Raw genomic sequence first — 115343 nt, 5'->3', positions numbered from 1 at the left:
TACCGGGCACTGTACGAGTATCAGCACCAGAAGGATCCCGGTAATCCCTATAAGCATGAGGTCGGCTGGACTGTCCTCTTTGTGGGTGAGAGATATAGTATGTTTATGGATTATTTCTCGTACCAAGCGGACTCCATCAATGATAGCTATGCCCGAGCCAAGCGCAAGGAGAGTGACCTGCTGGTACCCCTAATGTCGGTGATGCATCAGGAGGCTTTTATGGACAGAGTCTTACGCGGTGCCGATAGTTGCTTCGTGGTGTCATCGACCGGGCTGAAAGAGTATGCTTACGAGGAATCCCTTCCCCAGATGGAGTGGTCTATGACCCCCGGAGATACGATCGTGGCGGGTGTGCAGTGTAAGAGGGCGCTGACGCACTTCCGCGGGAGAGATTATGTGGCCTGGTATGCCCCCGAAGTTCCGATCCCGGATGGTCCCTATAAGTTTACAGGTCTGCCGGGTCTGATCTTCTGCCTTTATGACACGGCAGGTCAGTACTCCTTTACTCTCGGGTCGCTCTCTGCGGTCCCGGAGGAGGATCCGATCCCCGTCTACCGCCGAACGGACTATCCGGAGGAGACACGGGGACACATTATGCAGATGCATAGGAATTACTGTGCCGATCCCGCTCGCGGACTGATGAGCATGAGGGGCGTCACGATCCCCGAGGAGACGCTCAAGAGCATTAAGCCACTTCCCTTCAACCCCATAGAGCTGGAGTGACTATGTGGTACCGCATAAGGATCAGGCTCTTCCTTGTCCTCCTATTGCTTACTCCTCCACTCCTGGCTACAGCAGATCCCTGCACCATACATGTGACTATCCTCTCAGCAGAGGATGATACCCCATTGTCGGGTGCACTCTGTCGCCTATATGACGAGGGGGATGCTCTCGTAGGCTATGCTATCACGGGCGATCAGGGACAGGCTGATCTTACGATCAGTGAGTCGGTGACCAGGCTAAGCGTTACCCTGATGAGCTATAAGTCAGCAGAGGTGAGACGGGATAGACTGAGATGTGGTAGCGAGCTGGTGCTGCGGCTAGAGCCCACCGCTACCAAGCTCCCCGAGATCTTTGCTAAGGCTCCCCCTGTAGTTGCATACAAGGATACTGTAAGCTATGATGTCTCCTCCTTCCGGGTGAAGAGTGATCGCTCCATCGGGGATGTGCTCAGGAAGCTCCCCGGAGTGGAGGTGGGTAACAGCGGGGACATCAAGTACCAGGGACGTGCCATCAGTCATCTCTATATCGAGGGGCAGGACCTACTGGAGAATCGGTACAACCTGGCCACTCAAAATCTCCCTGCCGATGCGATCGCCGGAGTCGACGTCATGGAGCGTCATACACACGAGCGGATCCTCAAGAAGAGGTCGGACAGCAAGGATGTGGCTATGAATTTTCGTCTTAGTAAGGACTATAAGGCGCGACCCTTTGGCGAGGTTTCGGTTGGGGCAGGGCTTGCCCCGCTGCTGCTGGAGTCTAAGATCAGCACTACCTTAGTGCGCCGGAGATCACAGAGCATGCTGATCGGTGGAGGGAATAACACCGGACGGGATGTGGAGCGGCTCTTCGGTGGTGTCCCCACCGTCTACGATCTCCTCTACCGACCCACTCCTGCCTCCCCCTTTCTGACCACAGACTTCCCCACTGACATCCCTTTGCCGCTGGTGCGCTATCGCTTCAATGAAAGTGGTGCAGCGAGCCTTAATCACCTCTTCATCCTTAGCCCTATCCGGAGCTTGCGAGTAAGTGCGACCGGGGTCGCCGATCGGCAGCATAGGAGGCGTATGGAGGACAATAGATATGGCGGAGAGGATCCTTGGGAGTATCGTGAGCAGTCCTGTGGTAAGCGTCGCTACTTCCGTCTCTCTCCCTCTCTCTATTATGAGCATAATAGCGACAACGTCTATCTGTCGGATAAGCTCTCAGCGGATTTAGCTAAGGTGGGGATGCATAGCGATATCCATACAGAGGAGAAAGGGACTACAGCAGACTTACGAGAGAGTCGAAGCCTGAGCGACCTGGCGGTGAAGAACGATCTGAGGTCGATCTTTCCCCTCGGGGATCTGATGATCCGTGGCTCTCTCTATGCCGACTATCAGCGCATAGAGGAGGGGCTTGACGTGGCAGATGATCCCTCAGAGCTGTTTCTTCATCACAGGACGCTTCTGCATAGTGTGATGTCTACCACGAAGTCTGTCGGGGACCTTATGCTTTACCTGACTCTCACAGGTAATATGGAGGGCCATCGCTATGCTGTCGGAGATGCGGAGGGTCGGTACCGGCTGGGGACTCTTGAGCTGTCCCCGGAGCTATTGTATCGTCTGCCGGGGGATCAGGTGGTGATGAGACTCACTTTACCTGTCGGTCTCACTGCCTATGGCTCCCAAGAGACGGATAAGAGGACTGGGTCTCTACTCCCGCACTTCTCTATCAGTTACGCACCCAGTGATCGTACCACCATCCGCCTATCAGGAGAGGGCAATAGAGGGCTTCGGGCGCCGGCTTATATGCCTGGTCAGCTCTTGCGAAGAGGGTATAGGAGCTACTATACCTATGCTGATACTCCTGAGCGGTATCACACCATGCACGTCACTCTGACCGGGGCGTATCGCAACCTACTCCATATGGTATTTATGAATGGGACGCTGATGGCACAGCGCTCCGGTGGCGACCGGCTAGCCACTCTCCGGGCAGTCGATGGACGACTTGTCTATGGTGTGAAGCCTATGGATTATCAGGCTGATCGACTCTATGCCGGCTTCTCTCTAAGCAAGAGCTTTGTCTCGACGGGCACTGTACTCAAGGGAAAGGTAGACGTAACGCACTCCTCTCGCCCTTTCCTGCAAAATCAGGTGGTCTATAAGGTCCCGATGACCTTCTCGGATCTATCACTCAGCCTGGAGCAAAGGTTGTCCAAGTGGGGAAATCTCCTCGCTAACGTCGGTCTATCTACTTCGAAGCGTGGGGGAGAGAAGAGTAGCGCGCCTCTCCACCGGCTCAGCTATGGGACTTCCCTCTATCTCTTCCCGATGGAGACTTGGGAGGCGACCCTGAGCTATGAAGGAGGTGTGATGGAGATTGCTGAGGGTCAGAGGTCTCGTTACCGATTTTTGGATGCTGTGCTTCAGCATGACCTCTCCGATAAGGTGAGACTACGGCTGGAGGGGAAGAATCTACTTAATACTACGCTTTTCCGACAGGTGTATTACGGGGGGATCAATGACTTTGCTTCTGAAGTGCCTCTCCGAGGTAGGTCTCTTCTTCTCTCCCTCTCTTACAGATACTAAAGTATATTATAGACAAAAGAGTGGGGCGGAGCTCAAACTCCGTCCCACTCTTTTTGTGCCTATTGCATCACTTCTGAGATCGGACCATCCTATAGTAGGGGTGTCCCATGAAGTACACTCTCTCGTCTCGCCGAAAGTCAAGCATAGTATAGTAGAATTCCAGTCGAGGCTTATCCTCGTCTACAAGCAGAGTGAAGCGATCGTACCCCAGCTCTCTCGTCGCATAGTCAATGACGCTCTCCATGAGCCTCAGTCCTATGCGGTGTCCGCGGGCGGCAGGGAGGAGGGCCAGCGTATCGAGGTAGTACTCTCCCGGGCCGGTTTCAGTGTCACTCGGTCCCGCTCCATCCAGAGCGGCAAAGGTGAAGGCTCGCTTAGCCTCGTAGTCGTCGCCGGGGTAAGAGATGAGGCAGCCCACTACCTCATCATCGATCTTAGCCACCAGAGTATTGCGATAGGAGTAGAGGGTGTCCGTCCGACCGCAGATGTCCAGCAGCCAGTCGTAGAGCTCGCTCTGATCATCATCCATATCGTCGGCGAAGTCGTACCGCTCGATGGCTGCCATCGCGCACTTGGCGATCAGCGGCACCATCTCCGGTGTCCCTCGGGCTATGGTGATCTCAGGCTCTACGGTCATGGTGGACGCTACTTAGTACTCCTCTTCGTTGAAGAAGAAGTCCTCCTTACTCGGATAGTCGGGCCAGATGTCCTCGATGGACTCGTAGCTCTCGCCATCGTCCTCGATCTCCTGGAGGTTCTCGATCACTGCCATGGGGGCGCAGGTGCGCTGAGCATAGTCTATCAGCTCATCCTTGGTGGCAGGCCAGGGAGCATCATCCAGCTTAGATGCCAGCTCTAATGTCCAGTACATATATTACTTCTGATTGATGGTTTCTACTTTGTTTTTCTTACCTATTATTAGGCGGGTGCAATGATAGACAATTTTCTCCTAATGGCAAAAATCCACTTACACATCGAGGTGGTAGTGGTGTATCCCGAGCTGCTCGTACGCCTCCACGAGTGCGGTCTCGTCGTCGCTCAGGATCAGGACATGGTCGCCCACCTCGAGGGGTGTCTCGCCCTTCGGTATGAAGTAGCTCTCGCCCCGCTTCACGAGGATGGCGAGGGTGTGATTGGGGATGCTCATGTCCTTCAGCAGGTTGCTCCTCTCGATCATCGCCGGGCTGACGATCATCTCAGAGAGCGTGCTGGTGAAGTTTTCCGGCAGATCCACGTCTCTGAAGACCGGCGTCCTCACCTCTTCGTCGACCAGCCCGAGCCACTTCGCCACGAGCGTCACGCTGCCGCCCTGTATCGTCAGCGAGATGAGGGTGATGAAGAAGACGACGTTGAAGATCATCCGAGCCTCCGGCAGCCCCTCCACGAGAGGATAGGTGGCAAAGATGATCGGCACAGCCCCGCGCAGCCCCACCCAGCAGGTGTAGAGCATCGCATTGAGCGGCATCTTCTTGATGAAGGGCAGGAGCGTCAGTGCGACAGAGAGGGGGCGACCTACCAGCATCAGGAAGAGACCGATGATGATCGCCGGCAACGCCACACCCGCAAGCTCATCGACATTGACAAGCAGCCCCAGTGAGAGGAACATCACCAGCTGGCAGAGCCACTGGAAGCCGTCGAAGAGCCGCATCGTGCTCTTCTTGTAGATTACCTGGGAGTTGCCCACCACCAGTCCGGATATGTAGACAGCGAGGTAGCCATTTCCTCCGAGCCGCGCCGTCGCCGAGTAGATGACAAAAGCGACGAAGAGCAGGAGGAGCGAGTGAAGTGCCGGTGAGGCGAGCTTCACCTTATTGGCAAACCAGATCGCCCCCTTGCCGAAGGCGTAGCCCAGCACCCCGCCGATGCTGAATTGGAGGACAAACATCCAGAGGGCATTGCCGATAGAGGAGTCGCCCGTATGGATCATCTGCAGCAGGATCAGCGTCAGCATATAGGCCATCGGGTCGTTACTTCCGGACTCAAATTCCAGCAGAGGCTTGACATTGTGCTTGAGGTGCATCTCCTTGGACCTCAGGATCGAGAAGACCGATGCCGAGTCGGTCGAGGACATCACCGCCGCGCAGAGTAGTGCCATGGGGAAGGAGAGTGACTGCACCTCACCGGGCACCCAGGGCTGACGGAAGAGGAAGTAGATAAAGGTCCCCGTCAGCAGCATCGTTAGCAGTACGCCTACAGTCGCCAGGAGAGAGCCTCGCACCATCACCGGCTTGACCTCGTCGAAGTCCGTATCCATTCCGCCCGTGAAGAGGATCATCGTCAGCGCGATGATACCGATGGTCTGTGCCTCAGAGGCGGAGTTGAACTCGAGATAGCCTGCGTAGCCGGCAAACATCCCGACGCCGAGGAAGAGGAGTAGGGAGGGGATGCCAAACCTAAACCCTGCCTTGCTGAGCACCAGGCCCACAATAGCAAGGAGAGAGATGTAGAAGATTAGCTGCTCTATCGCCATAATGGATGAATTGCGATCGTGTAGTGTGGGTACAAAAAACGAGATGCTGTCTCTCCACGAGTGGAGTAGGCAGCACCTCGGCTGGAGAAGTGACCCGGGAGGGGCTCGAACCCTCGACCCATTGATTAAGAGTCAATTGCTCTACCAACTGAGCTACCGAGTCATACTTTATTTCCCCTGTTGGTAGGGGGCTCTCTTGTGGATTGCTCTGCAAAGGTACAATAATTTTGCAGAAGGACAAGGTGTTGCGTGATCTTATTTTGCTACAAGGTGTCTATTTCGCTTATCATCAGTCGAATAAATTCCTGTTTTTCTTGTTCTTTCTCCGCCGATTGGCAGACATGCGTAGCCGAGGCTAACAATGAGACACATTTGGATCTTGGTACTCATTAGATGCAATAGCTGTCTGAAGAGTATTAGGAGATCCCCTGAGACTAATACTGGTATTAGTCAAATCTATTACCGGTATTAGTGTCCACTAATACCGGTAATAGTTGACGCTAATATCGGTAAAAGAAATAGGGAGGTTGCTCTAGCTGATAACCAGTCTATTGTACTGGACGTTATGAGACCTATAGATTATGATCAGGTGTCTTAGGGATTGTAGCGGACGGCTCTGACGGGTTTACCCCGGTCTGATCGATGATCAGATCGACAAAGACGGGGTAGTGGTCGCTGAAGCCTCCGGTGTAGTGGAGTCCCTTAAAGCTCCGCCGCGGACGGGACTTGCGCTCTTGCAGGAAGCCGGGCTCGTAGATGCTCATCGACGGGTCACTCACCCTGAGTGGCGCACTGTCGAGCAGGAGACTCCCCGAGACGATGATCTGATCGGGGAGCCAGTAGCGTCGCCCGAAGTAGTGGGTACCCTTACCCTCCCTCTCGCGAGGCGCCGCAAGGTTGTAGAGCTGTCGGGGTCGGATCTCTCCCCTCTCGGCAACCGGGGAGATCGTCCGGAGAGCGGTCGTAAGAGCTCTGTTGTGAGGCTCGTCATTGAAGTCTCCCATGATCAGCACTCGCGCATCCGGCCGCTCCTCATAGAGATCCTGGATTACTCGGTAGATCTTAGCAGCGACGCGCTCTCGGTCAGCCGACGTCGTGCGGATGCCTCCCCGACGGCTCGGCATGTGGACGACAAAGACATCGAGGAGCGCTCCGCTGTGCCGCTGCTCGAGCGTCACCCAGAGCGTATTGCGTCCGCTGCCTGAGCGTTCCCTCTTTGTCCTCGGGTCCCTCCTCAGGGGATAGCTGAGTAGATCCCCGTAGTGAGGGATCTCATGGGCATCTACGCGGCGGAAGAGCTTCGGGTCCCAGAGCAGCGCCACATCGATCCCTCTCGGGTCGGCTCCGCGGCTGACGGACATCCTGTAGTCCATCTTGCGGAGTGCCTTGGCGTCGGTCAGGTCGCGGATCACCTGGACATTCTCTATCTCCACGAGACCGATGAGAGCGGGGTAGCCCCACTCGCCGATGCGGGAGAGGGTGCGGGAGATGTTCTCCACCTTATTCCGATACCTGCCCTTGGTCCAGTGATAGGATCCCTCAGGGAGGAAGTCCTTGTCGTCCGTTTCCGGGTCATCAATGGTATCGAAGAGGTTCTCCACATTATAGGAGACCACTCTCCGGCGGATCACCTGCCCGGACTGCTGTCCCATGGCGGTTAGTGCGGTAATGAGGGTAAGGAAAAGGAGCGCAAGACGCCGTGACATGGCATCACCTGCTTACTTACCTGCCTCAGGGGCGCGCTTAAGGATGTCGAGGATGTAGTCCCAGAACTTCCCCACCGATGCCACCTCCAGTCGCTCTGCCGGCGAGTGGACATAGAGCATCGTCGGGCCTACGGAGATCATATCCAGCTCAGGCCGCTTCTGACGGAATAGCCCGCACTCCAGACCGGCATGGATGGCGTACACCTTGGGATCCGTGTCGTACAGGGTGCGGTAGCTCTCGCAGGCGATCTGGAGGATCTGAGAGTCGGTATTGGGCTCCCAGCCGGGGTAGGGGCTGTGCTCGTACACATCTGCGCCGATGGACTCGAAGGTGGCACGGACCATGTCACCCACCATATCGATCTGTGAGTCGATCGAGCTGCGCTGGCTGGTGACTACCATCAGTGCGTCCTCCTCGTCCTCATTCTGCATCTTTACGGAGGCGAGGTTGGTCGATGTCTGTACCAGTCCCTCGATCTCGCGACTCATCTCGATCACGCCATGAGGGCAGGCGATGAGGGCAAAGATCAGATCATTTGCCGTGTCAGTGTCGATGCAGTAGTCCGGCGTCTCCACCGTATCCAGCTCGACCTTCAGCCCCGGCTCCATCACCTTGTACTCGTCCTGCAGGTGGGTGCGGAAGACGTTGACAAAAGCGGTCAGCGCATCCCTGTCCTCAGGCGCTACGCCGATGACTGCGTGTGCTTCGCGCGGAATGGCATTGTCGAGGTTGCCCCCCTCGATCGAGGCGAGGACATACTCCACCTCGTTACCGAGACGGAAGAGGAGTCGGGCCAGCAGCTTGACTGCATTGGCATACCCCTTGTCGATCTCGCTCCCGGAGTGACCGCCGTGGAGCCCGCGGACCTCTATCCGGGCGTAGTGCAGCTCCGGGTAGGCGTAGGTGCGCTCATACTCCAGCTCTGCCACAGTATCCTTACCGCCGGAGCAGCCGATGCAGATCTCGCCCTCCTCCTCGCTGTCGAGATTGATCAGGATCTTACTGTCGATAAAGTCCGGCGCCATCTCCATCGCTCCTGTGAGTCCGGTCTCCTCATCGCGGGTGAAGAGACACTCGATGGGACCATGCTCGATCGAGTCAGAGGCGAGGATCGCGAGGCAGACTGCATCACCGATCCCGTCGTCAGCGCCAAGCGTCGTACCGCGAGCGTGTACCCAGCCGTCCTCGACGTAGGTCTGGATGGCGTCGGTCTCGAAGTTGAAGTCCACATCCTTATCCTTCTCGCACACCATATCCATATGGCACTGGAGGGCGATGCTCGCCCGATCCTCATAGCCCGGTGTGGCGCCCTTGCGGATCAGTACGTTGCCTGCGTGATCCACCTCGCACTCCAGACCCTGCTCCTTGGCAAAGTCCTGCAGGTAGGCGATCATCTTCTCCTCCTTCTTGGAGGGGCGAGGGATACGGGTGATTTGGTCGAAGTAGTGGAAGACCTCCTTCGGTTGCTGGTCGATGACTTTATCGCTCATAGCTCTATTGATAGTAGTTGGTGGTTTACGTTTCCGTAAAGTTACCATTTTTCTACTATCTCCCAGCCTATGGGCGACTGACGACCTTGGCTGACTTGATGTAGATCTCCTTGCGAGGCTTATCTGTTTCGTCGGTCTCGGTGGCGCAGATCTTCTCGATCGTACGCATCCCGGAGACGATCTGTCCGAAGACGGTGTACTCTCCATCGAGATGAGGGGTGCCGCCCTCGGTCATGTAGGCTTTCTTCACCTCCTCCGGCATCGGTCGTTCCTCGCTCTCAAATTGCTTTAGCTCCCCCTCGAGATAAAACTGCCCCATGACGATGTAGAACTGCAGTCCGTCGCTCCTCCGCTCAGGATTGATGTCATTGCCCACGCGGGCAGCTGCCACTGCGCCCCGCTTGTGGAATAGCTTGGGATAGAGTATCTCCGCCTCTACGGTCGCACGACTGAGGGAGTCGATGTAGGTCCCCTTGGGATCCCTGCCGCCCTTAAGTCCTCCACCGGCCTGTGCCATGAAGTTGCGGATGACGCGGTGGAAGGTGGTCCCGTCGTACGCTCCCTCCCTCACGCGGGAGAGGAAGTTCGCCTTATGGAGCGGCGTCTCGTCGTAGAGCTCGATCACGAAGTCGCCCTTATTTGTCTTGAAGCGGACGTAAGTGGACTTCGGCTCCTCTGCTGCTGCGCTGAGTGCGAGGAGAAGGGTGAGAAAAAGAGTGGCGAATAGAGTGCGGTGATTCATAAGCCTTAGATGATCTGAGAGAAGTGGGAGAGGATAATGGCGGCACTGAGGGCGACATTGAGCGAGTCCCCTGCGGCTGAGGGCGACTTGGGGATCAGGATGGTCTCTGTGCAGAGAGACTTGACCTCGGGACTGAAGCCATGCCCCTCGTTGCCGAAGAGCACCACCGCCTCCCGGGGCACCGATGCCTGACCGATCGGCTCGCCGTCCAGGTCGGCAGCGATGATCGCTCCGTCGTAGCGTCTCAGCGTGGCGGCGAGGTCTATATCGTAGTGTATCGTGAGGGCACCGAGAGCACCGGCGGTCGACTGGACCACCTTAGCCCCGTAGGGATCGGCGCATCCGCGACTCATCAGCAGGGTACCGATGCCGAGCCAGTCGCAGAGACGGATGATCGTGCCGATGTTGCCGGGATTCTGCACCTCGTCGAGTGCTACCACCAGTCCCTCGAGCCGGCCGACCGTCTCAGCAGCGGGGATCCTGAGTAGAGCAAGGCAGTCCGACGGGCAGTCGAGCTGAGACACTCTTTTCATCTCCCGCTCAGTGACGAACCGCACCCTCGACTCCTCGATAGGCAGCTCGGTCGGTGCCGTGACCAGGAGTAGCTCTGTGTCAAAGTAGGGGAGCATCTCCTCGACCACCTTGACCGTCTCAGCAACGAAGAGCCCTGAGGCATCCCTATTCTTCTTGAGACGAAGGGAGCGGATCAGCTTGCTCTCCCTCTCAGACAGCTTCTCCATAGGTCACGCGCCACCAAGCAAGCAGAGCCCGCATATTGGGGAAAATAAGGTTGGCTCCCTCGTGCCGAAGGATCTCCTCAGGGATGGGACCGGTAGCCACAGCCACCGTAAATGCTCCGGCGGCAACTGCCGAGCGAACCCCCAGGGGAGCATTCTCCACCACAAGCGCCTCGCCGGCGCTGTGCCCGGTCAGGCTCATCCCGCGGAGATAGGGCTCAGGGTCGGGCTTCCCCTTCTCCACCTTGTCTGCCGTGATCAGCTGCTCCTCCGTGAAGAGCCCCTCGAAGTAGGTCCCTATCCGGGAGAGCGCATTGGCTGTCGTGCTGCCTGTGACCACGCCGAGGTCGATCCCTCGCACCTCCTTGAGGTAAAGGATCAGCTCCCGGACATGAGGAATGGGGCGGAGGAGATCGGCCTGTCTCTCCTCGAAGAGGTGCGTCTTGTAGGCATATACCTCCTCGATGAAGTCCTCCGTCGGATCTTCGTCAAAGGTCTTCCGATAGAGGAGGATAATGGTGTCCCGACCCTTCATCCCCTCGGCGTGGAAGAATTCTCCCTCCTCGTACTTCAGATTATACTTGTCTGCAGCGGTTCGCCAAGCATAGTCGTGGATCGGCATGGAGTCCACGAGTACGCCGTCCATATCGAGGAGGACCAGCTTCGGCTCCTCGGGTGGCAGTGGTGAGATCGTCATTTCTTTACCCTTCCGGCTCCGAGATAGGTCCTGCTGTAGTACGGCTCACTGAGACGGGAGATGATCACGCCGCTCCGGGTGGAGGCGTGGGCAAATTTTCCGTCACTGAGATAGACTCCCACATGGGAGGCGCGCCCGCCCCGCCTGTTGCGGATGTTGAAGAATACCAGATCTCCCTCCCTCAGATCTCCCCGCGAGACCCGCTGGGTCTGACTCATCAGGTCGGCGGAGGACTGTCGTCCGATATTGGTCTCGTAAACCGTCTGGTAGAGCCGGTAGACGAAGCCGGAGCAGTCTGTCCCTCGCCTCGAGGTCCCGCCGAAGCGGTACGGTGTCCGCAGCCAGTCGGCGACGAAGGCGTACAGACCCAGATCATTCTCCGGATAGGATACCTCCATACCAAGCTTGCTCGAGATGCTCTCGCCGAGCGCCACCATCTCCGGGGAGGGCGTCGCTGCAGCCTCAGCAGCCTGCTCTGCAAAGTAGAGCGAACTGATCGGCCGCTTGGTGACGCTGCAGGAGGTCGTGCTGACAAACATCAGCGCAACGGCCAGGAGATAGAGTGGATTTCTTTTCATATCTGACAGTGATCCCGGGTAGGGCGAGGCGGACCGGCTCTCGGACCTTATAATATAAAGAGAAGCGTATGCTCAGCACTCATCTCATGGGGAGAATAGTGACGGAGCATACGCTTATGAGTTTAGTTGGCTAATGTTCTCTGATCGAAACCTATATCAGTAGGGTATCGTCCTGTAGAGCGAAGCCGAGTAGTGATCAGTTGGCGACGATCTCCTTCGCCTCCACGGAGACGATAGACTTGTCACCTGTCGTGGTGCGGAAGGCTACGACACCATCGGTAAGAGCGTAGAGCGTATGATCCTTCCCCATACCCACATGCTCGCCGGGATAGTGGCGGGTGCCACGCTGGCGTACGATGATGTTGCCTGCCTTGACAATCTCGCCGCCAAACTTCTTGACGCCGAGTCGCTTGCTCTCTGATTCGCGACCGTTCTTGGTACTACCTACACCTTTCTTGTGTGCCATATCTTGTATTCAGTATAGTCTTTAGAGTGAGTAAATAACTGACTGTCTCAGATCAGCCTACGATAGACTTGACCTGCAGCTGAGTGTACTGCTGACGATGGCCTTTGAGCTTGCGGTAGCGCTTGCGACGCTTCTTGTGGAAGACCAGCACCTTATCGCCCTTGACGAGGGGCTCTACCACCTCGCAGGTCACCTTGGCACCCTCGATGGTGGGCGCACCTACGGTGATGTTGCCCTCATTGTCCAGCAGCATGACGCGGTCAAAGTCTACCGTGTCGCCCTCCTTGACATCCTTCATGTGGTAGACGAAGAGCTTACCGCCCTCCTCGACCTTAAATTGCTGTCCCTGAATCTCTACGATTCCGTACATATTGCATTAGTTCTTAGAGTGATACCCGGCGGGTGAGATGCCTCTGTGCACCTGCTTATGCGACCCGATGCGGAGTATTTCAGCTGCAAAGGTACTGATTTCCTTTGACATCCCCTACCACACTGACCTTTTTCGGACAAGTCGGACGTGTCGGATAAGTCGGATAAGATAGCGCGCCGGGCGTCGGGGACGGCACCCCGATCTGGGTGAAATCTATTTCCGGTACTAGATCTGCCTCTCCGGGGACCCGCTCACCAGCGGGGTTTGGAGGGATGGGGCGATCGGACGGGTGGGGGACTTGTGGTGGGGAGGATTTGCGAAGCAGTGTAGAATTACCGATATTTGTCGTCGACTTTGTGTGGGTGCTGTAGCTCGCATGAGTGGACTAACAAATCATCATCTCGTATGCTATCCCCGAGGATAAGACTTTACTCGACTGTCTTTACCATACTCACCCTGGGTCTCCTCAGCACCCCGCTGCAGGCTCAGGATATGCAGTCCTCGCCGACCACTCGGTACGGCTATGGCCTCCCCGCCCACGCCACTCCTACTATCTGGCGGGGTATGGGCGGTGTCGGTATCGCCCTGAGCAACCCTAAGGCGATCAACTTCACCAACCCTGCTGCATTCGCCTCCACCGACTCCCTCTCCTTCCTGATGGATGTGGCGACATCGGTTCACTTCGGTCAGTACCGCGATGCGACGGTCAGCAAGCCCTCACTGCAGGGCGGGCTGGACTATCTGGCGGTCCAGTTTCCGATCTATGGCGACCGGGTGGCGCTGAGTCTCGGGCTGATCCCCTCTTTCTATACCGGGTATGGTATGGTCTCGACGCAGGGCGTGGAGGGCGATAGCGAGGAGGTGAAGTATGTACAAAACTTTACCGGCAGGGGCTCCTTCCAGACCGCTTACCTCGGCATCGGTGCCGAGGTGGTGCGCAACCTTCATATAGGAGTCAGTGCGAAGTATCTATTTGGGTCGGAGACCCACTCCTGGACCCTGGTGCCAAACTTCTCCCAGCTCACGCAGAGTATGGAGACTCACCGTCTGAGAATAAGCTCCCTACAGGCAGAGGCTGGACTGCAGTATAGACTGCTCCTCCCCTCTCGATCCAAGGATCCCTCCACCGCCACGCGCGACCAGATCGTCCTCGGTGCCACCTACAGCCCCGGGCTCCCTCTGGATCCGGAGGCTACGCTGATCGTCAATCGGAATGTCAACTCTCAGACTCGCCCGGATATCGAGAATAAGAATCTGGTGCTGGAGACCTCGACCCCTCATACCATCGGTGTGGGGCTGGCATGGGTGCGGCCGACGAAGTACGCCCTATCGGCGGACCTCAAGACCTCACTCTGGAGCCGTGTGCCCAATATCTTTGCCGGCGACGGACTGCAGCTGAGGGACAGCTACTATGCGGCAGCAGGATTTCAGATCCTCCCCGATCCCTACTCGAGCAACTACGGCAGGATGATCACCTACTCCGGCGGAGTCAACTTCTCCACCTCCTACTACGAGGTGGCACCGATCGGACAGATGAAGTATATCGGTGCCTCGATAGGCGTGGGGCTGCCGATCCTCCTCTATGGTCTGGAGCGCAACTCGGCGATCAATCTCTCGCTCGAGTACAAGCATGGACTGGCCGATAAGGCGAGTGGCTTCAGCAGCGATATGCTTCGGCTCACGCTGGGCTTCGCCTTCAATGAGACCTGGTTCCGCAAGCTGAAGATCTATTGATACAGTAAACCAATTCCGGATATTTTCGTCATAATTGTACCGATTGAAGCATTCGGATAATCATATAGAAAACTAAAAATCAAACTCATATCAATGAAATCATTACTTTTTACCCTCGCACTGGGACTAGGTCTCTCGGCATATGCCGGCACCTATGTGACCCCCTCCATGACCGCTGAGCCGGATACGGCTGCTTGCGCGAAGAACACGAAGTACTATAAGATCTACCTCAAGAGTAAGAACTACGTAGATGCCTACACCTTCTGGAAGCGCGTCTACGACGAGTGCCCTGCGCAGTCCAAGGACCTCTATATCCAGGGAGCTGAGATCCTCAACTGGAGAATCGAGAATGCCAAAACCCCCGAGGAGAAGAAGAAGGCCTACGAGGAGCTGATGGGGATGTACGATACCCGCATCAAGTACTTCGGCGACGATGAGGAGACTGGTGAGGACTATATCCTCGGCAGTATGATCTCCGATCAGCTGAAGTACTATCCGGACGATGTGGACTACTCCAAGATGTATGAGCGGCTGAAGCCGGTGATCGACAAGCGTGGCGCAAAGACCGATCCGCTGACGCTCTACTACTTTACCTACGCGTCTCTGCTCCGCTCCTCACTGGATCCGAGCCTCAAGGAGCAGTATGTCAAGGATCAGACCTATGCGGACAAGCTCTTTGCAGAGGCTAAGGCGAGTGCCGAGGCGGCCGGTAATACGAGCCATGCCGAGGCGATCGCCAGCTACCAGGCCACCTCACTCCAGGCCTTTGCTGCCAGTGGTGCGGCCAGCTGCGATGTGATGGAGTCGATCTACGGACCTCAGATCAAGGAGAAGAGCAGCGACAAGACTTTCCTCAAGGAGACGATCGCTCTCTTCCAGAGCGTCGGCTGTACGGAGAGTCCCTCCTACTATGCTGCCTCTGAGGCGATGTTTAATCTCGAGCCGAGCTCCTCTGCCGCCCTTGGTGTGGCCCGGAAGGCGCTCGCCGATAAGAACTATACCAAGGCTGAGGAGTACTATAAGAAGGCGATCGACCTCAGTACCGATGCGGACGAGAAGGGTGAGGCAAACTACGCTCTCGCCGTGATGTACTACGACCGTCACAGCTACGGCACCGCTCGTCAGTACTGCAACGCCGCTATGGCAGCTAAGCCGGGCTTCGGTGCGCCGATGCTCCTTATCGCCAGCATGTACGCCTCCAGCGCCAGCAGTATCTACCCGGACGATCCGGTGAAGCAGCGCGTCGTCTACTGCCTCGTCGTGGACAAGGCTGCCCGCGCCAAGTCTATGGATCCCAGTGTGGCAGCTCAGGCCAATAAGCTGATCGGCACCTACACGGCTGCCTATCCGGCTAAGGAGGATATCTTCATGCACCCAGACCTGCAGGAGGGGCAGTCCTTTACCGTAGGGGGATGGATCGGAGAGACGACCACGATCCGCGTACGCTGATCGGTCCCTTTACTTATCACTAAGCCCTTATGGAGGAGCCTGAGATAGGATCCTTATCGATACATAGTCAGAGCAAGAAGCCGGTGTACTCCACGATGTGGGGTCGCACCTGCTTCTTCTTTGTCTTACTCTCAGCCCTCCTGATGACCGGATGCAAGGGGCGTAAGTCGGATCTGGCGAGCCGGACCATCGACAGCCTGGGCTACACCTCGATCACTAAGGATGTGGTCACCTTCATCTCCGATAGCGGCGTGACGAAGTATAAGATGGTGACCGACCTGTGGCTCTCTCGGAGCGAACCTGAGGAGCAGTGGGTCTTCCCTAGTGGGCTCTATCTGGAGCAGTTTGACACCCTCTTCCATAAGCAGGCGTCGATCGTCTCTGACACTGCTTACTATCATGTGTCGCGCCACCTCTGGGAGCTGGTCGGAAACATCCATATCCTCAATCGGGAGGGGACGCAATTCTTCGGGAACCGTCTCTTCTGGGACGAGGACAATGAGCTGGTCTACTCGCATGACAGCATCCGGATCCTGAGAGGACCGGGTGAGGAGCTGAGGAGTCGCTTTGGCTTCAAGAGCAATCAGTACATGACGAAGTACGAGCTGTACGATACTGCCGGGCATATGGATGTCAATGAGGATGGGGAGGTGACCTCCGGTCCCGCCACTGCCACCCCGGCCGACTCGGTGATGCCGCTGGACAGCGTTGCGCCGCCACCCATGCGACCGCGTGACTCGCTCCTGATGAAGCGGTCGCCCGGTAGGTCCAATCCCTATAGACCATCGAGATAGAGGGGAAGGTTATGTATCTTTGTCCGTCACGTCTCCTACCGGAGTCGGAAACTACGATAAGTCGATGATCTACTTCTTCATAGTGCTCTGCGTCCTGCTCTCGGCCTTCTTCAGTGGGTCGGAGACCGCTTTCCTCACCTCAGATCGGCTGCAGGTGGAGCTGGATAGGGCGAAGCGGGGCATCGGGCCGAGGGCTCAGACCTTCCTCTTCGACCGACCGGGGAAGTACATCACCACCGTCCTGGTGGCGAATAATGTGATCAACGTGATCTATGGGCTGCTCTTTGCCGCCCTCCTCGAGCCGGTACTTAAGCAGTGGATGACCAATGCCTTCCTCATCGTGCTGATCCAGACGCTGATCTCTACCGCCGTGGTGATCGTCTTCGGGGAGTATGTCCCCAAGTCTGTGGCTAAGGCGAGGCCCAATGAGTATATGCAGCTTGCCTCGCTGCCTCTCACCTTTGCCTACTTCCTCTTCTATCCGATCACGCTCCTCGCCGGTGGGCTGACGAATCTGATCCTGAAGCTCTTCGGTGCTGAGGGGAAGAGCAATGACCAGAATCCGCTCGGTAAGGTGGACCTCGACTACTACATCAGGCAGAATACCGCCGCACAGGACGATCCCATGGTGCAGCGTGAGGCGGTCCTGCTGCAGAATGCACTCGAATTCCCTGACATACAGGTGCGCGACTGTCTCGTGCCGCGCAACGAGCTCTCTGCGGTGGAAGAAGAGACTCCGATAGAGGAGCTGATGGAGCTCTTCATCAATACCGGGTACTCTAAGATCATCGTCTACCGCGAGACGATCGACAATGTGATCGGCTACATACACAGTACGGAGATGTTTCGCTGCCATAGGGATGGAAGCCGCTGGCAGGAGCATATCAAGGAGACGATCTATGTGCCGGAGACACTGACGATCGAGAAGGTGATGCAGACGCTGCTCCTCCGGAAGCGCGGCCTTGCGATCGTGGTGGACGAGCTGGGAGGCACCTCCGGGATCGTCACCCTAGAGGACATCGTGGAGGAGATCTTCGGCGACATCGAGGATGAGCACGATACGGTCCATATCGTCATGCGTAAGGTGAGCGATGAGGAGTACATACTCTCCGGTCGTGCCGGCCTGGATGATATTAATGATAAGTTTCAGATCGGTCTGCCTGAGGAGGAGGACTTCAAGACCATCGCCGGCTATATCCTGTCGGTGTGCCAGTCGATCCCCGGACGGGGAGAGGTGGTGGAGCTTTCCACACGATTTAGCGCAGAGATACTGAGAGCATCAGAGAATAAAATAATCCTCGTGCGGCTGCTCGTCCGGAGTTAGCCGCACACAGTGTGAGATATCATGTATAGAACAAAAACTTGTGGAGAGCTTCGTGCCTCCGACATAGGCTCCGAGGTGACGCTGGCGGGATGGGTCCAGCGGATACGTAAGATGGGCGGGATGACATTCATCGACCTGCGTGATCGGTATGGGATCACGCAGTTGGTCCTCGCCGAGAGCAGCAGCCATGAGCAGCTCGAGAAGGCATCCGAGATCGGGCGGGAGTATGTGATCCAGGCGGTGGGTACCGTCGTGGAGCGCTCCTCGAAGAACCCTAAGATGCCTACCGGTGACATCGAGATCGATGTCCATTCGCTCAATATTCTCTCAGCCTCCGAGACCCCTCCCTTCACGATCGAGGAGGAGTCCGATGGCGGTGATGAGCTTCGGATGAAGTACCGCTACCTCGACATTCGCCGACCCAATGTGGTGCGCAACCTTGCCCTCCGCCACCGGATGGCACAGCTGATCCGTCGCTACCTCGATGGACAGCAGTTTATGGAGGTGGAGACGCCTTTCCTGATCAAGTCCACTCCGGAGGGCGCGCGAGACTTTATCGTCCCCTCGAGGATGAATCCGGGACAATTCTACGCCCTTCCGCAGTCCCCTCAGACCTACAAGCAGCTACTGATGATCGCCGGTATCGACCGGTACTTCCAGGTGGTGAAGTGCTTTCGCGACGAGGATCTGCGTGCCGATCGTCAGCCGGAATTTACCCAGATCGACTGTGAGATGAGCTACGTCCATCAGGATGATGTGACCGACACTTTTGAGGGACTGAGCAAGTACCTATTCAAGGAGATCCTCGGCATAGAGCAGACTGAGCCTTACCTCAAGATGGACTGGCAGGATGCGATGAAGTACTACGGCTCCGATAAGCCGGATATGCGCTTCGACATGAGGATCGTGGAGCTGAAGGAGACGTTCACGGAGACCGGATTCGGAGTCTTTGATGAGGCCTCCTATATCGGTGGTATCTGTGCCAAGGGCTGCGCCCGCTATACCCGCAAGCAGCTGGATGAGCTGACCGACTACGTGAAGAGCCCGCAGGTAGGTGCCAAGGGACTGATCTATGCCCGCATCAATGAGGACGGCAGTGTCAAGAGCAGTGTCGACAAGTTCTACTCCGAGGAACAGAGAGCCAGACTACGTGACGCGATGAAGGCTGAGCCGGGCGATCTGATCCTGATCCTCTGTGGTGACGATGCGATGAAGTGCCGGACTCAGCTGGGACGTCTCCGACTCCAGATGGGACGTCGTGAGGGGCTGATGGACCCGATGAACTTTAAGTGTCTCTGGGTGGTCAATTTCCCGCTCTTTGAGTGGAGTGAGGAGGAGGGTCGCTTCATGGCGATGCACCACCCATTCACCATGCCGGTGGAGGAGGACATTCCGCTGCTGGAGACCGATCCCGGTAAGGTGCGCGCCTATGCCTACGATATGGTGATCAATGGTGTCGAAGTGGGTGGCGGCTCGATCCGTATCCACGACACCAAGCTCCAGGACCGGATGTTCCATGCCCTCGGCTTCACTGAGGAGCGCGCTCAGGAGCAATTTGGCTTCCTGATGAATGCCTTCAAGTATGGTGCACCGCCCCACGGAGGTATTGCCTACGGCTTTGACCGCTGGGTATCCCTCTTCGCCGGACTGGACAGCATCCGCGACACGATCGCTTTCCCGAAGAATACCTCCGGTCGCGATGTGATGGTTGATGCTCCTGCCACGGTGGACCAGAAGCAGCTGGATGAGCTGCACATTGCGCTTAAGAAGTAAGTCCCTATTCATATACAAGAGGAAGATCAGCTGTCTCTGTCGGACGCAGATCTTCCTCTTTTTATTTCACAGTCTCTATGCTTGTCCGAAGAGCTCTCCTTGCCCTCTCTCTGCTTGCCCTCCTGCCGTCGCTTACCGCTCAGATCGTCCTGAGCCACTTCGACCTGACGGAGGAGGGGCGGCCCGACTCCACCTCTGTCGCCGTGGAGATCCCCTCTATGGTGCAGCGAGACCTGCTCCGTCAAGGACTAATCCCCCATCCCTTTGTCGGCACCTCCGAGGACAGCATCCAGTGGGTGAGCGATAGGGAGTGGGTCTATCGGACCAGCTTTGAACTGCCGAGCGAGGAGCTCTCCGGCTACCGCTTGCGCCTCCGGTGGGTCGACACTTTTGCGGAGGTCTATCTTAATGGCGCGCTGCTTGGTCGAACAGAGGACCTCTTCCGGACTTATACCTATGACCTCGACGGTCATCTCAGATCGGGAACCAATCGGCTGGTGATTCGCCTCCTCTCGCCGACGAAGATCGGTCAACTCCTCTACGAGAGCAACGGCTTCAATTACCCTGCCGATAACGACCGCGCTGCGATCTTCTATAGTCCCTACATCCGGACCGCTCCCTACCACTATGGGTGGGACTGGGCACCACGGCTGATCTCGATGGGACTCTTTGCGCCTCCTGTCGTGGAGCGAAAGGAGCGGCTTCATCCGGAGGACTTTTACGTCCGCAGTAAGATCGAGTGGAGCGGCACGGATGCGACCTCAGCTACCCTTACTGTATGTGGCAGCCGGAGAGCGCGCGGGGCATCCCTTACGCTCCTCGATCCGGATGGTTTGGAGCTGGAGCAAGCAGTGCTGACGGGTGACTCGGTCTCCTTTGCTATCCCGAAGCCACGACTCTGGATGCCCAACGGCTGGGGAAAAGTAGAGCGCTACACGCTGGTCTATCAGGACGCTACGGGAGCGAGGGACAGCCTCCGGGTGGGGCTGCGGGAGGTGCACCTCGATCAGACGGACGGGGCGTTCCGCTTCGTGGTCAATCGCCGACCCTTCTACGCCAAGGGTGCCAATTACCTCCCGCACGACCGCCGTATGGGCGACCACGGGAGGAGCCTCGAGCGGTTCTTCGCGGAGGACGTGCTGCCGGCGCACTTCAATATGCTGCGTGTCTGGGGTGGAGGGATCTACGAGACGGAGGAGTTTTACGAGCTGGCAGACCGCTACGGGATCCTTATCTGGCAGGACTTCCCCTTTGCCTGCACCACCTATCCGAGCGACCCCGCCTTTATGGAAAACGTGCGGTGCGAAGTGGCGGATCAGCTCTCGCGTCTCCGCAACCACCCCTCCCTGGCACTCCTCTGCGGCAACAATGAGGTCCGCGAGGGAATGCGCCACTGGGGCTGGAAGTCAAAGTACAGTCCCGAGGTTTGGCAGGAGATGACGACAGGGTATGAAAAGCTCTTCCAAACGCTTCTCCCTGAGAGTGTCGCTCGCTATGCCCCGCATGTCGACTACATACACGGCTCGCCGTATGACTCCAACTGGGGCGATCTCGAGAGCCTCTCCCGCAGCGATGCACACTACTGGGGGATGTGGTTTGGCGAAGAGGACTACACCACATTTGATCACAATCCAGGGCGCTTCGCAAGCGAGTACGGGCTGCAGTCCTTCCCCGAGATGAAGACCGTCAGGAGCTTTGCCCGGGAGGCAGACTCCCTCAGCCTCGACCATCCTCTCGTGGCGCATCGGCAGCGCTCCCCGGGAGGCAATGAGCGGCTGCGGCTCTATATGGAGCGTGACTACCCGGCGCCTGAGAGCTTTGCCGACTTCACCTACCTGAGTCTCCTTGAGCAGCGAGATGCCACCGGCTATGCGATCCGTGCCGTCCGTCGCGCCTATCCCTATAACGCCGGTTCGCTCTACTGGCAGATCAATGATGTCTGGCCCACCGTCAGCTGGTCCTCCGTCGACTACTGGGGCAATCACAAGGCGCTCCACTATGCGGTGGAGCGCGCCTACCGACCCACGATCGTCGACCTGGTGGAGCGGGGGGACTCGCTCGCCCTCTGTCTCGTCTCCGATGACCCGTTGCTGCGGGGCTCTGTCGATGTGGAGGTGACCTGGATGCGGACAGACGGGAGCCTGCTTGAGAGTCCTTCCCACCATACCTACCGGGTGACTGAGACGCCTCTCTCGGTGCAGCTGGCCCGACTCCCGAAGCCACGGACCTCCGATACCATCCTTGCTCAATTAATCGTGAGGAAAAGTGATGGGCAGGAGGTCGCTCACCAGCTCTACTACAATGTCCGTCCCCGGCAGATGAAGTTGCCCCGCCCGCGCTATTTGGTCGAGGAGCGACTGACGGAGCATGGGCTGACGGTCACCATTACCGCCGAGACCCTGATCAAGGATCTCTTTATCGAGTCCCCCTGGCAGGGCGCTCTCTACTCGGATAATTTCTTTGACCTGCTCCCGGGGGAGACGAAGACGATACAGATCTCGCATCCTGATGTGGAGAAGGGCGGGCTGACCTTCCACACCCTTAATGACCTGCTGAGAAATGAAGGAAAGTAAACTCATCATCGAGAATTGCGCCGGCGATGTCCCATCGTGCGTCGAGGCTGAGCATGGTGGGGCGAGCCGAATAGAGCTCTGTGCCGCCCTCTCCGAGGGTGGTACTACGCCCTCCTACGGAACAGTGGCGACAGCCCTTCGTCACTGCAACCTGCCGATCATCCCGATCATCCGTCCTCGCTCGGGCGACTTCCTCTACACAGAGACCGAGATCGATGTTATGCTGGAGGATATCCGAGTCCTGAGACGACTGGGAGTGGCCGGTTTCTCACTCGGAGCCCTTACTCCTGATGGAGACTTGGACGAGGAGCTCTGCCGAAGACTGATCCGAGAGGCAGAGGGACTTCCGATCACGCTTCACCGGGCTTTTGATCGGGCGGCATCGCTGGAGACGGCTCTGGAGCAGGCGGTCGCTGTCGGCTTTGCCTGCATTCTCACCTCGGGCGGCACGCCCTCGGCAGTAGACAGTCTGGATCGGATCCGCCGCCTAGTGGAGCAGGCCGATGGACGCATCTGCATCATGGCGGGCAGCGGTATCACGGCCGACAATGCACGTCATGTGGTCCAGTCCACCGGTGTCTCTGCGATTCATGGTACCTTTGCACGGCAGAGGGTTAGTGCCATGCGTCACTCCTCAGCGGCATTTCCACCCTCGTCTACGGCTCTGGTTCCAGAGAGGAACTACAGAGTGACCGATGCCGAGGCTATTTCATCCATGCGTCAGAGTCTTTTATCATGAATACGATCGATATTGTTCTCTCACCCGAGTTGCTTGATGTCTACAGGCCTACTGAGCCGACCACTTTCGTGGTGGTCGATATCCTCAGAGCCAGTTCGACGATGGTCGCTGCCTTCGACAACGGTGTACGCCGGATCTTTCCCATCGAGGCCATAGAGGAAGCAAAGGCGGCAGCTGCGGCGGGGCACCTCGTCGGTGCAGAGCGGAAGTGTGTCAAGTGCGACTTCGCTGATCTTGGCAACGATCCGCTCGAGTATAGTCCCGAGCAGGTGCGCGACAAGGAGATCTACTTCACCACCACCAATGGCACCCGGACGCTGAAGAAATGTATGAGCTTTGGTCCGGAGCATAGTGTGGTCGTCGGGGCATTCACCAATATTGGCACCGTCGCTGAGTACTGCCGGGGACGCAATGTCCTCTCCGTCTGTGCCGGCTGGGAGGGGCATGTCTGCATCGAGGATGCACTCTTCGGTGCCGCCCTCGCTGACCGCCTGTCCGGAAGCCACACGCTCGGCAGTGATGCGGTGCGGATGGTGCTCGACTACTACCGTAGCCACTCGTCCGACATCGTGGGCGCCATCAAGCAGAGCGACCACTACCAGCGCCTCCTCCGTGTGGGGAAGGCAGAGGCTCTCTCGTACTGCATTGACCTCGACTGCTCTACCGCTCTACCCATCGCCGGCACCGATGCTCAGGAACGTATCGTCTTACATAATAAGTAAAACGCCATGACCCGTAAAGTCCTCGCTCTCCTCTTACCGCTCCTGCTCCTCACCGGCTGTGGAAGTACCCGAAATGCTGCCAATCAGCAGGTGAGCCGGATGCCCATGCCGGGGAAGAACCCCTCCTACAACGCCTACATCCGGCAGTATGCCCCCGCTGCGCTGCAGAGCCAGAGGCAGTTTGGCATTCCTGCCTCCATCACCATGGCTCAAGGTCTGCTGGAGAGCGGGGCGGGGGGAAGTGCTCTGGCGCAGAAGTCCAATAATCACTTCGGTATCAAGTGCCACAATAGCTGGCGGGGTGCACGCACCTACCACCGCGACGACAACCCCCGCGACTGCTTCAGGGTGTACGATGATCCGCTCGACTCCTACCTCGACCATGGGCAGTTCCTCACTGGCAACCGCCGGTACAGCTCACTCTTCCGTATAGACATGACCGACTATAAGGGTTGGGCAAAGGGGCTGCAGAGTGCCGGCTACGCCACCGACAGAGGCTACGCCAATAAGCTCATCAAGATCATCGAGGACTACCAGCTCTACCTGCTCGTGGATGGTAATCTGGAGCGTGACTACGCCTATAACCGACCCGAGCAGCCACGCCGAACGGTTAGCCAAAAGCCCCCTATGAAGTATGAGAAGCCGGCCTCCCGTGAGACCACCCCCGCCGGTGTTCGAGAGATCTACAAGAGCTACGGTCTCCTTTATGTTCTCGCGAAGAGGGAGGACGACCTCGCCAGTATCGCTCGTGACCTCGATATCTCGGAGAAGAAGCTGACGGACTACAACGACTTCCCGCCCGGCTACCCGATCGAGGAGGGCGACATCATCTACCTCCAGCGGAAACTCCGTCGTGCCGATCCGCCCTACTATCGCCATGAGGTGAGGGTAGGGGAGTCGATCCACGGCATTGCGCAGAGATACGGGATCCAGCTGCGCTCCCTCTACCAGATGAATAAGCTCGACCCCGCTTATATTCCCCAGGAGGGTGACATCCTGATCCTGAGGTAAGACTGTCAGACGAAGAGACCGCGCGATAAAATCTGTACCTTTGCATCAGGAAGAAAGATTACTATGTATTATATTGCAAAGAGATTAGAGGTGGCGGGAAGCCATCACCTGGAGCTCCCGTACCCGAGTAAGTGCAGTCGCATCCATGGACACAACTGGATCATCACGATCTATTGCCGCGCCGAGGAGCTCAATGCCGAGGGTATGGTGGTAGACTTTAATATCATCAAGGAGCGGATCCACGCCTATCTCGACCATGGGGACTTCAATGAGCTGCTGCCCTTCAACCCCACAGCGGAGAACATTGCCCGCTGGTGTGTGGAGCAGATCCCCAATTGCTATAAGGCAAAGGTGTGCGAGTCGGAGAATAACACCGCGCTCTATACCATCGACGGGACCGACGCCGGCCTATGAAGGTCTGCGAGATCTTTTACTCTCTCCAGGGGGAGGGCGTGCAGGCGGGTACTCCGGCGGTCTTCCTCCGCTTCTCTGGGTGTAACCTGGACTGTGCCTTCTGTGACACAGACTTCCGGTACGGTACCCCGATGACGGAGGAGGAGATCCTCGCTGAGGTGGGTTCGTACCCGGCTCCGCTCGTCGTCGTGACCGGAGGGGAGCCCTCTCTCCAGCTGACGGAGTCCCTCGTCGAGGGACTCCAGGCCCTCGGTAAGCGTGTCGCTGTGGAGACCAATGGCACCCATCCACTCCCCGCCGGAGTGGACTGGATCACCTGCTCGCCTAAGCTTGCCTATGTGGGGGCGAAGGGGCGTGTGGTCCTCGAGCGAGTCGATGAGCTGAAGGTGATCTACGACGGAGAGCATGAGGTGAGCGACTACGGCATCCACGCCGATCACTACCTCCTCCAGCCCTGCGACGTGGGCGACCCGTTGCGCAATCGTGTGATCCTCGATGAGACCGTCGCTTATGTGCTCGCCCATCCGCTGTGGCGCCTCTCCCTCCAGCAGCACAAGCTCCTCGGTGTCCGCTGACACGGGCTTTGTAGGAATCCAATCGGATACAACTGATAACGGGTTACAGGTAGCCTAGGCTACCTGTAACCCGTTATTGTTTAGGGGGGACTATATCCGAGGTCCTCGGAGCGTGCCCATTAAGTACCGAACAAAACGTCCGACACTTATGTCGGCGCTCAACGTCCAGTGAGGCTCCAGATGCAAAAGTGCGCACTCATCAACGCCCGGGAGATTGAATTCCCTAAATCATAGTGGTCGAAAGATACGCAATAAAACTCAGGAGGAAGACCACTGCAGCTTTACCCCAAGTCATATTTTTCTCCAATATGCAGATTGTTACAGCCCACAAGAAAAAGCCGATAGCAAACATCCAGCTACTGAGCTGTATATCTAGGACTTCTGTCCGTGCTAAGAGCAAAAAAATACTATAGGCAATAGCAATAACGAGGATTGTGCGTCGTAATGCTATGCTCTTCAAAATGGTCTTATCTCCCATAATTTCGGTATTCGTTAGTTAATGTTTGCTGCAGTTTCGGAAGCATATTCTATCGCAGAACTTGGCGAAAACATCATCTTTTCGTCTGTTGCCCTTGTCTCGGGATATAAAGTTAGCGGGTTTGTTAAGCAGGTTTGATTTGGTCTTTATAGAGAGATTATCGTAAACTCGAGCTGACAAGCTGTCAATATCGGTAAATGACGTTAGTGGTTTAGGGTTGTTATCTATTGCTGCTCTGAGATTCAGAACGAGAGTTGCACAAGCGTCAACATATGCCTCTGTTGCCGATGAGTTTAAAGATTCTTAATTAGGAGCATTTGTTTCATACCTCTGACAGGAGCTGGCAAGGGTGAGTGTACATAAAGGTGCTGTTGAAAGAAAGCCTTTTCTCATGACGGTAAATGTTTTATTGGTTTGGTAATATGGCAAATATAAGAGGTTATTTCTAAAAACCAAATTGAGGTGCTGTTTGTTTTTTTAGCTTTAGAAGATACTTTTCGTGCTTAGAAGGGATCCCAGTCATTTACTTGGATTTGCCTTTTAATGGCTCTACTCTCACAGGGAAAACTATTACCGGTATTAGTGATCACTAAACCCGGTAATAGTGATCACTAATATCGGGTTTAGTTTGGGGGCTCAGGTCTGACGCATCTGAACTATACAGTAAACCATCTGATGCTCGTCAGAGAGGTTAATGCTTAGGCAACCGCACGAGTGGTCTCTCTATAAACATCGCTCATCTCCGATGTGACGGCGACCCGCAAGGCGTCGGGTTACGAGCTAAACTCTCATGCATTGGTCTTCGCCACTTCGTGGCTCGACCGATACCTATAGAGCGGGTATCCTTGCGGATGCGGTTACGCTGCTGATGGACGAGTCTCAAATGCGTTTGCCCGTGGTCCGCTCACTTTTTCAGGGGATAGTGCGTACATTTTGATTACCTTTGCGAAGACGACCTAAGGGGTCGTCCCCGTATGCGAACCAATTGATTTTCCCATATAATATGTCTGTAACTAACGAGACGCTCTTCAAGACAATCATCAGTCACTGCAAGGAGTATGGCTTTGTCTTCCCCTCCTCCGAGATCTACGACGGTCTCAGTGCCGTCTATGACTATGGTCAGAACGGCATTGAGCTGAAGAATAACATCAAGCGCTACTGGTGGGAGAGTATGACGCACCTGCACGACAATATCGCAGGGCTGGACTCCTCCATCTTTATGCACCCGAGGATCTGGGAGGCGTCGGGTCACCTGGCGGCCTTCAATGACCCGATGATCGACAATAAGGACTCCAAGAAGAGATATCGTGCAGACGTCCTTGTGGAGGACTATATCGCTAAGCTGGACGGGAAGATCGAGAAGGATATCGCCAAGGCGCGTAAGCGCTTCGGAGACAGCTTTGATGAGACACAGTATCGAGAGACGAGCGTCAATCTGAAGCGCGTACTCGATGAGCGAAAGAAGGTCTACGACCGATACGCCGAGGTGTCCGGGAGTGGTGACCTGGAGGGACTTCATCAGCTGATCCTCGACTGCGAGATCGCTGACCCGGTGAGTGGCTCGCGCAACTGGACCGACGTGCGGCAGTTCAACCTTATGTTCTCCACGCAGATGGGCTCCGCCTCGGACGATACGATGACGGTATACCTGCGGCCCGAGACAGCGCAGGGGATCTTTGTCAATTTCCTTAACGTCCAGAAGACGGGTCGTATGAAGATCCCCTTCGGCATCGCACAGATCGGTAAAGCGTTCCGCAACGAGATCGTGGCGCGGCAGTTTATCTTCCGTATGCGCGAGTTTGAGCAGATGGAGATGCAGTTCTTCGTGAAGCCCGGGACGGAGATTGACTGGTTTAAGCAGTGGAAGGCTGCGCGGATGAAGTGGCATAAGAATCTCGGTCTCGGGGACGAGAAGTACCGCTTCCACGACCATGAGAAGCTGGCCCACTATGCCAATGCGGCAACAGACATCGAGTTTGAGATGCCCTTTGGCTTCAGCGAGGTGGAGGGAGTCCACTCGCGGACCAATTTTGACCTCAGTCAGCATGAGAAGTACAGCGGCAAGAAGCTGAGATACTACGATCCGGAGGAGGGCGAGAGCTATGTCCCCTACGTGGTGGAGACCTCCATCGGTGTCGATCGGCTCTTCCTCAGCATCCTGTGCGGATCCTATGTGGAGGAGGAGCTCGAGAATGGCTCCTCCAGAGTGGTCCTCAAGCTACCTCCTGCACTGGCTCCCACTAAGGTGGCTGTGCTCCCGCTGGTCGCAAAGGATGGTCTACCCGAGATCGCGGAGTCGGTCATGAAGGAGCTGCGGTACGACTTTAATTGTGTCTACGACGAGAAGGACTCTATCGGTAAGCGCTACCGCCGTCACGACGCCATCGGCACGCCCTACTGCGTGACCATTGATAATGATACGCCCACGGACGAGTCAGTGACTGTTCGCTTCCGCGATACTATGGAGCAGAAGCGTGTCCCGATCCGGGAGCTGCACGCACTGATCGACGAGAAGGTCAGTATGAAGTCCCTCCTGAAGAACCTCTGATCCCTAAGTTTTGCATATGAAGTCTACTCTCAAAGGTTTATTTCTCTCCTTCTCCCTCATCCTCTCCCTCGGTCTCCTCACCGCCTGTGATCAGAATGCACCCGATGAAGCGAAGTCGGAGTATAGGGTGAAGAACGAGAAGTACGTGGAGGATATCTCCGCTGACGCCGCCTACCGGAAGCTTGCTTTTGATTTCTCCCCCTATGCCGTTTACTATAAAGTGATCCAGGGCTTGCCGGAGGGAGCCAAGACTCAGAGGCCGCTGCAGAACAGCCAGGTGGAGTATAAGTACACCCTTAAGCTGATCAGTGGCGAGGTCCTCGAAACCGACGAGATCGTGAAGTCCTGGATCTACCGCCAGGAGGGGAATCAGCGCCCTGAGTCAATGATCCGGGGGATGCAGCTGGCACTTCAGCATATGTCTGTCGGCGAGACATGGGAGGTGGTGATCCCGTGGCAACTGGGCTACGGTGCCTATACCTATGGCGGCTCCTCCAGCTCGTCCATTCCTGCATTCTCTACACTGATCTTCGAGGTGTCTCTCCTCTCTATCCCCACGCTCTGATGGCCAAGCGTCCACTATTCTTAGTCAGTAACGATGACGGTGTCTTCGCCAAAGGGCTGACAGAGCTCTCACTCTCGCTGCGGGATATGGGGGACGTGATCGTTGTCGCCCCGGATAAGCCCCGTAGTGGCGCCTCGAGTGCCATCACCACGCGCAACCCGATCACCTATAGTCTCGTCCGCTCGGAGCCGGGACTGACGGTCTATAGCTGCACCGGTACGCCCGCCGACTGCGTTAAACTGGCACTCAATGTCATCGTGACGGAGATGCCGGATATCGTCATCGCTGGGATCAATCACGGGGACAATAAGGGTATTGCGGTGAATTACTCCGGCACCCTTGGAGCTGCGATCGAGGGTTGTATCTTTGACATCCCATCTCTTGCCATTTCCCTTATCCATGGAAAGCAGGAGAGCGACTACCTCGCCTGTTGCCGCTATGCGCGTGCCATCTGCCGGCGGATCCTCAAGGAGGGACTGCCTCGTGGGGTCTACCTTAATGTCAATGTGCCCAATATCCCTCGCGTCAGAGGGCTGAGGGTCTGCAGTCAGGCGGACGGGAGGTACCATAACGAATTCATAAAACAGCGTAATCCGCAGGGGAAGGATGTCTTTTGGCTGAGTGGTGACCTGGTACTCAATGAGCCGGCCGAGAAGATCTGGGACGTGGCCACTCTGGATCGCGGTTACGCCACGATGGTGCCGTGTAAGATCGACGTCACCGCCTATCAGTATGTCCGCGACTTGCAGTCGTGGGAGGAGGATGACTGACGCCGGATGAAGTACTTCCTCATAGCGGGTGAGGCGAGTGGAGACCTCCACGCCGCTCATCTGATGTCTGCCTTGAGAGTCGAGGACCCTCAGGCAGACTTTGCCTATATGGGCGGTGCAGCTATGAGGGAGAGGGGAGGGGCGTGTGTGCTGAGGTCGGAGGAGATGGCTTACATGGGTATCGTGGATGTCCTGCGGCACTACCCTCAGATCAGACGAGGCCGGGATGAGGTGAGACAGTCTCTGTTTGACTACCGACCGGATGTGGTGATCTGTGTAGACTACGGATCCTTCTGCATGCGGTATATCCTGCCCTTTGTCCGGAAGCATCTGCCCTCGACGAAGATCGTCTACTTTATACCGCCCAAGGTGTGGGCGTGGAAGGAGTTTCGCGTCCGTCAGCTGAGGCGGGACTGCGACCTGATCCAGTGTATCTTCCCCTTCGAGGTCTCCTACTTCCGCTCTAAGGGAGTGGATCGTGTCTCCTACGTCGGTAACGCGACCTATGAGGAGGTGATGCACTTCAGAGCACACCATAATGCTGACGTGACGTCAGCCGAGCGACCATACATTGCTCTACTCTGTGGTAGCCGTCTATCGGAGGTGAGACGCAATCTCCCCCTGATGCTGGAGAGTGTGGCGTCTCTCGGCGATCGGTATCGTCTGGTGATCGCCGGTGTCTCCTCCATCGACCGGTCGCTCTACAGCGAGATCATAGAGCGCCACAGTCTGCAGAGGGTGGAGATCCGGTATGGGGAGACGTATGAGATCCTCTCAGGAGCGGATGCAGCATTAGTGACCTCCGGCACGGCGACCCTTGAGACGGCTCTTCTCGGTACGCCGCAGGTGGTCTGCTATGCGACACGTGCCGGGCGATTAGTGAATTTCGCCTTTGACCACTTCTTCAAGATTCCCTACATCTCGCTCGTCAATCTGATTGCCCGCCGCGAGGTGGTGGCAGAGCTCTTTGGGGCAAGGTGTACGGTCGAGGCGATACGGAGTCACCTCACACCCTTGCTCTCTGATACAGGTGAGCGAAGAGCGATGCTGGAGGCTTACGATGCCGTCTCGGTGTCACTTCGGACGGAGCTCCCTGCCTCGACGCAGGCGGCTCGGGAGATCGTCGCTCTACTCTGATCCCTCCCCCCTCCCTATCTTTGCCTCAATAAAGCCGATCCCGTACCCAAAGAGCTGGACAAAGGCTGCTATCACGCAATAGACCGCCAGCTCGAGCGAGTCGCCCCGACCATATACATCGAAGATGATCAGGAGGGCGTAAAGGAGCGGAAACATCAGCCCGCCATATAGGCTGGTTACGAGGGCGATGAAGCACACGACCACGAAGAGAGAGGGGAGGTAGTGCACAAGCTTCATGCTGCCGGGATGGAGACGCTCCAGCATCACGCGTGCCCGTCCGCTGTGGCGTACCTGGGCGAAGAATTTCTTGTACGTGTCCCGCCGCTTGTGGTAGACAAAGAGGTCATCGTACAGCGCAGAGTGGTAGCCCGCCTCTATCACCCGCAGGCTGAAGTCGATGTCCTCCCCGTAGCGGAGATCCTGACGGAAGCCACCGACCGCCTCATACGCCGTGCGCGTCACGCCCATATTGTAGGTGCGGGGGTAAAACTTGTCCATCGGCTGGTCCTTTCGTCCCCCTCGGATGCCTCCTGTGGTGAAGAATGAGGTCATCGCGTAGCTGATCGCACGCTGTGTCACGGTGTAGTCCTCCTTCGCCGCATCGGGTCCGCCAAAGAGGTCTACCGGTCTCCGCTCTAAGTTTTGTGCCAGTGTGCTCAGATAGCCGGGGGGTAGCTCTACGTCGGAGTCCAGGAAGAGGAAGATGTCTCCCTGTGCGGCTTTAGCCCCATAGTTGCGCGCCCCGGAGGGACCGGTATTAGACTGACAGAGGTATCGGACCGCTAGCTTGTCTGCATAGCTCTCACACACCTCCCGACAGGGGAGGGTGGAGCCATCCTCTACCACCACCACCTCATAGTCGAGGGGCGTGCTCTCCTGTGTGAGGAAACTCTCGAGCAGCTCTTTCACTTCCTGGGGTCGGTTGTAGACAGGGACAATGAAGGATATCATAGGGATGCGTATCATTAGGAAAAGGGGTAAAGGAATGCTACCAGCAGTGCTGCTGTGGAGATGCCGAGCGCAGACATGAGCAGCGGCTGTCTATGGCTATTCGTCCGGAGGAAGGCAGCGACGCAACAGGAGCAGAAGAAGATCGAGAGGAGAGGTGACGGCATCTCAGACGAGTAGTAGACCAGGTAGATCGCAAAGAGGTACCACGCTAGTCGGAGATGAAGGTGGGTGACCCAGCGGTACCGGGCGATGGCGTGCCTCTGGACGATGAACGTACCCACCGTCACGACGGAGAGTAGCAGCAGTACTGACGACGCGCGTATCCATCCCTCAGTACCGACAGGCAGACCGGGATGAAGCAGGTCGCCATAGGTCTGCTCTATAAACCCGGTCACCCCCTCCGGTGTGGGCGGAGAGAAAAGGAGTATCCCTACCCAGAGTATGGCGAGGATGCCAAGCACCATCGCTGAGTAGTGACGCCAAGTGCCGAGCCCGATCTTCCTCAGCAGGGAGGCGAAGGGGATCAGAGCCCAGGTCCAGACCGGGTCGATGACGGATAATAATCCTATGCCGAGACCTATATTGAAACCGATGAATGGGGACTTGTGCTGGGCGATAGAGGTGATGATGTACTCGCTGAGGAAGACCAGGATGATCGTTGCGATCATCATCAAGGAGAGTGAGCGTGTACCTATGACTACCTGACTCATAATCAGGAGCGCCATAATAATCCACGAGGTTGTCTCACGGATATGTGATCCGTAGCTGAGGATATTGTGCCTGTGGAGTAGGAACAATAGGGCTACGGAGAACAAGAGCGCAGCTATAGGCTCAGAGAGTACTTGCTCTCCGAGTGAGGACAGCTTAGCTAGGTATTGCTCCATCTAACTTCGTCTCCAGTCCTTCCTTACTCGTACTCCACGAGGTCCTTACCGATGTCGTGTCGGTAGTACATATCATCAAAGCAGGTCATCATCATCCGCTCATAGGCTCGCTTCCGAGCCCGCATGATCCCTCGATCCAGTGCGGTGACGGCAAAGACTCGCCCGCCACACGAGCGGATGTCTTGTCCACCACCGGTGGTCCCGGAGTGGAAGACGATCGAGCTGTCGCTGTCGTCACCGTAGATAATAACCTGTGCCCCCTTGGCGTAGCTCTCGGGATAGCCCTTCATAGCAGCCACGACCGTGAGTGCTGTCTCCTCGATCTCGCCGGGGGCTTCGGTGTCGGCTAAGCTCTGATCCCGGAGTGCAAGCAGTGAGGGGACTAAGTCGCCCGCAATCCTCGGCATGACAGCCTGAGTCTCGGGGTCGCCCATGCGGCAATTGTACTCGATGACGTAGGGGTCGCCGTCCTGATTCATCAGACCGAAGTAGAGGAATCCTCGGTAATCTATCTCGTCCTCAGCAAGACCTCGGATGGTGGGCTCGATAATCCTCTCCTTCACCTTCGTCATAAATTCATCGTTGATAAAGGGAACGGGCGAGACGGCACCCATACCGCCTGTATTGAGTCCCGTATCTCCCTCGCCGATGCGCTTGTAGTCCTTCGCCGTCGGCAGTATGTGGTAGCTCTTGCCATCGGTGAGGACAAAGACAGAGCACTCGATACCGGTGAGACAGGTCTCTATGAGGATCGTATCGGCAGAGTGTCCAAACTTTCCCCCGAGCATGCTGTCCAGTCCCTCCTCAGCCTCCTCAAGGGTCTGGCAGATCAGCACGCCCTTACCGGCCGCAAGGCCGTCCGCCTTGAGGACATAGGGGGCTCTCTCTTCGTTGCGAAGGTAATCCAGCGCCGCCTCTCGCTCGTCGGATGTAAAGGAGCGATACTTGGCTGTCGGGATGCCGTGCCTCTGCATAAATGCCTTGGCGAAGTCCTTACTCCCCTCCATCTGCGCCGCCTCACGAGTGGGACCGACGATGTGGAGGCCGCTTAGCTCCGGTCGAGTCAGCAGCTCATCCACCAGTCCGCCCACTAAGGGCTGCTCTGGACCGACGACAAGCAGTTCGACAGACTCTTTGGTCAGAAAGTCTGCAACCGCATCGGCATCATTGATGTCGAGATCGGCATTTCTTGTCTTGGGAAAGGATCCTGCATTCCCCGGTGCTATGATGACCTCACTGACCAGTGGGCTCTTGGCTATCTTCCAGGCGATCGCTTGCTCCCGTCCGCCGGAGCCGAGTACTAATGCTTTCATATCACTTGTTCTATTGTATTTTACTTGAGGAAGTCGTCGAAATAGCGACTGATGATGGTATTGAGATGGACCCGATCCGGCCCCAGGACATTGTGCTCGTGATTGGGGTAGATCATATAGTCCGGGTAGGTGCGGGCGGCGATGCAGGCGTTGAGGAAGGTCTGAGAGTTTTGCCACACCACTACCGGATCGACCCCGCCATGGATCAGGAGCAGTCTCCCTCGCAGATCCTTGGCTCGGTCTGAGAGACGCGCAGCAGCGTAGCCGTCGGGATTCTCCTGTGGGGTATCCATATAGCGCTCGCCGTACATGATCTCGTAGAAAGCCCAGTCGATCACCGGACCGCCGGCGACACCGACCTTAAATGTATCCCCGTGGGTCAGCATCAGGTTGGTGGTCATGAAGCCACCGAAGCTCCAGCCGTAAACACCGAGTCGGTCGGTATCGACATAGGGCAGGGAGGAGAGGAACTTCACTCCCTCCATCTGGTCTGCCATCTCTGCCTTGCCCAGCTGACGGTGTATGATGCTCTCGAAGGCCATACCGCGATTGTCTGAGCCGCGACCGTCCACCGTAAAGACGATGTATCCCTGCTCAGCCATGTAATTGTCCCAGTTGTACCTAAGGCTCCGCCAGCTATCCGTCACCAGCTGCGCATGAGGACCACCGTAGACGTAGACGATCGTCGGATACTTCTTCCCTTCCTCGAGAGTGGCAGGTAAGGTCATTTTGTAGTAGAGATCGGTCACGCCGTCTGCTGACTTGATCGTCCCTAGCCTGACTTCCGGTCGGCGAGCGATGTCACTCGGCACCTCACACTTCTTGAGCAGATGCGACCGCACTGCTTTCTTTCCCAAGTCAATGATCCGTACCTCTCCGGGGGTGTCCTTGGAGCTAAAGAGGTCGTACGCTGTCGTAAAGTCCGCAGACAGACTGCAGGAGTGCCATCCCCGCTCTGGCGTGATGGCGGTCATCTTGCCGGTTGCAAGCGCTACCCGATAGAGTGCCTGACCCATGGGATAGCCTTCGTTGCCGAGGAAGTAAGCGTAGCGATCATCAGGCGAGATCCCATAGAGCGACTTGACCTCCCACTCCCCCTTGGTGAGCCGGCGGATCAGCTTGCCGTCCTTTGTGCGATAGAGGTAAAGGTGACGGTAGCCATCGATGCGGGTGGAGCGGACAAACGACTTGCCATCACTGGTGAAGGCAATAGGCTGCAGCGGCTCGATGTATCTCTCATGGCGCTCCGTCAGCACGGTCCGTAGCGGTTGACCGCTCTCCACGCTGTACTCCACCAGATTGCACTCATCCTGAGACCGCTTCACCTCGTCGATGTAGAGGCTCTTCTCATCCGGAGCCCATGAGAGGTTGGTGAAGTACCTGTCTGTCGGCTCACCTGTGGCGAGGTAATGGATGGATCCGTCGGTCGTGTCGTAGATGCCTACGGTCGTCCTCTGAGAGCCTTGCCCTGCCATCGGGTACTTCAGCGGGTCACTCTCCGCTATCGGGCGATGGATCCGGACGATCGGATAGTCCGTCACCTCCGACTGGTCAATGCGGTAGAAGGCGAAGTACCTGCCGCTCGGGGAGATGAAGATCCCCGACTCGGTCCCAAACTCGTTTCGCGCTGCCGGCATACCATACACAATATCGTGCGATGAGTCGCTCACCAGCTCCCGTGGCTCAGCCGCACCGCTCTCTAACAGCGCCATCGTCTCTCCGTCTGAGAGGACCAGGTAGGCAGCTCCCGGAGCCACCTGCAGCTGCTGCCACCTACTGCTGTCGTAGGTGAAGTGCTTGGCGATCGTCCCAGACTTCAGGTCGATGAAGTCGATGCCTTTATCGGTGCTTCGGGACAGGTAGTCGCCATTTCCATAGACCGTCAGCCAGGGAATCGCCTTGGCCGGTGCACCGGCGATCTGAGACCACTCCTGCAGCGTCAGGAGGTCGGTCTCGCGACCTGACTTGTCCACCAGCTTGAGCCCCTCCTTGTCGTAGGTGATTACGCCATCACCGGTGAGCCCGCAGACCATCGGTGTGGAGGGCTGGTGGCTCCAGTAGGTTCGCCCGCCGGGAGTGACATCATCCAGCGTCAGTGGCTCGACGGTCTGCGCCTGTAACAGGTGGCAGCCGGCGATCAGGGATAGAAGAAAAAGGTAAGTCTTGGTACTCATTTTATTTCTATATGAACTCTTGTGTAATATGCAAAGGATTATCGTATGAGAGAGACCCCCTCGGACTAGTGTCGGTATGAGAGAAAACTAACACCGATATTAGTGATCACTAATACCGATATTAGTCGTCACTAATACCGGTAAAAGAAATCACCCAGATGGGGACGGATATTTTCATCATGATCCACTGCTGTCTCCCTTATGTGTTAGCTCAGTGTAAATGTACCAAAAGAAGTCCGAATCATCCTCTCATCGGTATCCGCTCCGTAGGCTCCTCGGTAGGTGGGTAGATCCTGGCGCGTCCCTTCAGCAGGTAATAGCCGCCCGACAGGGTCCCCTTGAGGATACAGGTGATGCAGATCGTCCACCAGAGACAGGCGATACCGCCGAAGAAGTGGAGCAGTGCAAGTGCCAGGGGGATGCGGAGGAAATTGCAGCCGATGCTGATCGCAGAGGGGGGCAGTGGGCGTCGCATGCCGTAGAAGAAGCCCTGGAAGCAGACCTCGACCATCATAAAGATCTGCGCCCAGGCATCAATGCGGAGGTACTCCGCTCCGGAGGCGATGCCGTGAGGGTCGTTGGGGATAATGAGTGAGAAGAGGAATGACCCGCCGAAGTAATTGATCAGCGTCCCGATGATCCCGAAGAAGAGGCAGAGCCATAGGGTAAATCGCAGCCCCTCCCGGATCCGTCCGTACTTCGCAGCGCCATAGTTTTGCGACACAAAGCTGGAGAGCGACGTGGAGAATCCCTGTCCCGCATTCCACGTGATCCCCTCCAGCTGTCCACCGATCGTCAGCGTCATCACACCCGTTGCACCCCCTGCGGCGGAGGCGAAGCGTCCGAGGATAAGGTTGATCACTGCTAGGAATGCATTCATTAGCGCTGCAGGTACACCAAGTCTGAGGATCGTCTGTGTGGTTCGACCGGACAGCTTACGGATCATCCGGAAGCCTCCCAGGAGTCGGTCCCTATACTTCATTTGGATAAGGAGGAGCGACATCAGGATCGCCTGAGAGATGATCGTGGCAAGTGCGGCTCCGCGTATGCCGAGACCGAGGACAAAGATCAGTATTGGGTCAAGGAGCATATTGAGCCCCAGGCCGATTACATTGACCACAAAGGGGATCTTGGAGAGTCCGGAGGCGTTGTAGATGCCGATGAAGGCATTGCTCAGAAAGATGAAGGGGAAGCCCAGTGCGCAGATCCTCAGGTAGTCTGTCGCATACCGATCCACCGGCGCCTCCAGTCCATAAAACCCGATGAAGGACTCGGTGAAGAGAGCAAAGACGAGCGATGTGGTGAGACCGAGGTAGAGCGCCAGCGTGATATTGTGCGCGGCAAAGTCTGCCGCTGCCCGCTCGTCCTTTCGTCCGATCCCATTTGCCACAGTCACCTCTGCCCCCACCTTCGTAATGAGTGTGAAGCAGGTGACAAGCCAGGTAAATATCGATGCTGCCCCAGAGGCCGCTACCGTCTGGCTGCTCAGCCGTCCTAGCCACGCCATATCGACGAAGCTGTAGAGCATCAGGGTAAATGAGCTCCCCAGAATCGGTAGTGCCAGCGCTACGATCTGCTTGCCGATAGACCCCTTGGTGAGATCCTTTGCCTCTCTCATCAGTGACTAAGAGAGTGGCTTAAGTGTGGAGAGCATGCCACACGCGGCATCTATATCCTGGCCGCGGGACCGACGTATCGTGGCGATGACGCCGTGGGCATTGAGGTACTCTGCGAAGCGCTCGATCACCGCCCTGTCCGAGGCGTGATAGGGTAGTCCGTCGATCGGGTGGTAGGGGATCAGATTGACCCGGGATCGGAGAGGACGGATCAGCTCCACCAGTGCCCTAGCATGGCGGAGGTCGTCATTGAGCCCGCCGAAGACGATGTACTCAAAGGATAGTCTCCGCTGACCGGAGAAGTCGTTCTTACCCAAGGTCTCGATTACCTCCTCAATGGGAAAGAGCCCCTCCACAGGCATTATCTCAGCCCGCTCCTCGGGGAAGGGACTGTGGAGACTAACCGCCAGATTGGCCCGCTGCTCATCGAGGAAGCGAGTCAGTCCGACCCGAGGACCGATCGTACTAACGGTGATCCTCTTCGGACTCCAAGCAAGTCCATAGTCGGAGGTCATAATCTCTAGGGCGGAGGCGACAACCTTATAGTTATCCAGCGGTTCGCCCATTCCCATAAAGACGACGTTGGTGAGGGCGTCAGAGTGGGGCACACTTAGTACTTGATTGATCACATCTGCTGCGGTGAGATGTCCGTGGAATCCCATCTGCCCTGTGGCGCAGAAGCGGCACCCCATTCGGCAGCCCACCTGTGAGGAGATGCAGAGCGTCGCCCGACCATCATCCTCAGGGATATAGACGGTCTCAAAGGTCTGCTCCGGGCGATCCAGCTTGCGGAAGAGATACTTCTCTGTCCCATCCCGGGACACCTGCGTGAGTGCGATCGGGCTGCGACCGATGGTATAGCCGGCCTCTAGCTTGGAGCGAAGTGCCTTAGGGAGATTGGTCATCTCATCGAGGGTGGTGGCACGCTTGACGTAGAGCCACTCAGCGAGCTGCTTCGCCCTGTACTTCGGCTCCCCGAGTTCCTGCACGAGGGAGGTCAGTTCGTCTAATGTCAGACCCAGTAATGTTGTCGTACTCATCAGCACACCTTGATTATACCATTAGGACTGCGAAGGTACCACAAATATCCGGTCACACTCTCCACGCCACTCTTGTGGAGCTGTTCGACATACCTCCGGACCTGTCGGCTATAAGCGTCGGGTATCGAGCTTGGCTCTTCACCGAGCTTGTAGTCGATGATCACGCCATGGCGCTTCCCCTCGCTATCGCTCCGGATCACTATGCGGTCCGGTCGCTGCTCCTGATTGATCTTTGAGTCAAATAGGGTCGCCTCTGTCCTCACAACCGCTTCACCTCTGGGCGGAAACCAAGAGGCATAGGTGAGATCCTCCATCGCAGAGGAGAAGTTTTGCAGCAAGGTCTCGTAGTCCTCGGAGCTTATCCTGCCGCTCTGGTGGAGCTTGTCGAGCAGGGGCTCGACGTCCTCCTTGCTGTAGACCGACGCCATCAGCCTGTGGATGAGGATGCCGAAGTCAGTCTTCTCATCCGCATACTCATCTCTAACCTTTAGATCCTCCAGGTCCACAATGCTTACGAGACTGTCGAGGGTCGTCTGATTATGGCTCGGCGTGGTTGCTCCATCCTCCTGTTTCCGTTGTGGCTTCTCTGCTACGTTGCTCCGCCACACCGGGATGCCTTGACTCTCCTCTATGATAAGATCACCTCTAAGGTCGCCTAATTTGTTCATACGATCGAGGATGATATTATTTATCTTGAGCACCTTGCCACTTTCGGATGTTGGCCTTGTGAAGACATGGAGCTCGATGACAGCCCTGGTAAAAGCGACATACAGGATATTGGTCTCCTCCATGTAGCTCGATTCTCTCGCTGCCTCATAGATGGGTGCCAGACTGCTCGCTAGTCCCCGCTTCCTATCGTTCATGTCGATCAGATAGATGCCCGGCTTAAGATCTGAGGATAGATTAGGATCATCCTCTGCGATCAGGATCAGACGGAGATCCCTCTTTCTTCTATTCGTCGAGTAGATGTTCCAGTCAGCGAATGGGAGTATGACGACGGGAAACTCCAACCCTTTTGCGTCGTGTATCGTCAGAACATTGATGCGGTTTAGCTCGCCGCTCCCCATATCGACCTTAGCATTATCTATCCTTTGGTCGAGCCAGTCGTCAAATTGCCGAATCGACAGGTCCGGACTCCGCCTGCTGTATGAATAAGCCAGATCGATAAAGGAATTGACATAGAGTCTTTCCTCGACCGGCAGCTCACCGAGGAGATCAATGGCTCTGAGGAGAAACTCATAGACAGACAGACCGGTGGTGGAGAGGTCCATAAGGCTATTGTAGAGCGACTCCACTTGCTGCTCGCCGCTCTCAAGATCTCTGCTGCGTACAAAGGACTGAATCATCAGTCTCAGCAGCTTCTCGCTCTGAGGAGAGGGGGATGAGAGAGCCCGGATCAGAGTCCTAAGGAGACGGATCACGACAGAGCTGGTCAGGCTGAGGGCGCTCTTGCTCACAAAGTCATACTTACCTGCTTCTTCATCTTCCTCAGCAGCCCACTCGGTAAGCCATGTGGCGACCTCGGCACACTCTTTATTACCCCGAGATAAGATCGCAATGTCCCCCGGCTGATACCCGCGAGCGAAGAGATCCTTGAGACAGCTGTGAAGGTAGGTCTCTATATCGGGTATGCTCTCGTCCTTTTTATTATCCGGTAGGACGGAGATCTCGACGTACCCGGAGCCTGTGCCTTTCTTCTGATCGGGGACTTGTTGCTCTACATTTTCCCTCTCGTATACCGTCTCATGAAGCTTAGTCAGGTCGGTGGCGTACTTCTCTGTGTAGTAGCCATTATAATTATAGATGTCTGCAAAGAACTCGTTATTAAAGGAGATGATCCTCTCGTCGCTTCGCCAGTTATTAGGCAGATTGATAACCTCTGAGGTGTTATCAGATCCGGTTTTGCTCTTATCCACCAGGTTGATGAAATTGCTGCTATCTGTTCCGCGGAAGGCATAGATACTCTGCTTGGCATCACCGACGACGAAGTTCTCATGTCCACTGCTGCGAGCCTCGTCGATGAGCGGTCGGAAGTTGGACCACTGCAGCCTGGAGGTGTCCTGAAACTCATCGATTACAAAGTGGTGCAGTCGCACACCCACTCGGTCGTAGACAAAGGGAGTGTCGTCTCCGTCTATGATCTGATCAAGGAGTTGATTAACCCTGGGAATAAGGAGCAGGTGATTCTGATGCTCATACTCCTCTACGGCGCGTACCATCTCAGTAAGCACAGATAGATAGGGAAGGTAGTCTGAGAGAAGACAGGCTGAGATGTATGTCCTCATCTTATCCTCATCGAGCAATTTACTCACCTGAGACCTCAGAGGATAGACAGAGTCTGCTAAGTTAGATTGCTTCTTGGTCAGTTCCCATGAGCTCACCACTTCGCTTGTTAGCTTACCATCTACAAAGCCGGATATAATGTCTTCGTTGCTCAGCAGCATGTTGATCTTCGTCTTCCATCTCGACAGATCATACCCCCGTAGCTGCTGACCGATCGCTACGATCTTCTCAAACTCCTTCTCCGTATCATGGATGACTTGATCTATCTGTCTCTGAATTTCTGGCACGCTGTTGACTTTGAGCAGGTCTCTCATCTGCTCCCACTCATCGCCATTGATGAGGTGCTTAGCGATGTCAGCGATTTCCTTGAAGGGGTCCACCTGCTTCTCCTTGCCGATCGAGCTGTTCTGTAAGGTCAGTACCACCTTGGATATCTCGCCGTAGGTGTCGGCGTCCATCTCGAGCTTTAGGTTATCGATGGCGAGGTTGACAGCCTCCTCCACATTCAGCTCGATCTGGTAGGAGCCGGAGACGCTCTGACCTGTGATCTCGTGACGCAGTGATCGGAGCACCTCCTGGAAGAATGAGTCAATGGTCCGGACATTGAAGTGGCTGTAGTCCTCAAGGATCTGCTTTACAGCGTCCTTGCTGAGGTCTGGTAGGTCGATACTCAGCTCCTTCACTGTCTTGCCGACCAGACCGCTCAGCTCCTTGATGACATCCTTGGAGATCCCCGTGATCTCATCCCCAGGCTCTACCTCGCTCAGGCGAATCAGCTCGCAGAGGATCCTCTGCTTGAGCTCCAGGGTCGCTTTCTTCGTAAAGGTGACGCCCAGGATACCCTGGAAACCGAAGTTGTACGGTTTCTCCTTCGACTCGGTTGCTTTACTGTCCTCTGAGAGATCTGAGTGTGGAGCATAATGATTAAGAAAAAGGAGCAGCAGGAATTCCTTAACCAAGTTATATGTCTTGCCACTTCCAGCTGAGGCAGAGTATACCGTGAGTGTCTTCCTGTTCATTACTATCCTCGCGTCCTCGTATATCCCATCTCTCTCAGGAGCGCGACCACCCTCTCGACCAGCTCCCCTTGGAGGATAACTTCTCCCTCCTTGACACTCCCCCCGATGCCACACTTTGCTTTTAGCTCTTTGCCCAGCTCCTCCAGATCGGCAGTCTGTCCGACGAAGCCAGTGATCAGCGTTACTGTCTTCCCCTTGCGTCCTTTCCGCTCGATCCGCACCCTGAGCTCCTGATCTTCCTTTGGGAGCGTCTCCTCCTGATCCTCCAGGGAAAGTCCCTCGAGGAGCGAAGCCATCGTCTCCTTACCGGTCGAGTAGACCAGTCCGCCCTTATTCCTTGCCATCGCTCTTGCCCTTAGGAGTGAGTAGCTCACGGTATCTCTGCGGCTCCTCCAGCAGCTTTACCGCCTCCCTCAGCGAGGGATCAGTCTCCATCATCACCGCATAGTAGCCCTGTGAGCCAAAGTAGTACATCGCCATCTCCCCTCGCAGCAGATCCAGCACCAGCTCCTTGTGCGGTGCTATGTCCCTCCGAAGCGAAGGGGTCAGCTTTGCCTTCAGTGCATCAAACTCAGTCTTACTCCCCTCGGCATAGCCCTCAAAGTCAGCCAGCTCTCTCAGCTGCTCGAGTGCCTTGGCACTCATCTCTCCGTAGGTAAAGTGGTCCGCCTCCAGCGTGTCCACCAGAGCCTCGTAGTCGTCCGCACTGACGCTGATCTCTCGGCTACTCTTAGGGGCAGGGCGCTCGGCGGCGAGCCGGGTGGCGTATCGGAAAAGCGTCCCCTTACGAGAGAGTGAGAGAATGGGCTCCGTGAGTACTTCGTCCTCCACCTTAATGTCAGGTCGTATGCCGCCGCCGTCACGCACGATACGACCGGCAGCGGTGTGGAAGGTCTTCGTGAGACTATCCGGTACGGCTGCCACCGAGCCATCGGGATTGCGGTGGCTGTAGTCTAGCTGCTGGATGCATCGTCCGCTCGGGATGTAGTATCGTGCCACCGTTACCTTGAGGATACCGTTGTAAGGGGTGGGGCGGGTAGACTGCACCAGACCCTTCCCGAAGCTCTTACTCCCTATTAGTACGGCTCTGTCCAGATCCTGCAGAGAGCCGGCGACGATCTCGCTGGCGGAGGCGGAGGAGCCATTGATCAGCACGGTCAGGGGGAGGTCAAGGCTGATCGGGTCAGCCGAAGTCCGGTACTCCTGCCCGGACTGGGGCAGACGACCCTTGGTCTCCATTACCTTAGTACCCTTGGGGACAAACATCCCCACGATATCTATCGCTCCATCCAGCACACCGCCGGTATTTCCCCTGAGATCCAGCACCAGCCCCTTCAGCTTCCCCGAGCTGCTCAGCCGCTCGTAAGCACGCCGCACGTCAGCAGCACTCTTGTCGGTAAAGGAGCTTAGCCTAATGTACCCGATGCGATCGCCATAGATGGCGCTGTAGACCACCTGGTCCACCACCACATTAGCTCGCGTCAGCGTCTTCTCCACCGGATCGGTCTGCCCGACAGGGAGGATACAGACCTGCACATCGGTGTCGATCGGTCCCTTCAGCTTATTGCTGATCAGGGACGACGTCCCCGGTACGACGCTCTTGCCGTCGATCTCGAGGAAGGCATCTCCAGGTCTCAGTCCCGCCTTAGCGGCTGGAGAGCCCGGCATAGGTTCCCGCACGTAGACCACTGAGTCCACCTGCAGGATATAGGCACCGATGCCGCCATACTCACCCGTGGTCATGAAGGCAAAGTCCGCCCGATCTGTCTCAGGGAAAAAATTGGTGTAGGGATCCAGCTGAGAGAGCGTCATATTGAGTCCCTGGGCGGTCACCTTCTCCATATCAAAGGTATCGACGTAGAGCGTGGAGACATTACCCAGCACACTCCTGTATATATCAATGGCTCGAGAGGTAGAGAGATGAGGGTCGGTGGTGGTCGTCTTGTCGCTCTGAGCAGAGGCAGAGAGGCAGAGCCCCCCGAGGAGACTCGCCGTTAGGAGAGGGAGTATCTTATTCATAGTTAGTTGCACGAAGTTCATGCCACAGACGTCTGTGGCAGGCTGACACAAAGTTCCAATTTTTCTCCCACCTCCACAAATGCTCAGTATTTGAGCTCTTTTCCTACGGGCTTGGGAAGTAGGACAACCGCACAAGGAATAACCATCGGAACTATGGTCCCGCTGAGGACTCCAGAGACACGCCTACACCAGCCTGGAAGCCAGCAGTTACCACTCCTCCATTTCTGTTACCGATATTAGACTTATCTATTACCGGTAATAGTGTCGACTAATACCGACTACAGTGATCACTAATACCGGTATTAGTTTGCAGACACCATCTGCCTACAGTCCGAGTGCGTTTTTCTGATCTCGTAGAGCTCCCTTACGATAGGGGACGAGAGAAAAAGGTATATTTGCGAGACATGAAAAGAACGAACAGCTTACCTCAAGTACCTTACTCATGAAGCTATCACAGATCCTTATCGGTGTGGCAGCTGTCGCTATGATGGTCGGCAGTATGCCCGCAGTTGCTCAGGAAAAGTCCGGTCGCCTCACGCTACCGGACATCAATCGTGGGGTCTACTACCCTCGCAGCGCAGGCAGCGGCTTCCGCTCGCTCCGTGGCGACGGCAACTCCTTCACGGTGATTAGTCCTGACCATAAGCGGGTGGTGCGCTACTCGTATGCGACCGGGAAGGAGGAGGCGATACTCTTTGATACCGCCAAGGCACGGGAGTGCTCCTTCGAGACCTTTGACGACTATCTCATCAGCGACAATGGCTTCCATATGATCATTCTGCGGGAGACGGCGCCGATCTACCGGCGCAGTCGCTCCTATACGGCGTACCACTACGATGTACGGCGCAATATGATCTCTCCCCTCAATGAGACTAAGGGGCAGGTGCGGATCCCCACCTTCTCCCCCGATGGTAAGATGTGCGCCTATGTGATCGACAATGACCTGTACGTGAAGAAGTTTGACTACGACACGGAGGTCAGGGTGACGACGGACGGGAAGCGCAACCACGTGATGAATGGCGTGACCGACTGGGTCTACGAGGAGGAGCTCTATCTGACCCGCCTGCTGAGCTGGAGCCCGGATAGCAAGTACCTCTCCTACGCCAAGACCGATGAGAGCGATGTGAAGATGATCGGCATGACGATGTACGGCAAGGGCGGCTACCCCTACATCTACTCGTATAAGTACCCCAAGGCAGGCGAGCAAAACTCCAAGGTCTCCCTCTGGCTCTACGAGGTGGACAATCGGCGCAATGTGCCGATCATGGAGAAGGAGCTGGGCGAGGAGGAGCTCTACATCCCGAGGCTCGGATTTGAGGGCGAGCAGCTCTATGTCTTTACCCTCAATCGCAATCAGAACGACCTCCGTATCTATCGGGTCAATCCCGGTAGCCGCATCGCCAGACTCTGGCTGCAGGACAAGGACGACAAGTATATAGATGAGCATGCGGAGGTGCTGCAGATGCAGATCACGCCCTCGGCAGCGTACCTCGTCAGCGAGCGGGACGGTCGTCCGAGAGTCTACAAGTATACCCCCGAGGGCAACCTCGCCGGACGGCTGACGGATGAGGATGCTGACGTGGAGGAGCTCTATGGCGTATCGCCATCGGGAGAGATCTACTACCGGCTTGCCTCACCCACGCCGATGGATCGGGTCGTGGTAGCGAGGGATGCAAAGGGGCGCACCCGCCTCCTCTCTCCGGAGTCGGGGACGAGCGATGTCACTTTCAGCGACGATATGAGCTACTACCTGCTAAGCCACTCCTCCGCTACTGAGGTGCCGCGATACACCATTCACCGTACTAAGGACGGGAAGGAGCTTCGGGTGCTGGAGGACAATGCTGCACTCGCCAAGCGGATCGCCCCGCTCACCTACGGCAAGAGAGAGTTTATCACCCTGGAGACTGAGAGTGGTCAGCGGCTCAATGGCTGGGTGATGCGCCCGACTGACTACAGAGAGGGGGTGCGCTACCCGGTCGTGATGACGCAGTACAGTGGTCCCGGATCGCAGTCGGCGCTCAATGACTTCTCCTTCGGCTGGGAGGAGTACCTCACCACTCAGGGCTTCGTCGTCGCCTGCATAGACGGACGCGGTACGGGAGGTCGTGGCAGTGACTTCGAGAAGTGCACCTACCTCCGGATGGGATATCTCGAGAGTCAGGATCAGATCGAGGCGGCACATGCGCTCGGGAAGCTGCCCTACGTCGATGGTGACCGGATCGGTATCTTCGGCTGGAGCTTCGGCGGGTACAATGTCCTGATGACGATGGCACGCGGCAAGGGGACCTTCCGTGCCGGTGTTGCTGTCGCTCCGCCCTACGACTGGCGCCTCTACGACACCATTTACACCGAGCGGTACATGCGTACTCCGCAGGAGAACCCTAAGGGCTACGAGCAGACCTCTGTCGCAACCTATATCAAGGGGATGGAGGGCGCACTGCTGATCTGCCACGGTACGGCGGATGACAACGTCCACTTCCAGAATACGATGCACCTCGTCCCCGCCCTTGTGGAGGCGGACAAGGACTTCCGGATGCTCGTTTATCCGGACAAGAATCACGGTATCTACGGTGGAAATACCCGCAATCACCTCTACCGCCAGATCACCGATCACTTCATTACCCACCTTCGTCCATGATGAGAGACGAACCACGCAAGCCGGCCTGGCTGAAGATCGATCTCAGCAGTACCGACAGCTACAGCCATACCTCCCACACCATCACCTCTGGCGGGCTACATACGATCTGCGCCAGCGGTAAGTGCCCCAATCGGGCGGAGTGCTGGAGTCACGGCACTGCCACCTTTATGATCGGGGGAAACTACTGCACCCGGCGCTGCCGCTTCTGCGCCACCGCTTACATGAGTAAGCCGCCGGCCCTCAATCCTGACGAGCCGGAGTCCGTAGCTCGAAGCGTCCGAGAGATGGGTCTACGCTACGCCGTCGTCACCTCGGTGGATCGGGATGATCTGGAGGACAGTGGCGCAGCACACTGGGCCGAGACGGTCCGTGCCATCCGTCGGCTCTCACCGGAGACAAAGATCGAGGTGCTGATACCGGACTTCAGATGGGACATGAGCGCTGTCGATACAGTCCTCGAGGCGGGTCCTGATGTGGTGGGCCATAATGTGGAGACCGTCCGACGCCTGACCCCGCATGTCCGCTACCGGGCAACCTACGATGGGAGCCTTGACGTGCTGAGACACATAGCTGACCAGGGCTTCATCGCTAAGACCGGCATTATGCTTGGGCTCGGCGAGACAGAGGAGGAGGTGCTGGAGACGATGCGCGACTGCTACGATATAGGCGTGCAGACGATGACCATCGGTCAGTACCTCCGTCCCACGCGCCAGCATATCCCTGTCGTGGAGTACATCCACCCGGACCGCTTCAGGGTCTATGCCGAGGAGGGTAGGGCGATCGGTCTCAAGCATGTGGAGAGTGGACCGCTCGTGCGCTCCTCGTACCATGCCGCTGACCAGTTTGATACCGCTAAGAACTTCCTCGACCTGAGGGATCTGGCTGCTCGTCGCACCCAGGTGAGAAGAGATGATAAATAGTCCAATCGAGATAAATATGAATACTTACGCCAAGATACTTCGTCCTGCCATCGTCGCTTCGCTTGCCGCCTTCCTCACCACCGGCTGCGGGCTGCTCCGTCAGACCACCCATGAGTATGGAGATGAGGCTGCGGAGACTACGACGGATCATCACTACGTCATGCTTGTCGGATCGCTCGGAAGTACGCCTGACGAAGGGGAGATACAGAGCTTTACGCTTCATCCGGTCACTATGGCTATGGAGCATACCGGGACAGTCTCGGCGGCTTCGCCCTCCTTTATGGTGCTCGGCAAGGATCGTCGCACGCTCTTTGTGACCAACGAGACGGAGCGTGAGTCGACGCTCTCCTCCTACAAGCTTGATCCCAGTAGCGGTGAGCTTAGCCTCCTCAGCAAGACCTACACCATAGGAGAGGGTCCCACCTATGTAACGACCAACGGCTCCTATGTAGTGTCGGCCAACTATGCAGGAGGGAGCATAAGCCTCACGGAGAGTGACAGCAAGGGTGTGCTGGCACCGGTAGACTGGCATATTCAGATAGGGGATAAGGGCGTGTCTCACCCCCACTCGGTCTACTTCACGTCGGACGGCTCGCAGCTCTTTGCTACCGACCTGGGACTGGATAAGGTCCTCCACTTCGGCATCCACACCGATACGCCGCCGATCACCCTTGATGCCAATCAGATCACACTCCCCAAGGGCTCCGGTCCCCGGCATATCATCCTCAGTAAGAACGACAAGTTTGCTTACGTCGTCTGCGAATTCACTCCTCAGATCTTTGTCTACCGCAACGACAACGGCGTACTGACTGAGATCCAGCGCATATCCACACACCGCACGGGGAAGAGCGGGGGACACATTGCCCTCAGCCACGACGGTCACTTCCTCTACACCAGCCACAGGGACGGAGGGCAGGATGCGATCATCTCTTTCCGCGTCGATAAGCAGAGTGGGCGGCTCTCCTACCTCTCGACTACTCCCACGGGACGTCATCCGCGTCACTTCGCGATCAGCCCCGACGACAGCTATATCGCCGTTGCTCAGAGAGACGACTCGCTGGTGAGCTTCTATAAGCGGGACCGCAAGAGTGGCGAACTGACTCCGATGAAGAAGGCGATCCGAACCGATCGACCGGTATTTATCCTCTGGGAGAGCTTTGATAACTGATCCCTTATGACCTCTGACACCAAGGAGACGAAGGAGGAGACTCGCTCTCGGCTCCTTTGGCGACTCTGCAGCTCATTCTTTGTCATCGGTGGCTTCACCTTTGGTGGAGGGTACGCGATGATAGAGATGATCCGCGAGACGGTGGTGGAGAAGTATCACTGGCTCGAGGATGAGGAGTTTATTGACTTACTGGCGTTGACACAGTCGCTGCCGGGGGTATTTGCAGTCAATATCTCCATATTCATAGGTATGCGACTGGCGGGCCCGATAGGAGCAGTGCTTGCAGGTATTGCGACGACACTGCCGAGCTTCCTCATTATGCTGACGATCGCCATCTTTGCCGTTTCTTATAGAGATAATCCTACTGTCGATGCGATCTTTAATGGCATTCGTCCCGCAGTTGTCGCGTTGATCGTAGCACCGGTGGTGAAGCTCTGGCGGGGGCTTCGACTTCCCTACTATTGGCTATGGATCCCGATCACCTCGGCCCTGCTGATCTGGCTTGGCGGGGTGAGCCCCGTTGTGGTCATTATAGTGGGTGCACTGGGAGGATGGTTTTACTCTGTCGTGCTGCGCAAGTCAGTGCGACACACTGATGAGCCGGATAAGGGATGATCTACCTGCAGCTTATATGGGTCTACCTTAAGATTGGTCTCCTTGGCTTTGGCGGGGGGTATGCCATGCTGCCGCTGATCCAGGAGGAGGTTGTGGATCACTACCACTGGCTGACGATGCAGGAATTCACTGACATCGTAGCTATCTCGCAGGTGACACCGGGTCCGATCGGGATCAATAGCGCTACTTATATTGGCTATACCGTCACCGGAGGAAATGTGCTCGGCTCAGTCGCAGCCACACTGGCGGTGATGTTTCCCTCCTTTGTCCTCTGCTTCCTCATCAGTCGTGCCTACAGGCGCTTCATCGACAATAAGCATGTACAGGGACTCTTTGTCGGGATCCGACCGGTAACGGCAGGTCTCATAGCCTCTGCCGCTCTGCTCCTGATGACTCCGGACAACTTCATCGACGTATGGAGTATCGTCCTCTTCCTCGCCTGTCTCGTCTGTATGCTTAAGCGGTGGGTCCATCCCATCCTGCTGATGATCCTCTCCGGACTAGCCGGCTATCTCATTTATATCTAAAAAGAAAAAAGGCCTCTGCAATTGCAGAAGCCTTTTCTCATAATAGGATGTCAAGCTTCATCTGCCGAAGCGGCCGATGAGCTTAAGGGCTGTGACGGCTGCCTCGATGCCCTTATTGCCATGCTTACCACCGGAGCGGTCGGTCGCCTGCTCCATGGTGTTGGTGGTGAGGACACCGAAGATGATCGGCACGTCGATGGTGTCGGCATTGAGCTTGCCGAGGTTGACGGCGACCGACTGGCTGAGGTAGTCGAAGTGGGGCGTCTCGCCCTGGACGATACAGCCGATGGCGAGGATCGCGTCGAGCTCCTCTGTCTGGAGCATTCGGTTGCAGCCATAGATGAGCTCGAAGCTTCCTGGCACATACTCCACGAGGATATCCTCCTCCTGCACGCCATACTCTTTGAGCGTGTCGATGGCGCCCTGGGCCATACTATTCGTGACCTGATCATTCCACTCGGAGACGACGAGGGCGACTCTCTTGCCGGTCGCGTCAGGGATGGTCGTGGGGTCGTAGTTGCTGAGATTGGTTGTAGACATATGGTATATACTCTATTGGTTTTACTCAAATCTTAGGACCTGCGCCGGATGAATCTTGCCGATCACCCGTGTGGGGATCAGCACCAGGAGCAGGACAGAGATGACGATGATGAGATTAGTGAAGAGAAGGGTTTCCCACCGGATCTCCATCGGCACATAGGCGGTGTAGTACTGTGAGGGGTCGAGCTTAAGTGGCTTCCAGGTCATCTGTATGCCTGCAAGGAGCAGCGCAAGGGCATTGCCCCACAGCACGCCGCGACCCAGCACGAATGCTGATATGTGGAGGAAGACCCTCCTCAGCGACTTATCCGACTGACCGAGCGTCTTTAGGAGAGCGATGGCGCGCACTTTCTCCAATACAAGGACGATGATGCCGGTGATCATCGTAATGCCGGCGACGACGATCATAAGCGCTAGGATCATATAGACATTGGCATCCAAGAGACCGAGCCAGCTGAAGATGCCCGGGTAGAGCTCCTCGGAGGTGAACATCGTGTATCGCTCTTCATACCGCCCATTGCGGTCCGCTAAGTAGTCAAAGCAGTGGTCGAAGACCTGTCCGACCTGACTGTGGTCGGTCAGGTGTATCTGTATGCCCCCGACCTGGTCGTCGTCGAAGCCGGCGACGGAACGGACCAACCGGATATCCCCCACCAGCAGTGCCTGATCGTACTCCTCAAATCCGGTGTAAAATAGCCCGGCTACCGTGAGACGACGAACCTTGAAACTCTCCCCATCGGTGAAGTAGGAGAGGCAGCGGTCGCCCACCTTAAGATCAAAGAGCTTAGCCAGCGTCGTCGACATCAGCACTTCCTCATCCGACTCGCCCGTAAAGCGTGGAATCTCTCCCTCAACCATATACTTCGCAAAGAAGTCGGCATTGAAGAGTGAGTCCACTCCATGGAAGGCGACTGCACGGAAGGTGGAGTCGACCTTGATCAGGCTCATCTCATCGGCGAATGTGTAGACTGCAGCCTTGGGGTCACGACTTCGGGCGATCGCCTTCAGGCTGTCGGTCAGACCCTCGGGGAGATCCAGCGGAATGGTGTACCTATTGAATGTATTGTCCGGATTGGAGATCTTCACACTGCCTATGAAACCGTCGATTTTGCTTCGTATCTCCTGCTTGAAGCCGTCAATGATGAAGAAGGAGATCAGTATCAGCAGGATCCCCAAGGCTATACCTATGGTCGAGACCTTCACCACCGGTCGCAGCCGGGGCTTCGCAGTCTCGCTGTAGAGGAACTTCCGCGCAATATCTCGCTCTAAGCTCATGACTTAGTACTCGTAGCTCAGCACGCCGCCCTGCCGCAGTATCTCGTGCGAGATCCTGTGACGTTTGAGTGGCTTACCATTGAAGCGTATTCCCTTGATATAGCTCTTTGCGTCTCGCGGTGCCCCCTCGATGATGAGTCGGTCGGAGCCGTACCAGCTCGAGTCGAGACGGATTGTGATCCGATCAAAGGTGGGTGCCGTCAGGGCATACTCAGGTACGCCGGGTACGTCTGGGTAGAGGCCCATCATAGAGAAGACCGCCCAGGCGGACATGGTGCCGGTATCGTCATTTCCCGGGATCCCGTCAGGTGTCGCTCGAAAGTGCTTTGCCAGCAATTCGCTCACCAACTGTTGCGTCCGCCACTCCTCTCCACGGAAATAGGTAAAGAGGTAGGGATAGGCAATGTCCGGCTCATTGGAGGGGTCGTAGTACCCTTCATCAAATACGCTCTGAAGATGACGGATAAAGGCTTCTCGCCCGCCGTGAAGACGGACCAGCCCGGGGATGTCGTGGGGTACAAAGAAGGCGTAATTCCAAGCGCAACCCTCGTGAAATCCGGGATTGGGCTCAAAGTTCTTCCCCAGCTCAGGGTCGTAGGGCGATAGGAAAGAGCCGTCAGGCAGCTTAGGCCGAAGCGTCTTTGTCTCCGGGTCAAAGTAGTGTCTGTAGCCGAGGCTCTGCTTATAGAAGCGCTCCGCCTCTTTCTTGTGCCCGAGTGAGTCGGCGAGGATGCTTAGTGCATGATCCGCTACGCAGTACTCGAGTGCATGGGAAACCGAGTTGTCGTACTTTCCCCTAAGAGGTACATATCCGAGTCGGAGGTAGTCATCGTTGTCCCTCCTCAGGAGATTTGCTTCACTCGGCAGGGTAGCAGACTTAAGCATTGCCTCATAGGCAGTCTCTATGTCGTAGCCTCTAAGCCCCTTGAGCCACGTGTCGACGATTACCGGTATGGCGGGATCTCCCTCCATCGTGAGCGTCTCACGCCCGATCAGTTCCCAGCGGGGCAGCCAGCCCCCCTCCCGGTACATATCGATCATCGACCGAACCATATCGAGCTGCCGCTCCGGATAGACCAGGGTCATCAGCTGGTGGACGTTGCGGTAGGTGTCCCATAGAGAGAAGATGGTATACCGGTCGTGTGCCGTCTGTCCCACGCTGTCGCTCTCCATAGTCGGGTACTGACCATTGATATCCTGGAGAATGCTCGGCTGGATCATCGTATGGTAGAGTGCTGTGTAGAAGACCTTCCGCTGCTCCTCAGTACCGCCCTCCACGGTGATGCGGCTCAGCTCCTTCTCCCAGCTTGAGGAGGCACGCTCCCGGAGTTGAGCGAAAGAGAGCTTCGCCGTCTCCGCCTCCATATTTTGCCAGGCATTCTCTGTGCTGACGAAAGAGACGGCAAGTCGGACTTCGATCGACTCCCCCTCACTTGTATCATAAGTGAAGTAAGCGCCTATGTCGTCTCCGGCAATCTCCCGTCCGTACTTTGTGTAGACCTTATACCTACCAGCGTGTTGGTCCCACTCCGCCTCGGCAGTCATCGGGCGCTGATGCTTCCACCAGCCGGTCTGCTTGGGCGCTTTGGACACACGGAGGGCAAAGTAGATCGGATAGACCGCTTGAGGGACATCGTAGCAGAAGTTCCCCAGTAGCTTCATCCCCTCGATCTCAGTCTCACTTTTTCGCCTAAGGAAAGCCCCCGACTCATTTGTCAGCCCTTCACCGAGATTGAGTAGTACGTGGCTCTCACCGGCAGGGAAGGTGAATCGGCTCACTCCGGTCCTCAGAGTGGAGGTAAGCTCGGCAGATATGCCGTAGCGGTCTAGCCGAACGGCATAGTACCCCGGCTCGGCACGCTCCGCGCTGTAGCCGGTCCCATACTTATGGTAGTCCGGCTCCAGCGGTCCGGTCGTAGCCATCAGCAGGAGGGAGCTCATATCCGGGCAGCCGACACCGCTCAGATTGACGTGCGCAAAGCCGGTGAGGAAGGAGTTGGTCCACTCGTATGGTGTACTCCACCAGCGACTGTCTTTGTCGTAGGTGTTGCTGTCCGAACCCATGACGTTAAAGGGTGTGACAGACATAATCCCCCACGGACATCGGGCACCGGGATTGGTCGTGCCGTAATTGGTGGTCCCGATGAAGGGATCCACATACTCCACAAGGCGCTCCTGCCCGTGGGCAAGAGCGCAAAGGAGTGAGAGTAAGGCAGCAGCAACGGCTGCGGCACTCTTAGGCATAGATCGAGGCAATCAGTCGTCCGAAGAGCTTCGTCATGCGGTCCGAGGCTGCATCCGCTGCCCGGATCACATCATTCTCATCGTTAACGTACTCGGGGTCATTATTGAAGCACTCGTTGGTGATGCAGGACATCCCGAAGACGTGCATTCCACAGTGACGAGCCACGATCACCTCCGGCACAGTACTCATGCCGATGGCGTCCCCTCCGATGAGGGAGAGCATACGGCACTCGGCAGGCGTCTCATAGGAGGGACCTGTCCATCCGACGTAGACCCCTCTCTGGAGGGAGATTCCCAACTCACCTGAGAGTCTCTCAGCCTCGTGGATCAACCCCCGATCGTAGGGGCGAGTCATATCTGAGAAGCGGGGACCAAAGGCATCGATATTGGGCCCGATCAGAGGATTGGGAAGCCAATTGATGTGATCGGTGATGATCATCAGGTCGCCCACATGGAATGAAGTATTGAGTCCGCCGGCAGCATTGGATACAAAGAGGTACTCGATGCCTAAGAGGTGGAAGACTCGAACGTGGAAAGTGACCTTATCCATCGGATAACCCTCGTAGTAATGGAATCGCCCCTGCATGGCGATCACCGGCGCGCCGTCCAGCGTCCCGATGATCAGGTTGCCCTTATGTCCCACCGCCGTACTGACGGGGAAGTTAGGGATGTCCTTGTAGGGGATTACCTTAGCATTCTCTATGCGGTCAGCGAGCTTCCCGAGCCCACTTCCGAGTGTGATCGCCACCTTTGTCCCCTCCGGTACAAATGGACGGAGGTAATCGGCGGCTGCCTGATAGTCTTGTAGATTCATCTCTTGAGTGTTATATGATTATACTGCTACACCGCTGCGACGGAAGAGCTCCTTGGACACTTCCTCGAAGTGCTCCCTGATCTCCCTCTCTCCCGGTATGACACGGTGTCTCATCAGCACCTTCCCATCGACGATCGTCGTGTCGATGACGTCGCCATTGGTGGCGTAGACGAGGTTGGAGATCAAGCTGTGTGTCGGCGTCATATCGAGTCGGGAGAGGTCGACCAGACAGACATCGGCAAGATAGCCCTCCTCAATGCGACCACTCTCCAGGCGAAGTATTTCCGCTCCGATGCGAGTAGCGCTGTCGAAGAGATCTCCCGCTTTATTCATCGTCGGATCTCCGCTCCAGCTCTTTCCCATAAAGGAGGCGCACTTCATCGCCGTGATCATGTCGAGGTTATTTGAGCTGGAGACGCCATCCGTCCCCAGTCCTACCCGGACACCCCGGCGGCGCAACTCTTCGTATCTGAATTGGCTCCCCGAGGCGAGCTTCATATTCGAAGCAGGGTTATGCACCACGCTACAGCCATGGTCGGCCAGCATACGGATCTCCTCGCTGTCGAGCCATAGTCCGTGAGCCAGTACAAGATTGTCCGACAGCACTCCGATCTGATCGAGGAAGCGAACCGGTGTCGTGCCGTACTTCTCGCAGCAATCGCGCCACTCGGTGTAGGTCTCCGAGAGATGAAGGTGGACGAGGAGTCCATTTGCCTTCGCAAAGTCGGATCCATACTTGAGCTGCTCAGCCGATACCGTGTAGATGGCGTGAGGACCGACTGATAGCTGCACCCTATCTGAAAAGGTGCTGAAGAGCCGAAGGTACTCCTCCAGCCGCTTGCGGTCCAGCGCCGCCCGCTCCTCATCCCATCGGTCAAAGAGGGTATAAGAAAGGTTGGCTCGCAGACCGCTCTCCTCCACAGCTCGAGCCGTCCCTTCGGGGAGGGTGTACATGTCGAGGAAGGCTGTGGTGCCGCTCTTGACCATCTCGAGTGTAGCGACACGGGCACCCCAGTAGATGTCCTCCTCCGTGAGGTGAGCCTCTACGGGCCAGATCATATTATTGAGCCAGTCCATCAGATTGAGATCATCGCCGTAGCCACGGAAGAAGGTCATCGCCGAGTGGGTGTGACCATTCACGAAGCCCGGTATGATAGCCAGCCCGTCCCCCTCGATCAGGTCTGCCTCCGGATAGTCAGACGGGGAGACGGAGCCGATCTTAGAGATCCGACTTCCCTCTATCAGTACATCTGCCCTCCGACGGTCATCGGAGGGCAGGAGTACATTCTGGATCAGTAGTGAGGACATAGATTACTTGTGACCGAAGCGGGCGTAAAACTCCGCAACCGTCTCGATGCCGTTGTAGAAGTTGGTCAGCGGGAAGTTCTCATTCGGCGAGTGGATGCCGTCAGAGCCGAGACCGAAGCCCATAAGGATAGTCTTCGTCTGGAGGATCCGCTCAAAGAGGATCACCACGCCGATACTGCCACCACTATGATAGGCAATGGGACGCTTGCCCCATACAGCCTCAAAGGCATCCTCTGCCACCTTGTAGGCAGGTAGGTCGGTCGGGCAATTGTACGCATCGGTGCCGCTCAGGTTGGTCACCTTGACACGCACGGTGTCCGGAGCGAGCTCCTTGATATAGGGCTCAAAGGCGCCGATGATCTTATCCTTATCCTGATTGGCTACGAGTCGGGTAGAGATCTTGGCGGTCGCCTTAGCGGGGATGATCGTCTTTGCTCCCTCACCGGTGTATCCACCATAGATGCCACAGACATCCAGGGCCGGTCTCCAGCTATTGCGCTCGTAGGTGACGTAGCCCTCCTCGCCCTGTACGCCGGGCACGCCGATCGCATCGGAGTAGGACTTGTCGTCGTAAGGGATCTGAGCCACTTGCTTGTGATCCTCCTCGGTCATATCGATCACGTCATCGTAGAATCCCGGGATCGTCACCTTGCCCTCCTCGTCGTGGAGCTTGGAGATGATCTTCCCCAGTTCGTTGATCGGGTTAGCTACGGCACCACCATAGTGACCGGAGTGGAGGTCGTGGCTCGGGCCGCTCACCTCTACCTCCCAGTAGCACATACCTCTCAGTCCCGTGGTGATTGACGGCACCTCGTTGCTTACCATATCGGTGTCGCTGACGAGGATTACGTCACAGGCGAGGAGATCCTTATGCTTCTTCAGGAAGCTCTCCATATTGATCGATCCGATTTCCTCCTCTCCCTCGAGGAGTACCTTGACGTTGCACTTCACCAGACCCAGCTCAAGGGCGGTCCGCAGTCCTTGTACCTGCGTGGAGGACTGTCCCTTGCAGTCGTCCGATCCACGGGCTACGATCAGGCCGTCCTTGATCTCCGGCTCGAAGGGATCCGGCTGATTCCACTCATCGAGCGGCTCTGCCGGCATCACATCGTAGTGTCCGTAGACGAGCACCGTGGGTGCCTCCTCGCTATACTTCTTCTCTGCAAAGACTGCAGGGTGTCCTCCCGTCGGCAGGATCTCTGCGCGATCCATGCCGATGCTCTTGAGGATCTCGCTCCAGCGCTCGGCGCAACGTACCATATCCTCCTTGTGGGATGACTGTGAGCTGACGGAGGGGATGCGGATGAGTGAGAATAGATCCTCAAGGAAGGCATCCTTATGCTCCTCGACAAACTTCTTGATTTCCGGATTTGTGGCCATAAGTGGTTTACGTTGTACTCGGCTCGGGAGATCGTCGCACAGCCGAGGGGTGTCTATTATATACGTGTAGGTGCTGTGGGATCTCCGAGGAGTAGCGACATAAAGAGGTCACCGACCAGCGCTCTCCGCCGCACCTGTCATCAAATTTACCCTTTTCCTCCTTTTCAGACAAATATAAGCCATGGAAGTGTATTCCGTCATGAGAAAATGCGCTATCTTTGGCGCACGTATCAACCACCAACAGACAAGATTATGAACCCTTCCCACTTACGTACGCTTCTGCTGTCTATCTCAGTGCTCCTGCTGCTGACCGTCTCCCCCATTCTCCTCGCTCAGACTCCGTCAGACCAGTATGAGTGTCTCTACCGGTATCATTACAGTGGTCCGACCACTTCTGCAGAGGAGGGGGATAGCGGCCTGGACATTATGGTTGCTATTATGAGTGCTCAGGAGCAGCATAACGAGAGTCTCCCTCAGGAGCTCTCTACACTGGTGATGCTCCGGATGGGAGACCAGCGCAGCTACTGCCGAGACTATACCGCTTATCGGGTGGACTCCTTGATGGCCGAGACCACCCGACCGGACAGTCTTCTGCAGAGTCTTCAGATGGCTGCGGTGGACAATCTCTTCTACTTCGACCCCTGCGTTACTATGGATCTGGGGCGTGGAGAGATGACGCTTATGGAGACCATCCCACTCTCCTACTACACCTACACCGAGCCGATGATGTCGATCGACTGGACCCTCTCAGAGGAGACCAAGGAGGTGTGCGGTTATAGCTGCAAGACTGCCACGGGTAGCTATGGCGGACGGACCTGGGTTGTACGGTACGCTCCCGGGATCCCCTCCGCCTTTGGTCCATGGAAGCTCCACGGATTGCCCGGTCTGATCCTCGAGGCGGAGGATGCCGAGGGAATGCACCACTTCACGGCGGTTCGCTTTGCTAAGGCAACAACGCCACTACCGGAGCCGGACCGCTCCATGGCGATCCGGACTACCCGTCAGGATTTCATTAAGGCAAAGTCGCGTCAGACGGAGATCCCCATGGACGGCGTCACCGAGATGACTGTCCGAAGTAACGACAATGGTCAAAGAGTCGTCATGATCAATGGCTTTACACTACGACCTCTTGTCTCTACGACCCAGCCCCTGGAGCTGAAGTGATGAGACCCCGCCGATACTTCCTCTCGCTCCTGCTCCTGCTGTGCTCACTCTCGCTTCTTGCTCAGGAGTATAAGCTCTCCGGACGGGTAACCGGTGGTGAGGGAGAGGCGGTGGTGGGCGCCCTGGTGACGCTGAGTCACGAGGGGCAGATCCTCGCCTTTGCCTTTACCCGCAAGGGGGGACGCTTCGCCCTCACATCCGATCGCGGTTACCCGAGGATGAATCTCTCTATCAGTCATCTCTCGTACGAGACGGACAGCCTCTCGCTGACGCCCGACCGACACGAGGTGACACTACGTCTCTCTCCGCGTGTCTCACAGCTGCAGGAGGTGACGGTGGAGGCCTATCCGATCATCGAGCGGTCGGATACGCTCACCTATCTCCTCCGTTCCTTCACGGAGGCGGGGGATTACACCCTGGAGGATGCGATCAAGCGTCTGCCGGGGGTGGAGGTGGATCCCAAGGGACAGATCAGCTATCTCGGTAAGGCGATCAGCCACTTCTATATTGAGGGAATGGATCTCCTCGGCGGGCAGTACCACAAGGCGACACGAAACTTGGATGCTAAGAAGGTAGCCTCAGTGGATGTGATGAGGCACCATCAGGATCGGAAGATAGATAAGGACGTGCCGACGAATGACGTGGCACTGAATGTCCGACTGGAGAAGGAAGCGAAGAGCCGCCCCATCTGGTCGGGGAATGGAGCGATCGGCTATGGGGGTAGGGTGCGGTACGACGCCTCACTCTCGTCGATGCTCTTCGCCCACTCTATGCAGTATATGGCGCTGCTATCTGGAGGCAATCAGACGGAGCGTGCTCGGGATGATGCTCTGGATCTGATCGTGAGAGGGGACTCGCCTACCGCTCTAGCTGAGCGGGTGATCGGCGATGCCTCTGTATCTGCGCCGCCGATCGATCGGGAGCTCTACATCAGTCCCCTTGACCTCTCCGTCTCCGGATCGGTCCTCCGCGCCCTCTCGGATGATCGGCAGCTCCGTGTGCAGGCACGCTATGGACGCAGCTCTACCGGCTACGGCTATGCGATAGAGAGGCACTTTGCCGACGGGACGGTGATCAGCGAGGAGAGTAATCCCACTGCTCTCGTCCATCTGCCGGGCGTGGAGATCGAGTATCGGGACAATCAGGAGGGATACTTCCTGAGTAATAGCTTTGTCCTCGACGGAAAGATTTCTGATGATCAACTGCCAACCCTGCTCGGCGGTGGCGGATCCCACTTTGTACAAAAGCAGTCTCGTGGTCTATCTCTCCTCGATGAGATCGCCTACAGCCGCCGTCGCGGGACCCAAAACCACCGAGTGGAGGGGCGGGTGAGTCTCGTGACGATCCCGGATCAGTGGATGGCTATCGGATCCGCAGATGAGATCTCTCTTCGGCAGTATGCTCAGGGGGGATCCGTGGGTGCGGGTGCTACCTATACGCTCAGTGAGACAAAGGGGGCGCACAGGCTCCACGGCACCTTGGGACTGACCTACTCGGGCGACCATGTGGAGACCTATCAGGAGCGGGAGGGTGCCGAGCGTACCGCCCTGAATGACCTTGACGTGAGCACGACTTCACTCGGGCTATCGACAGGATACACCTATACCCGTCCGCGAGGGCTCCGCTGCGTTTTAAATGCCACGCTGGCACTCACGGGCAACTACCTCTCGCTCCGCAATAGCGGGGACCGACCTCTCAAGCTCTCCCGCCCGATCTTTACCATCAACCCCTCTCTTTCGGCAGACTTTGCACTAAGTCCCTTCTCCGAGGTCAGCCTTGGTGCCAACTACAGCAGTGGCTATGGCGGAGCTGCCTCCTTCCTCTCCGCCCCGGTTCGTACCGGACTGACGCAGACCACCACCGGCTCCGGAACACTCTCAGAGAGCTCCATGATCAATGTGACGGGGGACTACCGCTTCAGCCAGCCGATGAAGATGTGGTTTGTGCGGCTCAGTGGGGGCTACACACGGATCCGGAGCAATACCCTCGCGACTCAGACGATAGAGGAGGACATGATCGGCACCGGTGCTCTGCAGACGGATAACATCTCGCACCTCTACAATGGTGACCTCACGGTGACAAAGCGCTTCCACGCCTATAAGACTGCCCTCCGGTTCTATACCGGAGTCTCCCGTGCCGACTATCGGGTGATGCAAAATGAGGTGCTCCTCCCCTACAGCTCCACCACAATGTATGTCACACCTGAGCTCTCCACCACGCCGATCCGAGGGCTGGAGCTCTCCTACTCGTACAACCTCAGCCGCACGATGATGAGCTACGGTGGCACCAACGCTCAGCCGGTCATCTCCTACAGCCATCGCGCCGGTGTGAGTGTGCCGCTGCTTACAGGTGTGGTCTGGAGGACAAACTGTCGGGTCACCACCTATACCGCTTTTGAGGGTCCGGATCGGACGTTCCCCCAGCTCAGTACGACGCTCTCCTATCGTCAGAAGTCATTCTCAGTCGACCTCCGGGTGCTCAACCTACTCAACCACCAGTCTTACCGCTACCTCACCTTTGACACCGTCAATAGGTACGCCTACCGGTACGACCTCCGACCGAGGACGATCCTCCTCTCTCTGCGGCTCTCGCTCTGAGACCTGTGAAATGCTACCGTCTCTTATTCGCAGTATAGCAGCGGAAAATACTCTTCTACCTCAGGGGAATTTCTTTTACCGGTATTAGTTTACACTATTACCGGTATTAGTCATCACTAATACCGGTAATAGATCGGAGCCACTTCTGATCCGTATGCAGAGGGACTCGACGTAATGGTTTTACTTGACAGCCTTATCGGTCCGGTTCGATTCGAAGTGTCTCGCTCTTCCCCTTCCCATAGGTGAGGATGAGGGTCAGCGGTACATTGGAGTGGACGGTCACTCTGGGACGCTCATTGGCTGAGCTTCGCCGAGCACACTTCAGGTCCACCATACCATCTGGTCCGAAGGGGTATCGCTCGATCCCGTGTGCCTCCAGCTGGTGGATGTCCCAGCGGATCGTCTCCTCGGGGTAGTCAGCCTTGATCCCGATAAGGTACTCGATCAGGAGAGCGATAGGGGCGAGTCCGCCCCAGCCGACAAAGTGATCCCGCGCCATAAATCCCGGCTCAGTCGCCTCCGGAGCATAGTACTCATAGAAGGTCCCTGTCCGTCGGTACACCTCCAGTACCGCCTGATAATGCTTCGAAGCAATGTCGTAGGCGAGATCACGGTAGCCCTGTCGAGAGAGACCGGTGATCACCATGTAGTTTGTTCCCGGCCAGACGCCTCCCTGCCAGTAGCGACCATTGGGTCGGTACTTGGGGTGATCGGCAGAGAGAGAGGGAATGGGGTGGGGGCGGGCAAATTCGCTCTCCCTCGTCAGGTGTGTCACGAGACGATCCATTCGCTCTCTGTCCAGTACGTCGGTCATCAGCGCCCAGTAGGCTCCGATCCCCTTGGCGTCGCAGAGGGTGCCGTCGCGGTACTGGTCGTAGAGGAAGCCGCTCTTGTCGTCCCACAGCTGAGTATTGACATAGTCCTTGAGTGCCAGCGCCTCGGTCTCATAGTCCTCGATCTCCTGCCACCGCTCGATGTAGAAGCCCATCTCGAGGAGCTGGTAGGCGGTCATGATCTGCTGGAGATTGGTGTCGAGCCAGATCATGTGACCGTGGGAGTAGATCGGATTGTACCCCTCCGGCACGCGTGGCATATTGTCCATCCCGGTCCCCCAGCCACTGCTCCAGTAGGTGCCGTTGCGCCAGGTGCGATTGAGCCGCAGCCAGTCGTAGTAGCCGCAGAGCACAGGGAAGACGCGATGCAGTCGCTCGAGATCACCATACTGATGGTAGTAGACCATCTCGCACCAGGGGAGTAGGTTGGGACCCGTGGAGGTGGGATCGTATCGCTCAAAGCAGTCAGCGCCGTCCGCCTTGATCTCCCTGCAGATGAATCCGTCGGGGTGTTGCTTGGCGTAGAAGTTGTCAAGCGTCCTCTGGAAGGGGAAGAATCGGTCTCCGTAGCGGGCAAACATCAGGATGAAGCAGTCGTCCCACATGAAGAGGTTCCCATTATAGGCCGTGTCAATATATGTGGCGACAAAGCCCGATCCGGGGTCCGGCTGACGAATGTTGTCGATAGCTATCCTCCAGGCATCCCAGTACATCCCGATCTCCTCCTCGTGTCCCTCCCAGATCGGAGAGGGGAGGATAGTCCTTGCTTCGTCAAATGAGCGGGGCTGTGTGATCCGGGGCTTCATGGTCCGGAAGGCATTGTCGGTGACGAAGACGTTCTTCACATAAGTATTCTTGTACGGCAGTCTGTAGATCGAGTCGTTTCCTGCGCTGATCTGCGCTGAGGCAACTGCCACTGTGCCGGTCACGGCCAGCAGGGTCAGACATATTGCTTTTTTCATAATAACTATCATGGTGTGGGATTAGTCGTGCGCTCATCAACTGTCTCTCTTAGGAGCTCGCTTGGGCTCCCGGAGACGGAGCAGTGGTGCAGGCGTCGGTACTTCTGGGGAGACATGCCCATGACGGACCTAAACTGGCGGGAGAGATTCTTGGGGCTGCCGAAGCCCATCTCCTCTCCCAGCTCCATGATCGGCCTGTCACTGGTGATCAGGAGATGGGCAAGCTTCTCGACGCGGTACTTCATGATGTACTTCTGTATCGTCTGGCGTGTGGCTCTCTTGAAGCGTATCTCCAGGTGTCGACGCGATAGAGGGACCTGTCGCACGACGTCCATCACGGAGAGCGGGTGAGTGGAGTGGTCGTGGATGAAGCGGATCGCCCTCGCCACCTCACGGTCGCTGATGGAGAGGATGTTGGTCGAGGCGCGCTCGCTGATCCGGACCGGTCGGACAACTACGTCGTCCACCCTGTCGGACTTGTGGGAGAGGTATCGGTCGATCTGTGCTGCCGTCTCATATCCTCCCTGTACGACATCGAGTGAGATGCTGGAGAGAGGAGGGTCCGCCAGACCACAGATGGTCCGGTCGTCGTCCACCCCGAGGATCGCCACGTCCTGGGGGATGCCGATGTCAGCGACACGGCAGAGCTCAGCGATACGGATCCCCTCATTGTCATCGCAGGCGAAGATTGCTGTCTCCGGTGGCAGCTCCTCCAGAAACTTGATCAGTCGCTCCTGACGGTAGTCCCACACCTCGTCAATAGAGGTCTCACGGTAGTCGGTCAGAGCATCTGCCAGCCCCGCCTCCTCGAGGTAAGACCGGAAGCCGTAGTAGCGCTCCTGAGACCAAAACACATCTCGGTAGCCAACGAAGGCAAAGGAGGTGAAGCCCTTGCGGATGAAGTATTCTGCTGCCATCTCGCCCGTCCCGCAGTAGTCTCCCGTGACGGCAGGCAGCGAGGGAATCGGCACCTTGTAGTCCTGTGCTATGGCCAGTATACCTGCCTCTCTGAAGGACTCGACCCGGTCCCCGGCATCGAAGCGTCCGATGATCGCATCCGCCTCCCACGCTCGGGCCCACTCCAGCACGCCGGCGAGACCATGCTGGCTCTTGTAGCTCGGCGGCATACGGCAGACTGCCCAGCGGTCATGCTCCTGTGCATAGGCCTGTATGCCGGCAAATAGGTTGTAGGAGTAGGACTCGGTAAAGTCTGTCAGCAGTATCAGTCGTATCATATCACTCGTCAGATGGCTCGAGGTATAGCATGCTCTCAGGGATAGGCTGCCGTAGGAGACTCTTTCCGGTCAGTCCCACCTCGAGTGTCTGTCCCATATAGTCCTCGAAGTAGTCGACCCTAAGCCGGTGGAAGCCTGCCTCCAGTGCGACTACTCCCTCCCGTAGGCGGGCGCTGTGACCTCCGTCGTTATCTACCACCTTTACTCCATTAATGTAGAGCACAGAGCCGTCATCGGAGTAGGTGTAGAAGCGGTAGAGCCCCCGCTCCGGTATGCGGATGAGGGACTCGAAGATGTAGCCAAAGTGGTCCTCCCGATCTGCTCCCTCGATAGAGGGGTAGGGGAGGGTCCCCTCCTTGACAAGTGTGGCGGTGGGGATCTGCTCGGTCTGCTTGATCGTCCCGGCGTAGTAGCGGTACCTCACTCCGTGAGTCCGGGCATCGAGAGAGAGTGGCGGCAGATAGTGAGCCGACTGCTCCTCATCGGAGTCGAAGCCGGAGGGGTAGTAGAAGGTAGCCTCCCGACCTCCCTCCGGGGTAGCTATCCAGCTGTCGAAGCGCTGCTCTCCCTCGTGCAGAACAATCATTCGTCCGCCTCTGGGAAGATCTCCATAGGCATCCAGACCGCTTACTCGTCCGTAGCCGAGGGTGATGCCGTCTCGGATCGCCAGGGCGTCATTGGCATGGTCGTGTCCGCAGAAGACTCCCATTACGCCGCCTAAGTCAAGCAGTGTGCTGAAGAGCCCGCTATTTAGCGTGGAGGAGGAGATGCCCTCGCTGATGTGTCCTTTCCATTGATCTTTTAGTGTCTCAAACTCTGGTATGGGAATGTGGAAGAAGAGCATGGATGGGATGACGTCCCTACCACTCTCAGAGATGGTCTGGGCATGAGTTCTTCTTAGCCAGTCGATCTGATCAAAGTGGATGTGGTCGTAGTGGCTGATAAATTGGTCCCTGTAGTACTGCCCCGAGTCCAAGAGGTAAAGCAGGGCAGCAATCTCCCCTCCGGAGGAACTCTCGATGCGGATCTCTTGATTGCCCTCGCCCTCAATTTCCCTAGGTCCTCTGAGACTGATACAGTAAGGCTTCCCTTCGAGGAGGTCATAGATGGAGTCCTTGGAGATCACCTCAGCATCGTGATTGCCGAGTAGAACGCCGTAAGGCTGTTTCTCCTCCTCAAAGAATCGAGTGAGGGTCCTCCAGCCCTCTGCCGCAGGACGCTCAGTGATGACATCACCGGTCAGCAGAACCAGATCCGGTCGCTCAGAGCGGATCACCTCTCGGAGAACCTCGTAGGTGCGTGGGGTATTGACTGAGGTAGGGTCGATGTGGAGGTCGGTAAACTGTGCTATACGAAAGGTGCTGTCGGATCTGAAGCGCAGCACTCCGCGCTGGTCCTGCGCCGATAGGGAACTCAAGCACAGGAGTAATAGGACGATGGATGTAAGTAGTCGCTTCATGGTCTGGCAGTCTCGTGGGTGCAGCGCTCGGAGAGTCCGAGGAGGTGCATGACCTTATGGTAGATCTCGGTATTGTGGTAGATGCCGGTGAAGTAGTCCGCTGACGGACCATAGAGGTATATCGGTACCAGCACGCCACTGTGGCCGCCGGTGGAGAAGTTTCCCTCCACTTCGCCCTTCTCCTCATCTCCACCGAGGACGGTGAGTCCTCCGGTCTCGTGATCCGCTGTGACAATGACGAGCGTCTCGCCATCCTCTTCGGCCCACCTCATGACCGCTCCGATAGCGCGATCGAAGTCTGCCGTCTCCTGCATCAGCAGGTCGAGGTCGTTGGTGTGACCATAGTCGTCCAATTGAGAGCCCTCGATCATCAGGAAGAAACCCTCAGGGGTCTGCTTTGCCAAATGATCAAGTGCAAGACGTGAGGCGTCGGAGAGTAGTTCTCCCCGCTCCAGTGGCACAGGTACGTCCTTCTCCGCATAGACACATAGCTCGCGGCCGGAGGAACTCTTTTCGCCTGCAGCGAAGTCCTTAAGGCTACGGGTGACACGATACCCCTTCTCCTTCATCTCCTGGAAGATGTTGCGTCCATCAGGTCTGTCGGCAAAGACCTTTGCCCCTCCGCCCATGATGAGATCGCAATGGCTGTCGGGGAATTGCCCGATGATCTCATAGGGTGCCTCTCGCTCAGAGCTGTGGGCGAGGAAGGCGGCCGGGGTTGCATCGTAAAGACGACAGGTGCTGATCACGCCAGTGCCGAGTCCGGCGCTGTGCGCGTAGTCGATGATAGTGGCGTAGGGTCGATCGAGACTATCTACAGCGAGTGTGTGGTAGCGAGCCTTATGCCCTGTGCTCATCGCAGTGGCAGCAGCAGCGGAGTCGGTGACGAGCTTGTCAAGTGCCGTGGTGATGACAAGTCCGGTGGCCTGAGCATTGGAGAGATTGATGTGTCCCTTATTGACTGTTCTAAGGGCAGCGATGTGTGCGAGGCTCATGCCGTCGCCGATCATCAGGACGACGTTGCGTACCTTGGTCCCCCCCACAGGGCGGACCGTTACGGTCTCGTAGGTGGAGGGCAGGGTGACGGTCTGGCGGCTCGGCTCCTGTGCCGTTGCAGTGAGACCGATGAGTAGCAGGATTATAAGGAGGTGCTTAGATATGACTTTCATGGATCATTAGTGCTTGAGGGTGAGTGTGGTGTAGTCAGTCTCTCCGCGTCGGCGGTACTCCAGTCGTAGTCCCTTGCCCTCAGCGCCCTGCCAGTAGAGTAGGGTGAAGGGGTGTAGTCCGCGACTGAGTGCGGCCTTGCCGGTGGCTGAGACGAAAGCGTGCGAGCCGTCATTGAGGACAATTGGTCGATCGTGGATACGTAAGACGGAGCCATCATCGGAGGTGAGACGAAACTCGTAGACATCTGTCTCCGGTACATCAATATATCCTGTGAAGGTGAGCGCAAAGAGATCCTCGCGGTCTCGCATCTCTATCGAGGGCTGATCGCAGACACCGCGCTCTACAATAGGAAGTGCGGCGATCTGATTCGTATTACCGACCGATCCTGCGTGGAGCGTCCAGCTGGCACCATCGGCAATGGAGGTGACCTCCATAGCCGGGGCATACTCAGCCCTTGTGGCGATGAGCGTCGTGTAGGGCGAGGGATTTAGTCCTTCTTTCTCGGCAGTAGCCCGGAGGGTCGTGCTGCGAGTGAGGGTGATGGGGGTGCCGGTGTACTCCTTTTTCTCCCCCTCATCGATGGTGTAGTAGATCGTCGCTCCTGGGGTGGCTGTGGCTAAGCTTACGCTCACCTGGTCGTGGAAGAGGGTGATGTCGTCCGAGCTGTATACCGGAGACACGAAGTCCTTGCGAGTCATGCTGTAGGGCTTCTCCTCCACTCGGAAGTCATCTACAGGTTTGTCGGAGAGCGCAAAGGCGAGTGTGCCTCCCTGAGCGAGCTCCTCTGTGGTGACGAAGAGACGACGCAGCTCCTTCCCATTCAGACTGACGGATCGGATATAGGGATACTCTGCGGGATCTTTGTCTGTGGTAATGGTGAGCTCGCCCTTCGGGAGCGTCAGGGTCACCTCCCGGAAGCGAGGGGTGGTGACCTGGAGCTCTCCGCTAGCCGGTGTCACCGGATAGAGACCGAGGGCAGTGAAGAGGTACCAGGCAGACATCTGACCGCAGTCCTCATTGCCACTGATCCCCTCCGGAGTGTCGAGGTACAGTTCATCCAGGATCTGACGCGTCAGCTCCTGGGTACGGGAGGGGCGACCCAGGTAATTGTAAAGGTAGGCGAGGTGATGGCTCGGCTCATTGCCATGAGCATACTGCCCGATAAGACCGGTGATGTCCTGGAGGTCTCCAGCCGGTGTGGTGTCGCTGAAGAGATTGTCGAGAGCGTCAAGCATCTCCTCTGCTCCACCGTGGAGAGCAATCATCCCCTCCACATCATGCATGGGCGCAAAGCGGTACTGCCAGCCATTGGCTTCGGTGTAGTCCTTGCTTACCTCGTAAGGGTCAAAGTCGGCTCCCCAAGATCCGTCCTCGTGACGTCCGCGGAAAAACTTGGTGCTTCCGTCGAAGAGGTGGATGTAATTGTGAGCTCGCTGGTAGTAGGTGTCTGCAATATCTTTCTCCCCGAGCGCCTCCGCCATCCGAGCGATGCACCAGTCATCATAAGCGTACTCGAGGGTGCAGGAGACGGACTCGTTGTGCGTATTGGCGGGAATGAATCCCAGTCGGGTGTAGGCATCGGAGCCTTTCTTGTTGATATTTGAGGACTTGATCATAGCCTCGAGCACCACCATCGGGTCGAGGTCGCCAAGCTGTCCACTGAGGTAGGCATCAGCCAGTACGGAGACGGCGTGGTAACCGATCATGGTTCGGGTCTCTCCACTATAGAGTGGCCAGATGGGTAGCTCGCCCTGCTCACGGTACATCTGCATCATGGATCGGCACAGATCAGGCACCACTTCCGGGTAGAGCAGAGCGAGGAGAGGATGCTCCGCGCGGAAGGTGTCCCAGAGCGACAGAGTGGAGTAGCTCACTCCAGAGACTTGGTGGATCTTATCGTCCATACCGCGATAGCTCCCGTCAGCATCACTTGTTCTATTCGGCGCTACGAGGGAGTGGTAGAGGGCGGTGTAGAGGCAAGTGAGATCCTCCCTCTTCCCCTCTTTTACCTTTACCTTGGAGAGGAGGTCATTCCACTGCTTCTCTGTGCTGGCACAGACTTGGTCGAATGTCTTGCCGGACCGTGAGAGTTCCGCGTTGAGATTAGCCTCAGCTGCTTCCATTGATGTCTGTGAGAGCCCGACAAAGATCTCCACAACGCCGTCTTCCCCCGCGTCTAGAGACAGTAACGCACGGATGGAGTCGCCCTGAGCGATCTGCTCATTGACCTTTTCTCCATTTAGGAAAAGTTTGGTCTCTCGTATCGGACGGCTAAGCTTGGCGGCAAAGTAAACGTGCTGTCCAGGCACCCAGCCGTTGGTGATCGTGTAGCCCCTCAGCGTACTATCTGAGGTCTGCTCCAGTCCGCTTTCCACGATCTCATCCCCTTTGATATTCACTAAGTCGATCAGCAGCGAGGTCTCTCCGGAGTCCTTAGGATAAGTGTAGCGATGGACGCCCATGAGGGATCCGGCTGTAAGCTCAGCGCGGATACCATTGTCCAGCTCCACACTGTAGTAGCCTGCATGTGCGCTCTCGCGGTCGTTGCTGAAACCGACCTTGGGCAAGCGTTCGTCATCGATGTGGCCAGCGTAGCTCTTGCTGTCTGTAATGGGGAGGAAGATTACGTCCCCGAGGTCGCTGCATCCGGTGCCGGAGAGGTGGGTGTGAGCAAAGCCGTAGAGCGAGTCGTCATCGTAATGGTATCCGGCGCATGCATCCCAGCCCTCCCACCGTGTCTCAGGGCTCAGCTGAACCATTCCCAGCGGAGCAGTAGCGCCTGGGAATGTGTGTCCGTGATATCCGGTCCCGATGAATGGGTCGACCATCTCATAGAGCTTGGTCGGATCGGTAGTCATCAGTTCCTCTCCCCGACCGTTACCACAAGCGTAGAGCAGTGGCAGAGTGAGGAGTAGCCCGAGCTGTAGGGTTAGTTTATTCTTCATATCTTGGAGTTTTGTTTCTTACAAAGCGTAATGATCGCCCGAGCCTCAGGCATCCCGGCAAAGTCCATAAAGTAGATCCCTCCCGGGAGCGAGGTCCTCTCTCGGAGAAGACGGTAGGCGAAAGGATTGATCTCCTCCGCCACAGCCTCAGGAGTTAGGTCACCTGTCCCGCTGAGGTAGGCGATCATCCAGTGGTCAGGCATCGTCTCGGCAAGGTCCAGTACCTCGCTGAGAGCCGATTTCTTATCACGCATCCCGATGGTGTCGCAGACCATATACTTGTCCTCTACTATTAGGTCAAGAGTCCCGCCGCAGGGATTGACTAAGCGAGCCACAAAGGTGGTGTCGTCCTGAAATCCATCAAAGTAGGGCATACAAACATCGTCGCCTATCCTCGTACGAAGCAGGATGAGCAGTTTCCCTCGAACCTCCGAGACCTTCGTTGCCGGCGTGAGCTCGCCTCTATAGAGGAGCCGTGCCACCTCCGGTCTCTCCAGAGCACGCAGGAGCGAGACACTGTACGCCTCCATCTCATCAGGCGAGTGGTGGTCGTCATCTTCCTTCCGGAGTGACAAGATAACGAATTCGTCTGGATGGGCGGTGAGAAACTGAGTAAAAAGAGGCAGAACATCCTCGGTGAACTCGAGCCCAAGCGACTCCTTGCCATGATAAAGATCCAGAAGTCCGGACCCATCATATCGGTCGACGAGTCGGAGGTCAAAGGCACGGACTCCGACCTCTAACTGCTCCTCCTGCGTCAGGTCCTGGCACCGAAGCCGGGGTGACGCATTATAGGCTGCGGCATCATGCGTCCCCACGATCGCGAGGTCGATCAGTCTCGTCTCCGGCTCTCTCCCACAGCCGCCGACCAGTCCTGAGATCAGCAGTAGCGTAAGGAACCACAGTGGTGAGGTCTTCTCCATATCTATCTGGGATGAAAAGGGGCATCATAGGTAAGGGACGGATCCCTGAGCCTATGATGCCCCTATGTGTGATTAGTGAATGTTAGGCTCGCTCATCAAGATTACTTAGCATAGCCAATATTCTGCTTGAGCTTACCATTGGAGTTGGTGATCACATCCGATGGATAGGGGAAGGCGATCATGTAGTCCTGGTACTGAGCCTTGTCCTTGTAGTCATTATAAGGCTCGATCGTGAAGGAAGAGTCAGGATTGCTACGATTCTTATACACTCGCACTCTCGGATGCGAGTTCAGCTCCTTAGCGGCAAGCTCCTTAAGTGTAGCGTCCCCGCTGAGGTGCCACCTCTTCAGGTCGTACAGGTGGTCGGAGAACTCAAATGCCAGCTCGCAGCGTCTCTCGTGGTAGAGGTCAGCCGTGGTTGCCGTACCCTTGATCGGATCCAGGTGTGAGCGCACCCTTACTCGATTGATGTCCTCTGTAGCCTTGGCCGCATTCCCGGTCATCAGGTACGCCTCGGCACGGAGAAGGAGACAGTCTGCAAAGCGGAGAAGGGGGAAGTTGATCCTTGCACAGGGGAAGTTTCCATTGGTATGGACCAGCCCCTCCTGAGATGCGTCCTTGTGCCCAAAGGGCTCCATATACTTATTGATCTGAAAGCCTGACTCCAGGTCTGACTGAGAGTAGAATTTCCTCTTCTCACCAAAGAAAGGGAACTCCTGACCATACTCGAGAATAGATCTTGTGAGGCGCTCGTTACCCTTACCATCCTTAAGCATCTCCTCATAGATATCGAGGGAGGGCTTATTCTGCCCCCAGCCGTTGTAGACACCCCAGCCTTTATTCTCAAGGATTACTCCGGGGAACTCGGTACCACCGCCGGAGGATCCGCCATTGGAGGGGATCGTCCAGAGGTACTCGCGTGACCAGAACTTGCTGAAGTCGGATGAGAAAAGATCGGAGAACGAGTCGGCAAGGCCGCGGTCGTACTTACTCTCCAGCTCATTGACCATGGCGATCACGTCGCTCCACTTCGAGGCATCCCAAGCCGCCCAGTAGGCATAGACCTTAGCCTTATAGCCGACGGCTGCTGCCTGATGAGCGCGACCACGATCAGCTGCGTCGTAGGTCTCATACCTCGGCAGTCGCTTGATCGCCTCATCCATATCCTCGATGATGAGCTTGTAATTCTCCATCACGGATGCTCTCTGCTCAGGGATGGAGTTATCGTATCCACCCTCGTAGTCCTCCCACCGAGTGAAGGGCACTCCCTGCTTGTCGGTACCATACCTGTAGGCGGTGTAGAAGTGGATAAACCCTCTCAGGAAGTAGGCCTCCCCGAGCACTCTATTCTCGATGGGTGTAAGCTTCTGCTCCTTCTCCTTACCGAGCAGCTCAGAGATGATCCAGTTGCTTCGCTGTATGCACATCTGCATATATTCCCATACATCCCTGAGGGGGGACTCATCACCGGTGTACTTGAACGTGGCAAGGGTGTTGTAGCTGCGATTCTTACCCCAGACAACATCACATGCTGCTCCCTGCTCCCAGAAGAACTCTCGTCCAAAGCAGTCCTCCTGATGATAGAATGCATAGATGCCATCGAGAGCCTCTACCGCCTGGTAGTCATTGGCAAAGTATTGGTCTGACGAATTGGTCCCCTGTGGGTGGGTATTGAGGAAGTCATTGCATCCTGAGAGTCCCACCAGTCCGATAAGGCCGGCAAGAGATCCCAATAGTATATTACTCTTCTTCATAACTTTCTGTGTCAAATTAGTAGGTGAGCTTCACACCGAGTGAGAAAACACGCGATACCGGATAGGTCATGGCATCCCATCCTCCGGTCTCGGGATCCATTCCGCTGTACTTAGTCAGGGTCATGAGGTTCTCACCACTCAGGTAGACCTGCAGTGCGCTCTTACGCTCGTCGAGGTGAGACCAGCTGCGGATGAGGTCGCTCATGTCATAGGAGAGAGTGACGTTCTTGAGTCGGAGGTAGGAGGCATCCTCGAGGTACCAGTCAGACGGAGTCTTGAAGTTCCCATTGTTATCTGCCTTCGTAAGACGGGGAATGTCGGATCCTGAGTTCTGCTCAGACCAGGCATCGAGGATACGGCTGTCGCGATTGAAGCTCCCCTCCGCATCATTGAGGGTCATATACTTCGCTACATTGAGCGCCTGTGCTCCCTGTACCCCCTGCAGCATGAGGCTGAAGCCCAGCTTACGATAGTTCATGGCAAAGGTGGCGGCATAGGTCCAGTCAGGCATGGCATTGCCCAGATATTGTCTGTCGGCATCAGTGATCTCGCCATCGCCATTGGCATCGACAAACCTAAGGTCCCCGGGCACGGCATTCGGCTGGATCAGCTGACCATCCTTTGCGTGAGCCTTGACCTCAGCCTCGGACTTGAAGATCCTGTCCGTCCGTATCAGGTAGTAGGATCCGAGTGGCTGACCCTCTCCGGTCTGCATGGTGTAGGGGATGCCGCGGAAGTCTGAGCCGCTATTGAGCCACACTCCTGCCGTGCCGTCCTCATTCTTGACACCAATGTCGGTGACCCTATTTCGCAGGTAGGATACATTGCCGGATATCGAGTAGGAGAAGTCCTTGGTCACACGGTCTGACCACGCTGCGGTCAGCTCAAATCCTCGGTTATTCACCTCTCCAAGGTTGAGCATCATCGGATCGAGACCGATGGTATTGGGCCAGTTCATCGTGGCCTCCTGGATCAGGTTGAAGGTTCTCTTGTCAAAATAGTCGATCGAGAGGGAGAGTCTCTCGCGGAAGAGTGCCAGGTCCAGACCGACGTCGACCTGCTCAGAGGTTTCCCAGGTGAGCAGAGGATTGACCGCCTTGGAGTGGAAGACAATATTATTATACAGCTTATTCTCCTCCACGCCGTAGACTGCCTGCTCGTGCCAGTCCTTGGTCCCGAGGGTGGCAGACTTGTAGTTCATCGGGATGGATCCGAGGTTGCCGATACGTCCCCAAGAGGCACGTAGTTTCAGTAGATTGAAGTTCTCCGACGTAGGCATAAAGGACTCGTTAGAGATCTTCCAGGCGGCTGTTACCGCAGGGAAGTCGCCATAGTTGTGCTCCTGGGGGAGTCGACCTGCATAGTCGCGACGCCAGGAGACGGTAGCGAAGTAGCGGTCAGCGTAGGAGTAGCCCAGTCGTGACACAAGAGAGACATTGGCATCAGGCCCACTGAAGTAGTCCTTTGCTCTTGTCTCGCCGGCGAAGGTAAAGAACTGGAGGTTGGGGCTCTCATCGGCGAAGTTGTTTCCCTCTCCTGAGAAGCCTATCTGCTGCCAGTGATCTGCGGTCGTGGAGAGAAGTGCACTCAGGGAGTGATCGCCGAAGGTCTGATCATAGGTCAGAGTGTTCTCTGTCTTCCAGGCTTCAGTCCTAGATGAGGCCTCTCCTAAGCTATTAGATGTATTGGGCTTACCCGGCTCGTCGGTGATGGGAGTAAAACTCTTACCGTAATAGTTGAAGATATTGTAGGTAAAGCGGCTGGTGAACTTGAGTCCCTCCACCAGGTTGCTCAGCGTCAGTGCCGTCGTGGTCCAGACATCGCTATTCTTGTCGAAGTAGTTGCTGGCCGTCAGCAGGCGAACCGGATTGACTGCATCACCGTGAGCGTCGGCGAAGTTGCTGCCGTACTTAGCGATGTACTCCGGATCCTCTGTCGTCACACCGCCAAAGGTACCATCCAGAGGATTGTACACTGTGGCACTCGAGGGCATATAGATCGCAGAGAGGACCGGACCGGTGTAACCATCGTTGGTGCTCTTGGAGCGGCCGGTGCTATTCTTCCAGATCAGGTCCTCGCTGATGGAGACATATCTATTGATGTCGTATCGACCGTTGTAGCGGAGTGAGAAGTTACGACTGTAGGTATTGAGCAGGATACCCTTATTGTCCTCGTAGGCAAAGGAGAGTCGATTAGCGGACTTCTCCGTTCCTACGTTGAGTGCGACATTGTGGCGGTGGTAAAAGGCGGGGCGGAAGACCTCCTTCATCCAGTCGGTCCGGGTGGTTTTGATCCAGGGGTTCTTGTCCGGATTCCAGGAGTCAGGTACCGTCTGCCCGGCGTTGGCGTAGCTGAGCTGTCTCATCCTGAGTTGCTCCTCGGCATTGAGCGGGCGAGGTAGATTGGCTGCCTGACGGATACCATATGTGCCGTCGTATGTCAGGGTGGGCTTGCCCTCTTTCGCTTTCTTTGTCGTGACAAGGACGACACCACCGGCTCCGGACTGCGCTCCGTAGATAGCTGCGGAGGCGGCGTCCTTCAGCACCACGATGGACTCGATGTCACTGACAGAGGTGATGGGTGCGCCCGGGATACCGTCTACCACCCAGAGGACGTTGTCCCCATTCTGTGAGCCCTGTCCGCGGATGACGATATTGGGCAGCCCGGTAGGATCCCCACCGACGGACTGTACCGTCACACCCGCCAGCTGTCCCTGGAGCATCCCCTCAGGACTGGATACGGGACGAGCTGAGAGTGCATCTGTATTGTCGATCACGCCGACTGAGGCAGAGAGGTCCTGCTTCCTTGCGTTGACCCCATACCCGAGGACAACAAGCTCGTCAAGCGCCTGAGCGTCCTCCCGGAGTGTGATCTTGAGGTCCGAGACAGACTTCTCGACCTTGTACTCATAGGTCTTGTAACCTATGAATGAGAAGTGTAGCGTCGCCCCTACGGGTGCGCTGATGTTGAAGTGACCCTCACCATTGGTGTAGGTGCCGTTTGTCGTCCCGGCGACGATGACTGTCACCCCGGGAAATGCTTGCTGTAGGGCATCATCATAGACCGTCCCGCTCACCTTGACATCCGACTGTGCCCTTGCGGGGAGTATGGCACCCAGCGAGATAGTCAGAGTCATAAGCAGTACTGCCCAGCCCTTTAGAGAGGTCTTCAGGTTCATGTTACCGACTTAAGTTGTTTGTAGATGTAGTTATGGAGTTTAAATTAAAAGTTCGTCCTCCGACGAGCAAATGAGATATAGCTCTCTTCACTCTGCGCCAAAGGTAGTGGTTCGTTGTGGCAAACATACTGCATTTTGACGACATTAGTGTTACACTCTTTCTTTTACGCACTAACGATTATCGGCAAGGGCGTAGATGTAATTTGCGTAAGATATTGAGTATTAGTGTTTAGTGTTGGTTTCTCAGGTCGAATATATGACGGGATTCGTTTGCGGAATAATGTCTTCTATTTGCGTCGATCATGTTTTTGGATAGATGTGAGGAGGGCTGGACTCACGGACGACTTGAGCGGTAGGTGGCAGAGTTGCTGTTGTAGAGCCGCTTCCTGGAGGGGATTTTTATTACCGGTATTAGTCGCGACTATTACCGCTATTAGAGATCACTAATATCGGTATTAGTGATGACTCTTATCGGTAAGAGGATTTGCCCGCTTTTTCTCTCGGGATTGTGGACACGATAGGGCGGCGATAAGTGGCGAGTGACAGGATGGCGTGGAACCCTTTGTTAAGAGGGGGTGTTAGAAAAAGCAGAACAATTTGTACCTTTGAGACGAACTTAAACGATTTACACAACACTTTAATCTTGCGTTATGGCAAAGTACGACTTTGACAAGGTCATCGACCGACATGGGACCAGCTGTATGAAGTATGACGGCTACGGTCACTTTGAGAGCGAGTATGAGGATATCCTTCCTCTCTGGATCGCTGATATGGACTTCGCTACGCCCTCCTTTGTGGGCGATGCAGTCCGGGAGCGTCTTGAGCACCCTGTGCTGGGGTATACCTTCCCGCCGGACCGCTACTTCGAGGCTATCCAGAGCTGGTTTGAGAAGCGGTATGGCTTCCGTCCCGCCAAGGAGGAGATCTCATACACACCCGGTGTGGTCTCCGGGTACTACAAGCTGATCCAGTGCTTCTCGCACGAGGGTGACGGGATCACGATCCTTCCACCGGTCTACTACCCCTTTGCCAACGTCATCCGCGGGAGCAACCGTAAGCTGGTGGAGGCGCCTCTGCTGGTACGTGACGAGCGCTTCTATATCGACTGGGATCGATTGGATGAGGCTCTCTCTCAGTCCAAGATGCTGCTCTTCTGTCACCCACACAATCCCGGTGGGCGTGTGTGGAGCGATGAGGAGCTAAAGCGTGTGGCTCATATGGCACATGAGCATGGTGTGCTCATCATGAGTGATGAGATCCATGCGGACCTGAGCTACAGAGGCGTGCAGCATCACCCCTTCCCCTCGATCTCCGACGAGGCTCGCGAGATCACGATGTCGCTGATGGCTCCGTCCAAGGTCTTCAATATGCCAGGAGTGATCGGCTCACACTACTATATCCCCAATAAGGAGCTGCGGGAGAAGGCCTTTGCTTACATGCTCCAGTGTGGTCTCGAGGCAGCCTCCTGCTGGACCTATGATGCCATCGCATCTGCCTACGAGCAGGGTGACGAGTGGTCGCGTGCCTGCATGGACTACATTGCCGAGAATGTAGACTTTGTACAGGACTACCTCAAGCGGGAGATGCCGGGCGTAAAGATGATCCGCCCCGAGGCTTCGTTCCTGATCTTCCTCGACTTCACCGATGCAGGATTTAAGGATCCGGACGAGCTGGTCGACTTCCTGATCCGGAAGTGTGGGGTCTTTATGAATGACGGACGGATGTTTGGCACCGGTGGGGACTACTTTATGCGTCTCAATGTCGGCGAGCCACGCTCGATCATCGAGGAGGCTATGAAGCGTATGGCGAAGGGACTTCGTGAGCGGAAGGGCTGACTAAGTACCTCACTGTCCACAGACTAAGACTGAGGATCGATCGGCATTGCGATGTCGGTCGATCCTCTCTCTGTCTGCTGTGCACCAGTATAATATAGATGGGGGTAGGGGCCTTCCATTTTCAGTATCTTTGTGGAAAACCAAGAATAATCACCACCGTACAGAAATTGATTTGCGATGGTCCAAGTACTAATCATTCTCATAGTCACGGCGGGTCTGCTGGTGTGGGGGCGGATCCGGTCGGATGTGGTGGCGCTCTGCTCCATGGTGGCATTGGTACTGACAGGAGTCATCACTCCCGAGGAGGGGCTGGCGGGATTCTCTAACTCGGTCGTCATCATGATCGCCGGGCTCTTCATCGTCGGTGGTGCCATCACGCAGACCGGTCTCGCCAGACTGATTAGCAACAAGGTGCTCTCGCTGGCAGGGGAGAGCGAGCTGAGGCTCTTCTACCTCGTCATCCTCGTGACGATCATAGTGGGACTCTTCGTCAGCAACACCGGCACCGTCGCCATACTGATGCCGATCGTGGTGACGATAGCGGCGCAGTCGGGCGTGGATGCACGACGGTTGCTGATGCCGATGGCCTTTGCCTGCAGTATCTCAGGGATGATGACGCTGATCGGTACGCCGCCTACGCTTATCGTACACAACTCACTCATAGAGTCGGGTCACGAGGGACTGCAATTCTTTACCACCCTTCCGGTCGGTCTGGTGATCCTCCTGATCTGCGGGGCACTGCTCTGGCCGCTCTCCAAACTGCTCGCTAGCGGTAAGGAGGCAGCCGTGGACACGAAGCGGATGCGTAAGAGTCCCGAGCAACTCAGTAGTCAGTACAACCTGCTCGAGGATCTCTACCGTCTGCGGATCGAGGAGGGGAGCTTCCTGAGGAAGAAGACGCTGGCGGAGCTCGACCTGACGGGGCGCTTCCACTGTAGCGTGATCGGGGTGAAAGGTGTCCATCTCGGAGCTCGAGCCACTGTGCCGACCGCAGAGACGATGCTGCACCGCGGCTTTGTGCTCCACGTGAGCGGTGCCTATGAGGATGTGCAGCGGCTGGCGGAGGAGGCTTGTCTCACCTTCCTTGATGACGAACAGGAGGGACAGAGGACCTTCTCGGGACGGCTCTCCTTCAGCGAGTACGGTCTTGCTGAGGTGGTCGTGAAGCACGGCTCCCGCTTGGTCGGCAGGCGGATCAGCGATACCGACTTGCGTCAGACTTATGGGATCAGTGTCGTCGGTCTTCAGCGCAATCGCTCCTACATTACCCACAGGCTCTCCCGTGCCACGCTCCAGGAGGGGGATATGCTCCTCTTGCAGGGCACCTGGGAGGACATAGAGCGACTGGGAGCTCAGGAGACCGACTTGATCCTCCTAGGAGAGCCGGCGACGGAAGCCTCTAAGGCCATCATCAGCGAGCGGGGTCCGGTGGCGGCTGTGATCATCTTCCTGATGATACTGGCGATGATATTTAATTGGCTCCCTCCCGTGATGGCGGTCCTGGTGGCTGATATACTGCTGATCCTGACTCGTTGCTTCCGCAGCGTCAAGGATGCCATCGGGACGATTAGCTGGGAGAGCGTCGTCCTCTTTGCTGCCATGATACCTCTGGCGACGGCGATGGACAATACCGGTCTCTCTTCCATGATCTCAGGAGGTATCGTGAGTGGGCTCGGGACTTATGGCCCCTATGCGGTGCTGGCGGGGATCATGCTCGGTACGCAGCTGCTGACGATGTTTATCAGCAATACTGCGTCGGCGGTACTCTTTGCGCCTATTGCTCTACAAGCAGCCTCTGCCCTTGGGGTGAGTCCGGTCCCCTTTATGATCGGCGTCTCTGTGGCCGCGAGCATGTGCTTTATGAGCCCCTTCTCCACACCGCCCAATGCGATGGTGATGAGCGTCGGGAAGTACAGCTTTATAGACTACGTGCGGGTTGGTCTACCCCTCCAGGTGATCGTCATCGCAGCTATGGTCTGGCTCCTGCCGCTCTTCTACCCCCTATAAATTCTGTAGGGAAAAATAGAAGGAGCTTAAAATCGGGGGATTTTTCGTATCTTTATCGCTACGAGTACTAAGCTAAAGTGAATTTATGTCAGAGCGTAGAGATATAGAGATACCTGTCAGGGAGTTACCGATCGACCGGCTCTCACCGGAGGATCAGGAGCTGGTGGCTAAGGCTAAGGAGATTGTCTCCGATGCTTACGCGCCTTACTCACACTTCCACGTCGCTGCCGCCCTCCGTCTGGAGAGCGGACGGGTCGTCTTGGGGACCAATCAGGAGAACGCCTCCTACCCCCTTGGACTATGTGCCGAGCGGACCGCCCTCTTCCAGTCGGGTGCCCTCTATCCCGATGATCCCGTCACTTCGCTAGTGATCGTGGGAGCAAAGGAGGATGGTACGATCATCAAGACCTGCGCTCCCTGCGGAGGCTGTAGGCAGGTAATGTTGGAGATGGCGGATCGTCATCATCACCCCTTCCCCGTGATCCTTGCAGGTCTTGAGTCGGCACTTGTGGTCGAAGACTGCCGCGACCTGTTGCCGATCAACTTTGATGCCTCCTCTCTGTAATCGACGATGAGTGACTTTGTCGTATCGGCGCTAAAGTATCGCCCCTCCACCTTCAGAGACGTGGTGGGGCAGGAGGCGCTGACCACCACGCTCCTCAATGCGATCAAGGAGGATAAGCTCAGCCATGCCTACCTCTTCTGTGGTCCCAGAGGTGTGGGCAAGACCTCGTGTGCCCGCATATTTGCTAAGACCATCAACTGTGAGCATCGCACACCGGAGGGCGAGGCGTGTAATGAGTGCAGCGAGTGTATTGCTGCTAATGAGCAGCGGTCGTACAATATCTTTGAGCTCGATGCGGCGTCCAATAACTCCGTCGACGACATCCGAAACCTCATCGATCAGGTCTACATCGCCCCTACAACGGGGAAGTATCGGGTCTACATCATCGATGAGGTGCATATGCTCTCCTCCAGTGCATTCAATGCTTTCCTGAAGACACTCGAGGAACCGCCGGCACATGCCATCTTTATCCTCGCCACCACAGAGAAGCAGAAGGTCCTCCCCACCATCATCTCACGCTGTCAGGTCTACGACTTCCGTCGGATCACCTCCGATGATATTGCCCGACACCTGGAGTATGTGGCTCAGGATAAGGGGGTCAAGGCGGACAAGGAGGCACTCCAGCTGATTGCGCTCAGCGCAGATGGTGGAATGCGTGATGCGCTGAGTATGTTTGACCAGATAGCCGGCTTTGGCAACGGCTCGGTCACGGTCGAGGGGGTGCGGAAAAACCTAAGCCTCCTCGATGAGGACGGCTACTTCTCACTCCTTGACTACATCACCCGAGGCAACCACAATAAGGTGCTCCAGTTGGTGGACAACTTCCTCCGTCGGGGCTACGATACAGATGTGGTGATGAGGGGGTTCTCCAACTTCCTCCGCAATCTCCTCGTGGCTCGGACTAAGGATACCATTGCCCTCGTCGAGGCTCCGGAGTCGATCAAGGAGCGACTAAGCAAGGTGAGTACTGCCCTAAAGCCGGGACTGATCTGGAATTACCTGAAGATCTCCACCGCCTTTGGCTCCAAGTACAAGAGCAGCAGCGAGCGAAGGCTCGCCCTCGAGGTGGCTCTCCTCAAGATGTGCGAGCTCTCACCGACGAGCGAGCTTAAGTCTCCCGCTGAGATAGCTGAGAGTACCGCACCGCCTAAGCAGGCTCAAGCCGCTCCCACACCGGCACAGAGTCAGACGACCATACCGCAGCCGCAGCAGGCATCGCCGCCGCAGCCAGCACCACAACAGAGCGCTCGGCAACCGCAGTGGGGTGCTCCGCAACAGCAACAGCCACAGCAGCCAGCGACACAGCAGGCAGCGACACAGCAGGTGCCACCTTACCACCAGCCGAGCGGGACTGCACCTCAGCAGAGTGCACAGAGCCGCTATGGCTTCTCACTTTCTACAGGACGGCGAACCGCTGATCAGGGACAGCAGACGGTAGCCCCATCTGCTAATCGGCCCAAGAGAAACAATCCCTTTACTGAGGAGCAACTCAAGGGAGCGTGGACAACTTACCGCCATCAGCCCGGCGTGGATCGTCTGATCGCCGGTGCGATGAAGGATCATCCACCGGGCTTCAAGCCCCCCTACTCACTGGAGATGAAGGTCTACAGCGAGACGGAGAAGGCGGAGATGGAGAAGGTCTCGGATCAGCTGCTTCAGTACCTCAGAGACAGTCTCAGCAATGACTTCCTGACGATCTCCTTCCCCGTGGTCAATGACCCGAGGGAGCTGGGTCCCACGACTCCGACCGAGAAGTATGACTACTTCGTCAAAAAGAATAAGTGGGTCGAGCGACTGGCAGAGGATCTCGACCTGAAGCCCTATAGTTAAGGATATCAATCAACCATTTTTTATAAACCACTAATTTCATCCACAGCATGAAAAGAACTCTTTCTTATCTACTGATGAGTCTTGCAGCCGCAGGCACCTTCACCCTTACGGCTGCAGCACAGACGTCCACTGACAAGTCTGATGAGTATGTCTTCACGACCGTAAAGGCATGCGAGATCACCCCGGTACAGGATCAGGCATCCACCGGTACCTGCTGGTCCTTCAGCACTCACTCCTTTCTCGAGGCTGAGTCTATCCGCCAGGGCGGTCCTAAGCTGGTCACCGCACCGATGTACACCGCCTCTATGTCCTACAAGGATAAGGCGCGTGACTATGTGCGCTACCAAGGCAACCAAAACTTTGCCGAGGGCGGAAGTTTCTACGACGTCATCTATGCCGTGCAGCACTACGGCATCATCCCGATGTCTGAGATGCAGGGACTCAACTACGGCACCAAGCGCCACAACCACCAGGAGCTCTACGCCATCACCAAGGGCTTCCTTGACGGTCTGCTGAAGAATATGGATCGCCGTGGGACCCTCTCTCCCGTCTGGACGAAGGCTTACGACGGTATCATCGACACCTATCTCGGAGAGGCTCCCAAGACCTTTACAGTAGATGGTAAGACCTATACCCCGGAGAGCCTCCGCAAGGCCATGAAGATTGATGCGAATAACTACGTATCCCTCACCTCTTACATGAGCCAGCCGCTCTACGAGCCCTATATCATCCCGATCCCCGACAACTGGCGTCACAGCGCCAGCTACAACGTCACCCTCGATGAGCTGATGGAGACGATTGACAATGCGATCAACAACGGCTTCACCATCGCCTGGGGTACGGACGTGAGCGAGCCCGGATTTACCCGCGATGGTCTCGGCATCCTTGCCGACCTGGACCTGCCGGAGAATGCAGGCTCCGACCAGGAGCGCTGGGTAGGTGCCTCTGACAACCAGCGTCACCGCATGGTGATGGAGCGCATCTCCAAGCCCGGTATCAAGGAGATCGAGGTGACCCCCGAGTATCGCCAGCAGGGCTTCGACACCCTCGAGCTGACCGACGACCACGGCATGCTGATCTACGGTATCGCCAAGGATCAGAATGGTAAGAAATTCTACATGGTCAAGAACTCCTGGGGCGAGAGTGGCAAGTACAAGGGCATCTGGTACGTTACCCCTGCCTTTGTAGCCGGTAAGACGATGAATATCGCCATCCACAAGGATGCTCTCCCCAAGGCCCTTCGCGCTAAGCTCGGCCTCTGATAGCCTCACCTAACTAGGAGGTATCCTAATAGTGGGCGGTGCAGAAACATCTCTGCACCGCCCACTGCATTTAGATAAATGGTCCATTGGACCAGCAGAGTCATGAGTGGTTCTATCTTTTGACATTGTACATGTATGGCGTATATTGTAAGTTGTTGGTTTTCTGTTTGGTATGAATGATCAAAGTCTTGGATCGGTATGCTGTCCCGATCATGAGGTTATGCCCTCGGACTAATATCGGTAAGAGTCAAAACTAATACCGGTAATAGTGAGTACTAATACCGATATTAGTGAAGACTAATACCGGTAATAGAAAAGTGGTCTCCCTCTCTGACCAATTGCATTCTGTATCGGCGGGGGCTGCAGTAGGAAGTATGAGCTCAGATATTGATTATGACGCTGTGTATAGAGTGGAATGGTTCTTATGTAGTAGTGGGCGGTTCAGATTTGTCTGCACCGCCCACTATGTTTAGATAAAGAGGGGGCTACTCAGCCAGCAGGGCATCGATGTCCACTCGCTGTTTTGTGGTCGATCTCTGTCGGGCGTGGAAAGCCTTGTATAGCGCCGGCACAACGATCAGCGTCAGCAGGGTAGAGAGAGCCATACCTCCGATGATCACCCATGCCATACCGGTCCGGAGCTCAGCACCGGAGCCATGCGAGAGGGCAACGGGGAGCATACCGATGATGGTCGAGAGGGCGGTCATCAGGATCGGGCGTGTACGGAGCTTGACCGCCTGTATCAGCGCCTCGTCCACCGGCAGCCCCTCGGCTAGAGCTTCGTTGGCGAAGTCCACCAGCAGGATCGCATTCTTGGCGACAAGACCTACCAGCATCACCATACCGAGCATGGCATAGATGCTCATGGCCGTGTTGGAGAGGGCGAGGGCGAGCAGGGCACCTACGACTGAGAGCGGGATGGCGATCATAACGACAAGCGGGTCGGTCCAGTTGTTGTAGAGCAGCGTCAGCGCGAGGTAGATAAAGAGGAGCGAGAGCAGGATTGCCGTCATAAGGACGCTCATCGAGTCGGACATCTTCTTCATATCACCGGCGGTCTGTATCTGCACGCCACCGGGCAAGTCCTCACCATCGAGCCGGGACATGAATTCCTTGGCAATTGCGCCGGCAGGCACACCGTAGGCCTGAGCGCGCAGCGTGACGGAGCTATTGCGATTGTACCTCTCCAGTCGGCTGGGACCGATACCGAGGCTGACATCGGCAAATTGCGAGAGCCGGATGAGATCGCCCTGACCATTGACGACCATAAGTCCTGCGACATCCTCGATGGATCGGCGAGAGACCTTATCGGCACGGATGTTTATCGCATACTCATAGTCCCCCTCTGTATACCTGAGCTGGTCATTACCCTGGAAGCTCGTCTGCATCATCATGCCTACATTGTCGAGGGTGAGCCAAAGATTGGACATCTTGTCTCGGTCGACTCGCACTGTGACCTCCGGCGTGGCATTCTCAACGGAGAGCCACGGCTGTATCACGCCCGGTATCGTGCTCAGCGCTGAGAGCGCCTTGTCGGCATAGAGAGCCACCGAGTCCTTGTCAGTGCCGGAGATCACATACTCCACGGATGCCTTGGAGACGGTACCGGTCATACTAACATTGCAGACCCTCACACGCGCATCTACGAGGTAGTCCGAGAGCGGCTTCCGGATCTTAGCGACATAAGTCTCGGTGCCGCCGGGGACCTTCTTGAGCTTGACATTCATCTCAGCGAGATAGGGCGTCCCCTTGCTACTCTGACCATTATCGCTGGTGAGACCGACCATGGTCACCACCTTCTCCACCTCAGGTCGCTGCATGAGCCAGTCCTCAGCCTTGCGCACCAGCTTATTGGACTCCTCCATGGATATGTCCTTGGGCATCTCCAGCTGGATGATGCACTCGTGCCGATCCATGTAGGGCTGAAATTCAAAGTTGATAAAACCAAGTGGGAAAAGTGCCATCACACCGCCCATCAGGACGATGACGATGAGCGCCAGGGCCAAGCGGTGACTCATTCCCCAGCGGGTCACCGACGAGATCCGCTCGGCAAAGCGACTGATACCACTCTCAAATCCGCTGAGCATTCGTCCGATGAAGCTGTCGGTGCGCAGTGGCTGCACATTCCCCAGCCGGGAGGTGAGCAGCGGCACAAGGGTCAGTGCGGCAAGGAGGCTGAAGAGTATCGCTATCACGATCACGGCACAGAACTGCCGCAGGATGTCCGAGACGAGGGAGTTGGTGAAGATGATAGGCAGGAAGACGACCACCAATACCATGGTGACCGAGATGACGGTGATGCCGATCTCATTCATGGCATCCCAGGTGGCGCGGACTCGATTTTTCCCCATCTCCATATGGCGATATACATTCTCGATGACCACGATTGCATCGTCCACCAAGACGCCGATCACCAGCGACAGCGCCAAGAGGGACATCATATTGAGCGTGAAACCAAAGAGCCTCATCCCGATGAAGGAGGCGATCAGGGACAACGGCACCACGACCATCACGATCAGGGCGTTGCGGATATTGTGGAGGAAGAGCAGGATCACTAATGACACCAGGAGGATGGCAAGCAAGAGATCCATAAGTACGGAGCTGATCGCATTGCGGGTAAAGGTGGTGGTATCTTGAGCCACCTCTATCCTCAGGCCATCAGCGGCGTAGCGCTCCTCGAGCGTCCGGATCTGCCCTGCCACCGCCTTGCTCACGTCGAGGGCGTTGGCGTCTGACTGCTTGAGGATATTGAGGAGGATCGCCTCCTGACCATTGACGCGCCCCATCTTGACCGGATCCTTGACCCCATCGACCACCTCAGCGATATCCTCGAGACGGATGGCGGTGCCGTTGACATTGCGGAGAATCAGCCTACGGAGCTGGTCTATGGCGGTGATCTTACCGGAGAGGCGGACCGCCATCTGCGACTCATCGCTCCTGAGATAGCCGGTGGGGAAGTCGAGGTTGGAGGCACGTATGGCACCCTGCACCATGACCGGTGTGATGCCGAGATCCTGCATCTTGGCCTTGTCGAGATTGATCTGGATCTCCCGCTCTACGCCGCCGACCAGCCCCACATTGGCAATCCCCTTGATGTGCGACAGCTGGGGGACGACACGCTTGTCGATGAGGTCAAAAAGGTCCGTCGACCCGATGTCAGCCGTAGCAGACAGGATCAGGATAGGCTTCTCATCGACCGATACCTTAGAGATCGTCGGAGAGATGATGTCCCGAGGGAGCTCCGCACGCCTGGCTGAGAGCCGATTTTGCGCATCAGTCATCGCCTTGTCGATATCGGTCCCGAAGTCGAATGAGACCATGATCATCGACATACCCTCAAAGGAGTAGGACTGCATTTGGTCGATGCCTTCCATACTGGAGAGGACCTCCTCCGCTTTCTTCGTCAGAGAGTTCTCCACCTCTGTCGGCGAGGCCCCGGGGTAGATGATCTGTACGTTGAGCAGCGGCGGCGTAAACTTCGGCATCAGCTCTGCACTCAAGCTCCTGAAGCTCAAGAAGCCCAGCACGGTCAGCAGGATAAAGAGGACCGTGACAAATATCGGGCGCTCTATAGATGTCTTTACGATTTTCATACTTTACTCCGCTTGTCTGTCATTAACCGCTTTGACGGGCAGTCCGTCAGACACATTGATCAGACCGGATACGATGATGCAGTCGCCGCTCTTGAGTCCATCAATGACCTCGATCTGATCACCGATGAGACCACCGACCGTAATGGCTTGCTCTCTCGCGATACCCTCCTCGACGAGGTAGACATAAGCGTCCTTGACACTGCCGATAATTGCTCTGCGAGGGATCAGGATCCCGTGCGTCTCCTCGCTGCTGCCAAAGGAGACAGAGACATACATCCCCGGTCGCAATCCATCCACACTCTCCTTATCCAGCATCACCTCTACGGGGAAGGCAAGGGCATGATTCGCCTTATTACCCACCATGGAGATCTCACCCGAGATGATCCTGTCGGGATAGACTTCACTTGTGATAGAGACAGTCTGACCCTTAGAGAGCTGCATCCGCTGGCGCTCAGTCACAAAGCAGGTAGCCCTAAGCTGCGAGTCATCGACGATATCAAAGAGCTTGGTGCCGGGATTGACATAGCTGCCGACCTCCACATACCGCTTGTAGATCTCGCCGGAGATGGGAGCCTGTATGGAAGCGTCTGCCAGGCGACGACGGCTAGAGACATAGCGCCCCTCAGCGGCTACCATTTGGGTATTCATCGCACTGAGCTGTTGGTCGGTGACACCGCCTTGGCTATGTGCCTGACTATATCGCTCATAGTCTCGCTTCGCCGCCTCATAGGCGACACGAGCAGACTCGGCATCGGCTCTTAGCGTCTCCACATCGAGCTGGACGAGGAGCTTGCCCTTAGTGACACGATCTCCCTCGTCCGCATAGATCGATATTACTCGCCCACCGATGCCGGAGACGACAGGTAGATCGTGTGCTCCTGCCACGAGTCCATTGGAGACAAAGGAGGCGGTATAATTGCTCTCGCTGATTGTCTCCGTGCGGACGGCAACAGCGGACTGCCCCTCCATGAGACTCTCTGTCTTAGCATCGGTCGCCTTCTTATTCAGGACCAAGACCAGTACGATGAGCCCAATAGCCAAGACGATAGTTAGTGGGAGATAGATTTTTCGTTTCATGACTAAGTATAATGCTGAATTGTGACTATTATTCCATAAGGTCTCGTATCTCGCCTTTGCTCTTCTTCAGGTCTATGAAGGCCTTCATGTAATCTCCGAGAGCGCTGGCGTACGACATCTGTGCCTGCACGAGAGACTGGCTTGCATTGAGGACATCGGAGAGTGAGGCGACGCCGAGGTTGTAATTCTTCTGCGCCAGGTCAAAGACCTGCTCGGCGAGTGCCTGATTGTCCTCCTGTAGGGAAATGGTCCTCTGAGTGTCTTTGAGCTTAAGCGAAGCATTGAGGTGAGTCATGCGTAGCGACTGATCGAGTGCGTGCAGATCCTCCTGCGCCTTGAGCAGGTCGAGGTGACTCTCTCGCACCTTGGCAAGTCGAGTGAAACCGCTGAAGATCGGCATCCTCAGGCTCAGACCGATCATGGCGGTCGGGTAGCCGTAGTTGGTCGACCCGCCGAAGAGCTGATCGCTCATCTGATTGTACTGAAGGTTGAGAGCCAGGGAGAGCGTCGGGAGGTACTCGTACTTCTTCGATCGCTCCTGCAGCTTTGCCATCCTCTCCCTCTGCTCCAGCTGCTTGTAGACAACATGCCTAACGGGCTCAAAGGCGGGGGCGGCCACCACTGCGATCTCCTGCTGAGCCATAAGGCTGAGGTCCAATGGCGGAATCGCTATCGGCTCTGTCACCTCAAATCCCATCTGCAGCTTGAGCAGATTCTTCTGCACTTCGACTCCGCTCTCTATCGCTGACTGCTGGGTCTTGAGGTTGGTGAGATTGACCCTCAGTCGATCCACATCCACCTTCTTGACCAAGCCACTGGCGTAATTGACCTCCATCATCCGGAGCATCTGCTCCACCAGATCCACACTCCGTAGCATCTGTGACGCAGCGTACTGCGTGACCTGTACCCCATAGTAGAGGGTGGCGGTCTGAGCGATCACATCCTCCTCTGTCGAGAGGACGCCCAGCTCTGCCATCTGCCGGGAGACCTTGGCAATGTCGAGGGTATTGAAGAGCGACATATTGAGCAGCTGCTGATTAAGCGCCAAGCCCGCATTCGCACTGTACTTTGTCCCCATCTCGATGGTCATGTACTCGGAGGCGTTGGGATCGCGCATCTTCTCGGGGAGGAAGTTATTCATGAAGTTAGGCATGATAAACTTTGCCTTCTTCAGATTGTCATTCAGACCGGCAGATCCATTGATCTGCGGCATGAGAGCTCCGAGCACCTCCTGGCGGGCTCGCTCGGCTTTCTCACGATCGTAAGCGGACTTTTTGACATTGCTGTTGTGCTCTACAGCGTACTCGAGGCATTGCTGTAGCGTGTAGCTCTCTTGAGCGTGACCTGTGGCAGTGAGCAGGATCAGGCAGAGTGCGAGCATCACCGAGCGACTATTGGATGATATCATGGTACGTGGTGTATAAGAGTTGATTTCCTTCCTCGGAGACGATGGCGCGCAGGTGGTACCCCAGTATGGTGGTAAAGTAGCTCCCTGAGGGGAGTAGCTTATTACGCACCACGGCATTGATGTAGAAACCAAAGACAGAGTATGAGAGATACTCGCACATGAAGGGGATGTCCAGATCAGCTCTGTAAAGCCCGTTCTCCACTCCATGTAATAGATTAGCCTGCATCTTGTCACCAAAGAAATTGGACCCGATCGCATGCTCCAGCATCGCCTGATTGGGGTTGCTCCGCATCAGATCGGAGAAGAATACGGGATTGAGCGTCTCGAAGAGTTCGTCCAGCTGCTCGAAGCAACGGATCAGGCACTCAATGGCTGAGTGCTCCCTATCGTCCAGCAGGGAGATGGCGCTCTGGAAGTCTGCTGAGATGGCATGGACACATTCCTTGAGCAGCCCCTCCTTGGAGGAGAAGTTGTTGTAGAGCGTCTTCTTCGTGACGCCCATCCTGGCTGCCATCTCATCCAGCGAGAGGAGGAATCCCTCCTGCTTGAGGATGTCAATGGCCTTGCTCACATACTTGTCTTTTCGGCTTTGCCCCATAGTTATATCGGTTTATTGGTTCCTATTCACGGACAAATGTACACTTTTTCTACTTTAAAAGTGTAATCTATATATATCTGGGGCTTTTTTCTCTCCAATAGACCTATTATTCGGGGCTCAGAAGGGTAGAGTCCTTTACCGGAATTAGTTTGGAGCCACTTTGACCTGCGGTTTGAGGCTCTGTGAGGGTACAAAAGGACCAGGTCCGGAAGGGAATGTCTCCTCCGGACCTGGTCAGATAAATAGTTGTATAGTCGCTTACTTGCGGAAGGGGAGCTTGATTACCTCTGCCTCTACTTCCTTGCCACGGATCTCAATGGCGACCTTGGTCTCAGGCTTCTTGTAGTCGGTGAGGACGTAGCCGAGGGCGATGCCCTTCTTGAGCGCAGGAGACATGGTGCCTGAGGTGAGGTGACCGATCTCCTTGCCATTGCCGTCGGTCACCTTGTAGCCCTCTCGGGGTACGCCGCGACCCTTCAGCTCGATGCCGACGAGACGGTACTCGGTGCCGTTAGCCTTAGCATCCTCGAGGATCTTGCGGCCGGGGAGGTTCTCCTTGCCCTCGATCAGCTTCGTTGTCCAGCCGAGACCGGCGGCGTAGGGGTTGGTGGTGTCGTCGATGTCGTTGCCGTAGAGGCAGAATCCCATCTCCAGACGGAGGGTGTCACGAGCTCCGAGGCCGACCGGCTTGATGTCAAACTCCTTACCGGCCTCGAAGAGCTGATTCCAGAAGTTCTCCGGATCCTTGATGTCCTGGATGTAGAGCTCGTAACCGCCGGCACCGGTGTAGCCGGTATTGGATACCAGCACCTCCTCGCCGTGGAACTTTCCTCTGTGGAAACTGTAGTAGGGGATTGAGTCAACGTCGATGTCGACCAGCTTCTGGATCGTCTCCTTGGCCTTGGGACCCTGGACGGCGAGGATGCTCATCCGCTCTGAGCGATTCTCCAGCTCTACACCGTCGATCTTGTGGTCGGAGATCCACTTGAAGTCCTTCTCGATATTGGCGGCATTGGCGACCAGCATGTAGTAGTCACCGAAGCAGTAAGCGATGAAGTCATCGACGATACCTCCCTCGTCATTGGGGTAGTAATTGTACTGCGCCTTGCCGTCGGTGAGCTTGGAGATGTCGTTGGAGCAGACATTCTGCAGAAACTCCTCTGCCTTGGGACCGCTGACGAAGAGGGCACCCATGTGGGAGACGTCGAAGACGCCTACGCTCTCGAGGACTGCCATATGCTCAGCTACGATGCCGTCGGGATACTGGATCGGCATATCGTAGCCGGCAAAGTTGGTCATCTTGGCTCCGAGCTTGACATGGATGTCATGGAAGGGGGTTTTCTTTAGTTCCATAGATTGATAGTTTGTATTGAGTTTTGTGTAAAAAGGTTGTCTAGTTATCTCACTTCGGTGGTGACGATCTCGAGCAGGGTCTCTGCCGCCATCACGAGCGAGGGTATCGGGAGATACTCGTAGATGCCGTGGAAATTGAGTCCTCCGGCAAATAGATTGGGACAGGGAAGTCCCCTGTGGCTGAGTGTGGCGCCGTCGGTGCCGCCTCTGATGGGCGACGTGATCGGCTCTATACCGAGCCGCTTCATCGCCTCGGCGGCGTGATCGACGATCTCCATCCGATAGAGCAGGCGCTCCAGCATATTGCGGTACTGGTCGCGGACGGTGACGGTGATGCGCTCCTCGCCGTAGCGAGAGTTGATCGCTGCCGCCGTGCGGACTAGTGTGTCCTTGCGCTCCTCGAGTGCTTCGCTGTCGAAGTCCCTGAGGATGTACTCCAGCTCTGCCTCCTCTACGGTGCCGGTCATGGAGATAAGATGGTAGAATCCCTCTCGCCCCTCAGTCGTGGAGGGTCGCTGGTCGGGTAGGGCGCTGTCGAAGTCCATGGCGAGACGCATGGCGTTGATCATTTTGCCCTTGGCATCGCCGGGGTGGACGTTGAGTCCATGACAGTGTATGGTGGCTGAGGCGGCGTTGAAGTTCTCGTACTGTAGCTCTCCGACAGCGCCGCCATCCACGGTATAGGCAAAGTTGGCACCGAAGCCCTCCACGTCGAAGAGAAAAGCCCCTCTGCCGATCTCCTCATCGGGGGTAAAGCCGATCCGGATCTCCCCATGAGGGATCTCAGGATGGGTGGTGAGGTAGTGCGCCAGCTCCATAATGGCTGCGACGCCGGCCTTATCGTCCGCACCGAGAAGCGTGGTGCCGTCGGTGACGATCAGCTCCTGTCCTACGTACTGTGCCAGCTCAGGGAACTTCTGTGGGGAGAGAGTGATGTCCTTCTCCTCATTAAGTACGATCTCTCCGCCCTCGTAGTGGACGATACGTGGCTTGACGTCCCTTCCGGAAGCATCAGGCGAGGTGTCCAGGTGGGCTATCAGGCCGATCACCGGCTGATCCTTCATCCCCACGACCGGGATGGTAGCCGTGACGTAGCAGTGATCGTCCACCGCTGCTGCGAGCCCCATACCTTGCAGCTCGAAGCAGAGGAGATGCGCCAGATCCCACTCCTTATCCGAGGAGGGAGTCTCCTCGCTCATGGGGTCAGACGTAGTCTCGAGGGAGACGTAGCGGAGGAAACGCTTGACGATGCTCTCCTTACTTATACGCATCGAGATTGGTCTCGTGGGGAGCAAAGCGTGAGATGATCTCCTCGGCTATCGCATCAGCCTCTGCTTCCGTAGGAGCCTCAGCGTAGATCCTCATGATCGGCTCGGTGTTGCTCTTGCGGAGATGTACCCATCGGTCGGCGAAGTCTATCTTCACCCCGTCGATGGTTGTGATCTGCTGATCCTTGTAGGCTCTCTTGATATCGTCAAAGATCCGCTCCACATCGAGACCGGTGAGATCCTGACGCTTCTTCACCATAGCATACTGCGGGAGGAGCGCCTTGATCTGGGTCGGCTTGAGGAAGCGCTTTGCCATCATGGTGAGGAAGAGCGCAATGCCTACGAGCGCATCCCTACCATAGTGAGCCTTAGGGTAGATCACACCGCCATTGCCCTCACCACCGATCAGCGCACCCACCTCCTTCATCTTCGTCACCACGTTCACCTCGCCGACAGCGGCAGGGGTATAGGTGCCGCCGTGAGAGATGGTGACATCACGTAGGGCTCGGGTGGAGCTGAGATTGGAGACGGTATCGCTGCCGGGGTAGAGGCTCAGCAGATAGTCCGCGATGCTGACGAGGGTGTACTCCTCGCCGAATGGAGTGCCGTCCTCACAGAAGATCGCCAGGCGATCCACGTCGGGATCGACAGAGAACCCGACATCGGCTTTTTTCTCCTTTACTAATTGCCCCAGCTCGACAAGGTTTTGCGGCAGGGGTTCAGGATTGTGCGCAAAGTCTCCTGTTGGTTCGCCATGGAGTAGGTAAGCACTCTTGACGCCCAGCGCATCGAAGAGGCGGGGAAGGGCAATGCCTCCGACAGAATTGATCGTGTCGGCGCAGACGGTCAGTCCGGCCTCTCGGATCGCAGCCGCATCCACCTCGGGCAGACTCAGCACCATCTGTACATGAGCATCGGTGTAGTCCTTGTGCTCCACATGTCCCAGGTGATCCACTTCGGCGAAGGTGAAGTCCTCCGCATCCGCCATCCGATAGACCTCTCGTCCCTCAGCATCGGAGAGGAAGGTGCCCTCGTGATTGAGCAGCTTCAGGGCATTCCAGTGCTTGGGGTTGTGGCTGGCAGTGATGATGATACCGGCGTCGGCTCCCTCCTCGGTAACGGCAAACTCTGTCGTCGGAGTGGTGGCAAGACCAATATTCACCACGTCGAAGCCGACAGCCTGTAGCGTCCCGATCACGATCCGCTGGATCATATCGCCGGACATGCGGGCGTCGCGACCGACGACGATCTTATTGGACTGTACGGGAGAGTTTTTCCGTGCCTGGGTAGCAAAGGCTGCGGTGAAGTTGACGATGTTGATCGGATTGAGACCCTCGGAGGCGCTTCCCCCGATGGTACCTCGGATCCCTGAAATAGACTTGATAAGGCTCATGGCATCAATATTTTCGGTTATTTCTTGTATTCAAAGCGGACATCCTTGAAGTAGAGCGCATAGCCGTCCTTCGAAAAGGCTATCGGACCGTGGCGGAAGGAGGTGATCACCTGCACCCTGGAGGGTACGCCGGCAAGACGCACAGCCTCGAGGAGCGCCTCACACTGGAGATTGTTATTGGCACTCTCCTGTGCGTCCTGATTGGGGTCGATGACTACATCCTCCCCCTTGGCGGTGTATACGAAGGTGAGGGCTCCGGTGCCGCCGCTGTAGGGACCGCCGTTGCTCATCCTCTTGATCGACTCCTTGGAGATGCGCGGACCGATGCCCTCGATCTCCATACGAGCAGAGATGATCCGCTGACTGCCGGTCACCGCTGTTCCCTTCTCCACCACGCGTATGAATAGTCCCTCCTTGATCTCGACAAATGTCCCCTCCGGGGTGATAAGGTCGGCAGGGAGCTCCTTGATGATCCTGATACCGAGGGAGTCGGTGAAGTGCTTCACCTCCTTCTCCTCCTGCTTGATCATGTCGACGTAAGACATGCGCTTCTTGTCGCATCCGCCGACTAACAGCAGACTGGTGAGTAGGAGCAGGACTGTCAGATGAGTGGGTCTGAGTAGATGTCTCATATAGGGAATAAAAAGTGTCTAAGAGTGTAACTCTAAAAGGTCAGCAGTGAGGCAAATCGCAACCTTCACCACTATACCATACAAATGTAGCAAAAACCCGTGGACTAATGTCGGTATTAGTGCGATCTAATACCGGTAATAGTCGAAACTAATATCGGGTTTAGTGAAAACTATTACCGGTAAAAGATTTCACTTGTATCACTATGCTGATAACCAGTCTGTTGTAAGAGGTTTCTCGGAGTGCATTTTCTGTGGTCAAATGGTCGATCGGTAAGGCATTAGCTAGAAGGGCGTTAGGGTGTCTTCGACTGCTTCCTCGACTGGCAGCCTCTCAGGGTAGGAGTGATTGCTCAGTGTCGACGGATCAAGGGGCGTAACCGTAAGAGTACAAAAAATCGCGGCTCCCCCGTCCCAAGTCGGACGAGAGAGCCGCGATCTCTTACGCTAATACGCTCTTACGACACAGTGTCGGTCAGTCTCCGCAGGAGTCTGCTCCCAGTATGCCGGAGTCGTGGACCTGCTCACTGCAGGAGTCCTCCTCCTCTGTCTTAGTGGAGGATGGAGGGGGTGGGGGAGTGGTCTTGCCCTCTGATGGAGTGGCATCCGACTTGTCCGTCGGGTCAGGAGTCTCGGTCTCGTGAGGGGTCTCCTCCTTGACCTCGCCCCCTTGCTCCTCTGCATCGCGGAGCAGCTCGTCGGCTCGGGAGCTCCAGGGGCGCTTGCCGAGGATCTTCTCCACATCCTCAGTGTAGATCACCTCGCGCTGGAAGAGCAGGTCGGCCATCTCGTGGTGTCCCTCCTCATTCTCACGCAGGATCTTCTTGGCACGCTCGTACTGCTCGGCGATGATGCTTCGGATCTCCTGGTCGATCAGTCGGGCGGTCTCATCGCTGTAGGGCTTGGTGAAGTTGTACTCTCCCTGATTATCCTCATAGTTGATGTTGGGGATCTTATCGCTCATCCCATAATTGACCACCATCGCCTGTGCCATGCGGGTCACCTTCTCGAGGTCGTTAGAGGCACCGGTGGATATGTGTCCTATGAAGAGCTCCTCAGCGGCACGACCACCAAGGGTCGCACACATCTCGTCCTCGATCGCCTCCTTAGGAACGATCTGCCGCTCCTCCGGCATGTACCAGGCGGCTCCGAGTGCGCGCCCTCTCGGTACGATGGTTACCTTGACGAGCGGATTGGCATAGCGGAGACGCCAGCTGATGGTGGCGTGACCCGCCTCATGGATGCAGATCATCTTCTTCTCCGACTTGGTGATGATGGCGCTCTTCTTCTCCAGACCACCAACGACGCGGTCGACGGCATTGGAGAAGTCGACTGCCTCCACGGCATTCTTGGACTCACGGGCGGCGATGAGTGCCGCCTCATTGCAGACGTTGGCAATGTCTGCGCCGGAGAATCCCGGCGTCTGGCGGGCCATCTTGTCCGGATCCACGTCGGGTGCCAACTTGAGCCCCTTCATGTGGACAAGGAAGATCTCCTTTCGCTCATTGAGGTCGGGCAGGTCGATGTAGATCTGTCGGTCAAAGCGGCCGGCACGCATCAGTGCCTTATCGAGGATGTCAGCACGGTTGGTAGCCGCCATGACGATGACTCCGCTATTGGTGTCGAAGCCGTCCATCTCAGTCAGCAGCTGATTGAGGGTATTCTCCCGCTCGTCGTTGCCTCCGAAGCCGGCATTCTTTCCCCTCGCGCGACCGATCGCATCGATCTCGTCGATGAAGATGATGCAGGGACTTTTCTCCTTTGCCGTGCTGAAGAGATCACGCACGCGACTGGCTCCCACGCCGACAAACATCTCGACGAAGTCTGAGCCGCTGAGGGAGAAGAATGGCACGCCAGCCTCGCCGGCAACAGCCTTGGCGAGGAGTGTCTTACCGGTGCCGGGAGGTCCTACGAGGAGCACGCCCTTAGGGATCTTACCGCCGAGGTGGGTGTAGCGCTTCGGCTCCTTGAGGAAGTGGACCACCTCCATCACCTCCTGTTTGGCACCATAGAGACCGGCAACGTTGTCAAAGGTGGTCTTCACCTTTGTCTCCGGATCAAAGAGCTGAGCCTTGGACTTGCCGACATTCATCACGCCGCCGCGACCGCCCATACCGGAGAAGCCTCTCATCATCCAGATCCAGAAGAAGATCAGAAGGAGGAAGGGTAAGGTCTGCAGGAGGATGGTCCAGAAGCTGATGCTCTGATTGACGTACGAGATCTCAGTGGAGATCGGCTTGTCGGAGCTCTTGATCTTCTGGTATATGTCATTAAAGGCTGTCGCCCCCGGCATCTCTGAGGTGACCTGCGTGGCACCGAGGAGGCGCGGGCGGGTCTCCTTGACTTGCTCGGCCGGTATGATACCGAGGTCGACGAGACGCCCCTCCTTGCCCTGGCGGAGGGTGGCATCCACCTTCCCCTTAGAGGAGTAGACGGTGATGGACTCAAAGGCATCGTCCTCCATCAAGGTCTGGAAGTCAGACCACTTGACCGAGCGAGCGCTGCTATTGTCGCCGAAGAAGTAGAGCCCCAGGATCACCATCATGATGATCATGAAGATCCAGCCGATATTGATATTTGGCTTGCGCTTCGGGTTGCCTCTCTGAGGCATGGCTTTATTAGGCATGAGTATGGATCAGTTCGCTGTAATACATCTCAGACTTCGTCCTCGAGTCGGGTCAGATCTGCATCCTCCCACATCTGCTCGAGATGGTAGAAGGTGCGGAGCTCCGGCGTGAAGATATGGACCATCGCATCGACGTAGTCCATGGCAATCCACTCACCGCTTCCCTTGTGGACGCGGATGGGACGCTCTCCTGCCTGCTCCTTCACCGTCTCCAGGACCGAGTCCTCCAGAGCACTGATGCCTGTGGGGCTGTTACTCTCAGCGATGATCATATAGTCGGTGGGTCGATCATGCAGGCGGTGCAGGTCGAGGATGGTGATGGCGTGTCCCTTCTTGGCCCTGAGGCCCTCTACGATACTGTGGACAAGTGTTTCCGTGCGCTCGGGTGAGGTGGTTGAAGTTGTCAAAAGTGACGATGTATTATGAATAATTAGTGTGACTTACTTGCGGACGAGGAGAACAACGTTCTCGACATGGTGCGTCTGCGGAAACATATCCACCGGCTGCGTCACGGCGACGGAGTACTCCTCCTGAAGAGTCTGCAAATCTCGTGCCTGACTGGCGGGATTGCAGCTGACATAGACGATGCGATCGGGGCGAGCATGCAGAATCGTCTGCAGCACATCGGGATGCATGCCGGCTCGAGGCGGATCGGCGATGATCACATCGGGTCGCCCGTGTGACGTGACAAAGTCATCTGTCAGGATATCCTTCATATCACCGGCGTAGAAGTCCAGATTCGTCAAGCCATTGAAGTCCGCATTGATCCTTGCATCCCGGATAGCCTCCTCGACGTACTCGATGCCGATCACGTGCGCTGCCTGACGGGAGACAAAGGAGGCGATGGTGCCGGTGCCGGTGTAGAGGTCGTAGACCATCTCCTTGCCGGTAAGCCCTGCCAGCTCGCGAACCACGGAGTAGAGGCGGTAGGCTTGGCGGCTATTGGTCTGGAAGAAGGACTTTGGTCCCACCTTGAAATGCAGCCCCTCCATCTCCTCGACGATATAGTCTCTGCCGGCGAAGGTCTTCACCTCGAGTCCGTCGAGGGTGTCATTCCCCTTTGTATTGATCACAAAGAGAAGCGAAGTGATCTCCGGAAAAGCCTCGCTCAGTGCAGTGAGTAGTGTGGTGCGGCGCTCCTCGTCCTCCTCACCGAAGGCAAGGACCAGCATCACCTCGCCTGTAGAGGAGATCCGTAGCATCATCGTCCGCATCAGCCCCACTTGCTGACGTAGGTCGAAGAAGCTGTACCCCTCGTGCGTCAGGCAGTAGTGGCGGATGAAGTTTCGGATCCTATTATTCAGATCATCCATGAGGTAGCACTCGCGGATGTCCAAGACCTTGTCGAAGCGTCCCGGGATGTGGAAGCCCACTCCTCGTCGCTCATCGACCGCCTCCCCCTCCAGTCTGTCGCGCTCCTCCTCGGTGATCCAGCGGGATGAGGAGAAGGTGAACTCAAGCTTGTTCCGATACCCTAGCTCCCTCTCGCAGCCCAGTATCGGGCGTCGCTCGCCGATCGTCACCTTGCCGATCCGGGTCAGCTGGTCATAGACCTGCTGCTCCTTTGCCTCCAGCTGCATCTCGTAGGGCACATGCTGCCACTTGCAGCCACCGCAGAGGCCGAAGTGCGGACATATCGGCTCTCGCCGCCGGTCTGACGGGGTGATCAAGCGGTCGATCAGCCCCTCTGCATGGGAGTGCTTGCTCCTCGTGATGAGCAGGTCGGCCACATCTCCCGGTGCGCTGTATGGCACAAAGACCACACGTCCGTCCTCTAAGTGTCCGATGCACTTCCCCTCAGCCGCCATCTTCTCGATGGTGACGCCGGGGGCGATCACTCTCTTTTTCTCTCTTCTCTTAGCTTTCACAAATGGGTAGTCTCAGGGGTAAAGCCTACTCCCGACTTATGGCGTGGCCAAGGAGTAGTCCGAGAGCAAATGTACCCATTTTACTCTTGTCTAAGACAAGTCACTGCTCCCAGCCGTCGTCGATGTACTCCCAGCTGTATCGGTCCTGCTCCGGATCCAGTGTCAGCAAGAGGAAGCCCTCCTCTGTACCGTCCAGTGGTCCCTGCCACCAGGCACCACTTACCGCTCCTCCCATCAGGAGCCAGGTGCCGTGACTAAATAGCTCCTCATGGACGTGATTGTGTCCCTGCAGCACCGCCACTGTATGATACTCTGTGAGCAGATCCCAGAGAGGCTTGAAGTTACTTATCAGGTCCTTGTCGCTCACCTTCCCCTCGGTGGCAGCATAGTAGAGTGACTGGATCGGCACGTGAGTCACGACGATCAGAGGGCATCCCTCGGGCATTCCCTTCAGATCCTCTCTGATCCACCTCATCTGCTTCTGCGAGATCGAGTAATCGCCCTCCTTAATAGGGATGACCGAATTGATCACCATGAAGTGCACCCCCTTGTGGTCAAAGGAGTAGGTCGAGCGACCGAGGTGCTTCTCGAAGAGCTCCACCCCTGTCGGCTCCCGCTTGCCGTCCTCGCGATAGAAGTAACGATCATGATTGCCTATGGTGTAGTAGGTGGGGATGCCGGTTTCCTCGCACATGCTGCGTATCCTGTCGAGTGCCAGCCCGGCTCTCTCGTAGTCCTCCGGGAGACGCCGATCCAGATCGGCTAGATCTCCTCCCAGGATCATGAGGTCGACGTCCTGACCCTTTGCCACCTCCAGTGCTCGCCTGAAGCCGGCGCACTTGCGAGGCGTCCCCTGTATATCGAGGTGAATGTCCGTCAGAAATGCCACTCTGAAGGGACCTGACTCCTCCGCCGTCAGTGTTATGGGGAAGAGTAGGAGTAGCAGTAGCAGATAGACTCTGTTGCTCATTAGCCTCAGAGTGTGACCTTTATGATAGTGTCCAGGGATGTGCTGTTTCATAAGATAGATGATTGCTTCCGTGTTACTTTCCACAAACCTACCACGTCGCTGTCTCATAAGCGTGTCATCACTGATACAGATCTGTTTCCGGGCACCATTACACCGGATTACACTTGGCGTAAAGACCGTTAGGAAGTACTGCCTATGTGAGATAAATCTAATACCGGTATTAGTGACGACCGTTACCGGTATTAGTTTTCACTATTACCGGTAAAAGTGAAAGGGGATATCTGAGCTGTGATGGAGCCAGGTCTGGAGTGGCTCTTTTCGTACTGCTCGTCGGGAATAATGGCTATCTTTGTGGAAGAACAAGACTATTTCAATATGAGACGACTATTTCCGGCGCTCCTCGTGATCACCACGCTACTCCTCGGGGGGGTGACTCAGGCGCAGCAGACTGCACAATCCCTTACCGTGGGAAGCTTCAATCTTAGGTATATCAATGACCACGATGGTGAAAATATCTGGGCCAATCGCCGTCAGATGGTTACAGACCTGATCGCCTACTATGACTTTGACTTCCTCGGCACCCAGGAGGGCTACTTAGAGCAACTGAGGGATATCGATGCTCTCGAGGGCTATGACTACATCGGGGTGGGGCGTGATGATGGGAAGGAGGCCGGCGAGCACTCCGCTATCTTCTACCGGAGCGACCGCTTCGATCTGCTGGATCAAGGAAACTTCTGGCTCTCGGAGACGCCAGAGGTGCCGTCCCACGGCTGGGATGCATCGGAGTGTCTGCGGATCTGTAGCTGGGGACACTTCCGCGATCGCGTGAGTGGCAAGACACTGTACTTCTTCAACGTCCACTACGATCACGTCGGTCAGGAGGCGAGACGGCAGTCCTCGCACCTTATACTGAGCCGGATCCGTCCGCTGCTCGATCGGGGAGAGACGGTGATCCTCACAGGGGACTTCAATGCCGGTCCCGATGAGGAGCCGATACGGATCCTACGGGAGGCGGCACTGCTGCGTGACTCCAGGACCATAAGTCAGACGAAGCCCTATGGCCCCTCCGGCACATTTCATGATTTTGATCTGACTAACTTCGCTGATGAACCGATCGACTATATCTGGGTGTCACCTAATATCAGGGTGGATAACTATCGGACTATCACCGATCAAGATCACGGTCGACTGCCGTCGGATCACTTCCCGATCATGACTCATCTCACCTTTTAGTCAAGAGTGAAGGGGTTGCCCCCTTGCGGTATCCAATAAAATTCTTACCTTTGCAGAGCAAAACCGAAAGAAACAGGGTCGGAGAGACCTGTAGAAGTTCTGGAAGTTAGGTGCGGTAGTTCAGCTGGTTAGAATGCCTGCCTGTCACGCAGGAGGTCACGGGTTCGAGTCCCGTTCGCACCGCAGAAGAAGTAATGAGCCTTTGAGGGGTTTGTTACTTCTTCTTTTTTTTGTTTTTCCGCTGCTCCACCCTGGGAGACTTGTATATGGCGGTGCTGTCCTGCTACATTAATTGGTACCTTTGTCTCTCACTACGTCGATGATACCATATGGATCCGGATAATAAGGACACACAGAAAAAGCGTCTCGCCCGAAGCTTCCTGCAGGCAATGATGTGGAGCGGGCTACTCGTCGGCATGGGCTTCGTGGCTCAGGCTGTCGGGATGCTCTTCTACAAGCAACCCCTTTTCTCCACACTCTTCCTTACGGGTGGGCTGATCCTGATCCCGGTTCTGCTGACTCAGGAGCTGCGGAAGTACCGACTGATCGTATTTGGAGAGCAGCTGTCCTACTCCCGCTGTGTCACTGTGATGGGAGTGATCTACCTCTTTGCCCTGATCGTGGCGACGCTGGCTTACCTACTGGTCTTCACCTACCTCTTCCGAGATCCTACGTTTGTCAGCTATATGGAGCAGAGTATCGAGCTCGCGGGTCAGATGCTGGGCAGCGAGGCGGACCGGGAGGTGTTGCTGGAGTCCTATCGGGGAATCACGCCCGCACTGATGACGAGAGGGGTGATCTCACTCTCCTTTACCCTCGGGACGCTCTATATCTTCATCGCCTCGATCTTCCTCCGCAGAGGCTGATTATCGGTACCTTTGTCCCTCTATTATACCTATATGTCTCAAGAGAAGAATTACCCCATAGACTTGTCGATCGTCATCCCGCTCTACAATGAGCAGGAGTCCCTCCCCGAGCTGCACGAGTGGATCACCCGTGTCGTCACCGAGATGGGGGTCACGTATGAGATCATCTTTATCGACGATGGAAGTACCGATCGCTCCTGGGAGATCATCGAGCGGCTGCATGCGGAGGATCCCCATGTCCGTGCGGTCCGCTTTGCTCGCAACTACGGGAAGTCGCCCGGGCTGCAGACGGGATTTGAGCGCGCTGCCGGCGCCGTCGTCATCACGATGGATGCCGACCTGCAGGACTCTCCTGATGAGATCCCCGAGCTCTATCGGATGATCCGTGAGGAGGACTACGACGTGGTGAGTGGGTGGAAGAAGAAGCGGTATGACCCGCTCTCCAAGACCGGTCCCACGAAGCTCTTCAATGCCACGGTGCGCTTCTTCTCCGGCATCCCGCTGCATGACTTCAATTGTGGTCTTAAGAGCTACAAGAATGAGGTGGTGAAGCACATCGAGGTCTATAACGACATGCACCGCTACCTCCCCTACATGGCGAAGATGGCGGGCTACGGCAAGATCGGTGAGCTGGTGGTCCATCACCAGCCTCGCAAGTATGGGAAGACAAAGTTTGGCATGGACCGATTTGTCAACGGCTACCTCGATCTCCTGGTCCTCTGGTTTATGGGCACCTTTGGTCGCAAGCCGATGCACTTCTTCGGTCTCTGGGGCAGCGTCATGTTTTTCTTCGGACTGATCGCCCTCCTCTGCGTCCTCGGATCGAAGCTTTACTCTCTCTATCATGGTATCCCTGCCCGACTGGTAACCGATCTGCCTGCTTTTTACCTCTGTCTCCTGGCTATCGTGCTGGGAGTCTTGCTCTTCCTCACCGGCTTCCTCGGGGAGCTCATAGCCCGGCAGAGTCCCGGACGAAATAACTATGCCCTACGTGATGAGATCTGATCTGTTGACTCTCTCCCTCTTTCTCTTCCTTCTTCTCACCGGTTGTAATCGTGGGGAGGGGACGTTTTACCGTGAGACAGGAGAGCGCTTTACCACCTACTACACCGTGACCTATCGTGCCGAAGAGCCCCTGGCTGAGCAGATAGACTCGACGATGGATGCCTTCAATGCGGTACTCAATAACTTTGATCCCACCTCCGTCGTCTCCCGGATCAATGCCAATACCAGCGACCGGACCGATCCCATGCTGGAGGAGGTGCTGCGGCAGGCGATGATCGTGAGCGAGGCAACGGATGGCGTCTATGATGTCACCGGTGGTCCGCTCTTCGATATCTGGGGCTTCGGAACCAAGAAGGGAGTGACCCGGCTGGCGACAGACGAGCAGGTCGACTCGGTGCTCCGGTTTGTCGGGTACAGACACATTCGCATCGACACCCTTGCTCATCGGATCACCAAGGATGACCCTCGGCTCTCCATGGGGCTTGCGTCGCTCTCCAAAGGGTATGTCGTCGATCTCGTTGCTCGTACGCTGGAGCACTACGGGGTGGAGGACTATATGGTGGAGATCGGTGGTGAGGTGACCTGCCATGGGCGCAACCCTCGGGGCGAGTGCTGGAGCCTCGGGATCAATAAGCCGATCGAGGACAATACCTCCACCGTCAATGAGCTCCTCGGTAAGATCGAGATGTGTGAGAAAATGGGGGTCGCCACCAGCGGAGACTATCGCAACTACAAGCTCATCGAGGGGAAGAAGGTCGCCCACACCGTCAACGCCGTCACCGGACGTCCTGCTCATAGTGACATCCTCGAGGCTACGGTCGTTGCCCCCACTACTATGGAGGCAGACGCCTGGGCGACCGCCTTTATGGCAGTTGGACTGGAGCGAGCGAAGGAGATCCTCGAGGGACAGCCCCTGCTCGGTGTCCTCTTTGTCTACGCTGACCCCACCGGCACCGGCTACCTCACCTACACCCACCGCTTAGACCTTCTCCCCCTGAAGTAAGAGACTATGAGAAAAGAGAGGACCGGACAGAGGAAAAACATAGAGAGCCTGCCGCGCAGGCTATACACGATAAAGGAGACGGCTGCATTCTTCGGAGTCGAGGAGCATGTCCTGCGGTATTGGGAGAAAGGGACCTCCCTCTCTCCACGACGGATGCCGAGCGGCTCTCGTCGCTACTCCATCGATGACCTGAAGCTGATCGAGCGGATCTACTACTTGGTCGAGGTGAGGGGGATGACCCTGCAGGCTGCTGCGGAGCAGCTGGATCACCCTGACCTGGATGTCGATCTGGAGGTTAGGGAGAGGCTGATGAAGGTCCGTGAGCGACTCACCGCACTGAGGGATCGAGTGGGAGAGACTTACGGCATTGCCCCCAACGATAATGAGTAGACCGGAGATCGGAGTCGGCATGTATGTCCAGGTGCTGGGCTGCGGTGCGGCCAAGCCCTCCCTCGGTCACAACCCCTCCGCACAAGTGGTGCGACTGAGAGGCAATAAGGCCTTCCTCATCGACTGTGCCGAGGGGACTCAGCTCCAGATGATGCGGTATGGCGTGCCGATAGCGAGCCTACACCGCATCTTTATCACCCACCTTCATGGCGATCATTGCCTCGGGTTACCGGGGCTGATCAGCACGATGTCGCTGATGAGCTTTGATCATCCGATCCATATCTACGGTCCGGTGGGTACGGCAGACTTTGTCGATCGGGTGGTTCGCTACTTCACCGGAGAGAAGGGGGAGGAGCGGTATGCAGAGATCGAGGTGCACGAGTGTGCGCCCACCGGGCGGACGGTGATCTACGAGGATCGGTCGGTGACTGTCTCCTGCTTTCCGCTCAAGCACCGCGTCCCCTGTATCGGCTACCGATTTGACGAGGTGCCACTCCTGCCGCATCTGGATCGGGAGGCAGCTGATCGTGCAGGGGTCCCCATAGCCTACTTCGGCAGCCTCAAGCAGGGGCGCGACTACGTCCGGGAGGACGGCACAGTCGTCCCGGCCGCCTCTGTCACCACACCGAGTCGACGCCCGCTCAGCTATGCCTACTGCTCCGACACGATCTACCGGGAAGCGACGGCGGACTATGTCCGCGGGGTCGACCTGCTCTACCATGAGGCGACCCTCGGAGAGGAGTGGAGCGAACTCGCCAAGCAGCGCGGTCACTCCACCCCCCGTCAGGCAGCCGAGGTGGCAAGACTTGCCGGAGCGGGGCATCTCCTCCTCGGTCACTTCTCCTCCCGATACACGCCTGAGACGGAGGAGGCAATCCTCTTAGCGGAAGCCAAGGAGGTCTTCCCCCGCTCCCTCCTCGCTCACGAGGGACAGCTCCTCGACTTAGAGCGATTGCGAGGGGAAGAGTAGGAGAAAAGGAGGAAAAGCAAAAGCGGTCGACAACCACAATAGGCTGTCGACCGCTTTGTCGTATGGTGTAAAGTCTACTTACTCGATCTTGAAGTCATCGAGCATAACGTCCCAAGCTGCCTCCTTGCCTACCTTGAGGGCAAAGAGGTTACCACTGCCTGAGGTATTGACTTCGACTCCGGTCAGATCAAGCGTGATCGTAATCCACTTGCCGTTAGTATTGATGGAGCCATTGTACTGATTAGACTCGGCTACACTGATCTTCGCATCGGTAGTTATATCTCCCAGGTTGTACTTGACATAGTTACCACTCTTGTCATAAACGTTGATTGAGATACTCTTGCCTGCGCACTCACCTTTCAGCTTAAAGGTGATCTTAAGGGGATTGGTTGCCTTGACCTCCACGTTCTCCACCGTAAAGACATAATCATTCTTCTGTGGAGTCCCCTTGATCTGGAGCACCTTGCCCTGGTCGGGATCGTCTGCCTGAGTGGCGTAGTTCTTCAGACCGAATTTGTTGAGCTTGCTGGTAAAGGCAGCGAAGTCCTCGAAGTCGGCTCCGGGGAAGAGCAGGTTGCTGGTGGTAGGCTGCTCCGGCTCTGTGCCAGGCTCCTCTGTGCCAGGCTCCTCTGTGCCAGGCTCCTCGGTGCCGGGCTCAGTACTGCCCGTTTCCTTCACTTCAAACTTCCCGATCTGCCACTGAGCAGAAGCCTCATCGGTGCTGGTGTACTTGAGAGCGATGTGGATGTTCTTCTCGCCGGCGTACGCGGAGAGGTCCGTCTCAGAGTCGATGGTGCTGAAGTTCTTCCCCTCCGCAGGCTTCCCGGGGTAGGTGATCGTTAGCTTGGTCCAGGTCGCCTTGGTGGGATCACCGGAGACATAGTCCTTGGAGATCAGTACCTGCTGCTCCTCCTCCACGTTACCGGCATGACCGATGGTGTGATTAAGGAAGAGCTTGGGGGCAGTCGCACCGGTGAAGTCCATAGCAGGGGTGATGAGCCAGTCGACATTTGCCTTCGCTCCGCCCTTGTAACCACTCATGGAGGCGCCATTCTTGTACTGTCCGTCGTTGCTGATCCTCCACGCCTCATCGCCAGTCTCGCTGAAAGCAAAGAAGGGATCAAGGGAAGTGGCAGCCTTAAAGTCATTCACAAAGGGCAGCGCCTTCGCTGACGGATCGTCGGGGGTGACGTCGCCACCATCTCCTGTGCCGCCGTCATCGATGTCGCCGATGGTGCTGCCGTCAGGATTGACCACCTTGCCGTCCTTGGTCAGCTTGGCTTTAAAGGTGTAGGAGAAGCCGCTATCCAGCTTGGTCGGAGCCGCATTCACCTTGTCCATGCTGAGGGTGTAGCTCTTCCCGCCCAGTGTCATCACAAAGGCAAAAGTATTGTCCACTGCCTGAGGCACGATGTAGGAGCTGTAGGTGCCCTCTGCCTCCTTCGTCAGGGTGATATCGCCCTTTGTGGTGCCGGTGGAGAGCTCTCCGGTGAGGACATTCATCTTCACGTCGGTTACACCGCCCTTGAAGAGCACGGTAGAGAGGTCATCGAGGCTGAGACCCTCCTGAGCGGAGAGGATGATCTTCACCTGAGCCAGCTTGTGCTTGAAGGTAAAGGGGAGCTTGGGATTGGCTGCTGTGCCACTCTGCGTTGCAAAGAGTACCGGCTGGTCACTTCCCTTGCTGATGATGTAGGAAGCCGTGTTCTCAGAGATTGAGCTCACGTAAGGGTAATAGGCGGCAAACTTTACCTCAGAATTGTCGCCCGGGAGAAGAAGCTTCGTCCCCTGGTCTGCAAAGTTGGTGGCACTACCGGCTGACGTAGCCTTGTATGCTACGTTAGTGGTGGCGGCCTGAGCCTTGGTGACATTTGAGATACCGATCATCTCGGTTCCCTCCCAGCTGGTTCCGTTCTCCACTCGTGTGATGGAGCCGGAGGAGAACTGTGCCACCTCGGCCCCGTCCTGTACTGTCTGATCAGGTGCCAGCCCTCTCTCCTGCTGACAGCCGGTGAGGGCCGCCGTCATCAGGGCGATAGAGCATAGCATTGCCTTGTAAGTCTTTTTCATCTGATTGGTTTGGTATTGGTGATTGAGTCTATTATTCTTTCCTGTAAGCCAAATATACCACAATCTTGTTACTCTTTTGTTTCATGGGACAGAAAAAGTCGGATAATCACATCTGAGTCTACCGTAACCACCGGAGTCACAGCCTCGAAATAGGGAATTCTGCGGCACCTGTGCAGTGGGCTGGAAGCCAGCATATAGCGCTCGTCCAAATCTAATACCGATATTAGTCTCAACTATTAGCGGTAATAGTGAACACTAATACCGACTATAGTAATCACTAATACCCGTATTAGTCTGAGGTGTCTGTGTTCTTCTTCTCTTCCTCCTTGGGCTCCGGTCTCTGGTAGATCGCTGCACCTCCGGGGATAAAGGCTTCAAGTCCCGTGTGGAGGTCGTAGCAGCTGATCTCGAGGGTGACAAAGCGCTCGCCGTCCTTGCTCTCGGGGAGTCGGATTGTAGCCGATTGCTCGGTCGTCACGGCGATGAGGTCCCGCCCTGTCGTGGTGTCGGGTATGGAGTCGGTCGAGAGGTAGATCGCATAAAGACAGGGGCGGTCGGTACTGGCACCGCACCAGGTGAGCTTGGCGCTGTCCTCCTCGGTGGTCATCGTGAGGTCTCGTGGGTAGAGTAAGGTGCTGTCGGCACTGACTATCGGAGCGTGGGGCAGTACCGGCCGTCGGAAGCACTGTTCCGCCAGCTTTTCTCTCAGCCCGTGGGAGCGCTCTGTGATCTGACGGGCTCGGAAGAGTGCCACTCCGGCGAGGAGACTGTCGCTCTGCACCTCGGCAACCTGGTCGATCACTTGCTGCGCCGGCCAGCCTCCCTCCTCCCGGAGTGTGCGGAAGGCGCCGAGACCGATGACGATCGGGATGCTGAGCTTGTCCCTCCAGTCCCTTATGATCGGACCGAAGGTGGCTCCCCTACTGTAGGTCATGGTGGCGATGAAGTCAATGGCTCCCGCCCGCTCCCATGCCACAGGGTCCTGATAGACGTCACCCCTCGCAGTCCAGCCGATGTGGGGCGTACCTGAGATCTGGTCGTACGCACCTATCGTCGCTGCACTGAGCAGCACGGTGCTGTCGGTCTCCGTGAGTGTCTCGTGGATCCGCCGGACGATGGCGGTGATGTTGCTTCGCCGCCACTCCGCTTTAGGGAGTAGTGTGTGAGCATCTCGGTAGTCCCGATCATCGGGGAAGCGTGCGGGGAAGTCGGGGTAGCGGATGTAGTCGAGCTGGATCCCCTCCACGGGGTATTTCTCAGCTATTTCCCGGGCGAGTGAGGCAAGGTGGATGCCTGTGAGGCTGTCTGCCGGGTCCATAAAGTCCTTTCCCCTATGCCGTTTGGTGTGCCCTTTGTACTTGTCATAGAAGGGAGTGACTCCCCTGAGCCTTCGCCTATAGCTCCGATCCTCCAGCGGCAGTGTGGTGATCCAGGCGTGGACCGTCATCCCCCTCTTGTGGCACGCCTCCACCGCATAGGCAAGAGGGTCGTAACGCTTGCCGTAGAAGCGCGGGTGCATCGGTTCGATCGCCGAGGGGTAGATTACATCTCCCCGACCTCGGACTTGGAGGAAAATGGTATTGATCCCATTCGCTCGCAGCAGATCCAGCTGCTCATCCAGCTCCCTCTTCTGTGCCACCTCAGAGGATGAGCGGGGCCAGTCCAGCCCCCAGATCGTAGAGAGCCAGACGGCGCGCATCTCGTACTTGGATCGGTGGGCAAGGGTGTCAGGCTCCTCAGCCTGTGCGCCTTGCAGGGCAATGAGGCTGAGCAGGATCAGTAGGATGTGTCGTCTCACAGGAGGCCGGTCAGAAGAAGTCGATATGGTCGATCAAGCGAACCTCCCCGTCATAGACCGTGATGGCACCGACGGCATGCTCCGTCTCGCTCCACTCGCTGATCTCTCCCAGCGTGTCTCGGTCGACGATGCTGAAGTACTCTACCCGGAGCAGTGGCGATGCCTCGATCTCCCGGATCACTAGGTCGTGCACTTCGCTGACGGAGCTTCCCTCCTTCTGCGCCCTCACGCCCTCGGTCAGTGCTCGGTAGATCATCGGTGCTGCCTGTCGCTCCTCGGGCGAGAGGCGGTTGTTTCGGCTGCTCATGGCAAGTCCGTCCGGCTCGCGCACCGTTTCGCACGAGATGATCTCCGGATCCATGTCGTCCGAGAGCTCAATCATCCGCTTGATCACCGCTATCTGCTGGAAGTCCTTTAGACCAAAGTAAGCCTTATCCGGCTGCACGAGCCTGAAGAGCTTGCCGACGATCCAGACCACTCCCCGGAAGTGCCCGGGACGATAGGCTCCCTCCATCACTTCCGCCACCTGTCCGAGGGGCACGTCGGGCGCTTCCTCACCCTTTGCGTACATTTCCTCGGGGGTGGGGGTAAAGGCGAAGTCTACCCCGAGCGCCTCCAGAGCCCTCAGATCCTCCTCCATATCGTGAGGATAGGTGGCGAGATCGGTGGGGTTATTGAATTGGGTCGGATTGAGGAAGACACTCACCACCGTGCAGCCGCACTCCCTGACGCAGCGGCGTATGAGGCTGAAGTGTCCCTCGTGCAGTCCGCCCATTGTCGGGACGAGACCGATCGTCTCTCCCTTTTGCTCCTCCCGTACTTGGCTGAGAGCTTCTCTCAGTCGCTTCTGACTATTGATTACTTCCATGGCTATCATTTTGTCTGTTGCCGCAAAGGTAACGAGAGATTGGCGAAGAATACCATTTGACAAAAGGTCAAGAGCAAAGCCCGGTGGGACATGCTCCTGACCTTTTACTATAGATTATACGATTGATCCCCTTGTCAGAATGAGAAAGAGGCACCGACGTTGAGGACACTCATACCGTATCCTGCCTCTACGAAGAGACCCCAGCTGGGAGCCACCATATAGCGCAGTCCGATACCGGTGTTGTAGCCGAAGCCGAAGGACGACTCCTTGCTCTCATTGCTGTGGTCGCCTCTGAAGCCGAGGGCGATGAAGTAGTAGGTGTCCAGGGCGGGGATGAAGTGGTAGTGCAGTGCGGCACGTGGACCGAGGAAGTAGTCGGTCCCACCGCTGTACATATTGACTACCGCCTGACCGCCGAGGGTAAAGGCGCTGTTGTCGTCCCAGATGTGACCATTGAGGCAGTGGTCGGCAGCGAGGTTGATCGTCATGGATCCTGTCTGCTTGCCGGCGGCATTGGTATGGAGGCTGGCACCCAGTCCTACGCTGGCGATGTTGGTCCCGGTCTCAAAGACATTCTGAGCCTTGGCCTCTGTCTGACCGGCGACGCAGAGCCCCAGAGCTACCAGAGCGGTAGCGAGAGTTTTCTTAAGTGAAATCATAATGCAATTGATATTGTATGAATTGTTATCCTTGAATGGGGTCAAAGGTACACAAATGGTGTCAGATCTATTTCTCCCTGACTGTGATGTGGAAGCAGGCCTGCTTGCGCTCGTGCTTGATGTAGCAGCGTCCATCCTCGTGGAATGCCCTCAGCACCCTAGCCAGCAGGTGCTTCAGCTCCTCCGGCTCTATCGTCCTTGGGTCCTCCGGGTCGATCTTGTCGTACCGCTGCCAGGAGATGTCGAGTGTGGTGCCGTAGCAGTGGGTGCTATTGAGCGATGCGTTACCATTACGCTGTCTCAGCTTGTCCATATCCTCGGCTGTCCTGGTGACGCTGGTGACGATCAGTCGGTAGAGCGGCTGCCCATCCTCCTCCAGCTGGTACCGAAAGGCGGCACCGATCTCCTGTGCCAGACGCGCAGCTTCAGGCACCAGCAGCGGCACGGAGTGGGTCAGGTCGTCCAGCTTAAGCCCCGGTGTCTCCTTGAGTGGGACGAGACGGTCGATCCGGAGGAGGTCATCGCGGCACTCGGCCGGCGTGATGCCGAGGCTCTGTGCCGCTTCTAGTTGTATGGGATTGAGGTCATCGAAGTCCCTCCTGAAGCTCCCGATGTAGCGGTAAGGACGCTCTCCCGGGACGATGCTGTAGGACCCGGTCTCCGGAGCGGGTGCCGGCGGCTCTGTCGGTGGTGTGAGGCTGATGAGCAGTGTTGCTAAGAGTGTCATCGCTACTAGGGGAAGGTAGTAGTGGGTAACGACCGGCCTGGATAAGGGACGGAAAAAGGCTCTCAGTCGGCTCCAGAGGCGGGCAAGAAACGCTCTGCCTCTCTTGCCTGTCGAGCGGACGGCAGTCCCTGCGGATCGCTCCGTCCGCTCCTTAGTCCGCGGACTCGAGGAGCGACTCCGGATGATCTCCTCCAAGCAGAAGTCTGCACGAGTCTTACCCTGCTCCAAGAGCGATTCATCGGGTGATGAGTTGTTATCCTGTTCCATTTGTGTGCTTTAGAAATATCCGACAAAGGGGTGGGTCTTACTTGGTCGGAATCGCAAGGGTGGCGGTGTGAAGCCCCGGAGCTGAAGCGGTAAGAGTGATCGTGCCGGGCGTGCCTGACGGTGCGACGATAGTGGTCAGCTGACCGCTGAAGGCGGGCATCGTCTTGCTCTGGAAGGGGACAATGCAGGCGGCATCGCCATTGGCACTGGCGACGTAACGCCCTGCACCGGTAACCTCAAAGGTCACGTCCGGGGTGGCAGTGGCGCAGAGGTTACCCTGCTTGTCCACGACAGACACACGGACGTAGACGAGATGCTCCCTGTCCTGCGCCGGTACGGTCTCCGTCGGCTCCTCGAGGGTGAGCTGCAGCGTGTAGGGCGTGCCGGAGGTGCAGAGTCTCTTCTCCTCCTGAGCTACGCCATCCTTGTCGTACGCCACGACCCGCACCTCGCCCGGCTCATACTTCGTATCCATCCACATGAGGCGGTAGCGAGGCAGGCGCGAGAGATCCTTGTCAGAGCTATTATCGACCGTAATTGATGTGTCCTTCGTCCGACGCCCCTGGCTCTTGCCATTGATAAAGAGTTCGGCCGTAGGGTAGCTGGTGTAGACGAAGATCGGGGTCACCTCGCCCACGCGATCAGGCCAGTCCCAGTGGGGCAGAATGTGCAGAGTGGGGTTGTCCGCATTCCAGTGCGAGCGGTAGAGGTAGAAGCGATCCTTAGGGATGCCGGCGAGGTCCACCGCACCGAAGAGCGACGTGTGGGAGGGCCAATTGGTGTAGTACGGGGTCGGCTCTCCGATGTAGTCAATACCGGTCCAGATGAATTCCCCAATATTATAGTGGAAGTCATCGTGCCGGATGAAGTTGTCCTCCGGCAGCTCGCTCCAAGCGCAGTGCTCCACATCGTAGCTGCTCGCCTGATGATCAGGGTAAATTGCCATCGACTTACGCTCGACAGGGAACTTATAGATCCCTCTCGACGAGAGTGTAGAAGCGGTCTCGGTACCCAGGATCAGTCGCTGCGGCAGCTTGGCATACGCCTCGGGGTAGTGCCAGGGGCGGTAATTGAAGCCGGCGACATCCATGATAGCTGCAAAGTTATTTGCCGTAGCGGGCTTGGGGTTGTCCATCCCCTGAGTGACGGGGCGGGTGGGATCCTCGCGATGAGCAATCTCCTGGAGGAAGTGGGCGACCTTATTGCCCCCCTCAGCGCCCTGCTCGTAGACCTCGTTGCCGATGCACCACATGATGATGGAGGGGGCATTTCTGTAGTGACGGATGAGACTGACGAGGTCGCGCTCTGCCCAGTCGCCGAAGAGGGTACTGTACCCATTCTTCACCTTCGGGATCCGCCACTCGTCGAAGCTCTCCGCCATAATCAGCATCCCCATCTCGTCTGCCAGCTGGATCAGCTCAGGAGTGGGCATATTGTGTGAGGTGCGGATGGCATTGACGCCCATATCCTGCATCTGCTTGATCTGTCTGCGGATGGCTACCTTATTCACCGCCGCACCGAGTGGACCGAGGTCGTGGTGGAGACAGACCCCCTTGAAGGTCACCGGCTTGCCATTGAGGAAAAAGCCCTCATCGGGGCGGATCTCTATCGTCCGCACTCCGAAGGTGGTACGGTAGGCATCGATCACGCGGCCGTTGTAGAGCAGTTCGCTCTTGGCGGTGTAGAGGTTGGGCTGCTTGATGTCCCAGAGGTGGGGCTGCGGGATGCGGAGGTTTTGCTCGAGAGCGTTGTCGAAGATCTCAGCTCCGCTGATCTCTCGGCTGTCGATCGCCTCTCCCTTGTAGAGAATGGTGGTGCGAAGCGTCAGCGCGTCGCTATCGGTGGGGACGCCTTTCAGCTCGGTGCGGACCTTGACCTGTGCGTACTCATCGCAGACAAAGGGAGTGGTGACAAAGGTTCCCCAGTCGTCGATCCGGGTCTTAGAGGGCGACACCATTAAGTATACATTGCGGTAGAGCCCCGCCCCCGGGTACCAGCGAGAGAAGTCGGTCGGGTTGTCGAGCCGGATGGCGATCACCTGTCTGGTCTTGAAGGCATCCAGATAGGGCGTGATGTCGAGGTAGTATGAGTTGTATCCGTAAGGCCAGCCTCCGGCGCGATGACCATTGACGTACACCTCCGAGTGGCTCATCGCCCCATCGATGTATAGAGTGATGTCGCCGAGGGTAGAGGGATCCTGATGGAGATCAAAGTGATAGCGGTACCAGCCCACGCCGACGAAGGGCAGCCCTCCCGTGCGCCCGGCATGCTCGAGTGCCTCCGTCTGCCCGTCCTGCGTGATGGCGACGTTTTGGCGGTCGTTCTCGGGTGAGAAAGGTCCGTAGATCGCCCAGTCGTGCGGCACTGTGACGCTCTGCCAGCTCCGGTCGTCGAAGTCCGGTCGGACGAAGTCGGAGTTGTCCTCTCTCGTGAAGCGCCAGCCGTCGGTCAGACGAAGTGCCTCGCGGGGAGCCTCTATGCTCTCCAAGAAAGTCTGCGCCGTCGCACTGAGAGACATGAGGGTCATAAGTAGGGCGGGTAGAGTTCTTCTGATATTCATCTATAGCTGTACTGGGTAAACGATATATGGGTGTACAATATTCGTTGTGTGGACAACGTTTCCTCAAATTTACACTAAATATCTGCAATGCACACTTTTTCCGGGAATGCACTCACTGAGAAGTGACAGGAGAAAATCCCTCTCCCTGATGAGTTAACTCTTTTACCGGTAATAGTTGAGTCTAATACCGGTATTAGTCTTCACTATTACCGGTAATAGATTGACGCTTTACTCATGACCGGCACGACTAATGCCAAATAGGCTCGTTTTGTACTGAAAGCCACCTCTTTGTGAGCCTCTGTCGTCATAGTCGGAGCATTGCGGCTCTCACCGGTGGGTTCAGCACGATGATCGGCTAATTCGCATTTTGATGTGCTGGGATGGGGAGGTCAGGGAAATAGGGTTTGTTGATGTGGGGCGTTAGGAGAAATGGAGGGCGAGGCGGTAGAGAAAGAAGTCGGTGTTTCTGGCTCCATAGTTGACGCTGATGAAGCGCTGGAGGTTTTGGTTGAGAGCCTCCGCCTTGGCATTGCTCTCCCTGCGG

At 56.5% G+C, this 115343-nt stretch carries 87 protein-coding genes and 2 tRNA genes (1 of these 89 running past the window's edge); 36 read left to right on the top strand and 53 right to left on the bottom strand.

The genetic code is table 11. The features are described 5' to 3' along the window. A protein-coding gene (locus B088_RS00960; protein WP_018106535.1) for a GLPGLI family protein crosses the window boundary here: on the top strand, positions 1-723 show its 3' portion. Its footprint begins 129 nt before the window's first position; only the last 723 of its 852 coding nucleotides appear in the window; the start codon falls outside the window, past its left edge; the stop codon is at positions 721-723. 2 nt (positions 724-725) lie between these two features. Then, positions 726-3290 (top strand): TonB-dependent receptor, encoded by a 2565-nt coding sequence (locus B088_RS00955; RefSeq protein ID WP_018106534.1) that lies wholly within the window; start codon positions 726-728, stop codon positions 3288-3290. 67 nt (positions 3291-3357) lie between these two features. Here B088_RS00955 and B088_RS08200 read toward each other — a convergent pair whose 3' ends face one another. The 12 genes from B088_RS08200 to rplU all read right to left on the bottom strand — a co-directional run bounded on the left by B088_RS08200 (position 3358) and on the right by rplU (position 12547). After that, entirely contained in the window at positions 3358-3927 is a 570-nt protein-coding gene (locus B088_RS08200) for a GNAT family N-acetyltransferase (protein WP_018106533.1), read from the bottom strand. 12 nt (positions 3928-3939) lie between these two features. Continuing rightward, the gene (locus B088_RS00945; RefSeq protein WP_018106532.1) at positions 3940-4161 is read right to left on the bottom strand and encodes a DUF2795 domain-containing protein; all 222 of its coding nucleotides are present in this window, start codon (positions 4159-4161) and stop codon (positions 3940-3942) included. A gap of 96 nt (positions 4162-4257) precedes the next feature. Further along, on the bottom strand, positions 4258-5760 hold the full coding sequence (locus B088_RS00940; RefSeq protein WP_018106531.1) for a potassium/proton antiporter: 1503 nt from the start codon (positions 5758-5760) through the stop codon (positions 4258-4260). Between the two features lie 90 nt (positions 5761-5850). Further along, positions 5851-5923 (bottom strand) — tRNA-Lys (locus B088_RS00935). Positions 5924-6332: 409 nt separating this feature from the next. Beyond that, entirely contained in the window at positions 6333-7466 is a 1134-nt protein-coding gene (locus B088_RS00925) for an endonuclease/exonuclease/phosphatase family protein (RefSeq protein ID WP_018106530.1), read from the bottom strand. A 12-nt stretch (positions 7467-7478) separates the two neighbouring features. Further along, entirely contained in the window at positions 7479-8957 is a 1479-nt protein-coding gene (locus B088_RS00920; RefSeq protein ID WP_018106529.1) for an aminoacyl-histidine dipeptidase, read from the bottom strand. Positions 8958-9024: 67 nt separating this feature from the next. After that, positions 9025-9699: a peptidylprolyl isomerase gene (locus B088_RS00915; protein ID WP_018106528.1), complete on the bottom strand. Its 675-nt coding sequence runs from the start codon at positions 9697-9699 to the stop codon at positions 9025-9027. Positions 9700-9704: 5 nt separating this feature from the next. Further along, positions 9705-10439 carry an RNA methyltransferase gene (locus tag B088_RS00910; protein ID WP_018106527.1) on the bottom strand — a complete coding sequence of 245 codons (735 nt, stop codon included), beginning with the start codon at positions 10437-10439 and terminating at the stop codon, positions 9705-9707. After that, complete coding sequence (locus tag B088_RS00905; protein WP_018106526.1) at positions 10423-11133, bottom strand: HAD family hydrolase; 711 nt, start codon at positions 11131-11133, stop codon at positions 10423-10425. Before B088_RS00905 ends, B088_RS00910 begins: the two co-directional genes overlap by 17 nt. Then, complete coding sequence (locus B088_RS00900; RefSeq protein ID WP_038973783.1) at positions 11130-11711, bottom strand: C40 family peptidase; 582 nt, start codon at positions 11709-11711, stop codon at positions 11130-11132. The genes B088_RS00905 and B088_RS00900 overlap by 4 nt, the downstream gene beginning before the upstream one ends. 196 nt (positions 11712-11907) lie before the next feature. Further along, a complete protein-coding gene (gene rpmA / locus B088_RS00895; RefSeq protein ID WP_018106524.1) occupies positions 11908-12177 on the bottom strand; it encodes a 50S ribosomal protein L27 in 270 nt (89 codons plus the stop codon). A 52-nt stretch (positions 12178-12229) separates the two neighbouring features. Continuing rightward, positions 12230-12547 (bottom strand): 50S ribosomal protein L21, encoded by a 318-nt coding sequence (gene rplU, locus B088_RS00890; RefSeq protein ID WP_018106523.1) that lies wholly within the window; start codon positions 12545-12547, stop codon positions 12230-12232. A gap of 405 nt (positions 12548-12952) precedes the next feature. Between rplU and B088_RS00885 the strand changes: the two genes are divergently transcribed. The 15 genes from B088_RS00885 (at position 12953) to lpxB (ending at position 31153) form a co-directional block, all read left to right on the top strand. Continuing rightward, positions 12953-14281, top strand: a complete 1329-nt coding sequence (locus B088_RS00885) for a hypothetical protein (protein WP_018106522.1) — start codon at positions 12953-12955, stop codon at positions 14279-14281. 93 nt (positions 14282-14374) lie between these two features. Beyond that, entirely contained in the window at positions 14375-15730 is a 1356-nt protein-coding gene (locus B088_RS00880) for a tetratricopeptide repeat protein (protein ID WP_018106521.1), read from the top strand. A gap of 29 nt (positions 15731-15759) precedes the next feature. After that, complete coding sequence (locus B088_RS00875) at positions 15760-16524, top strand: hypothetical protein (RefSeq protein ID WP_018106520.1); 765 nt, start codon at positions 15760-15762, stop codon at positions 16522-16524. A gap of 64 nt (positions 16525-16588) precedes the next feature. Further along, positions 16589-17848: a hemolysin family protein gene (locus tag B088_RS00870; RefSeq protein WP_018106519.1), complete on the top strand. Its 1260-nt coding sequence runs from the start codon at positions 16589-16591 to the stop codon at positions 17846-17848. Between the two features lie 21 nt (positions 17849-17869). Further along, positions 17870-19621 carry an aspartate--tRNA ligase gene (gene aspS / locus B088_RS00865; RefSeq protein WP_025081567.1) on the top strand — a complete coding sequence of 584 codons (1752 nt, stop codon included), beginning with the start codon at positions 17870-17872 and terminating at the stop codon, positions 19619-19621. 77 nt (positions 19622-19698) lie between these two features. Continuing rightward, positions 19699-22194 carry a beta-mannosidase gene (locus B088_RS00860; protein WP_018106517.1) on the top strand — a complete coding sequence of 832 codons (2496 nt, stop codon included), beginning with the start codon at positions 19699-19701 and terminating at the stop codon, positions 22192-22194. Continuing rightward, positions 22181-22933: a copper homeostasis protein CutC gene (locus tag B088_RS00855; RefSeq protein ID WP_018106516.1), complete on the top strand. Its 753-nt coding sequence runs from the start codon at positions 22181-22183 to the stop codon at positions 22931-22933. Before B088_RS00860 ends, B088_RS00855 begins: the two co-directional genes overlap by 14 nt. After that, entirely contained in the window at positions 22930-23655 is a 726-nt protein-coding gene (locus B088_RS00850) for a 2-phosphosulfolactate phosphatase (RefSeq protein WP_018106515.1), read from the top strand. Before B088_RS00855 ends, B088_RS00850 begins: the two co-directional genes overlap by 4 nt. Before the next feature lie 6 nt (positions 23656-23661). After that, positions 23662-24666: a glucosaminidase domain-containing protein gene (locus tag B088_RS00845; RefSeq protein WP_018106514.1), complete on the top strand. Its 1005-nt coding sequence runs from the start codon at positions 23662-23664 to the stop codon at positions 24664-24666. Between the two features lie 63 nt (positions 24667-24729). Then, entirely contained in the window at positions 24730-25080 is a 351-nt protein-coding gene (locus B088_RS00840) for a 6-pyruvoyl trahydropterin synthase family protein (RefSeq protein ID WP_018106513.1), read from the top strand. Next, positions 25077-25655, top strand: a complete 579-nt coding sequence (locus B088_RS00835; protein ID WP_018106512.1) for a 7-carboxy-7-deazaguanine synthase QueE — start codon at positions 25077-25079, stop codon at positions 25653-25655. The genes B088_RS00840 and B088_RS00835 overlap by 4 nt, the downstream gene beginning before the upstream one ends. A gap of 1481 nt (positions 25656-27136) precedes the next feature. Beyond that, the gene (locus B088_RS00825; protein WP_018106510.1) at positions 27137-28681 is read left to right on the top strand and encodes a glycine--tRNA ligase; all 1545 of its coding nucleotides are present in this window, start codon (positions 27137-27139) and stop codon (positions 28679-28681) included. Between the two features lie 16 nt (positions 28682-28697). Further along, a complete protein-coding gene (locus B088_RS08195; protein WP_018106509.1) occupies positions 28698-29246 on the top strand; it encodes an FKBP-type peptidyl-prolyl cis-trans isomerase in 549 nt (182 codons plus the stop codon). After that, complete coding sequence (surE, locus tag B088_RS00815) at positions 29246-30016, top strand: 5'/3'-nucleotidase SurE (protein WP_018106508.1); 771 nt, start codon at positions 29246-29248, stop codon at positions 30014-30016. The genes B088_RS08195 and surE overlap by 1 nt, the downstream gene beginning before the upstream one ends. A gap of 6 nt (positions 30017-30022) precedes the next feature. Beyond that, the gene (lpxB, locus tag B088_RS00810) at positions 30023-31153 is read left to right on the top strand and encodes a lipid-A-disaccharide synthase (RefSeq protein WP_018106507.1); all 1131 of its coding nucleotides are present in this window, start codon (positions 30023-30025) and stop codon (positions 31151-31153) included. On the opposite strand, the gene B088_RS00805 is transcribed toward lpxB, so the two are convergent. The 9 genes from B088_RS00805 to B088_RS00765 form a co-directional block, all read right to left on the bottom strand. Next, entirely contained in the window at positions 31145-32104 is a 960-nt protein-coding gene (locus B088_RS00805; RefSeq protein WP_038973800.1) for a glycosyltransferase, read from the bottom strand. The genes lpxB and B088_RS00805 overlap by 9 nt on opposite strands. A 14-nt stretch (positions 32105-32118) precedes the next feature. Then, the gene (locus tag B088_RS00800) at positions 32119-32988 is read right to left on the bottom strand and encodes a hypothetical protein (RefSeq protein ID WP_025081564.1); all 870 of its coding nucleotides are present in this window, start codon (positions 32986-32988) and stop codon (positions 32119-32121) included. Between the two features lie 23 nt (positions 32989-33011). Further along, entirely contained in the window at positions 33012-34301 is a 1290-nt protein-coding gene (gene purD / locus B088_RS00795; RefSeq protein ID WP_018106504.1) for a phosphoribosylamine--glycine ligase, read from the bottom strand. Positions 34302-34321: 20 nt separating this feature from the next. Then, entirely contained in the window at positions 34322-36475 is a 2154-nt protein-coding gene (locus B088_RS00790; RefSeq protein ID WP_018106503.1) for a S9 family peptidase, read from the bottom strand. Positions 36476-36716: 241 nt separating this feature from the next. Continuing rightward, positions 36717-38093, bottom strand: coding sequence for an MATE family efflux transporter (locus tag B088_RS00785; RefSeq protein ID WP_018106502.1), 1377 nt, complete (start codon positions 38091-38093; stop codon positions 36717-36719). Between the two features lie 6 nt (positions 38094-38099). Further along, positions 38100-39134: a dual-specificity RNA methyltransferase RlmN gene (gene rlmN, locus B088_RS00780; RefSeq protein WP_483823571.1), complete on the bottom strand. Its 1035-nt coding sequence runs from the start codon at positions 39132-39134 to the stop codon at positions 38100-38102. Beyond that, positions 39131-42433: a UvrD-helicase domain-containing protein gene (locus tag B088_RS00775; RefSeq protein WP_018106500.1), complete on the bottom strand. Its 3303-nt coding sequence runs from the start codon at positions 42431-42433 to the stop codon at positions 39131-39133. Before B088_RS00775 ends, rlmN begins: the two co-directional genes overlap by 4 nt. Positions 42434-42435: 2 nt before the next feature. Continuing rightward, entirely contained in the window at positions 42436-42777 is a 342-nt protein-coding gene (locus B088_RS00770) for a translation initiation factor (RefSeq protein WP_018106499.1), read from the bottom strand. Then, positions 42764-44452 carry a S41 family peptidase gene (locus tag B088_RS00765; RefSeq protein WP_018106498.1) on the bottom strand — a complete coding sequence of 563 codons (1689 nt, stop codon included), beginning with the start codon at positions 44450-44452 and terminating at the stop codon, positions 42764-42766. The genes B088_RS00770 and B088_RS00765 overlap by 14 nt, the downstream gene beginning before the upstream one ends. A gap of 442 nt (positions 44453-44894) precedes the next feature. On the opposite strand from B088_RS00765, the gene B088_RS00760 reads away from it, so the two are divergent. From B088_RS00760 to B088_RS00740, 5 genes are read left to right on the top strand one after another with little or no spacing between them, the layout of a single operon-like run. Continuing rightward, positions 44895-47090 (top strand): S9 family peptidase, encoded by a 2196-nt coding sequence (locus tag B088_RS00760; RefSeq protein ID WP_018106497.1) that lies wholly within the window; start codon positions 44895-44897, stop codon positions 47088-47090. Then, positions 47090-48010: a lipoyl synthase gene (gene lipA, locus B088_RS00755; RefSeq protein WP_025081563.1), complete on the top strand. Its 921-nt coding sequence runs from the start codon at positions 47090-47092 to the stop codon at positions 48008-48010. The genes B088_RS00760 and lipA overlap by 1 nt, the downstream gene beginning before the upstream one ends. Further along, positions 48000-49178 (top strand): lactonase family protein, encoded by a 1179-nt coding sequence (locus B088_RS00750; protein WP_025081562.1) that lies wholly within the window; start codon positions 48000-48002, stop codon positions 49176-49178. The genes lipA and B088_RS00750 overlap by 11 nt, the downstream gene beginning before the upstream one ends. Positions 49179-49184: 6 nt before the next feature. Next, positions 49185-49793, top strand: coding sequence for a chromate transporter (locus B088_RS00745; protein ID WP_018106494.1), 609 nt, complete (start codon positions 49185-49187; stop codon positions 49791-49793). Further along, a complete protein-coding gene (locus B088_RS00740; protein WP_018106493.1) occupies positions 49790-50320 on the top strand; it encodes a chromate transporter in 531 nt (176 codons plus the stop codon). Before B088_RS00745 ends, B088_RS00740 begins: the two co-directional genes overlap by 4 nt. A gap of 57 nt (positions 50321-50377) precedes the next feature. Here B088_RS00740 and ribH read toward each other — a convergent pair whose 3' ends face one another. From ribH to B088_RS00710, 6 genes are read right to left on the bottom strand one after another with little or no spacing between them, the layout of a single operon-like run. Beyond that, complete coding sequence (ribH, locus tag B088_RS00735) at positions 50378-50860, bottom strand: 6,7-dimethyl-8-ribityllumazine synthase (protein WP_018106492.1); 483 nt, start codon at positions 50858-50860, stop codon at positions 50378-50380. A gap of 21 nt (positions 50861-50881) precedes the next feature. Beyond that, positions 50882-52135 (bottom strand): ABC transporter permease, encoded by a 1254-nt coding sequence (locus tag B088_RS00730; protein ID WP_018106491.1) that lies wholly within the window; start codon positions 52133-52135, stop codon positions 50882-50884. 3 nt (positions 52136-52138) lie between these two features. Then, positions 52139-54379: a GH92 family glycosyl hydrolase gene (locus B088_RS00725; protein WP_018106490.1), complete on the bottom strand. Its 2241-nt coding sequence runs from the start codon at positions 54377-54379 to the stop codon at positions 52139-52141. After that, entirely contained in the window at positions 54372-55193 is an 822-nt protein-coding gene (locus B088_RS00720) for a purine nucleoside phosphorylase I, inosine and guanosine-specific (protein WP_018106489.1), read from the bottom strand. Before B088_RS00720 ends, B088_RS00725 begins: the two co-directional genes overlap by 8 nt. An 18-nt stretch (positions 55194-55211) precedes the next feature. Then, positions 55212-56501 (bottom strand): amidohydrolase, encoded by a 1290-nt coding sequence (locus tag B088_RS00715; RefSeq protein ID WP_018106488.1) that lies wholly within the window; start codon positions 56499-56501, stop codon positions 55212-55214. Positions 56502-56504: 3 nt separating this feature from the next. After that, positions 56505-57881: a dipeptidase gene (locus B088_RS00710; protein ID WP_018106487.1), complete on the bottom strand. Its 1377-nt coding sequence runs from the start codon at positions 57879-57881 to the stop codon at positions 56505-56507. 252 nt (positions 57882-58133) lie between these two features. On the opposite strand from B088_RS00710, the gene B088_RS08190 reads away from it, so the two are divergent. Then, the gene (locus tag B088_RS08190; RefSeq protein ID WP_018106486.1) at positions 58134-59045 is read left to right on the top strand and encodes a GLPGLI family protein; all 912 of its coding nucleotides are present in this window, start codon (positions 58134-58136) and stop codon (positions 59043-59045) included. Next, positions 59045-61642 carry a hypothetical protein gene (locus tag B088_RS00700; protein ID WP_018106485.1) on the top strand — a complete coding sequence of 866 codons (2598 nt, stop codon included), beginning with the start codon at positions 59045-59047 and terminating at the stop codon, positions 61640-61642. The genes B088_RS08190 and B088_RS00700 overlap by 1 nt, the downstream gene beginning before the upstream one ends. Before the next feature lie 193 nt (positions 61643-61835). Here B088_RS00700 and B088_RS00695 read toward each other — a convergent pair whose 3' ends face one another. From B088_RS00695 to B088_RS00660, 8 genes are all read right to left on the bottom strand, one after another. After that, entirely contained in the window at positions 61836-63440 is a 1605-nt protein-coding gene (locus tag B088_RS00695; RefSeq protein ID WP_025081559.1) for an MGH1-like glycoside hydrolase domain-containing protein, read from the bottom strand. 5 nt (positions 63441-63445) lie between these two features. After that, a complete protein-coding gene (locus tag B088_RS00690; protein WP_018106483.1) occupies positions 63446-64672 on the bottom strand; it encodes an AraC family transcriptional regulator in 1227 nt (408 codons plus the stop codon). A 1-nt stretch (position 64673) separates the two neighbouring features. Then, positions 64674-66131 carry a PA14 domain-containing metallophosphoesterase gene (locus B088_RS00685; protein WP_018106482.1) on the bottom strand — a complete coding sequence of 486 codons (1458 nt, stop codon included), beginning with the start codon at positions 66129-66131 and terminating at the stop codon, positions 64674-64676. Beyond that, positions 66128-67300, bottom strand: coding sequence for an alkaline phosphatase (locus B088_RS00680; RefSeq protein ID WP_018106481.1), 1173 nt, complete (start codon positions 67298-67300; stop codon positions 66128-66130). The genes B088_RS00685 and B088_RS00680 overlap by 4 nt, the downstream gene beginning before the upstream one ends. 6 nt (positions 67301-67306) lie before the next feature. Beyond that, positions 67307-70246: a GH92 family glycosyl hydrolase gene (locus B088_RS00675; RefSeq protein WP_018106480.1), complete on the bottom strand. Its 2940-nt coding sequence runs from the start codon at positions 70244-70246 to the stop codon at positions 67307-67309. Then, complete coding sequence (locus B088_RS00670; RefSeq protein WP_018106479.1) at positions 70243-71169, bottom strand: PI-PLC domain-containing protein; 927 nt, start codon at positions 71167-71169, stop codon at positions 70243-70245. Before B088_RS00670 ends, B088_RS00675 begins: the two co-directional genes overlap by 4 nt. A 101-nt stretch (positions 71170-71270) precedes the next feature. Further along, complete coding sequence (locus tag B088_RS00665; RefSeq protein ID WP_018106478.1) at positions 71271-72923, bottom strand: RagB/SusD family nutrient uptake outer membrane protein; 1653 nt, start codon at positions 72921-72923, stop codon at positions 71271-71273. Between the two features lie 16 nt (positions 72924-72939). Further along, positions 72940-76059, bottom strand: a complete 3120-nt coding sequence (locus tag B088_RS00660; RefSeq protein ID WP_038973793.1) for a SusC/RagA family TonB-linked outer membrane protein — start codon at positions 76057-76059, stop codon at positions 72940-72942. A gap of 692 nt (positions 76060-76751) precedes the next feature. Between B088_RS00660 and B088_RS00655 the strand changes: the two genes are divergently transcribed. From B088_RS00655 to B088_RS00635, 5 genes are all read left to right on the top strand, one after another. Further along, positions 76752-77936 (top strand): MalY/PatB family protein, encoded by a 1185-nt coding sequence (locus tag B088_RS00655; RefSeq protein ID WP_018106476.1) that lies wholly within the window; start codon positions 76752-76754, stop codon positions 77934-77936. Positions 77937-78113: 177 nt separating this feature from the next. After that, positions 78114-79943: an SLC13 family permease gene (locus B088_RS00650; RefSeq protein ID WP_018106475.1), complete on the top strand. Its 1830-nt coding sequence runs from the start codon at positions 78114-78116 to the stop codon at positions 79941-79943. Positions 79944-80028: 85 nt separating this feature from the next. Then, positions 80029-80508, top strand: coding sequence for a cytidine deaminase (locus tag B088_RS00645; RefSeq protein ID WP_018106474.1), 480 nt, complete (start codon positions 80029-80031; stop codon positions 80506-80508). Between the two features lie 6 nt (positions 80509-80514). Beyond that, positions 80515-82338 (top strand): DNA polymerase III subunit gamma/tau, encoded by a 1824-nt coding sequence (gene dnaX / locus B088_RS00640; protein WP_018106473.1) that lies wholly within the window; start codon positions 80515-80517, stop codon positions 82336-82338. Between the two features lie 47 nt (positions 82339-82385). After that, positions 82386-83600: a C1 family peptidase gene (locus B088_RS00635; protein ID WP_025081558.1), complete on the top strand. Its 1215-nt coding sequence runs from the start codon at positions 82386-82388 to the stop codon at positions 83598-83600. Positions 83601-84085: 485 nt separating this feature from the next. Here B088_RS00635 and B088_RS00630 read toward each other — a convergent pair whose 3' ends face one another. From B088_RS00630 to B088_RS00575, 12 genes are all read right to left on the bottom strand, one after another. Beyond that, positions 84086-87193: an efflux RND transporter permease subunit gene (locus B088_RS00630; protein WP_018106471.1), complete on the bottom strand. Its 3108-nt coding sequence runs from the start codon at positions 87191-87193 to the stop codon at positions 84086-84088. Positions 87194-87196: 3 nt separating this feature from the next. After that, entirely contained in the window at positions 87197-88270 is a 1074-nt protein-coding gene (locus tag B088_RS00625) for an efflux RND transporter periplasmic adaptor subunit (protein ID WP_018106470.1), read from the bottom strand. 28 nt (positions 88271-88298) lie between these two features. Beyond that, positions 88299-89678: a TolC family protein gene (locus B088_RS00620; protein WP_018106469.1), complete on the bottom strand. Its 1380-nt coding sequence runs from the start codon at positions 89676-89678 to the stop codon at positions 88299-88301. Further along, positions 89662-90276 (bottom strand): TetR/AcrR family transcriptional regulator, encoded by a 615-nt coding sequence (locus B088_RS00615; RefSeq protein ID WP_018106468.1) that lies wholly within the window; start codon positions 90274-90276, stop codon positions 89662-89664. Before B088_RS00615 ends, B088_RS00620 begins: the two co-directional genes overlap by 17 nt. Before the next feature lie 258 nt (positions 90277-90534). After that, positions 90535-91629, bottom strand: coding sequence for a glycine cleavage system aminomethyltransferase GcvT (gene gcvT, locus B088_RS00610; protein ID WP_018106467.1), 1095 nt, complete (start codon positions 91627-91629; stop codon positions 90535-90537). A gap of 44 nt (positions 91630-91673) precedes the next feature. Then, positions 91674-92900, bottom strand: a complete 1227-nt coding sequence (pepT, locus tag B088_RS00605) for a peptidase T (protein ID WP_018106466.1) — start codon at positions 92898-92900, stop codon at positions 91674-91676. Continuing rightward, on the bottom strand, positions 92887-94290 hold the full coding sequence (gene glmM, locus B088_RS00600; protein ID WP_018106465.1) for a phosphoglucosamine mutase: 1404 nt from the start codon (positions 94288-94290) through the stop codon (positions 92887-92889). The genes pepT and glmM overlap by 14 nt, the downstream gene beginning before the upstream one ends. Before the next feature lie 17 nt (positions 94291-94307). After that, positions 94308-94922 carry a DUF4827 family protein gene (locus B088_RS00595; RefSeq protein WP_026170404.1) on the bottom strand — a complete coding sequence of 205 codons (615 nt, stop codon included), beginning with the start codon at positions 94920-94922 and terminating at the stop codon, positions 94308-94310. 472 nt (positions 94923-95394) lie between these two features. After that, positions 95395-97530, bottom strand: coding sequence for an ATP-dependent zinc metalloprotease FtsH (gene ftsH, locus B088_RS00590; RefSeq protein ID WP_018106463.1), 2136 nt, complete (start codon positions 97528-97530; stop codon positions 95395-95397). Positions 97531-97574: 44 nt separating this feature from the next. Then, the gene (gene rsfS / locus B088_RS00585) at positions 97575-97952 is read right to left on the bottom strand and encodes a ribosome silencing factor (protein WP_018106462.1); all 378 of its coding nucleotides are present in this window, start codon (positions 97950-97952) and stop codon (positions 97575-97577) included. 33 nt (positions 97953-97985) lie between these two features. After that, a complete protein-coding gene (gene rlmD / locus B088_RS00580) occupies positions 97986-99413 on the bottom strand; it encodes a 23S rRNA (uracil(1939)-C(5))-methyltransferase RlmD (RefSeq protein WP_038973781.1) in 1428 nt (475 codons plus the stop codon). A 100-nt stretch (positions 99414-99513) separates the two neighbouring features. After that, positions 99514-100434, bottom strand: coding sequence for a metallophosphoesterase family protein (locus B088_RS00575; RefSeq protein WP_162137987.1), 921 nt, complete (start codon positions 100432-100434; stop codon positions 99514-99516). A 324-nt stretch (positions 100435-100758) separates the two neighbouring features. Here B088_RS00575 and B088_RS00570 point away from each other — a divergent pair, with 324 nt between their 5' ends. The 7 genes from B088_RS00570 to B088_RS00540 all read left to right on the top strand — a co-directional run bounded on the left by B088_RS00570 (position 100759) and on the right by B088_RS00540 (position 105850). Next, complete coding sequence (locus tag B088_RS00570; protein WP_025081554.1) at positions 100759-101616, top strand: endonuclease/exonuclease/phosphatase family protein; 858 nt, start codon at positions 100759-100761, stop codon at positions 101614-101616. Positions 101617-101725: 109 nt separating this feature from the next. Next, positions 101726-101799, top strand: a tRNA-Asp gene (locus B088_RS00565). A gap of 146 nt (positions 101800-101945) precedes the next feature. After that, entirely contained in the window at positions 101946-102482 is a 537-nt protein-coding gene (locus B088_RS00560; protein WP_018106458.1) for a DUF4199 domain-containing protein, read from the top strand. 57 nt (positions 102483-102539) lie between these two features. Then, complete coding sequence (locus B088_RS00555) at positions 102540-103487, top strand: glycosyltransferase (protein WP_025081553.1); 948 nt, start codon at positions 102540-102542, stop codon at positions 103485-103487. Further along, entirely contained in the window at positions 103477-104490 is a 1014-nt protein-coding gene (locus B088_RS00550) for an FAD:protein FMN transferase (protein WP_245546711.1), read from the top strand. The genes B088_RS00555 and B088_RS00550 overlap by 11 nt, the downstream gene beginning before the upstream one ends. 6 nt (positions 104491-104496) lie before the next feature. Then, positions 104497-104880, top strand: coding sequence for a MerR family transcriptional regulator (locus B088_RS00545; protein WP_018106455.1), 384 nt, complete (start codon positions 104497-104499; stop codon positions 104878-104880). Continuing rightward, entirely contained in the window at positions 104873-105850 is a 978-nt protein-coding gene (locus B088_RS00540) for a ribonuclease Z (RefSeq protein ID WP_018106454.1), read from the top strand. The genes B088_RS00545 and B088_RS00540 overlap by 8 nt, the downstream gene beginning before the upstream one ends. 78 nt (positions 105851-105928) lie before the next feature. Here the strand turns inward: B088_RS00540 and B088_RS08185 are convergent, their stop codons facing one another. The 6 genes from B088_RS08185 to B088_RS00510 form a co-directional block, all read right to left on the bottom strand. Next, complete coding sequence (locus B088_RS08185; RefSeq protein WP_018106453.1) at positions 105929-107920, bottom strand: fimbrillin family protein; 1992 nt, start codon at positions 107918-107920, stop codon at positions 105929-105931. Positions 107921-108209: 289 nt separating this feature from the next. Then, positions 108210-109718 (bottom strand): glycoside hydrolase family 10-like protein, encoded by a 1509-nt coding sequence (locus B088_RS08180; protein WP_018106452.1) that lies wholly within the window; start codon positions 109716-109718, stop codon positions 108210-108212. Between the two features lie 10 nt (positions 109719-109728). Continuing rightward, positions 109729-110586, bottom strand: coding sequence for a pantoate--beta-alanine ligase (panC, locus tag B088_RS00525; RefSeq protein ID WP_025081549.1), 858 nt, complete (start codon positions 110584-110586; stop codon positions 109729-109731). A 134-nt stretch (positions 110587-110720) separates the two neighbouring features. Continuing rightward, on the bottom strand, positions 110721-111245 hold the full coding sequence (locus B088_RS00520; protein WP_018106450.1) for a hypothetical protein: 525 nt from the start codon (positions 111243-111245) through the stop codon (positions 110721-110723). Positions 111246-111312: 67 nt separating this feature from the next. Then, positions 111313-112239, bottom strand: a complete 927-nt coding sequence (locus B088_RS00515) for a DUF5715 family protein (RefSeq protein WP_018106449.1) — start codon at positions 112237-112239, stop codon at positions 111313-111315. Positions 112240-112276: 37 nt separating this feature from the next. Continuing rightward, positions 112277-114799, bottom strand: coding sequence for a glycoside hydrolase family 2 TIM barrel-domain containing protein (locus tag B088_RS00510; RefSeq protein ID WP_026170403.1), 2523 nt, complete (start codon positions 114797-114799; stop codon positions 112277-112279). Between the last annotated feature and the right edge of the window lie 544 nt (positions 114800-115343).

Origin of the sequence: Porphyromonas bennonis DSM 23058 = JCM 16335 (assembly GCF_000375645.1) — a bacterium.
Lineage (GTDB): Bacteria > Bacteroidota > Bacteroidia > Bacteroidales > Porphyromonadaceae > Porphyromonas_A > Porphyromonas_A bennonis.
Note: the sequence above shows the minus strand (reverse complement) of the source record. Positions and strands in the feature narration are given on the sequence as shown.

Excerpts from the sequence above, each read along its gene's own strand:
- B088_RS00920 (WP_018106529.1), bottom strand. The coding sequence starts at position 8,957 with ATGAGCGATAAAGTCATCGACCAGCAACCGAAGGAGGTCTTCCACTAC.
- B088_RS00770 (WP_018106499.1), bottom strand. The coding sequence starts at position 42,777 with ATGGCAAGGAATAAGGGCGGACTGGTCTACTCGACCGGTAAGGAGACG.
- B088_RS00775 (WP_018106500.1), bottom strand. The coding sequence starts at position 42,433 with ATGAACAGGAAGACACTCACGGTATACTCTGCCTCAGCTGGAAGTGGC.
- B088_RS00725 (WP_018106490.1), bottom strand. The coding sequence starts at position 54,379 with ATGCCTAAGAGTGCCGCAGCCGTTGCTGCTGCCTTACTCTCACTCCTT.
- B088_RS00870 (WP_018106519.1), top strand. The coding sequence starts at position 16,589 with ATGATCTACTTCTTCATAGTGCTCTGCGTCCTGCTCTCGGCCTTCTTC.
- B088_RS00615 (WP_018106468.1), bottom strand. The coding sequence starts at position 90,276 with ATGGGGCAAAGCCGAAAAGACAAGTATGTGAGCAAGGCCATTGACATC.
- B088_RS00670 (WP_018106479.1), bottom strand. The coding sequence starts at position 71,169 with ATGGAGAAGACCTCACCACTGTGGTTCCTTACGCTACTGCTGATCTCA.
- ftsH (WP_018106463.1), bottom strand. The coding sequence starts at position 97,530 with ATGCCTCAGAGAGGCAACCCGAAGCGCAAGCCAAATATCAATATCGGC.
- purD (WP_018106504.1), bottom strand. The coding sequence starts at position 34,301 with ATGAAAGCATTAGTACTCGGCTCCGGCGGACGGGAGCAAGCGATCGCC.
- B088_RS08195 (WP_018106509.1), top strand. The coding sequence starts at position 28,698 with ATGAAGTCTACTCTCAAAGGTTTATTTCTCTCCTTCTCCCTCATCCTC.
- gcvT (WP_018106467.1), bottom strand. The coding sequence starts at position 91,629 with ATGGAACTAAAGAAAACCCCCTTCCATGACATCCATGTCAAGCTCGGA.
- B088_RS00800 (WP_025081564.1), bottom strand. The coding sequence starts at position 32,988 with ATGGAGCAATACCTAGCTAAGCTGTCCTCACTCGGAGAGCAAGTACTC.
- B088_RS00925 (WP_018106530.1), bottom strand. The coding sequence starts at position 7,466 with ATGTCACGGCGTCTTGCGCTCCTTTTCCTTACCCTCATTACCGCACTA.
- B088_RS00575 (WP_162137987.1), bottom strand. The coding sequence starts at position 100,434 with ATGAAACAGCACATCCCTGGACACTATCATAAAGGTCACACTCTGAGG.
- B088_RS00860 (WP_018106517.1), top strand. The coding sequence starts at position 19,699 with ATGCTTGTCCGAAGAGCTCTCCTTGCCCTCTCTCTGCTTGCCCTCCTG.
- B088_RS00635 (WP_025081558.1), top strand. The coding sequence starts at position 82,386 with ATGAAAAGAACTCTTTCTTATCTACTGATGAGTCTTGCAGCCGCAGGC.
- lipA (WP_025081563.1), top strand. The coding sequence starts at position 47,090 with ATGAGAGACGAACCACGCAAGCCGGCCTGGCTGAAGATCGATCTCAGC.
- B088_RS08200 (WP_018106533.1), bottom strand. The coding sequence starts at position 3,927 with ATGACCGTAGAGCCTGAGATCACCATAGCCCGAGGGACACCGGAGATG.
- B088_RS00885 (WP_018106522.1), top strand. The coding sequence starts at position 12,953 with ATGCTATCCCCGAGGATAAGACTTTACTCGACTGTCTTTACCATACTC.
- B088_RS00855 (WP_018106516.1), top strand. The coding sequence starts at position 22,181 with ATGAAGGAAAGTAAACTCATCATCGAGAATTGCGCCGGCGATGTCCCA.
- B088_RS08185 (WP_018106453.1), bottom strand. The coding sequence starts at position 107,920 with ATGAAAAAGACTTACAAGGCAATGCTATGCTCTATCGCCCTGATGACG.
- B088_RS00645 (WP_018106474.1), top strand. The coding sequence starts at position 80,029 with ATGTCAGAGCGTAGAGATATAGAGATACCTGTCAGGGAGTTACCGATC.
- B088_RS00655 (WP_018106476.1), top strand. The coding sequence starts at position 76,752 with ATGGCAAAGTACGACTTTGACAAGGTCATCGACCGACATGGGACCAGC.
- B088_RS00730 (WP_018106491.1), bottom strand. The coding sequence starts at position 52,135 with ATGAGCTTAGAGCGAGATATTGCGCGGAAGTTCCTCTACAGCGAGACT.
- B088_RS00680 (WP_018106481.1), bottom strand. The coding sequence starts at position 67,300 with ATGAAAGTCATATCTAAGCACCTCCTTATAATCCTGCTACTCATCGGT.
- B088_RS00745 (WP_018106494.1), top strand. The coding sequence starts at position 49,185 with ATGACCTCTGACACCAAGGAGACGAAGGAGGAGACTCGCTCTCGGCTC.
- rplU (WP_018106523.1), bottom strand. The coding sequence starts at position 12,547 with ATGTACGGAATCGTAGAGATTCAGGGACAGCAATTTAAGGTCGAGGAG.
- dnaX (WP_018106473.1), top strand. The coding sequence starts at position 80,515 with ATGAGTGACTTTGTCGTATCGGCGCTAAAGTATCGCCCCTCCACCTTC.
- B088_RS00545 (WP_018106455.1), top strand. The coding sequence starts at position 104,497 with ATGAGAAAAGAGAGGACCGGACAGAGGAAAAACATAGAGAGCCTGCCG.
- B088_RS00560 (WP_018106458.1), top strand. The coding sequence starts at position 101,946 with ATGGATCCGGATAATAAGGACACACAGAAAAAGCGTCTCGCCCGAAGC.
- B088_RS00945 (WP_018106532.1), bottom strand. The coding sequence starts at position 4,161 with ATGTACTGGACATTAGAGCTGGCATCTAAGCTGGATGATGCTCCCTGG.
- B088_RS00595 (WP_026170404.1), bottom strand. The coding sequence starts at position 94,922 with ATGAGACATCTACTCAGACCCACTCATCTGACAGTCCTGCTCCTACTC.
- B088_RS00760 (WP_018106497.1), top strand. The coding sequence starts at position 44,895 with ATGAAGCTATCACAGATCCTTATCGGTGTGGCAGCTGTCGCTATGATG.
- B088_RS00710 (WP_018106487.1), bottom strand. The coding sequence starts at position 57,881 with ATGGCCACAAATCCGGAAATCAAGAAGTTTGTCGAGGAGCATAAGGAT.
- panC (WP_025081549.1), bottom strand. The coding sequence starts at position 110,586 with ATGGAAGTAATCAATAGTCAGAAGCGACTGAGAGAAGCTCTCAGCCAA.
- B088_RS00765 (WP_018106498.1), bottom strand. The coding sequence starts at position 44,452 with ATGAATAAGATACTCCCTCTCCTAACGGCGAGTCTCCTCGGGGGGCTC.
- surE (WP_018106508.1), top strand. The coding sequence starts at position 29,246 with ATGGCCAAGCGTCCACTATTCTTAGTCAGTAACGATGACGGTGTCTTC.
- B088_RS00740 (WP_018106493.1), top strand. The coding sequence starts at position 49,790 with ATGATCTACCTGCAGCTTATATGGGTCTACCTTAAGATTGGTCTCCTT.
- B088_RS00850 (WP_018106515.1), top strand. The coding sequence starts at position 22,930 with ATGAATACGATCGATATTGTTCTCTCACCCGAGTTGCTTGATGTCTAC.
- B088_RS00660 (WP_038973793.1), bottom strand. The coding sequence starts at position 76,059 with ATGACTCTGACTATCTCGCTGGGTGCCATACTCCCCGCAAGGGCACAG.
- B088_RS00665 (WP_018106478.1), bottom strand. The coding sequence starts at position 72,923 with ATGAAGAAGAGTAATATACTATTGGGATCTCTTGCCGGCCTTATCGGA.
- ribH (WP_018106492.1), bottom strand. The coding sequence starts at position 50,860 with ATGTCTACAACCAATCTCAGCAACTACGACCCCACGACCATCCCTGAC.
- B088_RS00650 (WP_018106475.1), top strand. The coding sequence starts at position 78,114 with ATGGTCCAAGTACTAATCATTCTCATAGTCACGGCGGGTCTGCTGGTG.
- B088_RS00715 (WP_018106488.1), bottom strand. The coding sequence starts at position 56,501 with ATGTCCTCACTACTGATCCAGAATGTACTCCTGCCCTCCGATGACCGT.
- B088_RS00785 (WP_018106502.1), bottom strand. The coding sequence starts at position 38,093 with ATGAGAGAGGCAAAGGATCTCACCAAGGGGTCTATCGGCAAGCAGATC.
- B088_RS00700 (WP_018106485.1), top strand. The coding sequence starts at position 59,045 with ATGAGACCCCGCCGATACTTCCTCTCGCTCCTGCTCCTGCTGTGCTCA.
- B088_RS00805 (WP_038973800.1), bottom strand. The coding sequence starts at position 32,104 with ATGATATCCTTCATTGTCCCTGTCTACAACCGACCCCAGGAAGTGAAA.
- B088_RS00955 (WP_018106534.1), top strand. The coding sequence starts at position 726 with ATGTGGTACCGCATAAGGATCAGGCTCTTCCTTGTCCTCCTATTGCTT.
- B088_RS00540 (WP_018106454.1), top strand. The coding sequence starts at position 104,873 with ATGAGTAGACCGGAGATCGGAGTCGGCATGTATGTCCAGGTGCTGGGC.
- B088_RS00825 (WP_018106510.1), top strand. The coding sequence starts at position 27,137 with ATGTCTGTAACTAACGAGACGCTCTTCAAGACAATCATCAGTCACTGC.
- B088_RS00910 (WP_018106527.1), bottom strand. The coding sequence starts at position 10,439 with ATGGAGAAGCTGTCTGAGAGGGAGAGCAAGCTGATCCGCTCCCTTCGT.
- B088_RS00840 (WP_018106513.1), top strand. The coding sequence starts at position 24,730 with ATGTATTATATTGCAAAGAGATTAGAGGTGGCGGGAAGCCATCACCTG.
- pepT (WP_018106466.1), bottom strand. The coding sequence starts at position 92,900 with ATGCGTATAAGTAAGGAGAGCATCGTCAAGCGTTTCCTCCGCTACGTC.
- B088_RS00880 (WP_018106521.1), top strand. The coding sequence starts at position 14,375 with ATGAAATCATTACTTTTTACCCTCGCACTGGGACTAGGTCTCTCGGCA.
- B088_RS00625 (WP_018106470.1), bottom strand. The coding sequence starts at position 88,270 with ATGAAACGAAAAATCTATCTCCCACTAACTATCGTCTTGGCTATTGGG.
- glmM (WP_018106465.1), bottom strand. The coding sequence starts at position 94,290 with ATGAGCCTTATCAAGTCTATTTCAGGGATCCGAGGTACCATCGGGGGA.
- B088_RS00690 (WP_018106483.1), bottom strand. The coding sequence starts at position 64,672 with ATGATACGACTGATACTGCTGACAGACTTTACCGAGTCCTACTCCTAC.
- B088_RS00790 (WP_018106503.1), bottom strand. The coding sequence starts at position 36,475 with ATGAGTACCAAGACTTACCTTTTTCTTCTATCCCTGATCGCCGGCTGC.
- B088_RS00915 (WP_018106528.1), bottom strand. The coding sequence starts at position 9,699 with ATGAATCACCGCACTCTATTCGCCACTCTTTTTCTCACCCTTCTCCTC.
- rpmA (WP_018106524.1), bottom strand. The coding sequence starts at position 12,177 with ATGGCACACAAGAAAGGTGTAGGTAGTACCAAGAACGGTCGCGAATCA.
- B088_RS00570 (WP_025081554.1), top strand. The coding sequence starts at position 100,759 with ATGAGACGACTATTTCCGGCGCTCCTCGTGATCACCACGCTACTCCTC.
- B088_RS00675 (WP_018106480.1), bottom strand. The coding sequence starts at position 70,246 with ATGAAGAATAAACTAACCCTACAGCTCGGGCTACTCCTCACTCTGCCA.
- B088_RS00520 (WP_018106450.1), bottom strand. The coding sequence starts at position 111,245 with ATGATTTCACTTAAGAAAACTCTCGCTACCGCTCTGGTAGCTCTGGGG.
- B088_RS00835 (WP_018106512.1), top strand. The coding sequence starts at position 25,077 with ATGAAGGTCTGCGAGATCTTTTACTCTCTCCAGGGGGAGGGCGTGCAG.
- B088_RS00630 (WP_018106471.1), bottom strand. The coding sequence starts at position 87,193 with ATGAAAATCGTAAAGACATCTATAGAGCGCCCGATATTTGTCACGGTC.
- aspS (WP_025081567.1), top strand. The coding sequence starts at position 17,870 with ATGTATAGAACAAAAACTTGTGGAGAGCTTCGTGCCTCCGACATAGGC.
- B088_RS00720 (WP_018106489.1), bottom strand. The coding sequence starts at position 55,193 with ATGAATCTACAAGACTATCAGGCAGCCGCCGATTACCTCCGTCCATTT.
- B088_RS00750 (WP_025081562.1), top strand. The coding sequence starts at position 48,000 with ATGATAAATAGTCCAATCGAGATAAATATGAATACTTACGCCAAGATA.
- B088_RS00550 (WP_245546711.1), top strand. The coding sequence starts at position 103,477 with ATGAGATCTGATCTGTTGACTCTCTCCCTCTTTCTCTTCCTTCTTCTC.
- B088_RS00515 (WP_018106449.1), bottom strand. The coding sequence starts at position 112,239 with ATGGAACAGGATAACAACTCATCACCCGATGAATCGCTCTTGGAGCAG.
- B088_RS00940 (WP_018106531.1), bottom strand. The coding sequence starts at position 5,760 with ATGGCGATAGAGCAGCTAATCTTCTACATCTCTCTCCTTGCTATTGTG.
- B088_RS00620 (WP_018106469.1), bottom strand. The coding sequence starts at position 89,678 with ATGATATCATCCAATAGTCGCTCGGTGATGCTCGCACTCTGCCTGATC.
- B088_RS00875 (WP_018106520.1), top strand. The coding sequence starts at position 15,760 with ATGGAGGAGCCTGAGATAGGATCCTTATCGATACATAGTCAGAGCAAG.
- lpxB (WP_018106507.1), top strand. The coding sequence starts at position 30,023 with ATGAAGTACTTCCTCATAGCGGGTGAGGCGAGTGGAGACCTCCACGCC.
- B088_RS00900 (WP_038973783.1), bottom strand. The coding sequence starts at position 11,711 with ATGAAAAGAAATCCACTCTATCTCCTGGCCGTTGCGCTGATGTTTGTC.
- B088_RS00845 (WP_018106514.1), top strand. The coding sequence starts at position 23,662 with ATGACCCGTAAAGTCCTCGCTCTCCTCTTACCGCTCCTGCTCCTCACC.
- B088_RS00905 (WP_018106526.1), bottom strand. The coding sequence starts at position 11,133 with ATGACGATCTCACCACTGCCACCCGAGGAGCCGAAGCTGGTCCTCCTC.
- B088_RS08190 (WP_018106486.1), top strand. The coding sequence starts at position 58,134 with ATGAACCCTTCCCACTTACGTACGCTTCTGCTGTCTATCTCAGTGCTC.
- B088_RS00685 (WP_018106482.1), bottom strand. The coding sequence starts at position 66,131 with ATGAAGCGACTACTTACATCCATCGTCCTATTACTCCTGTGCTTGAGT.
- B088_RS00510 (WP_026170403.1), bottom strand. The coding sequence starts at position 114,799 with ATGAATATCAGAAGAACTCTACCCGCCCTACTTATGACCCTCATGTCT.